Annotated in this window: 116 protein-coding genes and 1 pseudogene (2 of these 117 running past the window's edge); 67 read left to right on the top strand and 50 right to left on the bottom strand. The window is 61.9% G+C overall.

Annotated elements, in window-relative coordinates:
• On the top strand, positions 1–76 hold the 3' end of the coding sequence (locus ABVQ20_RS11905) for a tyrosine-type recombinase/integrase (RefSeq protein ID WP_354459687.1). The gene continues 989 nt to the left of window position 1, outside the view; 76 of the gene's 1065 nt are visible here — the last part of the coding sequence; the start codon falls outside the window, past its left edge; its stop codon occupies positions 74–76.
• Between the two features lie 57 nt (positions 77–133).
• Here ABVQ20_RS11905 and ABVQ20_RS11900 read toward each other — a convergent pair whose 3' ends face one another.
• A complete protein-coding gene (locus tag ABVQ20_RS11900) occupies positions 134–1024 on the bottom strand; it encodes an alpha/beta fold hydrolase (RefSeq protein ID WP_354459686.1) in 891 nt (296 codons plus the stop codon).
• Positions 1025–1126: 102 nt separating this feature from the next.
• On the bottom strand, positions 1127–3169 hold the full coding sequence (locus ABVQ20_RS11895; protein WP_354459685.1) for a lytic transglycosylase domain-containing protein: 2043 nt from the start codon (positions 3167–3169) through the stop codon (positions 1127–1129).
• A 275-nt stretch (positions 3170–3444) separates the two neighbouring features.
• Between ABVQ20_RS11895 and dapA the strand changes: the two genes are divergently transcribed.
• Positions 3445–4326 (top strand): 4-hydroxy-tetrahydrodipicolinate synthase, encoded by an 882-nt coding sequence (gene dapA / locus ABVQ20_RS11890; RefSeq protein WP_354462164.1) that lies wholly within the window; start codon positions 3445–3447, stop codon positions 4324–4326.
• A gap of 25 nt (positions 4327–4351) precedes the next feature.
• Positions 4352–4831: an SsrA-binding protein SmpB gene (gene smpB / locus ABVQ20_RS11885; protein ID WP_354459684.1), complete on the top strand. Its 480-nt coding sequence runs from the start codon at positions 4352–4354 to the stop codon at positions 4829–4831.
• 88 nt (positions 4832–4919) lie between these two features.
• Here smpB and ABVQ20_RS11880 read toward each other — a convergent pair whose 3' ends face one another.
• Positions 4920–5582 carry a uracil-DNA glycosylase gene (locus ABVQ20_RS11880; RefSeq protein ID WP_354459683.1) on the bottom strand — a complete coding sequence of 221 codons (663 nt, stop codon included), beginning with the start codon at positions 5580–5582 and terminating at the stop codon, positions 4920–4922.
• An 11-nt stretch (positions 5583–5593) separates the two neighbouring features.
• Positions 5594–6175 carry a LabA-like NYN domain-containing protein gene (locus tag ABVQ20_RS11875; protein ID WP_354459682.1) on the bottom strand — a complete coding sequence of 194 codons (582 nt, stop codon included), beginning with the start codon at positions 6173–6175 and terminating at the stop codon, positions 5594–5596.
• A gap of 295 nt (positions 6176–6470) precedes the next feature.
• Between ABVQ20_RS11875 and rpoZ the strand changes: the two genes are divergently transcribed.
• The 9 genes from rpoZ to era all read left to right on the top strand — a co-directional run bounded on the left by rpoZ (position 6471) and on the right by era (position 13945).
• Positions 6471–6872 carry a DNA-directed RNA polymerase subunit omega gene (gene rpoZ, locus ABVQ20_RS11870; RefSeq protein ID WP_354459681.1) on the top strand — a complete coding sequence of 134 codons (402 nt, stop codon included), beginning with the start codon at positions 6471–6473 and terminating at the stop codon, positions 6870–6872.
• A gap of 111 nt (positions 6873–6983) precedes the next feature.
• On the top strand, positions 6984–9212 hold the full coding sequence (locus tag ABVQ20_RS11865) for a RelA/SpoT family protein (RefSeq protein WP_354459680.1): 2229 nt from the start codon (positions 6984–6986) through the stop codon (positions 9210–9212).
• Positions 9213–9225: 13 nt separating this feature from the next.
• Complete coding sequence (pyrE, locus tag ABVQ20_RS11860) at positions 9226–9804, top strand: orotate phosphoribosyltransferase (RefSeq protein ID WP_354459679.1); 579 nt, start codon at positions 9226–9228, stop codon at positions 9802–9804.
• 13 nt (positions 9805–9817) lie between these two features.
• On the top strand, positions 9818–10198 hold the full coding sequence (locus ABVQ20_RS11855; protein WP_354459678.1) for a VOC family protein: 381 nt from the start codon (positions 9818–9820) through the stop codon (positions 10196–10198).
• A gap of 257 nt (positions 10199–10455) precedes the next feature.
• Positions 10456–11052 carry a DUF2062 domain-containing protein gene (locus ABVQ20_RS11850; protein WP_354459677.1) on the top strand — a complete coding sequence of 199 codons (597 nt, stop codon included), beginning with the start codon at positions 10456–10458 and terminating at the stop codon, positions 11050–11052.
• Positions 11049–11462 carry a holo-ACP synthase gene (gene acpS / locus ABVQ20_RS11845; protein ID WP_354459676.1) on the top strand — a complete coding sequence of 138 codons (414 nt, stop codon included), beginning with the start codon at positions 11049–11051 and terminating at the stop codon, positions 11460–11462. The genes ABVQ20_RS11850 and acpS overlap by 4 nt, the downstream gene beginning before the upstream one ends.
• A gap of 78 nt (positions 11463–11540) precedes the next feature.
• Positions 11541–12290 (top strand): signal peptidase I, encoded by a 750-nt coding sequence (gene lepB, locus ABVQ20_RS11840; protein WP_354459675.1) that lies wholly within the window; start codon positions 11541–11543, stop codon positions 12288–12290.
• Positions 12291–12293: 3 nt separating this feature from the next.
• Positions 12294–13016, top strand: coding sequence for a ribonuclease III (gene rnc, locus ABVQ20_RS11835; RefSeq protein ID WP_227349534.1), 723 nt, complete (start codon positions 12294–12296; stop codon positions 13014–13016).
• The gene (gene era, locus ABVQ20_RS11830; RefSeq protein WP_354459674.1) at positions 13013–13945 is read left to right on the top strand and encodes a GTPase Era; all 933 of its coding nucleotides are present in this window, start codon (positions 13013–13015) and stop codon (positions 13943–13945) included. Before rnc ends, era begins: the two co-directional genes overlap by 4 nt.
• Positions 13946–13966: 21 nt before the next feature.
• Here the strand turns inward: era and ABVQ20_RS11825 are convergent, their stop codons facing one another.
• Positions 13967–14347, bottom strand: coding sequence for a DUF2147 domain-containing protein (locus ABVQ20_RS11825; RefSeq protein WP_354459673.1), 381 nt, complete (start codon positions 14345–14347; stop codon positions 13967–13969).
• 182 nt (positions 14348–14529) lie between these two features.
• Between ABVQ20_RS11825 and ABVQ20_RS11820 the strand changes: the two genes are divergently transcribed.
• Positions 14530–14940, top strand: coding sequence for a DUF2177 family protein (locus ABVQ20_RS11820; RefSeq protein WP_354462163.1), 411 nt, complete (start codon positions 14530–14532; stop codon positions 14938–14940).
• A 197-nt stretch (positions 14941–15137) separates the two neighbouring features.
• Here ABVQ20_RS11820 and ABVQ20_RS11815 read toward each other — a convergent pair whose 3' ends face one another.
• Positions 15138–15353, bottom strand: a complete 216-nt coding sequence (locus ABVQ20_RS11815; RefSeq protein WP_354459672.1) for a hypothetical protein — start codon at positions 15351–15353, stop codon at positions 15138–15140.
• A pseudogene (locus tag ABVQ20_RS11810) lies at positions 15350–16137 on the bottom strand (DUF1295 domain-containing protein). Before ABVQ20_RS11810 ends, ABVQ20_RS11815 begins: the two are co-directional and overlap by 4 nt.
• Positions 16138–16791: 654 nt before the next feature.
• Between ABVQ20_RS11810 and ABVQ20_RS11805 the strand changes: the two are divergent.
• From ABVQ20_RS11805 to ABVQ20_RS11765, 9 genes are all read left to right on the top strand, one after another.
• Complete coding sequence (locus ABVQ20_RS11805; RefSeq protein WP_354459671.1) at positions 16792–17946, top strand: porin; 1155 nt, start codon at positions 16792–16794, stop codon at positions 17944–17946.
• 129 nt (positions 17947–18075) lie between these two features.
• Entirely contained in the window at positions 18076–18852 is a 777-nt protein-coding gene (gene recO, locus ABVQ20_RS11800) for a DNA repair protein RecO (protein WP_354459670.1), read from the top strand.
• Positions 18849–19367 carry a PaaI family thioesterase gene (locus ABVQ20_RS11795; RefSeq protein ID WP_354459669.1) on the top strand — a complete coding sequence of 173 codons (519 nt, stop codon included), beginning with the start codon at positions 18849–18851 and terminating at the stop codon, positions 19365–19367. Before recO ends, ABVQ20_RS11795 begins: the two co-directional genes overlap by 4 nt.
• 38 nt (positions 19368–19405) lie before the next feature.
• A complete protein-coding gene (locus tag ABVQ20_RS11790; protein ID WP_354459668.1) occupies positions 19406–22141 on the top strand; it encodes a DUF2339 domain-containing protein in 2736 nt (911 codons plus the stop codon).
• A gap of 173 nt (positions 22142–22314) precedes the next feature.
• Positions 22315–22833, top strand: a complete 519-nt coding sequence (locus ABVQ20_RS11785) for a sigma-70 family RNA polymerase sigma factor (protein WP_354459667.1) — start codon at positions 22315–22317, stop codon at positions 22831–22833.
• Entirely contained in the window at positions 22830–23621 is a 792-nt protein-coding gene (locus ABVQ20_RS11780) for an anti-sigma factor family protein (RefSeq protein ID WP_354459666.1), read from the top strand. The genes ABVQ20_RS11785 and ABVQ20_RS11780 overlap by 4 nt, the downstream gene beginning before the upstream one ends.
• A gap of 290 nt (positions 23622–23911) precedes the next feature.
• A complete protein-coding gene (locus ABVQ20_RS11775) occupies positions 23912–25009 on the top strand; it encodes a peptidase C39 family protein (protein WP_354459665.1) in 1098 nt (365 codons plus the stop codon).
• A gap of 5 nt (positions 25010–25014) precedes the next feature.
• Positions 25015–26478 (top strand): RimK family ATP-grasp domain-containing protein, encoded by a 1464-nt coding sequence (locus ABVQ20_RS11770; protein WP_227348296.1) that lies wholly within the window; start codon positions 25015–25017, stop codon positions 26476–26478.
• 18 nt (positions 26479–26496) lie between these two features.
• Positions 26497–26769, top strand: a complete 273-nt coding sequence (locus ABVQ20_RS11765) for a DUF3303 domain-containing protein (RefSeq protein ID WP_354459663.1) — start codon at positions 26497–26499, stop codon at positions 26767–26769.
• A gap of 29 nt (positions 26770–26798) precedes the next feature.
• Here ABVQ20_RS11765 and ABVQ20_RS11760 read toward each other — a convergent pair whose 3' ends face one another.
• A complete protein-coding gene (locus ABVQ20_RS11760) occupies positions 26799–27710 on the bottom strand; it encodes a LysR substrate-binding domain-containing protein (RefSeq protein ID WP_354459662.1) in 912 nt (303 codons plus the stop codon).
• 112 nt (positions 27711–27822) lie between these two features.
• Between ABVQ20_RS11760 and ABVQ20_RS11755 the strand changes: the two genes are divergently transcribed.
• Positions 27823–28713 carry a fatty acid desaturase family protein gene (locus ABVQ20_RS11755; RefSeq protein ID WP_354459661.1) on the top strand — a complete coding sequence of 297 codons (891 nt, stop codon included), beginning with the start codon at positions 27823–27825 and terminating at the stop codon, positions 28711–28713.
• A 57-nt stretch (positions 28714–28770) separates the two neighbouring features.
• Here ABVQ20_RS11755 and ABVQ20_RS11750 read toward each other — a convergent pair whose 3' ends face one another.
• The gene (locus ABVQ20_RS11750) at positions 28771–29526 is read right to left on the bottom strand and encodes an SDR family NAD(P)-dependent oxidoreductase (RefSeq protein ID WP_354459660.1); all 756 of its coding nucleotides are present in this window, start codon (positions 29524–29526) and stop codon (positions 28771–28773) included.
• Between the two features lie 94 nt (positions 29527–29620).
• On the opposite strand from ABVQ20_RS11750, the gene ABVQ20_RS11745 reads away from it, so the two are divergent.
• Positions 29621–30541, top strand: a complete 921-nt coding sequence (locus ABVQ20_RS11745) for a LysR family transcriptional regulator (protein WP_354459658.1) — start codon at positions 29621–29623, stop codon at positions 30539–30541.
• Between the two features lie 53 nt (positions 30542–30594).
• On the opposite strand, the gene ABVQ20_RS11740 is transcribed toward ABVQ20_RS11745, so the two are convergent.
• The 3 genes from ABVQ20_RS11740 to ygfZ form a co-directional block, all read right to left on the bottom strand.
• Complete coding sequence (locus ABVQ20_RS11740) at positions 30595–32736, bottom strand: putative bifunctional diguanylate cyclase/phosphodiesterase (protein WP_354459657.1); 2142 nt, start codon at positions 32734–32736, stop codon at positions 30595–30597.
• A gap of 63 nt (positions 32737–32799) precedes the next feature.
• A complete protein-coding gene (locus ABVQ20_RS11735) occupies positions 32800–33438 on the bottom strand; it encodes an HD domain-containing protein (RefSeq protein WP_354459656.1) in 639 nt (212 codons plus the stop codon).
• On the bottom strand, positions 33438–34298 hold the full coding sequence (ygfZ, locus tag ABVQ20_RS11730) for a CAF17-like 4Fe-4S cluster assembly/insertion protein YgfZ (protein ID WP_354459655.1): 861 nt from the start codon (positions 34296–34298) through the stop codon (positions 33438–33440). Before ygfZ ends, ABVQ20_RS11735 begins: the two co-directional genes overlap by 1 nt.
• A gap of 82 nt (positions 34299–34380) precedes the next feature.
• Here ygfZ and ABVQ20_RS11725 point away from each other — a divergent pair, with 82 nt between their 5' ends.
• On the top strand, positions 34381–35715 hold the full coding sequence (locus tag ABVQ20_RS11725) for a dihydroorotase (protein ID WP_354459654.1): 1335 nt from the start codon (positions 34381–34383) through the stop codon (positions 35713–35715).
• A gap of 91 nt (positions 35716–35806) precedes the next feature.
• Here the strand turns inward: ABVQ20_RS11725 and ABVQ20_RS11720 are convergent, their stop codons facing one another.
• From ABVQ20_RS11720 to ABVQ20_RS11705, 4 genes are all read right to left on the bottom strand, one after another.
• Complete coding sequence (locus ABVQ20_RS11720; protein WP_354459653.1) at positions 35807–36595, bottom strand: hypothetical protein; 789 nt, start codon at positions 36593–36595, stop codon at positions 35807–35809.
• A 67-nt stretch (positions 36596–36662) separates the two neighbouring features.
• Entirely contained in the window at positions 36663–36920 is a 258-nt protein-coding gene (locus ABVQ20_RS11715; RefSeq protein WP_227349533.1) for a hypothetical protein, read from the bottom strand.
• Positions 36921–37258: 338 nt separating this feature from the next.
• On the bottom strand, positions 37259–37636 hold the full coding sequence (locus ABVQ20_RS11710) for a TIGR02301 family protein (protein WP_227348289.1): 378 nt from the start codon (positions 37634–37636) through the stop codon (positions 37259–37261).
• Positions 37633–38088, bottom strand: a complete 456-nt coding sequence (locus tag ABVQ20_RS11705; protein ID WP_354459652.1) for an NUDIX hydrolase — start codon at positions 38086–38088, stop codon at positions 37633–37635. The genes ABVQ20_RS11710 and ABVQ20_RS11705 overlap by 4 nt, the downstream gene beginning before the upstream one ends.
• A gap of 128 nt (positions 38089–38216) precedes the next feature.
• On the opposite strand from ABVQ20_RS11705, the gene ABVQ20_RS11700 reads away from it, so the two are divergent.
• Complete coding sequence (locus tag ABVQ20_RS11700) at positions 38217–38978, top strand: SOS response-associated peptidase (protein WP_354459651.1); 762 nt, start codon at positions 38217–38219, stop codon at positions 38976–38978.
• Between the two features lie 109 nt (positions 38979–39087).
• Here ABVQ20_RS11700 and ABVQ20_RS11695 read toward each other — a convergent pair whose 3' ends face one another.
• Positions 39088–39243, bottom strand: coding sequence for a hypothetical protein (locus ABVQ20_RS11695; protein ID WP_354459650.1), 156 nt, complete (start codon positions 39241–39243; stop codon positions 39088–39090).
• Positions 39244–39635: 392 nt separating this feature from the next.
• Between ABVQ20_RS11695 and cysS the strand changes: the two genes are divergently transcribed.
• The 8 genes from cysS (at position 39636) to ABVQ20_RS11655 (ending at position 46916) form a co-directional block, all read left to right on the top strand.
• Positions 39636–41072, top strand: a complete 1437-nt coding sequence (gene cysS / locus ABVQ20_RS11690) for a cysteine--tRNA ligase (RefSeq protein WP_354459649.1) — start codon at positions 39636–39638, stop codon at positions 41070–41072.
• Complete coding sequence (locus ABVQ20_RS11685) at positions 41069–41455, top strand: VOC family protein (RefSeq protein WP_354459648.1); 387 nt, start codon at positions 41069–41071, stop codon at positions 41453–41455. The genes cysS and ABVQ20_RS11685 overlap by 4 nt, the downstream gene beginning before the upstream one ends.
• Positions 41456–41461: 6 nt before the next feature.
• Positions 41462–41953 carry a GFA family protein gene (locus ABVQ20_RS11680; protein WP_354459647.1) on the top strand — a complete coding sequence of 164 codons (492 nt, stop codon included), beginning with the start codon at positions 41462–41464 and terminating at the stop codon, positions 41951–41953.
• The gene (locus ABVQ20_RS11675) at positions 41950–42426 is read left to right on the top strand and encodes a GFA family protein (protein ID WP_354459646.1); all 477 of its coding nucleotides are present in this window, start codon (positions 41950–41952) and stop codon (positions 42424–42426) included. Before ABVQ20_RS11680 ends, ABVQ20_RS11675 begins: the two co-directional genes overlap by 4 nt.
• On the top strand, positions 42423–43379 hold the full coding sequence (gene pip / locus ABVQ20_RS11670) for a prolyl aminopeptidase (protein ID WP_354459645.1): 957 nt from the start codon (positions 42423–42425) through the stop codon (positions 43377–43379). The genes ABVQ20_RS11675 and pip overlap by 4 nt, the downstream gene beginning before the upstream one ends.
• A gap of 211 nt (positions 43380–43590) precedes the next feature.
• A complete protein-coding gene (cimA, locus tag ABVQ20_RS11665) occupies positions 43591–45207 on the top strand; it encodes a citramalate synthase (protein ID WP_354459644.1) in 1617 nt (538 codons plus the stop codon).
• Positions 45208–45290: 83 nt separating this feature from the next.
• Positions 45291–46220, top strand: a complete 930-nt coding sequence (gene rarD, locus ABVQ20_RS11660) for an EamA family transporter RarD (protein ID WP_354459643.1) — start codon at positions 45291–45293, stop codon at positions 46218–46220.
• Between the two features lie 9 nt (positions 46221–46229).
• On the top strand, positions 46230–46916 hold the full coding sequence (locus tag ABVQ20_RS11655; protein WP_354459642.1) for a glutathione S-transferase family protein: 687 nt from the start codon (positions 46230–46232) through the stop codon (positions 46914–46916).
• Between the two features lie 6 nt (positions 46917–46922).
• On the opposite strand, the gene ABVQ20_RS11650 is transcribed toward ABVQ20_RS11655, so the two are convergent.
• A complete protein-coding gene (locus ABVQ20_RS11650; RefSeq protein ID WP_354459641.1) occupies positions 46923–47921 on the bottom strand; it encodes a transporter in 999 nt (332 codons plus the stop codon).
• Between the two features lie 160 nt (positions 47922–48081).
• Positions 48082–48372, bottom strand: coding sequence for a muconolactone Delta-isomerase family protein (locus tag ABVQ20_RS11645; protein WP_354459640.1), 291 nt, complete (start codon positions 48370–48372; stop codon positions 48082–48084).
• A 105-nt stretch (positions 48373–48477) separates the two neighbouring features.
• On the opposite strand from ABVQ20_RS11645, the gene ABVQ20_RS11640 reads away from it, so the two are divergent.
• Positions 48478–49377, top strand: coding sequence for a LysR family transcriptional regulator (locus tag ABVQ20_RS11640; protein WP_354459639.1), 900 nt, complete (start codon positions 48478–48480; stop codon positions 49375–49377).
• Between the two features lie 147 nt (positions 49378–49524).
• Here the strand turns inward: ABVQ20_RS11640 and ABVQ20_RS11635 are convergent, their stop codons facing one another.
• Positions 49525–50136, bottom strand: a complete 612-nt coding sequence (locus tag ABVQ20_RS11635; protein WP_354459638.1) for an LOG family protein — start codon at positions 50134–50136, stop codon at positions 49525–49527.
• Positions 50137–50250: 114 nt separating this feature from the next.
• Here ABVQ20_RS11635 and ABVQ20_RS11630 point away from each other — a divergent pair, with 114 nt between their 5' ends.
• The 6 genes from ABVQ20_RS11630 to pssA all read left to right on the top strand — a co-directional run bounded on the left by ABVQ20_RS11630 (position 50251) and on the right by pssA (position 56305).
• On the top strand, positions 50251–51894 hold the full coding sequence (locus ABVQ20_RS11630; RefSeq protein ID WP_354459637.1) for a LysM peptidoglycan-binding domain-containing protein: 1644 nt from the start codon (positions 50251–50253) through the stop codon (positions 51892–51894).
• A gap of 62 nt (positions 51895–51956) precedes the next feature.
• Positions 51957–52295, top strand: coding sequence for an ArsR/SmtB family transcription factor (locus ABVQ20_RS11625; RefSeq protein WP_354459636.1), 339 nt, complete (start codon positions 51957–51959; stop codon positions 52293–52295).
• A gap of 5 nt (positions 52296–52300) precedes the next feature.
• The gene (locus tag ABVQ20_RS11620; RefSeq protein WP_354459635.1) at positions 52301–54184 is read left to right on the top strand and encodes an ABCB family ABC transporter ATP-binding protein/permease; all 1884 of its coding nucleotides are present in this window, start codon (positions 52301–52303) and stop codon (positions 54182–54184) included.
• A gap of 108 nt (positions 54185–54292) precedes the next feature.
• Positions 54293–54640 carry an antibiotic biosynthesis monooxygenase gene (locus ABVQ20_RS11615; protein WP_354459634.1) on the top strand — a complete coding sequence of 116 codons (348 nt, stop codon included), beginning with the start codon at positions 54293–54295 and terminating at the stop codon, positions 54638–54640.
• 148 nt (positions 54641–54788) lie between these two features.
• A complete protein-coding gene (locus ABVQ20_RS11610) occupies positions 54789–55487 on the top strand; it encodes a phosphatidylserine decarboxylase (RefSeq protein WP_354459633.1) in 699 nt (232 codons plus the stop codon).
• 2 nt (positions 55488–55489) lie between these two features.
• Complete coding sequence (gene pssA, locus ABVQ20_RS11605; protein ID WP_354459632.1) at positions 55490–56305, top strand: CDP-diacylglycerol--serine O-phosphatidyltransferase; 816 nt, start codon at positions 55490–55492, stop codon at positions 56303–56305.
• Between the two features lie 12 nt (positions 56306–56317).
• Here the strand turns inward: pssA and ABVQ20_RS11600 are convergent, their stop codons facing one another.
• Positions 56318–58534, bottom strand: coding sequence for an AMP-binding protein (locus ABVQ20_RS11600; protein ID WP_354459631.1), 2217 nt, complete (start codon positions 58532–58534; stop codon positions 56318–56320).
• A gap of 96 nt (positions 58535–58630) precedes the next feature.
• A complete protein-coding gene (locus ABVQ20_RS11595; RefSeq protein WP_354459630.1) occupies positions 58631–59038 on the bottom strand; it encodes a tautomerase family protein in 408 nt (135 codons plus the stop codon).
• Positions 59039–59150: 112 nt separating this feature from the next.
• On the opposite strand from ABVQ20_RS11595, the gene ABVQ20_RS11590 reads away from it, so the two are divergent.
• Positions 59151–60014: a LysR substrate-binding domain-containing protein gene (locus ABVQ20_RS11590; RefSeq protein WP_354459629.1), complete on the top strand. Its 864-nt coding sequence runs from the start codon at positions 59151–59153 to the stop codon at positions 60012–60014.
• Between the two features lie 128 nt (positions 60015–60142).
• Here ABVQ20_RS11590 and ABVQ20_RS11585 read toward each other — a convergent pair whose 3' ends face one another.
• Positions 60143–61039, bottom strand: coding sequence for a DMT family transporter (locus tag ABVQ20_RS11585; RefSeq protein WP_354459628.1), 897 nt, complete (start codon positions 61037–61039; stop codon positions 60143–60145).
• Positions 61040–61138: 99 nt separating this feature from the next.
• Positions 61139–62026 (bottom strand): DMT family transporter, encoded by an 888-nt coding sequence (locus tag ABVQ20_RS11580; RefSeq protein ID WP_354459627.1) that lies wholly within the window; start codon positions 62024–62026, stop codon positions 61139–61141.
• Between the two features lie 258 nt (positions 62027–62284).
• Here ABVQ20_RS11580 and ABVQ20_RS11575 point away from each other — a divergent pair, with 258 nt between their 5' ends.
• Positions 62285–62791, top strand: coding sequence for an OsmC family protein (locus ABVQ20_RS11575; RefSeq protein ID WP_354459626.1), 507 nt, complete (start codon positions 62285–62287; stop codon positions 62789–62791).
• Between the two features lie 80 nt (positions 62792–62871).
• On the opposite strand, the gene ABVQ20_RS11570 is transcribed toward ABVQ20_RS11575, so the two are convergent.
• The gene (locus tag ABVQ20_RS11570; RefSeq protein WP_227348258.1) at positions 62872–63093 is read right to left on the bottom strand and encodes a hypothetical protein; all 222 of its coding nucleotides are present in this window, start codon (positions 63091–63093) and stop codon (positions 62872–62874) included.
• A 399-nt stretch (positions 63094–63492) separates the two neighbouring features.
• Between ABVQ20_RS11570 and ABVQ20_RS11565 the strand changes: the two genes are divergently transcribed.
• The 6 genes from ABVQ20_RS11565 (at position 63493) to ABVQ20_RS11540 (ending at position 68633) form a co-directional block, all read left to right on the top strand.
• On the top strand, positions 63493–64332 hold the full coding sequence (locus tag ABVQ20_RS11565) for a cytochrome c oxidase subunit II (RefSeq protein WP_354459625.1): 840 nt from the start codon (positions 63493–63495) through the stop codon (positions 64330–64332).
• A gap of 71 nt (positions 64333–64403) precedes the next feature.
• Complete coding sequence (locus ABVQ20_RS11560; protein WP_354459624.1) at positions 64404–66179, top strand: cbb3-type cytochrome c oxidase subunit I; 1776 nt, start codon at positions 64404–64406, stop codon at positions 66177–66179.
• Positions 66176–66880 (top strand): cytochrome c oxidase subunit 3, encoded by a 705-nt coding sequence (locus tag ABVQ20_RS11555; protein ID WP_354459623.1) that lies wholly within the window; start codon positions 66176–66178, stop codon positions 66878–66880. Before ABVQ20_RS11560 ends, ABVQ20_RS11555 begins: the two co-directional genes overlap by 4 nt.
• Positions 66881–66927: 47 nt before the next feature.
• On the top strand, positions 66928–67650 hold the full coding sequence (locus ABVQ20_RS11550; protein ID WP_354459622.1) for a heme-copper oxidase subunit III family protein: 723 nt from the start codon (positions 66928–66930) through the stop codon (positions 67648–67650).
• 9 nt (positions 67651–67659) lie between these two features.
• Positions 67660–68043 carry a cytochrome C oxidase subunit IV family protein gene (locus tag ABVQ20_RS11545; protein ID WP_354459621.1) on the top strand — a complete coding sequence of 128 codons (384 nt, stop codon included), beginning with the start codon at positions 67660–67662 and terminating at the stop codon, positions 68041–68043.
• A 119-nt stretch (positions 68044–68162) separates the two neighbouring features.
• Complete coding sequence (locus tag ABVQ20_RS11540; RefSeq protein WP_354462162.1) at positions 68163–68633, top strand: aminoacyl-tRNA deacylase; 471 nt, start codon at positions 68163–68165, stop codon at positions 68631–68633.
• A gap of 67 nt (positions 68634–68700) precedes the next feature.
• On the opposite strand, the gene ABVQ20_RS11535 is transcribed toward ABVQ20_RS11540, so the two are convergent.
• Positions 68701–69537, bottom strand: a complete 837-nt coding sequence (locus tag ABVQ20_RS11535; protein WP_354459620.1) for a DUF2189 domain-containing protein — start codon at positions 69535–69537, stop codon at positions 68701–68703.
• A gap of 98 nt (positions 69538–69635) precedes the next feature.
• A complete protein-coding gene (locus ABVQ20_RS11530) occupies positions 69636–69767 on the bottom strand; it encodes a hypothetical protein (protein ID WP_354459619.1) in 132 nt (43 codons plus the stop codon).
• On the opposite strand from ABVQ20_RS11530, the gene ABVQ20_RS11525 reads away from it, so the two are divergent.
• Positions 69766–70158: a c-type cytochrome gene (locus tag ABVQ20_RS11525; protein ID WP_354459618.1), complete on the top strand. Its 393-nt coding sequence runs from the start codon at positions 69766–69768 to the stop codon at positions 70156–70158. The two genes, ABVQ20_RS11530 and ABVQ20_RS11525, sit on opposite strands and share 2 nt — an antisense overlap.
• A gap of 211 nt (positions 70159–70369) precedes the next feature.
• Here ABVQ20_RS11525 and ABVQ20_RS11520 read toward each other — a convergent pair whose 3' ends face one another.
• The 14 genes from ABVQ20_RS11520 to rpsF all read right to left on the bottom strand — a co-directional run bounded on the left by ABVQ20_RS11520 (position 70370) and on the right by rpsF (position 83588).
• Positions 70370–71110 (bottom strand): SDR family NAD(P)-dependent oxidoreductase, encoded by a 741-nt coding sequence (locus ABVQ20_RS11520; protein WP_354459617.1) that lies wholly within the window; start codon positions 71108–71110, stop codon positions 70370–70372.
• Between the two features lie 92 nt (positions 71111–71202).
• On the bottom strand, positions 71203–72672 hold the full coding sequence (gene purF, locus ABVQ20_RS11515) for an amidophosphoribosyltransferase (RefSeq protein WP_354459616.1): 1470 nt from the start codon (positions 72670–72672) through the stop codon (positions 71203–71205).
• 93 nt (positions 72673–72765) lie between these two features.
• The gene (locus ABVQ20_RS11510) at positions 72766–73446 is read right to left on the bottom strand and encodes a CvpA family protein (RefSeq protein ID WP_354459615.1); all 681 of its coding nucleotides are present in this window, start codon (positions 73444–73446) and stop codon (positions 72766–72768) included.
• A 72-nt stretch (positions 73447–73518) separates the two neighbouring features.
• Positions 73519–74922, bottom strand: coding sequence for a DNA repair protein RadA (gene radA, locus ABVQ20_RS11505; RefSeq protein ID WP_354459614.1), 1404 nt, complete (start codon positions 74920–74922; stop codon positions 73519–73521).
• Positions 74923–74963: 41 nt separating this feature from the next.
• Positions 74964–76454, bottom strand: coding sequence for a replicative DNA helicase (locus ABVQ20_RS11500; protein ID WP_354459613.1), 1491 nt, complete (start codon positions 76452–76454; stop codon positions 74964–74966).
• 228 nt (positions 76455–76682) lie between these two features.
• A complete protein-coding gene (locus tag ABVQ20_RS11495; RefSeq protein ID WP_354459612.1) occupies positions 76683–77912 on the bottom strand; it encodes an RNA polymerase sigma factor in 1230 nt (409 codons plus the stop codon).
• Positions 77909–78274: a YciI family protein gene (locus ABVQ20_RS11490; protein WP_354459611.1), complete on the bottom strand. Its 366-nt coding sequence runs from the start codon at positions 78272–78274 to the stop codon at positions 77909–77911. The genes ABVQ20_RS11495 and ABVQ20_RS11490 overlap by 4 nt, the downstream gene beginning before the upstream one ends.
• A gap of 28 nt (positions 78275–78302) precedes the next feature.
• On the bottom strand, positions 78303–79016 hold the full coding sequence (locus ABVQ20_RS11485; RefSeq protein WP_354459610.1) for a DUF1428 domain-containing protein: 714 nt from the start codon (positions 79014–79016) through the stop codon (positions 78303–78305).
• Between the two features lie 130 nt (positions 79017–79146).
• Positions 79147–80133: a small ribosomal subunit Rsm22 family protein gene (locus ABVQ20_RS11480; RefSeq protein ID WP_354459609.1), complete on the bottom strand. Its 987-nt coding sequence runs from the start codon at positions 80131–80133 to the stop codon at positions 79147–79149.
• Between the two features lie 3 nt (positions 80134–80136).
• Complete coding sequence (locus ABVQ20_RS11475; protein ID WP_354459608.1) at positions 80137–80460, bottom strand: YnfA family protein; 324 nt, start codon at positions 80458–80460, stop codon at positions 80137–80139.
• Positions 80461–80546: 86 nt separating this feature from the next.
• Positions 80547–81836, bottom strand: coding sequence for a cyclopropane fatty acid synthase (locus ABVQ20_RS11470; RefSeq protein WP_354459607.1), 1290 nt, complete (start codon positions 81834–81836; stop codon positions 80547–80549).
• 167 nt (positions 81837–82003) lie between these two features.
• Entirely contained in the window at positions 82004–82588 is a 585-nt protein-coding gene (gene rplI, locus ABVQ20_RS11465; protein ID WP_354459606.1) for a 50S ribosomal protein L9, read from the bottom strand.
• A 257-nt stretch (positions 82589–82845) separates the two neighbouring features.
• Positions 82846–83094 (bottom strand): 30S ribosomal protein S18, encoded by a 249-nt coding sequence (rpsR, locus tag ABVQ20_RS11460; protein ID WP_006203718.1) that lies wholly within the window; start codon positions 83092–83094, stop codon positions 82846–82848.
• The gene (gene rpsF / locus ABVQ20_RS11455) at positions 83094–83588 is read right to left on the bottom strand and encodes a 30S ribosomal protein S6 (RefSeq protein ID WP_354459605.1); all 495 of its coding nucleotides are present in this window, start codon (positions 83586–83588) and stop codon (positions 83094–83096) included. The genes rpsR and rpsF overlap by 1 nt, the downstream gene beginning before the upstream one ends.
• A gap of 459 nt (positions 83589–84047) precedes the next feature.
• On the opposite strand from rpsF, the gene ABVQ20_RS11450 reads away from it, so the two are divergent.
• Positions 84048–85700: a pilus assembly protein TadG-related protein gene (locus tag ABVQ20_RS11450; protein WP_354459604.1), complete on the top strand. Its 1653-nt coding sequence runs from the start codon at positions 84048–84050 to the stop codon at positions 85698–85700.
• Between the two features lie 31 nt (positions 85701–85731).
• Here the strand turns inward: ABVQ20_RS11450 and ABVQ20_RS11445 are convergent, their stop codons facing one another.
• Positions 85732–87660, bottom strand: coding sequence for an LTA synthase family protein (locus ABVQ20_RS11445; protein ID WP_354459603.1), 1929 nt, complete (start codon positions 87658–87660; stop codon positions 85732–85734).
• 266 nt (positions 87661–87926) lie between these two features.
• Between ABVQ20_RS11445 and fabD the strand changes: the two genes are divergently transcribed.
• From fabD to gmk, 7 genes are all read left to right on the top strand, one after another.
• On the top strand, positions 87927–88868 hold the full coding sequence (gene fabD / locus ABVQ20_RS11440) for an ACP S-malonyltransferase (RefSeq protein WP_354459602.1): 942 nt from the start codon (positions 87927–87929) through the stop codon (positions 88866–88868).
• A gap of 56 nt (positions 88869–88924) precedes the next feature.
• Positions 88925–89662 carry a 3-oxoacyl-[acyl-carrier-protein] reductase gene (gene fabG / locus ABVQ20_RS11435; RefSeq protein WP_354459601.1) on the top strand — a complete coding sequence of 246 codons (738 nt, stop codon included), beginning with the start codon at positions 88925–88927 and terminating at the stop codon, positions 89660–89662.
• A gap of 200 nt (positions 89663–89862) precedes the next feature.
• Positions 89863–90099, top strand: coding sequence for an acyl carrier protein (locus ABVQ20_RS11430; protein ID WP_006203723.1), 237 nt, complete (start codon positions 89863–89865; stop codon positions 90097–90099).
• Between the two features lie 34 nt (positions 90100–90133).
• Complete coding sequence (gene fabF / locus ABVQ20_RS11425) at positions 90134–91396, top strand: beta-ketoacyl-ACP synthase II (protein WP_354459600.1); 1263 nt, start codon at positions 90134–90136, stop codon at positions 91394–91396.
• 213 nt (positions 91397–91609) lie between these two features.
• The gene (mltG, locus tag ABVQ20_RS11420) at positions 91610–92881 is read left to right on the top strand and encodes an endolytic transglycosylase MltG (protein WP_354459599.1); all 1272 of its coding nucleotides are present in this window, start codon (positions 91610–91612) and stop codon (positions 92879–92881) included.
• Between the two features lie 175 nt (positions 92882–93056).
• The gene (locus ABVQ20_RS11415; protein WP_354459598.1) at positions 93057–93947 is read left to right on the top strand and encodes a YicC/YloC family endoribonuclease; all 891 of its coding nucleotides are present in this window, start codon (positions 93057–93059) and stop codon (positions 93945–93947) included.
• 3 nt (positions 93948–93950) lie between these two features.
• Complete coding sequence (gmk, locus tag ABVQ20_RS11410) at positions 93951–94625, top strand: guanylate kinase (protein ID WP_354459596.1); 675 nt, start codon at positions 93951–93953, stop codon at positions 94623–94625.
• 33 nt (positions 94626–94658) lie between these two features.
• Here gmk and rsmA read toward each other — a convergent pair whose 3' ends face one another.
• From rsmA to lptF, 6 genes are all read right to left on the bottom strand, one after another.
• Positions 94659–95483 (bottom strand): 16S rRNA (adenine(1518)-N(6)/adenine(1519)-N(6))-dimethyltransferase RsmA, encoded by an 825-nt coding sequence (gene rsmA / locus ABVQ20_RS11405; RefSeq protein ID WP_354459595.1) that lies wholly within the window; start codon positions 95481–95483, stop codon positions 94659–94661.
• A 25-nt stretch (positions 95484–95508) separates the two neighbouring features.
• Positions 95509–96537, bottom strand: coding sequence for a 4-hydroxythreonine-4-phosphate dehydrogenase PdxA (gene pdxA / locus ABVQ20_RS11400; protein WP_354459594.1), 1029 nt, complete (start codon positions 96535–96537; stop codon positions 95509–95511).
• A 15-nt stretch (positions 96538–96552) separates the two neighbouring features.
• Positions 96553–97488 (bottom strand): peptidylprolyl isomerase, encoded by a 936-nt coding sequence (locus ABVQ20_RS11395; RefSeq protein WP_354459593.1) that lies wholly within the window; start codon positions 97486–97488, stop codon positions 96553–96555.
• A gap of 120 nt (positions 97489–97608) precedes the next feature.
• Positions 97609–100011, bottom strand: a complete 2403-nt coding sequence (locus ABVQ20_RS11390) for an LPS-assembly protein LptD (protein ID WP_354459592.1) — start codon at positions 100009–100011, stop codon at positions 97609–97611.
• On the bottom strand, positions 100011–101096 hold the full coding sequence (gene lptG, locus ABVQ20_RS11385) for an LPS export ABC transporter permease LptG (RefSeq protein WP_354462161.1): 1086 nt from the start codon (positions 101094–101096) through the stop codon (positions 100011–100013). The genes ABVQ20_RS11390 and lptG overlap by 1 nt, the downstream gene beginning before the upstream one ends.
• A complete protein-coding gene (gene lptF / locus ABVQ20_RS11380; protein WP_354459591.1) occupies positions 101093–102295 on the bottom strand; it encodes an LPS export ABC transporter permease LptF in 1203 nt (400 codons plus the stop codon). Before lptF ends, lptG begins: the two co-directional genes overlap by 4 nt.
• 345 nt (positions 102296–102640) lie before the next feature.
• On the opposite strand from lptF, the gene ABVQ20_RS11375 reads away from it, so the two are divergent.
• The 6 genes from ABVQ20_RS11375 (at position 102641) to ABVQ20_RS11350 (ending at position 107563) form a co-directional block, all read left to right on the top strand.
• Positions 102641–104137 (top strand): leucyl aminopeptidase, encoded by a 1497-nt coding sequence (locus ABVQ20_RS11375; RefSeq protein ID WP_354459590.1) that lies wholly within the window; start codon positions 102641–102643, stop codon positions 104135–104137.
• 40 nt (positions 104138–104177) lie between these two features.
• Positions 104178–104627, top strand: coding sequence for a DNA polymerase III subunit chi (locus ABVQ20_RS11370; protein WP_354459589.1), 450 nt, complete (start codon positions 104178–104180; stop codon positions 104625–104627).
• Positions 104628–104667: 40 nt separating this feature from the next.
• Positions 104668–105282, top strand: a complete 615-nt coding sequence (locus ABVQ20_RS11365; protein ID WP_354459588.1) for a hypothetical protein — start codon at positions 104668–104670, stop codon at positions 105280–105282.
• On the top strand, positions 105279–106127 hold the full coding sequence (locus ABVQ20_RS11360; RefSeq protein WP_354459587.1) for a 23S rRNA (adenine(2030)-N(6))-methyltransferase RlmJ: 849 nt from the start codon (positions 105279–105281) through the stop codon (positions 106125–106127). Before ABVQ20_RS11365 ends, ABVQ20_RS11360 begins: the two co-directional genes overlap by 4 nt.
• A gap of 261 nt (positions 106128–106388) precedes the next feature.
• On the top strand, positions 106389–106844 hold the full coding sequence (locus ABVQ20_RS11355) for a hypothetical protein (protein WP_354459586.1): 456 nt from the start codon (positions 106389–106391) through the stop codon (positions 106842–106844).
• Positions 106845–107053: 209 nt separating this feature from the next.
• Entirely contained in the window at positions 107054–107563 is a 510-nt protein-coding gene (locus ABVQ20_RS11350; RefSeq protein ID WP_354459585.1) for a hypothetical protein, read from the top strand.
• Positions 107564–107572: 9 nt separating this feature from the next.
• On the opposite strand, the gene ABVQ20_RS11345 is transcribed toward ABVQ20_RS11350, so the two are convergent.
• Positions 107573–107854, bottom strand: coding sequence for a hypothetical protein (locus tag ABVQ20_RS11345; RefSeq protein WP_354459583.1), 282 nt, complete (start codon positions 107852–107854; stop codon positions 107573–107575).
• Here ABVQ20_RS11345 and ABVQ20_RS11340 point away from each other — a divergent pair.
• Positions 107853–108449 (top strand): glutathione S-transferase family protein, encoded by a 597-nt coding sequence (locus tag ABVQ20_RS11340; RefSeq protein WP_354459582.1) that lies wholly within the window; start codon positions 107853–107855, stop codon positions 108447–108449. The genes ABVQ20_RS11345 and ABVQ20_RS11340 overlap by 2 nt on opposite strands.
• A gap of 63 nt (positions 108450–108512) precedes the next feature.
• Here the strand turns inward: ABVQ20_RS11340 and ABVQ20_RS11335 are convergent, their stop codons facing one another.
• Positions 108513–109163 carry an outer membrane protein gene (locus tag ABVQ20_RS11335; protein WP_354459581.1) on the bottom strand — a complete coding sequence of 217 codons (651 nt, stop codon included), beginning with the start codon at positions 109161–109163 and terminating at the stop codon, positions 108513–108515.
• 409 nt (positions 109164–109572) lie between these two features.
• Here ABVQ20_RS11335 and ABVQ20_RS11330 point away from each other — a divergent pair, with 409 nt between their 5' ends.
• Both ABVQ20_RS11330 and uvrC read left to right on the top strand, forming a co-directional pair.
• A complete protein-coding gene (locus ABVQ20_RS11330) occupies positions 109573–110337 on the top strand; it encodes an SDR family oxidoreductase (protein ID WP_354459580.1) in 765 nt (254 codons plus the stop codon).
• Positions 110334–111403: the 5' portion of an excinuclease ABC subunit UvrC gene (uvrC, locus tag ABVQ20_RS11325; RefSeq protein WP_354459579.1), read on the top strand. The gene runs 1003 nt beyond the window's last position; 1070 of the gene's 2073 nt are visible here — the first part of the coding sequence; its start codon is at positions 110334–110336; the stop codon falls past the right edge of the window. Before ABVQ20_RS11330 ends, uvrC begins: the two co-directional genes overlap by 4 nt.

Raw genomic sequence — 111403 nt, 5'->3', positions numbered from 1 at the left:
TCAGGAAACAAAGAGCGGGTCGGTGGAGGAGAAGCCTTCACCCAAGGCGGCTCGGAAAAGTTCAAAGACCGGCTAGATTTGCCGTTACGTGCAAAACCGGGGATCAGGATTGATCCTCGGCTCTTTGTGTTGACTAGTTGGGCGTCTCGGCCCGATCAAGAAATGCCGCGATTGCGCTGGGCAGGTTTCCGGTTTCGAGGAAGGGGGCGTGCCCTTGGCCCTCGACCGTGATCGTCTTCATGGTTAGGTGACGCTTGCCCATTTCCTCAAGCGTTTCGACGGACAACAGTCTTGAGCTGGCGCCACGTATGGCAAGCAGGGGCGTGGCCGCCAGCGCTTCGAACTGCGGCCATAGTGCAGGCAGCGGCTGCGTGAGATCGAGGCCTGCCAGCGTCTCGAGCAGCTTCGGGTCGAAATCCGGCATCAGTCCCTGAGGCGTCTCGCGGTTGAGCGCCCACACCATCCGTTCCCAATCGGCATCGGCAAGCGCCGGAAAATCCCCGCCATGCACGCTGCGCTGGGCGCTCACTGCCTCGGCAAGGGTTTTCGGCTTCGGTGAAGGATCGAGATAGGAGCGGATATGGGCGAGCCCACCGGCCTCGAGCACCGGGCCGATGTCGTTGAGGACAACGGCTTTCAGCGCTTCTGGTCGCATCGCTGCGAGCACATGGATGATCAGTCCGCCACGTGACGTGCCGATGAACGCTGCTTCCTCGATGCCAAGTGCCGCCAGCCCGGCAAGGATGTCGCTGGCCTCGACACTGACATTGTAGTTGGCGACGTCGGGGTCGTATGCCGATTGCCCGCGCCCGCGATAGTCGAAGGCAACCACCTTGCGTGGAACCACGGCGCGCGCCGAAAGATGGTGCGCCAGCTCATGAAAATCCCGAGCGTTGCGCGTCAAGCCGGGCAGGCACACGACTGGCAAATGATCGGAGTTGGTTTCGCCGTAGATGCGGGCATGAAGCTTCAGCCCATCGGGCGCAGCGTAGAAGAAGTCGGAGAAACCTTCGTCGCTCGCCATTAGATTGCCGTCCCTCGCTGGATTGACTCGGACAACTAACGGGTGAGGGCAGGCATCGTCAAATGGACGAGGCTCTGCCTTCTCCCCCTCTGGAAGGAAGCCTCAAGTGCGGCCGTTCACGAGGTCGCCGACGATGTCGTACTTGCCGGAAATACGCATCTTGTAGACTTCGTAGTTCTCCATCACGCGCTGCACGTAACTTCTTGTTTCCGTGTAGGGAATCCGCTCGATCCAGTCGACGACGGCATCCACGTCCTTGCCACGCGGGTCGCCGTATTTCGTCAACCATTGGGCGGCCCGGTTGGGGCCTGCATTGTAGCCGGCAAAGGTCAGCACATAGGAGCCGTTGAAACGGTCGAGCTGCTCGCCGAGGAAGGCGGCACCCAGCGTCGCATTGTAGCCGGCATCGCTCGTCAGCCGTGTTTGCGAAAACTGCAATCCGGCCTTTTTCGCCAATTGCCTGGCGGTTCCCGGCATAAGCTGCAACAGCCCGCGCGCTCCGGCGCTTGAGACGGCGCCGACATTGAATTCGCTTTCCTGGCGAGCGATCGCATAGGCCAGCGCCTTGCCCGAACCGGAAATATCTGCCGAATCGGGAATGACTCCCAGCGGATGCGAGAGCGCCCCGACGTCGATGCCGCGAGCGCCGGCGATCTTGCCGACTTTCAGCGCCATGAAATGATTGCCCTGCTTTTCCGCCAACACGGCAAGCAACGCCAATTCCCCAGGGCTGTTCATCTGGCCAGCGAGGTCGCGGTAGAGCGTCTCCGCATAACGGTCATAACCGGCCTCCTGCAGTCGCTTGATGGCGCTGACGGCTTCGCGGTTGGCGAAATTCTGCCGATCGGTCGCACTCGGCTGCGGATAGACGATGTTGAGTGCCCGCCGGCCGACGCGCTCGGCGGCGAGCTGGCCATAGAATGTCGTGCCATAGGTGGCCGCGCGGCCGAAGTAATCAACGGCGTTGCCGGAACCGCCGACTTCAGCGGCGCGGCCGAGCCAATAGTAGGCGCGAGACAGCGACATCGGCCCCTGAGCCAGATCGGCGACGCGGGCAAAATGCGTTGCGGCAAGCTTGGCGTCATTCAGGCCGCGCAGCGCGTACCAGCCGGCATGGAATTCGGCGTCCACGGCATTGCCTGCGCTTTCGGCGGCATGCGCAGCGACTATTTTGTAGGCGGTCTTCATGTCGCCCTGGTCGACCAGTTCGCGCGACAGCACCCGACGCTCGACCCACCAGGCGTCCGGGTCGACAAGGGCGTCCCGGTCGGTCGGCGCCTTCATCACCATCGCCGCGGCATCGGCAAACTTATCTTGCTTGCGCAGATACTCCGCCTGCGCAAAGAAATAGCCGGCCGAACGTTGCGCCATCGGCACCGCATTCAGCAATTTTGGCGCGTTCTTGTCGCCTTTGTCCGCCGCCGCCCAGGCGTCGGCAAGTTGTTGGGCACCCGCTAGTGCCGCGACCCGCTGCGCGGAACCAGGCCGGTCGGCATAGAACATGCGCTCCATGCGAAAGCGATGATCGGCCGCCGGAATGAGCGTGCCGAATTCGCGAATGAGCGCTGCCTCGTCCTTGGTTTCCAGCATCGCCGTGCGCCAGAACGGCGACAATACCGAGCGCGCCGCCTTGGTATTGCCGACCGATACATACGCGCGGGCAAGAACCATCACGCCTTCGAATGTCTGCGGCTGGCTGCCGTTGAACGCCTGAAGCACAGCCTGTGGAGCGGGGTTCTCGCGATAAAGCGCGCGTTCGCTGTTCTTGCGCAGGGCGATCGTGCCCGGCCAGTTCGGCAGCATCTGTGCCGCGGCGGCAATGTCGGTGCTCGGCACCTTGTCGCCGCCATAGAGGGCTATCGCCCAGGCGAGGATATGATGATCGAGCGAATTGGCAGGCAAGCCGTCGCGTACGGCGCGGGCTCTAGGAATGTCGTTTGCCGCCAGGGCGTCGAGGCCGCTCTTCAACGCGGCCACATTCAGCGACGGGGAGGGACCTTTGTCCGGCAGGACTGTATCCTGTAAGGCGGGCACCGGGATGGCCGATGTCACCTGCCCGTCGACGCTGCCGCCTAACGCCAAGCCAGGCGTCAGCGCGACAAGAGCGCCAATCAACGCAAATGAATGGGGCCGACCGATCGGCATTGTCCGTCCTTATAAATCGTCAGCAGGCGGGGCATCTCAAAGCCTAGATGTAGGTCATGAAGAGCCCGTAAACAAAAGGTTATCGAGGCTGTTCGAATTGCGCGTGCTGGCACCATGGCAATGCTTGCCGCGCAACAGTGTCGAGACTATGGTGCGCCACTTCGCTTTCGGCTAGAAGGCGCTCGATAAAACACCGATGCATGTCGCCCAAAAGTGGTTACCGGTTTTGGGACAACGGCATGCACAGACAAAGAAGTCCCAAGGAGTTGGACGATATGCTGAGAGGCTCGCTTACCGCGCTCGTGACACCGTTCGAAAAGAGCGGCCGTTTCGACGAGAAAGCCTTTCGCGCATTTGTTGCCTGGCAGCTCGATGAGGGCACGAAGGGGCTGGTTCCCGTCGGCACCACCGGCGAGTCGCCGACGCTGTCCCATGACGAGCATCGTCATGTGGTCAAGGTGTGCATCGAAGTGGCCAAGGGCCGCGCCCCGGTCGTTGCCGGTGCTGGCTCCAATAACACCGAAGAGGCGATTGGCCTGGTGCAATATGCCGAGAAGGCGGGCGCCGACGCCGCGCTGGTGGTCACGCCTTATTACAACAAGCCGACGCAGCGCGGCCTCTACGCGCATTTCGCGGCGGTCGCCAAGGCGACCAGCCTGCCGATCATCATCTACAATATCCCGCCGCGCTCGGTCATCGACATGATGCCGGAGACGATGGGCCAGCTGGCGCACGACTTCAAGAACATCATCGGCGTCAAGGATGCCACCGGCAAGGTCGAGCGGGTTTCAGAGCAGCGTGCCACCTGCGGCAAGGATTTCATCCAGCTTTCCGGCGAGGATGCTTCGGCGCTCGGCTTCAATGCGCATGGCGGTGTCGGTTGCATCTCGGTGACATCGAATGTCGCGCCGCGGCTCTGCGCCGAATTCCAGGAAGCGACGCTCTCCGGCGACAGCGCAAGGGCGCTGGAATTGCAGGACCGCTTGTTGCCGCTGCACAAGGCCATCTTCATCGAGCCCGGCGTCTCCGGGGCGAAGTACGCGCTGTCGAAGCTCGGCAAGGTCGAGAATGTGTTGCGCTCGCCGCTGATGACGGTCGAACAGTCGACCGCCGACAAGATCGATGCGGCGATGAAGCACGCCGGCTTGATAAATTAGGGATGAGGCGCCACCTCTCCATGTCATGAACCAAGTCAGAAAAGCCGATCCCAACAACAAGACCGTTGCTGAGAACCGCAAGGCGCGGTTTTCCTATGAGGTGCTCGACACGATCGAGGCCGGCTTGGTGCTGACCGGCACCGAGGTCAAGTCGCTTCGCCAGGGCCAAGCCAACATCCAGGACTCTTACGCCTCGGTCGAAGGCGGTGAGATCTGGCTGATCAACTCCTATCTGCCGGAATATCTGCAGGCCAACCGCTTCAACCACGAGCCGCGTCGGCGCAGAAAACTCCTGCTCAACAAGCGCGAGATGGCCAGGCTGTCGCAGAGCGTCGACCGCGAAGGCATGACGATGGTGCCGTTGAAGATCTACTTCAACGACCAGGGCAGGGCCAAGCTCTTGCTCGCCGTCGGCCGCGGCAAGAAGCTGCATGACAAGCGCGAGTCAGAAAAGCAGCGCGACTGGTCGCGCGAGAAGGGCCGTCTGCTCAAGGATCGTGGCTAGGCAGGGCTCTTCGCTGGAAGGCCTGCCCATGCGCTATTGCCAAGCCTCGGCGGCATCGCCCTATCGCCGCCCCTGGCAGGGTTCGAATCTAGCTCTGCAGAAATGCCTTTATCTTACCGAAAACGCTAACGAACATTTCTTCGGTCAGCACACCGGTATTGGTGTTGTAGCGCGAGCAGTGGTAGCTGGAAAAAAGCGTGATGCCGCCTGCCTCCAGCTGCCCGCCATGCTTGAACGGATAGGCGGCGACGCGCTGGCCAAGTGCTCGCACGGTCGATTGATGGGCGATCGAGCCCAGTGCCAGCACGGCGCGCAGATTGGGGAATCGCGCGATCGTCGGCACCAGAAAGGTCCGGCATGTGGAGATCTCCGCACCGACCGGCTTGTTCTCGGGCGGCACGCAGCGCACCGCATTGGTGATCGCGGTGCCGACAAGCTCCAGCCCGTCATCCGGCCTTGCCTTGAACTCTCCGCGTGCAAAGCCATGTGAAATGAGCGTGCTGTAGAGCAGGTCACCGGCATAGTCACCGGTGAAAGGGCGGCCGGTTCGGTTCGCGCCGCGCACGCCGGGCGCCAGCCCGATGATCAGCAGTTGGACCGACTTCTCCCCCTCGGTCGGCAGGAAGGTCGGCACTGGTCCGTTGAACCAGGACGGCTCGCGCTGCCGCCACTCGGCAATGAAGTCGTGCAGGCGCGGGCAGAGCGGACAGTTGCGATCTGGCTCGGGCGAACCTGACAGGGGAACTGGCAAAGCCGGCGCCCTCAGTAATCGTCCTCGTCGATCTCGGCGGGTTCGGGCCGGCGCACCGGGCGCTCGGATGGATCGCGGCCAACTTCGTTCTTCAGGGTCATCAGGTCCATGAAATGATCGGCCTGCCGACGCAGATCGTCCGAGATCATCGGTGGCTGCGAGGCCATGGTGGATACGATCGAAACCTTGCGTCCGCGCCGCTGCAGCGCCTCGACCAGCGTGCGGAAGTCGCCATCGCCGGAGAAGATGACATAGTGGTCAACGACATCGGCAAGCTCCAGCGCATCGACGGTGAGTTCGATGTCCATATTGCCCTTGATTTTCCTTCGGCCGGTCGAGTCGGTGAATTCCTTGGCCGGCTTGGTGACGACCTTGAAGCCGTTGTAATCGAGCCAGTCGATGAGTGGACGGATCGAGGAGTATTCCTGGTCTTCGACCAACGCCGTGTAATAGTACGCGCGCAGCAGATATCCTCGTTTCTGGAAACTCGACAAAAGCTTGCGATAGTCGATGTCGAAGCCCAGTGCGCGTGATGTGGCGTAGAGATTGGCGCCGTCGATGAAAAGGGCGATTTTTTCACGAGGATCGAACATGGAAAATATCCCTTTTTTGGAAAAAAGCTGATTTCTTTAAAACGCCGCGACTACCAACCGGGTTTCGTAATAAATTGCCCAGCCGTCTATCGTTTCGAAATAACGCCAGTTCGGTGGCATTCCAAGGGCGTGTGGCCCATTGCAAGTAATTGTGATCGGCGCGAGATCGCCCGTGTGGAGCACTCGTCGGCGGGGCAATGGCCGTGGCGTTGCCATGATGCTTGTATTTTCGTGGCGTTCGGGTTATGGACCGCGCCTGTTTTCCATCAAATCCATCGCATGAAAGGGGCAGCTCATGGCCCGCGTAACCGTTGAAGATTGCATCGACAAGGTCGACAACCGCTTCGAACTGGTGCTTTTGGCAGGTCACCGCGCCCGTCAGATCAGCCAGGGCGCGCAGATCACCGTGCCGCGCGACAACGACAAGAACCCTGTCGTGGCACTCCGCGAGATCGCTGACGAGACCTTGTCGCCCGACGATCTCAAGGAAGACCTGATCCACTCGCTGCAGAAGCATGTCGAAGTCGACGAGCCGGAAGCCGATGGCGAGGCGATCGCCGACCAGACCGGCGGCGCCGTTGCGGCAACCGATGCCGACGAAGCCGAGGACAATGTCACCTTCGATCGCATGACCGAGGAAGACCTGCTGGCCGGCATCGAAGGCCTCGTCCCGCCGGAAAAAAGCGACGACTATTGATCCTTGCAGGGGCTGCCGACACTTTCGCGTCGGCAGTTTCGTGGCTATCTATGACATGCGCCGTACACCAGTGCGGCGCATGATTCATTTCAGCCCTGTGAGATTCCGCCCATGATGCGTCAGTATGAGCTTGTCGAGCGCGTCCAGCGCTACAAGCCCGACGTTAACGAGGCGCTGCTCAACAAGGCCTATGTCTACGCCATGCAGAAGCATGGCCACCAGAAGCGGGCCTCCGGCGATCCCTATTTCTCGCATCCGCTCGAAGTCGCCGCCATCCTCACCGAAATGCATATGGACGAGGCGACGATCGCGGTTGCCTTGCTGCACGACACGATCGAAGACACGACCGCGACACGGGCCGAGATCGACGAATTGTTCGGTCCGGAAATGGGCAAGCTGGTCGAGGGCCTGACCAAGCTCAAGAAGCTCGACCTTGTCTCCAAGAAGGCCGAGCAGGCGGAAAACCTGCGCAAGCTTTTGCTGGCGATTTCGGAAGACGTCCGTGTCCTTCTGGTCAAGCTCGCTGACCGCCTGCACAATATGCGTACCCTCGACCATATGCCGGAGGCCAAGCGCCTGCGCATCGCCGAGGAGACGATGGACATCTATGCGCCGCTGGCCGGGCGCATGGGCATGCAAGGCATGCGCGAGGAACTGGAGGAGATTGCCTTCCGCTTCATCAATCCGGAAGCCTATCGCGCCGTCACCGCCCGGCTTGCCGAAATCTTCGAGCGCAACAAGGATGTGTTGTCCGAGATCGAGAGGGCGTTGTCCGCGCTGTTCGAAAAGCATGCGCTCAAGGCCAGCGTGAAAAGCCGCCAGAAGAAGCCGTGGTCGGTGTTTCGCAAGATGGAAGCCAAGGCGCTGTCCTTCGAACAACTGTCCGACATTTTCGGCTTTCGCGTCGTCGTCGAGTCGGTCGAAGACTGCTATCGCGCGCTTGGCGCCATCCACACCACGTGGTCGATGGTTCCCGGACGCTTCAAGGACTACATCTCGACGCCGAAGCAGAATGACTACCGCTCGATCCACACCACGATCGTTGGGCCGTCGCGCCAGCGCGTCGAGCTGCAGATTCGCACCCGCGAGATGAACAAGATCGCCGAATACGGCGTTGCCGCGCATTCGATCTACAAGGACACCGGCGGCAAGACCAACGGCGCTGCCCACGCGATCTCGAAGGAAACCAACGCCTATGCCTGGCTGCGGCGTACCATCGAGCAACTTGCCGAAGGCGACAATCCCGAGGATTTTCTCGAAAACACCAAGCTGGAATTGTTCCAGGATCAGGTGTTCTGCTTCACGCCTAAGGGCATGCTGATTGCCTTGCCGCGTGGCGCCACGCCCATCGACTTCGCCTATGCCGTTCACACGGATGTCGGCGACACCTGCGTTGGCGCCAAGGTCAACGGCCGCATCATGCCGTTGATGACGGAACTGAAGAACGGCGATGAGGTCGAGATCATCCGCTCCAAGGCACAGGTGCCGCCGGCTGCGTGGGAATCGGTCGTGGTCACCGGCAAGGCACGTTCAGCGATCCGCCGTGCCACCAAGAATGCCATCCGCAAGCAATATTCGGGCCTCGGCATCCGCATCCTCGAGCGCGCCTTCGAGCGGGCCGGCAAGACCTTTACCAAGGAGAGCCTCAAGCAGGTTCTGCACCGGCTGGCGCGCAAGGACATAGAGGATGTGTTGGCCTCGGTCGGCCGTGGCGAGCTTGCCTCCACCGATGTCATGAAGGCTGTGTTCCCAGACTACAAGGACGAGCGCGTGACCACGGCCGCGCCCAAGCAGCGCGAGGAAGGCTGGTCGAAGATCCGCAATGCCGCCGGCATGCTGTTCCAGATTCCGGGGCGCGCCGCGCGCAAGGACAAGGACCAGCCGCGCGACGGCGCCGTGCCGATCCGCGGCGTGCGCGGCGACCTGCCGGTGCGCTTCGCGCCGGAGGGGGCGGTGCCCGGCGACCGCATTGTCGGCATCGTCCAGCCGGGAACCGGCATCACCATCTACCCGATCCAGTCACCGGCCCTGCAGGCCTTTGACGACCAGCCCGAGCGCTGGATCGACGTGCGCTGGGACATTGATGAGCGGACCAAGGAGCGGTTTCCGGCGCGTGTCTCGGTCACCGCCATCAATGCACCGGGTTCGTTGGCCGACATTGCTCAGGTCGTTGCATCGAACGACGCCAACATCCATACGCTGTCGATGGTGCGCACCGCGCCCGATTTCACCGAGATGTTGATTGATCTCGAAGTCTGGGATCTGAAGCATCTGAACCGGCTGCTGTCGCAGCTCAAGGACAATTCGAGCGTCAGCGATGCGCGCCGTGTCAATGGATGAGGGAAACGAGACTATGAAGACCGATGAGGTGCTGGATATTTTCCGCGAGGCCGGTGCGGTTCTCGAGGGGCATTTCATCCTCACATCAGGTCTGAGAAGCCCCGTCTTCCTGCAGAAGGCCCGGGTCTTCATGCATGCCGACAAGACTGAGAGGCTGTGCAAGGCGCTGGCCGAAAAGATCCGTGCAGCAGTGCCCGGCAAGATCGACTATGTGGTCGGACCGGCGATCGGTGGGCTGATACCGGCCTATGAAACGTCGCGTCATCTCGGCGTGCCGGCGATCTGGGTCGAGCGGGAAGACGGGGAGTTCCGCCTGCGCCGCTTCGAGATCGCGAAGGGTGCGCGCATTGTCATCGTCGAGGACATCGTCACCACCGGGCTGTCGATCCGCGAGACGATTGATTGTCTGCGCGATCTCGGCGCCGAAGTCGTGGCCGCCGCCTGCATCATCGATCGTTCGGCCGGCAAGACCCATGTCGGCGTGCCGCTGATCGCGCTCGCCGAGTACGAAATTCCGGCCTATCCCGCCGACCGGCTGCCGCCTGAACTCGCCGCGATCCCGGCGATCAAGCCTGGCAGCCGCAACATCTGAAGGAGGCGGCGACGTGATCGCCGGCATTGATCATTTCGTGCTGACGGTTCGCTCTGTCGAGGCCACCTGCGACTTTTACCAGCGGGTACTCGGCTTCGAGCGCGTCGACGCGCCGGGTCGGCCGACGGCCCTGGCTTTCGGCAGCCAGAAGATCAATGTGCACGAACTCGGACGCACCTTCGAGCCCAAGGCGAGCGCGCCGACGCCAGGCTCGGGGGATTTCTGCCTGATCACCGACCGGCCGCTCAGCGAGGTCCAGGCCAGGTTGACGAACAGCGGTGTTGTGGTCGAGGTTGGGCCGGTCGAGCGCATCGGTGCGCAAGGACAGATGATGTCCGTCTATTTTCGGGATCCAGATGGCAACCTTATCGAGGTCAGCCAATACCGGACGTAGCATCTTGGGTTTCGGCTGCGATGACAAATCGGAGCCTCTTCTCAAATTCGCCGCGATCATCCGATCTTGGATAGACGAACCTTACAAAAAATTATTGCTACCTGCGTGCCGCGAGGACGCCGTTTAGTTGTTGTTGGGGTTGGGTAGGGCTATATCAGTGGTGCGGTTGCCCTTGGTTGACCGTGGAGCGCAGGATCAGGGTCCGGTCGAAAAAATGACCGGCGCGCGTGCAGTAAACTGCCGGGAACAGGAATAGATTGCTTTTTCGACGCCGCAAACCTGATGGGCCTATCGAGCGTATCCGCACCTATCTGTGGCCACGCCGCTCCTTCTCGCGCTCACTCCAGTATTTTTCGAAGCGCATCCTGCGGCTGAGGGCAACGCCGCACGCTGTGGCGGCGGGCGTCGCGGCGGGCGTATTCGCCTCGTTCTTTCCGGTGGGCTTCCACTTTGCGATTGCCGCCGTGTTGTGCTGGCTGATCGCCGGCAACCTTGTGGCGGCGGCGCTCGGCGCGGTTTTCTTCGGCAATCCGCTGACGTTTCCGCTGTTGTGGGGAGCGTCTTGGGAAACCGGCAAGCTCATTTTGCACGATCGCCTTCCGCAGCATGGTCCACCCGCGCATTTGGGCGAGATGATGCACCACCTTTCATTTTCGCAATTGTGGGGGCCTGTCCTGAAGCCGATGCTGATCGGCGCGGTGCCGCTTGGGCTGGTTTTTGGCCTCCTGTTCTACGGCGTCACGCGTTGGGGCATGATCGCCTTCCGCGAACAGAGGCGCAAGCGACTGGCCGAAAAGTCGGCGCGGGCGAAAGAGCCGTCCCATCCAGCCGGCATCGGTTCCACTGCACGATGATCATTGGCATCGGCAGCGACCTGATCAATATCAGACGCATCGAAAAGTCGCTGGAGCGTCATGGTCAGCGCTTCATCCAGCGCATCTATACCGAGGTCGAGCAGGCCCGCTCCGAAGGGCGCAGGGCTCGGGCCGCCTCCTATGCCAAGCGCTTCGCGGCCAAGGAAGCTTGCGCCAAGGCGTTGGGCACGGGGCTCGCGCAAGGCGTGTTCTGGCGAGACATGGGCGTCGTCAATCTGCCGGGAGGCAAGCCGACCATGGCGCTGACCGGTGGCGCGATGGCGCGGCTTGAGAATATCCTGCCGAAGGGGCACAGTGCCGCCATCCACCTCACCATCACGGATGATTTCCCGCTCGCTCAAGCCTTTGTGATCATTGAGGCCCTGCCGGTCGAAGAAGCGCCACATTGATTGCATCTGACGGCCGGCATTGACGTTGCCCAGCGCGCGCCGAGACTCTATACCATCCAACGCACAATCGAGGACGACATGAGCGTGGCTGAAAAATCAGAGAAGAAATCCGGCGGACTTGGCGAGACAGTCAGCGTCATCATCCAGGCCCTGCTGCTTGCGCTGGTCATTCGCACGCTTCTGTTCCAACCGTTCTCCATCCCGTCCGGGTCGATGCGGCCGACGCTTCTGGAAGGTGACTATCTGTTCGTCACCAAATGGTCTTATGGCTATTCGCGCTATTCGCTGCCGTTTGGACCCGACATTTTTTCGGGCCGCATCTGGGGTTCCGAACCAACGCGTGGCGACGTGGTGGTGTTCAAATTCCCGCCCGATCCGTCCGTCGACTACATCAAGCGCGTGGTTGGCTTGCCTGGTGACAAGATCCAGATGAAGGACGGCCAGCTCTTCATCAATGGCGTCGGCGTGCCCCGGGCCAAAACCGGCCAGATCGACAATCCTGACATCACGGAGACAAACCGTCCGGTCGATGTCTATCGCGAGACTCTGCCGAATGGCGTCAGCTATGACACGCTCGATCTGACGCCGAACTCGATCGGCGACAACACCCGCGAATTCGATGTGCCGCCAGGTCACTATTTCATGATGGGCGACAACCGCGACAATTCCAGCGACAGCCGCTTCAGTGTCGGCTTTGTTCCCGCGGAAAATCTGGTCGGCCGCGCCAACCTTATTTTCTTCTCGATTGCCGGCAAGGCGAGCCCTCTCGAAATCTGGAAATGGCCGACGCTGATGCGTGCTTCGCGCCTGTTCCATTTTGTAAACTAGGTGATGGCCACGAAGCGGTTGTCGGCGGACGCACTTGCCGATGAGCTCAAGCGGCGCATCGGTCATACATTTGCCGATAGCCAGCGGCTGCAGCGCGCGCTGACACATGCCAGCGCCCGCAGCAGCCATGCCGGGGTCGACTACGAGCGTTTTGAATTCCTCGGCGATCGCGTTCTCGGTCTTGTTGTCGCGGACATGCTGCTGGCGGCGTTTCCGGACGCGGCTGAGGGTGAACTGTCGGTTCGGCTCAACGCATTGGTCAATGCCGAGGCTTTGGCGGAAATCGCCGAGGATATCGGCTTGCCCGAACTGATCCGTGCTGGCTCCGATGTGCGTGGCCTCGACGGACGCAAACGCGTCAATCTGCGCGCTGATGCACTGGAATCGCTGATCGCTGTGCTTTATCTCGACGGTGGCCTGGAGGCGGCCCGCGCCTTCATCCACAAATACTGGCAGTCGCGCTCGCAAGCCACCGGGGCTGCCCGCCGCGATGCCAAGACCGAGCTGCAGGAATGGGCACATCAGGCGGCAACCGCCGTGCCCGCCTACAAGATCGAAAGCCGCGAGGGACCCGACCACGATCCGCTCTTCACCGTCAGCGTCAAGGTCGGCGCTTTCCAGATGGCGACTGGCAGCGGGCGTTCCAAGCGCGAGGCCGAACAAGCCGCTGCCGCGGCACTGCTTGTGCGCGAAGGCGTCTGGCTTAATCAAGGAAGCGCTGCATGACCGCAACCGAAGACGCTGCTCCCGTACCGGAAGCAGCCGCCACGCATTCCGGCTTTGTCGCGTTGATCGGCGCGCCCAATGCGGGGAAATCGACGCTGGTCAACCAACTGGTCGGCGCCAAGGTGTCGATCGTCACCCACAAGGTGCAGACGACGCGAGCGATCGTGCGCGGCATCGCCACGCATGAGAATGCGCAGATTGTCTTCGTCGACACGCCAGGCATCTTCAAGCCGAAGCGCCGGCTGGACACGGCGATGGTGACCACCGCCTGGGGCGGCGCCAAGGACGCCGATATCGTGCTGCTGCTGATCGACGCCGAGCGTGGCATCCGAGGCGACGCCGACGCGATCCTGGAGCGGCTGAAGGACGTGCGCCAGCCGATGGTGCTGATCCTCAACAAGGTCGATCGGGTCAAGCACGAGGCGCTGCTGGCCTTGTCGGCGGCAGCCAACGAGAAAGTGCCTTTCAAGCGCACTTTCATGGTTTCCGCGCTGACCGGTTCCGGCTGCAAGGACTTGCTCGACTATCTGGCCGCAGCACTGCCAGCCGGCCCCTGGTACTATCCCGAGGATCAGATTTCCGACCTTCCGATGCGCCAGCTTGCCGCGGAGATCACGCGCGAAAAGCTCTATCTCCGGCTGCATCAGGAATTGCCCTATTCCTCGCATATCGAGACCGAGAAATGGGAAGAGAAGCCGGATGGTTCAGTGCGCATAGACCAGACCATCTATGTCGAGCGCGACAGCCAGAAGAAGATCGTGCTTGGCCATAAGGGCGAGACGATCCGCGCCATAGGCCAGGCCGCGCGCATGGAGATCGCGGGCATTCTTGAACAGAAGGTGCATCTGTTCCTGTTCGTCAAGGTGCGCGAGAACTGGGGCGACGACCCCGAGCGCTACCGCGAGATGGGGCTCGAGTTCCCGCGCTAGGCCGGGCTGCCTCACGAGGCCTCAGTTGGCGCGCGACCAGTTGACATTCTTGCAGACAAGGCCGCTAACAAGGCAGCCACGTGTCACGAGATTGGCCTTCCTGACCTTGACCTGGATCGAATAGGTCAGGTTACGTTTCGGATCGAAGGCCTTGCCAGCCAATGTGTCGGCGGATTTCGGCTTGACTGACATCACCAGTTTGTCGCCGACATATTCGCCACCGCTGGTATCCTTGATCCATAGATTGGTTGCGCAGATATCGGACCCACAGGGCGCGATACGCACTTTTGCATTGCCATCGCCGCGCATCCAGATGCCGCTGGCGTCAGGCTGCGAGGCAGCCACAGCAGCACCAGCCAGCCAGAGAACGCCCAACCCCAGAACGATCTTCCTTGCTTTCATGCCAACCTCTTCGCCACGTCTGGAAAAATACGCGGACGGTCCGATTGGAGTTTCGGCAAAGGATCTGTTTTTGGTGGTTCCGTCGATCGCAATGGGCGTCATGTGCCTGTATCGCGAAACTGTATCGCCACGCTGGCCGTTCCTGCAGCGGAACTGCAAAGCCTGCACAGGAGAGACGCTTGCTGAGAAATTACGCGATAGCCTATCTGGCCACGGCGCTCGTGTTCCTCGGCATCGATTCGATCTGGCTGACATTGACGGCAAGCCGGCTTTACAGGCCGCTGCTCGGTCACATGCTCGTCGATGGTTTCAACCTGGCGCCAGTCATTCTCTTTTATGCGATCTATGTTGGCGGTATCGTTTATTTCGGCATTCGGCCGGCCTTTGCAACGGGGAGTGCGGCGACAGCCACGCTTAACGGCGCGGTGTTCGGCTTCATTGCCTATGCCACATACGACCTCACCAATCAGGCGACCTTGAAGAACTGGCCGGTGCAGATAACCATCGCCGATCTCTGCTGGGGAACCGTCCTGTCTGGTACAGCAGCGACGTTGGGGTTCCTCATCGCCCGGTATCTTGCTCGGACCGCTTAGCGTTCAGCGGTTGTCGCGTTCACCGATCGAGCCTGCGACCAGCAGCCCGACAAAGGCGGTCAGCGTTCCCACGCTTGTCGCATTGAGCTTGACGAAAGCGGCATATTCCTGCGGCGTATAAAGATGCGCCGGCGCTCCATAGTGCCCATGCAGGAGCGTGAAGACCAGGAAGGCGGCGCCCGCGATGGTGAACCCGATCAGGCGTTCGCTGGGCCTGAAAACGACGAAGCCTCGACATGGGTGGCGATCGGATGGCCAGCCATGGCGCAGGCAAAATCGCCGTCGATGCACATCGAGCCGGCCGACCGGCGGCGTCTTGTTCTTCCAGCCAGGAACTGTATGCCGTACCGCGTCAACGGGTCCGGCAATGGCGTGCGCTCGACGGTGTCGATGGCGGAAGCGATCAGGTTCATGTCGGCCCACTCTTCGGCGTCTGGAGGGAGGATGTCGGCATTGAGGGTCCAGGCCAGAATGCGTTGACGCGGGCCTGATAGGCACGAAAGCTGTCGCCGCGCGATCGCAGCATGTGGATTCCAGCGGTGGGATGCCGGAGACGTGGACAAGCAGCCAGTACATGAAGGCCGGGCCGCAGAGCGCGATCCATCCCCATGGATAGGCGCCGCTGAGGTCGATGGCGACGACCGCATAGGCAATCCAGCCCAACCATTCAAAGAAGTAATTCGGGTGACGTGAAAGTGCCCAGAAGCCAACGTCGCAAACACGACCCTTGTTGGCGGGTTCGGCGCGGAACCGCGTCAGTTGTCTGTCGGCCACGGCTTCGCCGCAGATGGCGACAGCAAGGATGAGGACGCCCAGCCAGTCGCTGAAGCGAAGGGCAGGCGCGGGGTTATGCGCGGCGGCGGCGATGGCGATAACCAGCAAGAGCGCACAAGCGGCCTGAATTTGCAGGAACCAGAACAGGCGGCTGCGAAATTGGTTGCCCCACTCCTCGCGAAGCGCGGCATAGCGGGGATCGTCGCCACCTTTCCTCGTACGCGCGACAATGTGCAGACCGAGTCGCAGCGACCAGAGCGCCGCCAACCCTGCGACGACAAGCTGTCGGAGTGTCGGATGTTGCCACTCGCCAACAGGAAAGAGTGAGGCCGCAACGCCGGCGCCGCCGACCGCAAATGACCATATCGCATCCACCCATCCGGATTGTCCCCGGCGAATCGCCACGGCCCATGCGCCCGTCATAACGAGCGAAAGGGGGATGGCGATTGCGATGATCGGGGCGGCGAGGATCACGGAATGGTGTCTTGATCGATCAGGACGCGTTGTTCTCAGACCAGTAACGCGACAATGCTCCCACGAGTTTCGCTCTGCCGGCAAAACCCTTCGCCAATGGATGGCCAAAATCCATTTTCGACGTGCCGCAACGTCAGGCGGCAGCCCGATACAGCCACGTATGGTGACGGTGTTACATGCGGTATCCAGGCCGCATTCGCCTTTGGTTTTGTATTCTTTGTATGTCGAAATTTGGAGAAAACATTCCAAAATGTTGCCTATTTATGGAATTTGATTTTAATATTTGCTGAAATTCAGGAAAATTGTGTAGATACAAATTGCTTAGCCGAAGAAGATTATAGTAATTATATAGGAAATACTACGGTGTTCCATTTGTGCCATTCGTCTATTGTGACGTGATATTTGTACAACACGAAACTAATCTGTAAATTTTACGACGATTATTTTCTAATTTGTCATTGAAGGCTGAGGGTCGGTGAGTATGTTCGCCGCCGAAAGAGGGGCGCAATGCGAACCTTTTTCGACGTGGGGTAAGGCGGGGAATGCTGCTGTCAGCCACAAATTCCGAAGCCAAATTGTAACTATGACTGGAGAGGTCAGAAAATGAACATCAAGAGCCTTCTTCTCGGCTCCGCTGCGGCAATGATCGCAGTCTCCGGCGCTCGTGCGGCCGATGCTGTCGTCGTCGCCGAGCCGGAACCCGCTCAGTACGTCAAGATCTGCGACGTCTACGGCGCCGGCTACTTCTATATTCCTGGCACCGAGACCTGCCTGCGCATCGGCGGCTATGTCCGTTATGACATTGGCGTCGGCGATGCTGGCACGTTCGATGGCGTCAACCACGTTCCCGACCACATGAACCGCGGTGACACCCACTCGACCTACTACAAGAACACCCGCTTCACGCTGAAGACCTGGACCGGCCAGGAAACCGAACTCGGCACCTTGAAGACCTACACAGAGGCCCGCTTCAACTACGGTAACAGCAGCGCTGACTATCTCGGTGCAGGCAGCGACTGGCAGGGCCGCAACAAGTCTCTCTCTCTGCGTTACGCCTGGATTCAGCTCGGCGGCCTGCGCGTCGGTAAGGACGATACGGCTTTCGATACGTTCGTCGGCTACGCCGGCAACGTCATCCAGGACACGATCGTGCCGTATGGCGGGCAGGAGAGCAACGTCGTTCAGTACTACTTCGACGCAGGCAACGGACTGTCGGGGCTAGTCTCGCTCGAAGAAGGCGCTGGCAGCGTTGGCTCCATCGACAGCTACGTTCCGCATGTGGTCGGCGGCTTGAAGTACAAGGGTGACTGGGGTGCGATCACCGGCGTCGTCGCCTATGACAGCAACTACGAGGAAGTGGCCGGCAAGGTTCGTTTGGACGTGATTGTCAGCAAGGAACTGTCGCTGTTCGTCATGGGCGGCTATGGCTCGGACAACAACCTAAACGGTCCGACCAATGCCATCAATGCCAAGGGTCGCGGCTTCTACAAGCAGTGGGGCGGCAATTGGGCAATCTGGGGCGGCGGCACCTACAAGTTCAACAACAAGACGTCGTTCAACGCCCAGGTCTCCTATGACGACTGGAAGAACCTCGGCATCGCCGCCAACATCGCTTATACAATCGTGCCCGGTTATACGATCACGGCAGAAGTCGACTACCAGAATGTCGGCAACGACACCCCGCTCAATTCCGTATGGGCTGGTGCGACCAAGAAGAGCAACATCGGCGGCATTCTCCGCTTCCAGCGCTCGTTCTAATTTGATCTAACGGACCGCCCGCCGCCAGTCGCGGCGGGCGGTCCAGTCTCGTTTGGCCGCACCATTTCCAAACAGCCTCGACCTAGGCCTATCTTGATTTCGCCACCTAGGCGGTGAAAAGCTCTCGTCATGGAATGGCGCGACGAGGGAATCATTCTCGGCACCCGCAAGCATGGCGAAACCAGCGCCATCCTCGAGGTGATGACACGCGCGCATGGCAGGCATCTCGGCCTCGTGCGCGGTGGGCGTTCGCGCAAGCAGCAACCCGTCCTCCAGCCCGGCAACCGCGTCGACCTTCTCTGGCGCGCGCGCCTTGACGAGCATCTCGGCACGTTCCAGGCCGAGGCGATCGAGATGAATGCCGCGCGGCTGATAGACAGTGCCGTTGCCGTTTATGGGCTGCAGACCATGGCGGCTCATCTACGCCTTTTGCCGGAGCGCGATGCCCATGGCGGGCTTTATGAGACGCTTGGCGTCATGATCGCCCATCTCGACGATGCGGACGCGGCCGGCGAACTGGTGGCGCGGTTCGAGCTCCTTATCCTGGAAGAACTCGGCTTTGGCCTCGACCTCAGCCAGTGTGCCGCGACCGGCAGCCGAGACGACCTTGCCTATGTCTCGCCCAAGTCCGGCCGCGCCGTGTCGCGCGAGGCGGGAGCACCGTGGCGCGACAAGATGCTGGCGCTGCCCGCCTTCCTGCAGCGCGGCTCCGGTCTGCGCGCCGATCCGGCGGCGATCGAAGATGCATTCCGGCTTACAGGGTTCTTCTTTGTCCGGCATGTCTACGAGCCGCGTGCCATCGAGGCGCCTGGCGCACGGGCCGGCTTCCTTGCCTCATTGCGCAAACACTATGCATCTCACAAGGTCTTGACCGTAGAGGCCGCAACCGGGGAACGCGCAGTATGAGCGAGGTGGAACTTTATCCCGGCCGCGTCGCGATGCTCGGCCTCGGCACCATTCCGCATCGGGATATCTTGCAATACACCGGCATCGAGTTGCTCCAGCGCATCATCGACAACCAATACCCGGCGCCGCCAATCTCCTTCCAGCTCAACTTTGCCATCACCGAAGTGTCGCAAGGACGTGCCGTATTTCGCGGTATGCCGAACGAGCGTCATCTGAACCCGCTGGGTGGCGTGCATGGTGGTTGGGCCGCAACGTTGCTGGATTCGGCGCTTGGCTGCTCGGTGCAGACACTGCTCGAAAAAGGCGAGGCCTATGCGACGGCAGAATTCAAGGTGAATCTGACGCGGCCGATCACGCCAGGAACCGGCGAAGTGGTGTGCGAGGGCAAGGTGATTCACAAGGGGCGCACTCTGGCGGTGTCGGAAGCCACGCTGAAGGATGCCAGCGGCAAGCTGCTAGCCTTTGGCACCGAAACATGCTCGATCTTTCCTGCGGCCAATCTGGCGGTACGTTGACGTGACTGCGGGAGCCAGTCCGGTTTGGGGGAACCGTTATGTTTGAAAGCCTGATCGGCCTTGTCGCCATTATTGCGCTGTTCGTCATCGTCTCTCGTCAGCAGAGTCGAATCGGCTTGATCGAGCGCGAGTTGGGTGCACTGCGCGGTCTGGTGAGTTCGGGGGCGCAAACCTTGCCCGAAGCCAAGCCGGCGGCGCAGGCCGTGGATGTCGGCAGGCCCGAGGACGCGCCAGCGGCGGTTGCCGCGGACGCCGCATCGACACCCGCGAGCGAAACCGCTGCACCACAGGTCGCGGTGGTAGAGGATGAAACCACCGACGAGGCCGTGCCCGGACCTTGGAGTGTGACCGCGCCTGCGGCACCCGGACCTGTTGAGCCGGCTGCGCCGGCGAAGGCCGCCCGCCAGTCAGATGTCGAAACCGCGCTCGGCACGCGCTGGGCGGTCTGGGTCGGCGGCATTGCCCTGGCACTGGGTGGCCTGTTCCTGATCCGCTACACGATTGAAGCCGGGATTTTCGGCCCTGGCGTGCGGCTGACGATGGCCGCGATATTCGGCCTGCTGCTGGTTGCCGCCAGCGAATTCATTCGCCGCACGGGGTTCAAGGTGCCGGTGCAAGGCATTGCCGGCGCCTATATTCCCGCGATCCTGACGGCGGCCGGTGCTTTCATCCTGTTCGGCACCGTCTATGCCGCCTATGGCGTCTACGGCTTCATCGGGCCTGCGTTCGCCTTCGTGCTGCTTGGGGTCATCGGCATTGCAACGATTGTTGCCGCGCTTGTTCACGGCCAGGCCTTGGCGGGGATAGGCCTGCTTGGTGCCATTGTGACGCCGATGCTGATTGCCTCGCAGGCACCCAATCCATGGGCTTTGTTCGGTTATCTGGCCATCGTTCTCGCGGCAACCGGCGCCATAGCCCGTCTGCGCGACTGGGCGCTGCTGATGGCGGCGGCTTTTGTCGGGGTCGGCATCTGGACAATGCTCTACATGACCGATTCACCAGGCGCGAACCTGTCGGTCATCCTGTTCATCAAGGCCGTCACGCTCGTCGTTCTTGCCTTCGTGTGGCTCGGTCGCCGCGTGGAGCCTGAACAAGCCAGTGGTTTCGACTGGCCTTCGGTCGCCCCGGGCGTGTTTGTCGGACTTTGCGTTCTGGCGCTCTTTGTCGATCCAGCCTTCGCCATCGCCGGCGATGCCTTGCCAGGCGCCGTCCTGCTCGCTGCCATGGTGGCTGTCGCGCTCTACCGGACGCGAGCGGTGCCGCTTCTGTACGCCGCCGGACTGGTCGCCGTCATGGTCTATCTGGGCATCATACCGCCGACGGCCGTTGCGTCGGACTTTCCCGGCGGCAATCTCATCGTTAATGGCGTGGCGGTGGTCACCGCCGACACCCTGACGTTCAGGATCGGCATCGTCCTGGGGCTTTTTTTCATCCTTGCCGGTTTCTGGGCGGCCCGAGGATCGGCCACATCGGCGCCGGTTCGCGCCGCTTCCTGGGCCGCCTGGGGCGTCATCGTGCCGCTGGTGATCCTGTTTTCGCTCTGGTTCACCTTCGGCAATCTCGATCGCGATTTCGGCTATGCGTTTGGGGCGGCGCTGCTGGTGGCGGCATTTGTGGTTGGCGGCGAATGGATCGCAGGCCGCGAAACGCCGCCGAAGAAGGGCGGTGCTGCTGTTTCGTTCGCGCTCGGCGGCGCGGCTTTTGCAGCGCTTCTGATGCTGCATATGGCGTTCGGTTCCGGTATGACCACCATCATGATCGGAGCGTCGGCGGTCGTGCCGGCGCTGGCCACCCGTTGGCGTAACTACCCGGTGCTGGGCTGGATTTCCGTCGGTGCGGCCATCGCGGTGCTTTGCCGTGTGGCGTTTGACCCGACCGTGGTCGGCGCTGAGTTCCTGTCGACGACGCCAGTGTTCAACTGGCTTTTGCCGGGATATGGCATCCCGGCGCTCGCCTTCGGCTTCTCTGCCTGGCAGCTTGCCCGCACCACCAATGGCCGGCCGCGCCTCGCGATGGAGGCGGCCGCAGCACTGTTTGCGCTGCTCACAGTCGCCATGTTGGTGCGCCACGCCATGCATGGCGGCGTCATTACCAGCGGCGCGCCGTCCCTGGCCGAGCAGGCTATCTACACGCTGATCGCGCTCGGTGCCGGTGCCATCCTGATCGCAATCGACCGGCGTCAACCCAGTTCGGTGCTTCGCTATGGATCGATGGCGGCGGGCGTGGCCTCGGTGCTCTTCATCGTGGGCCAACATTTCGCGATGTTGAATCCGCTGTTCACCGACGAATCCACGGGCCGTATCCCGGTATTCAACCTGCTGTTGCTCGCCTATCTGCTACCGGCTGTCGCTGCTGGCGGGCTGGCGCTGTACGCCCGCGACAAGCGGCCGAAATGGTATGCGGCGATGCTGGCATTGGTGGCGGCGTTGCTCGCCTTCGCCTATGCCACCTTGTCGGTCCGGCGATTTTTCAAGGGCGAGTTCATCGGCTTCTGGAGTGGCCTCGGCCAGGTTGAAACCTACACCTATTCAGCGTTGTGGCTGGTCATGGGCGTCGTACTCCTCACGGCCGGCGTCTGGCTGAAATCGCAGGTGCTGCGCATAGCATCGGCGGTCCTGATTTCGGTCGCAGTGCTGAAGGTCTTCCTGTTCGATATGTCGGAGCTTGAAGGGGTGCTACGGGCATTGTCCTTCATCGGCCTCGGTGCGGTTCTGATCGGAATTGGGCTGTTTTATCAGCGTCTGCTGACCCGTGCGGCCAGGGAAAACGGATAATCGCATGGAAATCATGGGTTTCCCGTCAACGCGGGAATAAAATGGTCGTTTGCCGCGTTACACCATTGCTTGGGTGACCGGGGCGGCGGACCGCTTCGCGCTGGCCGCTTGCGCCGCGCCGAGAAGGCGCGTTCAATAGTTCCGGACTAGAGGCGACTTCAGAACCAGCGGTCATGGACGAGAAGAAGGCTGCAATCCTTGGTGAAATACCGCGTCTGCGTCGTTACGCGCGCTCGCTCCTGCGCGACCGTGATGCAGCCGACGATCTCGTCCAGGATTGCCTCGAGCGGGCACTTGTCCGGCTCGACAATTGGCAAACTGGAGAAAGCCCCCGGAGGTGGCTGTTTACGATCATGCATCATTTGTTCATCGACCAGATGCGCAAGGTAAACCGGCGCGGCGAGGCCGCGATGCTGCCGCTGGAAGCAGCCGAGGCGCTTGGCCAGCCCTCCGAGCAGGTGGGGAGCGTCGCTTCGCGCGAAATCATCGACGCATTGCAAGCGATCAGCCCCGACCGGCGCGCCGCGCTGGTGATGGTGGCCATCGAAGGATTTTCCTATGCCGAGGCCGCCAACATCCTTGGCGTGCCAGCCGGCACGCTGATGTCGCGCATCGCGCGTGGACGCGAGGAATTGCGCGGATTGCTGGACGACACAGCCCGCCGCCGGACGATAAGGATCGTTGAGAAATGATCCGGCGCGATTTTTCCGAACGTGACATCCACATGGCACTCGACGGCGAACTGCCAGCCGACGAACGCGTGGCTTACGAGACCTGGCTGGACGCCACTCCCGAGATGAAGGCGAAGAGCGCGCGCTACAGTGCTGACCGTGCTGCGCTGCGTGCCGCGTTTGCCGGTGTTCTGGACGAACCCGTTCCGGCGCGACTGCAAAAGGTCGTGCTGGGCGAGGCGCCGATCAAGGCGACCGCGCCGCGCTCGCGCTGGTGGCTCGCCGCGGCTGCCGCGGCAGTCCTCGCGGTTGGTGGTGTGGGCGGCTATCTTGCCGGTGCCGACGGCTTGGGTCAGGAAGATCCGGCGGAAGATCAGCTTGCCGAACAGGCGATCGCGGCTCATGTCATCTATGCCGCGGAACAACGGCACGCGGTGGAAGTGCCGGCAAGCGACAAGGATCACCTGCAGACCTGGCTGTCCAACCGGGTAGGCCTGAAGCTGGTGGCGCCGGACTTGACCGCGAACGGGTTCCAACTGGTTGGTGGCCGGCTCTTGCCGGCAGGCCAGGGTAAAGCCGCGATGCTGCTTTACCAGGACGACAAGGGCGAGCGCCTCTCTCTCTTCGTTACCGCCGAATCGTCGGAGAATGCCAAGGGTACCTACGCATCGGCAGAGGATGGCCCGCAGGCCGTCTATTGGCTGGACAAGGGTTATGGCTGCGCCGTTGTCGGTTCGCTGCCGCACGAGCGGCTGGCCGACGTGGCGAAGAGCGCCTACATGCAACTTGTGAACGGCCTGGCCAGCTGAGCAGAGCTGGCTTTTGCAAGCGACGATGCGTGCGGATAGCCATGCTGCTCGAATGCACACGGCATCGCGTTTCCCTTGTGGTCCGCAAGGATGCCCTTGCACGCTGTTTTTCCTGCGATCTCCGTACAAAATGCTTTCCGATTTTCGGGTTCGTCCACGGGGCCCGAACTGTCACAATTCGGCCCTAATCGAGGTGCGATAGCGCTTGATGATTATCGGCACTTCGGCTGATATCAGCAGTGTTTAGACAAGGGCGTTTCCACAACCCAATCGAGGTTTTCCGAGCCCGCATGCCTGCCGAGATCCGCACGGCCCGCGCGACCGACGTCGATGACCTCGCTGCCATCGAGAAGGCCGTTTTCGCGAGCGACCGCATTTCCCGCCGCTCGTTTCGCCTGTTGATCGAACGCGAGACCGCTGAAATGCTGGTCGCCGAGTACGATGGCCACATTGCCGGCTATGCCGTCGTGCTGTTTCGCAAGGGCAGTGGTGTCGCGCGCCTCTACTCCATCGCAACCGGCCCCTTTTTCGGTGGCCGAGGCATCGGCAGGCTGCTGTTGGAGCGGGCGGAGGAGGCGGCTTTCGAACATGGCCGCATGATGCTTCGCCTGGAAGTGCGCGAGGACAATGCCAGGGCGATCCGCATCTATGAGCAGAGTGGCTACCGCAAGATCGGCCGCGAGCCCGGTTACTATAGCGACGGCCAGACCGCGCTGCGCTACGAAAAGACTTTGCGCGGCGACATTCCGATCGCGACCAAAGTGCCATTCTACCAGCAGACCTGCGAATTCACCTGCGGCCCATGCTGCCTGATGATGGCCATGTCCAATTTCGATCGCGGCTTCGTGCCGGATCCGGTCATGGAGATCCGGTTGTGGCGCGAGGCGACGACGATTTTCATGATGTCGGGTCCTGGCGGATGCGAGCCATTCGGACTGGCCGTGGCCGGTCACGAAAGCGGGCTTTCGGCCGAGATATATGTGTCGTTCTACGGTGCGTTGTTTCTGCAGTCGGTGCGCAGCGAGGACAAGCGCCGGGTGATGGAACTGGCGCAGGTCGATTTTCGTCGCCGTGCGGAACAATACGGCATCCCGGTCAATTACCGTCCGTTCGTCATCGACGATATTCGCGCGGCGATCGCGGAAGGGAAACTCGTGCTGGTTCTCATCAGCGGCTTCATCATGTTCGGCAAGAAGGTGCCGCACTGGGTGCTCGCAATCGGCGATGACGGCGACCATATTCTGATCCACGATCCCTGGGTCGAGGACGAGAAACAGGAGACAATCCTTGATGCCGCCAACATTCCCGTGCCCTACGGCATCTTCATGAACATGGCCCAGTTCGGCCGCGACGGATTGCGCGCGGCCATCATTCTCGGAAAGCGCTGAAGACAATGACCTGGGTCATCCTGACAGGCCGGCAGAGCGATCTCGACCAGGTGGCGACACCGCACAAAATCATTACCAACCGCGACTACCTCGCGCATCCCTCGCTGTTTCGCGGCCAGCGGCCCAAGGTCATCAACCTGTCGAACAGCTACAGCTACCAGAGCCGCGGCTATTATGCCTCGCTACTGGCCAGCTCACGCGGCCACAAGGTCATCCCGACGGTCGAGACGATGATCGACCTGTCGGAGCGCAAGCTTTATGAACATGCGCTGCCGGAACTGGAACTGGCCCTCAACAAATGCCGCAAGGATCTTGGTGGCGCCTTTCCGCAAAAGGTCTGCATCTTCTTCGGCATCGGCCCGTCCAAGGTCTGGGACCGCTTCGCAAAACTTCTGTTCGACTGGTTCCGGGCACCGGCGCTGGAGGTCCATATCAAGGACAGCGCCGAATGGGCCTCGATCCGCAAGATCGGCTTCCATCCACTGGCGCGAATGACCGAGGAGGAGGAAGCGCACTTCATTCAGTGCCTGGAGACCTACACCAACCGCGAGTGGCGCGACACCAAGGGCCGCACGCCGGCGCGCTACACTTTTGCCACGCTGGTCGATCCGCATGAGGAACTGGCGCCGTCGCAGATTTCGTCGCTGCGCTACTGGGCCAAGATCGCCGAAAAGATGGGCGTCGAAATCGAACCCATCACCAAGAAGGATCTGGCCAAGCTCGCCAATTACGACGCGCTTTTCATCCGCGAGACCACCTCGATCTCCAACCATACCTACCGTTTTGCGCGCCGCGCCCAGCAGGAAGGCATGCCCGTCATCGATGATCCACTGTCGATGATCCGCTGCACGAACAAGGTCTATCTCAATGAACTGATGACCTACAACAAGGTGCCGGTGCCGCCGACGGTGATGATCGCCGGTACGTCGGATCTTGAACTGGCGGCACAGACGCTGGGTTTCCCGCTGGTGCTGAAGATACCGGATTCCTCGTTCTCGCGCGGTGTCAAGAAATGCGCCACCTTCGAGGAACTGAAGACGCTGGCGACCGAATGGCTGGAGGATTCAGATCTCCTGATCGCACAGAAATTCATTCCCACCGAATATGACTGGCGCGTCGGCGTGCTTGGCGGCCAGCCGCTGTTTGCCGTGCACTATCTGATGGCCAAGAAGCACTGGCAGATCGTCAACCACAAGGCCAATGGCAAGCCCGACCAGGGTGGCATCAAGACCTTCACGCTGAAGGAAACGCCGGCCCATGTCGTCGAGACGGCGGTGAAGGCGGCGCGCTGCATCGGCGACGGCCTCTACGGCGTCGACCTCAAGGAAACCAAGGATGGCGTCTTCGTCATCGAGGTCAACGACAACCCCAACCTCGATCACGGCTGGGAGGATTCCGGCGAGAAGGACGAAGTCTGGGTGCGGCTGACGCAATGGTTCCTGGAACGGCTGGATCGGCCGGGCCGGTAATGTGATCGAGGGAAAACGATGCTGTTCCTGGTGACCGAGGACTTTCGGGGCTGCGATCGCAAGGAGATTTATCGCCGCTTCCGAGACCGTGGCCGCCTGAAGCCGGATGAACTCCTCGTGCACCACAGCTGGATTGCTGCGGACATGAGCCGCTGCTTCCTTCTGGTGGAGGCCGATGACGTCACGCTCCTGCAGCGTTGGGTTATCGAATGGGCCGATCTGGTGGAGTTCGAGATCGTTCCCGTGGCCACGAGCAAGGACATGGTCGAGGCATTGAGCAGCCACCTCTGAGTGGCCGCAGGTCGTTGCCAGCCGTCGGGTCAGCGGAGCGCCGGCGACCGCACGGCACGCACGCATTCCGCGATCAGCCACTGGCGAAATGCCGCGACCACGTCACGCCTTGCGCTGCGCTCCGGGATCGTCAAGCAATAGGGCTGGCGTAACTCTAGCGATCGGGCAACCGGGCGGAACAGCTTGCCGTTTTCCAGCGCCTCGGCACAATAAATGCCCTGCGCCAGCGCGACGCCCAACCCCGAAATGGCAAGGTCCAGCGCTGCGCGCGATGAGTTGGCCGAGAGGCCGCGCTGCGCTGCCCGGCCGGGCTCGATGCCGGCCGCTTCGAACCAGTTACGCCAGGATGGAAAGGACGCGCCGGTTGGTCCCCAGTCGGTATGGATGAGCGGCAGGCTGGCGAGGCCTTCGGGCCGGATCGCGTCGGCAAGCCCGGGCGCGCAGACGGGATAGACGGCGTCGCGAACGATGTCGTCGGTCGGGTGCTCGCGATAGTGCGGGCCATAGGAGAGCCGGATGTCGATCAGCTCACGGTCGAACGGTACTGGGTCATCATCGCCTCTGAGCGATATGTCGACGCTGCCATGGCTTGTGGCAAAGCCGGCAAGACGCTGCGAAAGCCAACCCATGGCCATCGACGGCGGCACCGATACCACTAGGCGCGGACGGAATGCATCGCCGCCCAGTTCGCGCGCGACGCTGCCGATCTCCTGGAAGGCCATGGTCAGCCTGGGCAGCATCTCGACGCCGGCCTCGGTGAGGACAACGCGCCGGTTGACGCGGTGGAACAGCTTGCGGCCCATCTGCTCCTCGACGGTGCGGATGAGCTGGCTGACGGCGGCGGCCGAGACCGAAAGTTCGTCCGCTGCCGCGGCAAAGCTGCCTGTACGCGCCGCAGCCTCGAAGGCCTGAAGTCCTTTTAGCGATGGAAGTGCGACCATGGTCACCAGATAGATAAGTTTAGCTTATCTAAATCGCACAAATCGTCGTTTTCGAAAAGTTTTTTCATCGACTACAGTGGTTTCATCAAATCCCAAACCAGGGCCGAAGCTGATGGACCATCGCGACATAGTCGCGTCATTGACGCCGGAAGAGCGGGGTCGTCTGACCGCCAAGTCGGATGTCGCGGGTCTCGTTCAGCTTGGCGCGCATTGGGGGGCGATCGTGGTCATCGGATCGCTGATCGCCGCGAAAGTTCCGTTCTGGCCACTGCTGATGCTGCCGCAAGGCATCCTCATTGTATTCCTGTTCACGCTCTTGCATGAGACCGTGCACCGGACTGCTTTCGAGACGCAATGGCTGAACGATGCCGTGGCGCGGGTCAGCAGTCTGGCGCTCGCATTGCCGGCCGACTGGTTCCGCTACTTCCACTTCGCCCACCACCGTTTCACCCAGGATCCCGAGAATGATCCGGAACTGGCTTCTCCCAAGCCGGAGACGCTGCGGCGGTATCTTGTTCATGTCTCCGGCATTCCCGTGTGGTGGAGCCACCTCAAGACGCTCTACAGCAATGCCACGGGTAGTCCTCTGGACAGCTATGTGCCGCCGAAAGGCCGCCCCAAAGTGCGTGCCGAGGCGCGCGCCATGATTGCCTTTTACGTTGTCGTGCTGGCGCTGGCCCTCTGGTTCAAGGCGACGACACTGCTCTATGTCTGGATCATTCCCGCTCTGCTCGGCCAGCCATTTCTGCGCCTTTACCTGCTGGCCGAGCATGGCCGTTGTCCGTTCGTTGCCAACATGCTGGAAAACACCAGGACGACACTGACCAACTGGGTGGTGCGCAAGCTGGCCTGGAACATGCCTTTTCACGCCGAGCATCACGCCTATCCCGGCGTGCCGTTTCATCAATTGCCGGAGTTCCATGCGTTGATTGAACGGCATCTCAAGGTGGTCGAACCCGGCTATGTCAGCTTTCACGAAAAATATATCGGGACATTGCGTTGATATTGCGCAGTGGCACACCGGTCGCGCCTGCTTGAGGGCGCGACCGGTGTGTGGGCGCTAGACCTGTGCGATGCCGCCGTCGACGAACAGCTCGGCGCCAGTGACAAAGCTGGAATCGTCCGAAGCCAGGAACACTGCCGCCTTGCCGATCTCATCGGGATCGCCCAGCCGGCCCATCGGGACCTGGGTGGCAAGGAAGTCAAGCAAACCCTTCTGGTTTTGGGCTTCCGGTCCGGCTAGCTCGGCGAGACCCGTGGTGCGGGTCGGACCGGGGCTGAGGATGTTGACGCGGATCTGCCGCTCCTTCAGGTCGAGAATCCAGCTGCGGGCAAAGTTGCGCAGCGCCGCCTTGGACGCGCCGTAAACGCTGAACGCCGCCGCGCCGGTCGAGCCGGCTGTCGAGCCGGTGAGGATCACCGACGCGCCGTCGGTCAGCAATAAAAGCGCCTTCTGCACCGTGAACAGCACGGCCTTGACGTTGCGGTCGAATGTTTCGTCAAAATGCTGTTCGGTTATCTGGCCGAGCGGCAGCATCGAACCACCGCCGGCATTGACCGAGAGCACATCGATACGGCCGCTTTGCGCTTTCACCTGGGCATAGAGCCGGTCGAGATCGGCAGAACTGGTCGAATCCGCCTGGATGCCGGTGGCGTTCTTACCGATCGCCGAGACAGCCTTGTCGATTTCAGCTTGGCGCCGTCCGGTAATGTAGACATGCGCGCCTTCGGCGGCGAAGCGTTTGGCTATAGCAAGGCCGATACCGCTGCTGCCGCCGGTAATCACCGCGATCTTTCCTTCGAGTTTCCTTGTCATGGTCGTCACTCCTTTGTTGGGGTGAGGCAAAGATATGGACAAGCGTTTCTTTTCGAAATAGCAACGCTTGCAAACAATCGTTGCAGGTTTGTCGATGTCGAAAACCCCGGATTTCGAAGGTTTGGCCATGTTCGCGAAGGTTGCGGAGGAGCGGTCCTTTGCTGCCGCCGCACGTGTGATGGGCCTGTCGGTGGCCACTGTGTCGCGCGGTGTCACCCGGCTGGAGGAGCGGCTTGGCGCTCGGCTTTTCAATCGTACGTCGCGGCGTCTGGCACTTACCGATTTCGGTCATCGGCTCGCAGAGCGCGCGTCCCGTCTCTATCGTGACGCGGAAGATGCCGAGAGTGCCGCTCGTGAATTGTCGGCCAGTCCGCGCGGACTTGTCCGCCTGGCCGTGCCGATGGCATTTGGGTTGCGATGGGTGGCGCCGCTGCTTCCAGATTTCTTCAAGCAATATCCGGACGTGTCGATCGACCTGCATCTGAGCGACGCGGTCGTCGATCTGATCGGCGAGGGGTTCGACGCCGCACTGCGGATTGCCGTGTTGCCCGATTCGTCACTTGTTGCCCGGCGTCTTTGCGGCATAGCCCCGTTCATTGTTGCAGCACCGTCCTACCTTGCCCGGCATGGTCGTCCGATGAAACCGCGCGATCTCGACGCGCATCACTGCCTGGGTTACGCCTACCGCCCTCGGCAGGATGTCTGGCATTTCAGCAATGCCGCCGGTGACGAAGAAGCCGTCACGCCCATCGGACCGCTCAGGGTCACCAATGTAGACGCGCTGGTTCCGACCGTGCTGGCGGGAACGGCCATTGCCGAACTGCCGGAATTCATTGCCGGTGAATACCTGGCCGATGGCCGCATGGAAGCGATCCTCACTGACTGGACGTTGCCGAGAGGGGCGCTCTATTTCGTCACGCCGTCGGCCCGCTCGCGCCCGGCCAAGGTCGAAGCCGTTGCCGGTTTCATGGCTGCGCGTCTGTCAAAACCAAGCTGGCAACCGATCCCCGAATGAAGGGCGAGGAAGGGTTGCAGCAGTTCGGCCATTCGCTCTCGAACGGTGGCCGTTCACCTGATTTGGCGGCGCGGAGTGGCTGATCCCAGCAGGCGCTGCATGGTCGCTGCATTCGACGGTGCGCCGATCAGATAGCCTTGCGCCTCGACGCAACCTTCCTGGCGCAGGAAGTCAAGCTGCGCGTCTGTCTCCACACCTTCCGCCGTGACCGTGATGCCAAGCTGAGCGCCGAGCCCGATGATCGTGCGCACGATCGCGGCGGTGTCACGTTTGTCGATATCGCGGATGAAGGAACGGTCGATCTTGATCTTGTCGACAGGAAACCGGCGCAGATAGCCGAGCGACGAATAGCCGGTGCCAAAATCATCCAAGGCGATGCGGACGCCGAGATCGCGCAACTGCCGGAGCGCTTTGAGCACCATATCGCTCTCGTCCATCAGCACGGTCTCGGTGATTTCGAGTTCGAGCCGGTCAGCCGCCACTCCGGAATAGGCCAGGGCCGAGATGACGCTTCGTGCGAAGGCGCCGCTCCTGATCTGCATGGCCGAAACGTTGACGGCGATGCGCAGTCCGGACGGCCATCTGGCTGCGGTGGTGCAGGCCTTTCTCAACGCCCATTCGCCAAGCGGCACGACCAGCCCGGTTTCTTCCGCGACCCTGATGAAGTCGTCCGGCTGAACGAGGCCTCGCGTCGGCGAGTGCCATCGCATCAAGGCTTCGGCTCCGACGACTTCGCCGGAGGCGATATTCATGATCGGCTGAAAGTCCAGCTCGAACTCACGATGCGGCAGTGCTGCCTCAAGGTCTGCTTCAAGCGCACGGCGCGCCAGCACCATCGCGTCCATGTCCGGCTCGAAGAAGCGGTAGAGGTTGTGTCCCTCGCTCTTCGCTCGATAGAGCGCCGTATCGGCATTTTTCAGCAGCGTTTCGGCGTCCTTGCCGTCTTCAGGGAAACGCGCGATGCCAAGGCTGATGCCGACATGCATGTCGCGGCTGTTGTCGTGAAACGGCTTTCCGATGGCCTCGACGATGCGCCTGGCGAGCCTCTCGGCGTCGTCCTGGCCCTTGGGGTCGAACTGGATGATGACGAACTCGTCGCCGCCGAAACGGGCGACGATATCGGTTTTATCGCGCAGGCAGTTCTGCAAACGCTCGGCCACGCATTTCAGCAGCCAGTCGCCTGCTGGATGCCCCCAGGTGTCGTTGATGGCCTTGAAACGGTCGAGGTCGAGCGAGAACACCGCAAGACGCGTGTCCTTGGTGTCGCTCAAAGCCTGGTCGAGCCGTTCGCGGAACATGGAACGGTTGGGCAGGTTGGTCAGCGTGTCATGATGAGCCAGATGTGTCATGCGCTCTTCGACACGCCGGCGCTCGGTGACGTCGTCGAAAGTGGCAACCCAGCCGCCCCCGCTCATCGGCCGGCGCGAGATCATCACTGTCCTCCCGTCGGCAAGATGGCGATGTGTCGCCCGTGTTTGCCCGGCACGCAGGCAGACATCCGTCTTGGAAACCTCGTCCTCGATGTCGATGCCGGCATAAATGCCCTTGCTCACCAACAGGTGAAGCAACTCGCGATGCGTCAGGCCAAATGGGAAGTCGGCCTCATCCAGCCCATAGAGCTCCAGAAAACGCTGGTTTCGCACGATCAGCCTGCCGCCCGCATCATACATCAGCAAACCTTGCGACATGTTGGCGAGCGCCGCGTCGAAGCGGCGATGTTGTTCCTTTAGATTCTGTTCGGCATGCCGCTGTTCGGTGATGTCCTCGTAGATCGACACCCAGCCGCCCGAGGCGAGCGGCCGGTGGGAAATATTGATGATGCGCCCGTCGGAAAGGATCTCCTCGTAGGTCGAGGGCTTCGCCTGGTCGATATAGGGCTTGCGGATGGCGTAGAGCTCTTTGGCGCTCTGCGAGGCGACACCGATGTCGACGCTATGCTGGAGGATGTCGAAAAACAGGATGCCCGGCTGTATGACTTCGGCATCGAGGCAGAATATGCGGATGTAATTGCCGTTGCAGATGATCATGCGCTCGTCGGCATCGAACATGCACAGGCCATGCGACATGTTCTCGACGGCCGCCGAAAAACGCTCGTTTTGTTCGCGTAGCTCGTCTTCTATTCGTCGGATCGGGCTAACGCCTTCGGCCTCCCGTTCCGGGGTGGGCGAACCAGCCTTGAAATCAGCGACGGGCATCGGCGCGCCTGCAGACCGTGATCCAACGCGGTACTGTCATCCCCGCCGGTTAATTTACCGTTTTCAGTCGCTTGGATGCGCTGGAACAACCACCCGACGCTGGCTTTCGATCGCTGCAAAGCGCTTCAGGAACGCATTTTGCGCCCAGGTGACCGAGCGAGGCGTGAAGTCGAAGCGATCGGCATTGAAGCCACGCGGCCGGCCAAAGAACTCAGTTGCCTCGGCGGTCGAGAAGCCGGCGAGCAGCGTTGCCTCGAAATAGGCGGCGATCTGGTCGGCGCGCTTGATCTTTTTTCGTAGACCTGGGCCGAGCTCTGGCGACAGCGAGAAGCGCAGATGGATGGCGTGCTGCAATCGGAACTCGCAATCCTTGTAGCTGCCGCCCATCACCGATTTGAACGGCGAGATCATGTCGCCGATGACATATTCCGGCGCGTCGTGGAGGAGGGCCGCCAGTCGCGCATCGGCCGATGCCTCCGGTTGGATGTGAGAAAAGAGGGACTCAACCAGCAGCGAATGCTGGGCCACCGAAAAGGCATGTTCGCCACTGGTCTGGCCGTTCCAGCGGGCAACGCGGGCGAGCCCGTGGGCGATGTCGGAAATCTCCACATCGAGCGGTGACGGATCGAGCAGGTCAAGCCGCCTGCCGGACAGCATACGTTGCCAGGCGCGCGCTGGCGCACCGGCGCGATCGGCCGCCATCAGGCCCCCTCCGCGCCGACGGTTTCCTGCGGGAAGCCAAATTTCGCCCAAGCGGGAATGGCCAGCGAAACGGGAATATCGCCCGCCAGGATTTCCTGGCCGGCGTCGAGTGCGGCCTTGACCCGGTCGATACGGGCAATGGCAAGGCCCGTCGTTCCCGTCGTCGAGCCAAGAATGCCGAGCGGCCGCCCGTCCGCGGTCAGCTCCGTGCCCGGGGCGGGCAGGGGATGTTCGGCAGCGACGATCAGCACGCGTCGCCGGGCGGTGCCGCGATGCTGCATGCGCGAGACAACCTCCTGACCGACATAGCAGCCTTTCTTGAAGCCGACCCCACCGATCTCATCGAGCAGGACATCATGTGGGAAGGCATCGCCGAGCTGATAGTCGGCGCCGCTTTCGGCAATGCCATTGGCAATGCGAAAGGCGTGCCAGAGAGCCGGATCGCCGACATTGGCGGGCTCACCGTAGGTGCGTGTGACGGTTGCGTCTCTGAAGCGCTTGTCAGAAACCGAATTTGAATCAGCGTGTGAAGACCTTGAATCATCTCCCCACGCAACGGCGACAACAGCCTGATCTGTCTTGGCAATATCGACCTTGGCACGCAGTTTGTAGAGCATGAGCCGGCGCACGAAATCATCAGCGATGTCAGCACGGCATTCCAGCCGAAAGGCATTTTCAACGGCACGCGAGATCAGGAAATCAAACAGGACCTTGCCTTGCGGCGTGAGCAGGGCACCCGGCTTTGCCTCACCGATATGAAGCGCGTCGAGGTCGGTGGTCAGGATGTTCTGCAGGAAATGCTCGGCATCCGGACCTGATACGGAAATGAGGGCTCGGTCTGTCAGCATGGCAAAGGGCATGGGTGGAAATGAACCTGATCTTGCAAAAGTGCTGGCCTTTACGTAAGCCGCTGACACTCCCCCCGCAAGAGACTGGATCAGCATGGCCATGACCTACGACCTCATCCTGACAGGTGGCACGGTGGTCAACCATGACGGCCAGGGCACGCGCGACATCGGCGTCATCAAAGGGCGCATTGCCGCTATCGGTGATCTCAGCCAGGCATCTGCCGGCGAGACGATCGACTGTCGAGGGCTGCACGTCCTGCCTGGCGTCGTCGACAGCCAGGTGCATTTCCGCGAGCCGGGGCTGGAGCACAAGGAAGATCTGGAAACAGGTTCGCGCGCGGCCGTGCTCGGCGGCGTCACGGCTGTCTTCGAGATGCCGAACACCAATCCGCTCACCACCAGCGAAGCAGCGCTCGCCGATAAGGTGCGGCGCGCCACTGGCCGCATGCACTGCGACTTCGCTTTCTGGGTTGGCGGCACGCGTGAGAATGCGAGGGACGTCGGCGAGTTGGAACGCCTGCCAGGTGCGGCAGGCATCAAGGTGTTCATGGGCTCGTCGACCGGCGACCTGCTGGTCGAGGACGATGAGGGCGTTGCTTCGATCCTCAGAAACACGCGCCGCCGCGCCGCTTTCCATTCGGAGGACGAGTTCCGGCTGCGCGAGCGGCTTGGCGAGCGGGTCGAAGGCGATGCGTCATCGCACCCCGTATGGCGCGACGAGATCGCAGCACTCCGCTGCACCGAGCGGCTGGTCCGCATCGCGCGCGCGACCCGTGCCCGTATTCATGTGCTCCACATCTCGACTGCCGAGGAAATACTCTTCCTTGAGCAGCACAAGGATGTCGCGACCTGCGAGGCGACGCCGCATCACCTGACACTGAGCGCCGACGACTATGCGCGTCTGGGCACATTGATCCAGATGAACCCGCCGGTGCGCGCCATCAGTCATCGCGACGGCGTCTGGCATGGCATTTCGCAAGGCATCGTCGATGTGCTGGGCTCCGACCATGCTCCCCACACCCTGGCCGAGAAGGCAAAACCCTATCCGGCCTCACCGTCGGGCATGACCGGCGTGCAGACGCTGGTGCCTATCATGCTCGATCATGTGAATGCAGGGCGGCTGACGCTGGAGCGTTTCGTCGATCTTTCCAGCCATGGCCCGCAGCGCATCTTCGGCATGGCCAGGAAAGGCCGCGTCGCCGCCGGCTATGATGCCGATTTCACCATCGTCGACCTCAAGCGCCGCGAAACCATCACCAACGCCCAGGCCGGCTCGAAGGCAGGATGGACACCTTACGACGGCAAGCAAGTGACCGGCTGGCCGGTCGGCACCATGGTGCGCGGCCGGCGTGTGATGTGGGAGGGCGAAATCGTCACCGCGGGACAGGGCAAGGCGGTGGAGTTTTCCGAGGCATTGCCTGTCGCGTGACCGCGACCGGCTCAAGGCCTCTCGGGCCTCGGTGGCACGATAGATTTTCTCTCAGCCGTTGGTACGCGGGTCTTGTTTGAGAGCCGAGGCCTCAATCTCCCGCGACGAAGAACGTCCACTGCCCCGCCGGCGTAATGCCGACACGGTAGAAGATATAGGCGCCGAACTGCTTCATGTCGTCATAGTCGCCGGAGGTGACGATCTTGAACAGTTCGACACGCTGCTTGGGGTCGAGCTTGTCGAGCGGCAACGCAAAGAAGTATGGCCAGACATAAAGCTCCTGCGGCGTGCCGGCATCGAGATGGACAAAGCCGGCGTCGAGAACCTCTTCCAGTATGGCCAGGATCTCCTGGCCGTCCGCGTCACCTGAAAGACCTTTCAGGAAATTGACCGGGTCGCCGTCAATGTCGGTCAGCGACAGTTGCGTGATGGAATCGCCCGTGCCGATCAGCGGCCGAAGTTTTTCGATGTCGCCGCTTTTGCAGGCCTCGACGATGAGGCCATGCATGCGCCTGACGGGCTCGGGAAGCTTGTTGAGATCGTAGATAACCTCGGGCAGCGGCGCGTTGGGATCGATGCGCGGCGAGGCCTCGCCATCTTTCTTCGGCCCTGCCGGCTCGGCCTCATCAGGCGATTTGGGTTGGCTGGCCGATGGAGGTGTGCCGACAGGGTCCGGCATCGGCACGGCACTGCCGGGCGGCGACATGTCATCGTCGGCGGATGGAATGATCGGCGAGGGAAGTTCCTCGCGTTTGATCTCGCTCAGCGCAAAGGCGGGCTTGCTTGCAAGAAACAACATCGCGGGAGTGGCAACGCAAAAAGCGGCGAGCCAGATGCTGAGGACCAAGCCGCTTGGCTTGCCTGACATCGAAAAATTCACTGCCCGCGTCTCCATGGCTCCGGGCATGATGCCCAAACGGTGCTTCGTCGTCAAAGAACCCGTGGGTTCAGTGCCGCCACCGTTCAGGTTCGAAGGCCCCGGCGATCACCTTTTCACGCATGCGATCAAGGAGGGCAAGGGCCGACGTCTCGCCATTGGCGCGCAACATTTCACCGAATGCGGTTTCGAGCGCCGCTTCGGCGATGATCTCTGGCTCGATTCCAGCCGAAAGTCCTTCCGCCCAGGCTTCGCTGTGGCTTTCCACGGCGGTCAGGCGTTTCTCTTCCCTGACCAGCGCGTCGATGTCGTTGACGCCATGTTCCATCTGCGATGTCCACCCTTTCAAGCGGCGATCCGCCAGTCGCGAATCTGACTTGAGTTGTCTCTCTAACGGGACGGCCTATCTAAGCCTTTGTAAATACGTCATTTCTTTGATCGCCTTCTAGAAAACTCAAAGCGCTCCGCAAAATGACGTTCGATCCAAGGCAAACTTAGCCGATTAGATCGGCCAACGGGACGGAAACCTTCAGTTTGAGTTAATTTCACATCCGCAGGGTAACGTTTCGTTAACGTAGTTGCAGAAGTGCAACACTAGAATGCACGCCACGTAGCGAGACACAAGGAGGGAGTGCCTGTATCCAAAAGGAATTGGGCAGCCGGCTGTCAGTTGCCGTAGCGCGAAGCGATATCGCGCGACAGGGTTTCGCCTTCCTTCATGTAGCGGCTGATGGCTTCCGTGGCCGAGGCCGTGCATTGTGTATAGGTGCCGCCGAAGGAGCGGTAGCCGCGGTTGAAGCTGGCGATGAAGCGGGCGCGCCGCTCCGGGTCCGGATTCTCCGAATCGAGCAGCTTTTCCATCTCGCCTCGCCATTGGTCGCCTTTTTCGCCGCACAGATTGCGCAGGAAATGCAGCGAGCCAAGAACCTCCGCCAGGCGCATCAGGCCGGGCTCGAACGGTGCCTCGGCAGTCAAGGCCGGCCTTGCCGTGACAGCGAGGCTGACGGCAAGACATGCAGCGAAGAGCAGCGGCGCGCGGATCATAAGCCTTTGTGACCAAACAATTTGTCGCCTGCAAGGCGATTTTCGGGGCCGAGCAGTTCGTCGGCGACGTCAAAGACCGAGCCAGTGAGCGGCAGCCCCGACATTTCCGCCAGCGTGTAGAAAGCCGCCGTCTCCGCATCGTCGCTGGCCACGGCCTCGCCGCCGGCATAGGTGGCGCCGAACACCGTCAGCCGGTAGTCGACCGGATGATCATCGCTCCTGCCGTCGATATGGATTTCCCGAAGCGGGCGGTAATTTTCAGCTTGCAGCCGGGTTTCCTCCAGCAGTTCGCGCCTTGCAGCCTGCTCCAACGTCTCACCCGCCTCGACCTTGCCGCCGGGAAAGGCATAGAGCCCCTGTGATGGCTGCCGCGCCCGCTTGACCAGCAACACGGTGTCGTCGCGCACGACGGCGACCGAGACTGCCGGAAGTGTCTTTCGCGCCCCGTCCATGTTATCCCCAATCGCCTCGATTGAATGCGGCCCCTTGTGGACCGCGTGCTGGAAAGCAGCTTTAGCGGTTGCGCAACGCCGGTTCCATCGCCACGTTCGCACCTCAACAAGTTGCGGGTACCAGCTTCATGTGCGGACGTTTTGCCTTGACCGCCACGCCGGACCAGACGGCAGACTTTCTGGGTATGACGGGACTCGACGAATTTCCGGCGCGCTACAACATCGCGCCGACCCAGCCAATCCTGATGGCGCTCGCCGGCGCCCCGCAAGCCCCGGGTTCGAACCTGCCGAATCGCCAGTCGATGCTGGTGCGCTGGGGGCTGATCCCAACCTGGGTCAAGGATACCAGGGAATTTCCGCTGCTGATCAACGCGCGTTCGGAAGGTGCAGTGGAAAAGGCCTCGTTCCGCGCCGCCATGCGTCATCGCCGCGCGCTGGTGCCGGCTTCCGGATTCTATGAATGGCAACAGGCTGGTGGCAAGAAGGGGCAGCCCTATTGGATCCGGCCCAAGGACGGCGGGCTCGTCGCCTTCGCCGGGCTGATCGAAACCTATGCTGAACCCGGCGGCTCGGAAATGGACACGGGCGCTATCCTGACTGTCAGCGCCAATGCCGGCATCGCCCATATCCACGACCGCATGCCGGTCGTGATCCATCCACAGGATTTCGAGCGCTGGCTGGACTGCCGGACGCTGGAGCCACGCGACGTGGCCGACCTGCTGCAACCGGCGCAACCCGATTTTTTCGAGGCGATTCCGGTTTCCGACCTTGTCAACAAGGTCGCCAACACCGGTCCGGAGATCCAGGAAAGGGGTGTCGTCGGGCCGATGGTCGAGAAGGCCAAGCGCCAGAAACCCGGCGCGGACGACAGTCAGATGACTCTATTTTGAAGCGTGATTCGAGGGCGTGGGGTACGTCTTCCCGAAAGATCATGCTTGGACAACATGGCGCATATCGGCGCCCTTGATGCCGGCTTAAGGCGCCGGCCCCGCAACATCATCAGGCAGTGCGCGGAGATACGATCTTCTGCGCTGGCTTTTTCTTCTTCGCGGTGTGCAGAAGAGCGGCGACGATCGCGGCCGGGCCGATTGCCCTATAATGGTTGGTGAGCGCCGGTTGCTTGGCGCGGTTGGGGTCTTGCTTGGTTCGAGGCATCGTTCTCTTCCCTGGTAACATTTTCGTGTCTACATCTGGTGGCCGATTCCGACCAAATCGTGACGCCTTGTCGTCTATTCGGCGAATGTTTCATGACTGTGCCGACATGTTTAATAAAATGTTTCAGCGCAAGTTAACTCGTGAGCCAACGACATTTTTGCCGAAAGTAGCGACTTGACGGCAACACCGGCCAAGGCGATAAAGCCGCCCATGAAAACGTCTTTCGCCATTTGTGGCATTTGCATTATTGGCTAGCCTCGCGCTGGTCCGGACGTTTTCGCCTCATCTCCTTCCAGATTGGACAAACGCACCGGCCAGCAGGCTGGAGTACGCTTTGCGTTTCCGCGCAAACTGACCCGGCACCACCAAAACTGAGTAACCGGAAGGCATGAATGTCCGACGCATCGAATGGCTTGCGCCTCTACAACACACTGACGCGGTCGAAGCAGGATTTCGCTCCGATCGATGCTGATAACGTGCGCATGTATGTCTGCGGCCCGACGGTCTACGACTTTGCCCATATCGGCAATGCAAGGCCGGTGATCGTCTTCGATGTGCTGTTCCGTTTGCTGCGCCATGTGTACGGCGAGACGCATGTCACGTATGTGCGCAACATCACAGATGTAGACGACAAGATTAACGCGCGCGCGCTGCGCGATTTCGGCAGCGAGATTGCGTCAGGAAAACTGTCGCTGAACGAGGCGATCCGGCGGGTCACCGAAAAGACCGCGGATCAGTTCCACAAGGATGTAGCGACGCTCGGTTGCCTTGAGCCGACGGTCGAGCCACGCGCCACAGAGTTCGTCGAGCCTCGCGCCGATGGCAAGGCCGACATGATCACCTTGATTCAAAGCCTGATCGAACGCGGCCATGCCTATGTTGCGGCGGGCGAAGTCCTGTTCGACACCGCGTCGATGCCGGACTACGGCCAGCTGTCGAAGCGCAATCTGGATGAGCAGCAGGCAGGCGCTCGCGTTGCTGTCGACGCACACAAGAAGGCGCCTGGCGATTTCGTGCTGTGGAAGCTGTCGTCGCCGGAGGAACCGGGCTGGAATTCGCCCTGGGGCAGGGGCCGGCCAGGCTGGCACATCGAATGCTCGGCGATGTCGGCCGCCTATCTCGGCGAGGTCTTCGACATCCATGGCGGCGGTCTTGACCTGATCTTTCCGCACCATGAGAACGAGATCGCCCAGTCGCGCTGCGCCCATGGCACCGACGTGATGGCCAACATCTGGATGCACAACGGTTTCCTGCAGGTCGAGGGGCAGAAAATGTCCAAGAGCCTGGGCAATTTCTACTCGATCAACGAGTTGCTGGAGACGGAGACTTTCGGTGGCCGCAAATGGCCGGGCGACGTTCTGCGGCTGGCGATGCTGATGACGCATTACCGCGAGCCGATCGACTTTTCGGTGCGCAAACTGGAAGAGGCGGAGAATACGTTGCGCAAATGGAAGCGGGCGGCGGATCTGGCGCCGGCAGCGGCAACACTGCTGCCCGTGGAGGTGGTGGAAGCCCTGTCGGACGACCTCGCCACCTACGCTGCGTTCCAGTTGCTGACGCAACTGGCCGGCGAGGCTGCCGATGGCAACGATGCCGCCGCTTCGCTGAAGGCGGCCCTTCTGTTCCTCGGTTTCGATGTTGCATCGGCGGCCGTCGATGAAGATGCTGTCGCCATGGCGATCGCCCAGCGCCTTGCCCTTATCGCCGCGAAGGACTGGGCCGGGGCTGATCGCATCCGCGATGAACTGCTGGCACAAGGTGTACAACTGAAGGATGGCAAGGATCCCGCCACCGGCGAACGCATCACCACCTGGGAGGTAAAAAGATGATCGACCATCTCGGCATTACCGTTTCCGATTTCGACGCGTCGAAGGCGTTCTACGACAGGGCGATGGCGCCGCTTGGAGCCTCGCTCCTCTACATGGTGCCGCAGGAATACACCGGCGGCGCCAAGGTTGGCGGTTATGGCCGCGACCGGCCGGTGTTCTGGCTGCATGGCGGCAAGGACAAGCCGAAGGACCACCAGCACGTTGCCTTCACCGCCCGCAGCCGCGCCGAGGTCGACGCCTTCCACACGGCGGCCCTCGCTGCCGGCGGCAAGGACAATGGTGGGCCGGGCCTGCGCCCGCACTATCATGCGAACTACTATGGCGCTTTTGTCTTCGATCCCGACGGCAACAATGTCGAGGCCGTCTGCCATGCGCCGGAGTAACCAGCGATGAGCCTCGATAACCGGCCGATCTACACGGGCGGCTGCCAATGCGGCGCGGTGCGCTTTCGCGTCGAAGGCGCGCTCGGCGATGCCTCCATCTGCCATTGCCGTATGTGCCAGAAGGCATTCGGCGCTTTCTACGCGCCGCTTGTCTCGGTACGCGGGACGATGTTCGACTGGACGCGCGGCGAGCCGAAATACTTCCAGTCGTCCAACCACGGCAGACGCGGTTTTTGCGCCAATTGCGGCACGCCGCTCAGCTACACCGCCCCCGATGGCATGGCACTCGCCATCGGCGCCTTCGACGATCCGCAGGGGATAGCGCCGTTGATCCAGTGGGGAACCGAGGCAAAACTGCCCTATGTCGACACCATTCCGAACTTGCCCGGCAAGGACACTATGGACGACGCCGAGGCCGTCGCCTTCCTGGCTGGTCTCGTCTCCTACCAGCACCCCGACCACGACACCGAACAATGGCCGCCAGAGGAAAGATCATGACAGAACCTGTTCGAACCGGTGGCTGCCAGTGCGGCGCCGTGCGTTTTCGCATCCATGGGGCGCTTGGGCGCCCGTCGATCTGCCACTGCCGCATGTGCCAGAAACAGTTCGGTTCGTTCTTCGGCGCATTGGTGACGGTGCCCAAGGACGGCGTCGAATGGACCCATGAAGAGCCAAGTTATTTCAAGTCGTCGGTCAACATTGATCGCGGCTTCTGCGCCCGCTGCGGCACGCCGCTGACTTACCGGCAGCCCGGCGGGTTGGAGATCGCCATCGGCGCCTTCGACGACCGCTCGGATCTCGCGCCGCAAATCCAGGTCAATTATGCTGTCCGGCTGCCATGGGTGGAAAAGATCTTCGACGCGCCCGTGCATCAGGATCCTGACTACTACTCCCGGCAGGAATCGATCATTTCCTTCCAGCATCCCGACCACGAAACGGCGGACTGGCCGACCAAAGGTTTGCAGCTATGAGCAGTCAATTGCGTACCCTCTATCCGGAGATCGAAGCGTTCGATTCCGGCATGCTCGATGTCGGCGATGGCCACCAGGTCTACTGGGAGCGCTCCGGCACCAAAGGTGCCAAGCCGGCGGTGTTCCTGCATGGTGGTCCAGGCGGCACCATCTCGCCAAAGCATCGGCGGCTGTTCGACCCGAAACTCTACGATGTCATCCTGTTCGATCAGCGTGGCTGCGGAAAATCGACGCCCAATGCTTCGATCGAGGCCAACACCACCTGGCATCTGGTCGCGGACATCGAGCGTCTGCGCGAAATGGCCGGCTTCGACAAATGGCTGGTGTTTGGTGGTTCCTGGGGCTCGACGCTGGCGCTGGCCTATGCCGAGACGCACCCTGAGCGCGTCAGCGAATTGGTCGTGCGCGGCATCTACACGCTGACGCGGGCGGAACTCGAATGGTACTATCAGTTCGGCGTGTCGGAAATGTTCCCGGACAAGTGGGAGCGGTTCCTGGCGCCGATTCCGGAAGCCGAGCGCGGCGACATGATGGCCGCCTATCGGAAACGTCTCGTCGGGCCAGACCGCAAGGCGCAGATCGAGGCGGCCCGGGCCTGGAGCCTGTGGGAAGGCGAGACGATCACGCTGCTGCCGGAGCCCGAAACCAGTGGTCCGTTCGGCCAGGACGACTATGCCGTCGCCTTCGCCCGCATCGAGAACCACTATTTCGTCCATGCCGGCTGGCTGGAAGAAGGCCAGTTGCTGCGCGATGCGCACAAGCTCAAGGATATTCCCGGCACCATCGTCCACGGCCGCTACGATATGCCGTGTCCGGCACGCTACGCCTGGGCGCTGCACAAGGCCTGGCCGAAGGCGGATTTCCATCTGATCGAGGGCGCCGGCCATGCCTATTCCGAACCGGGCATCCTCGACCGGCTGATCCGGGCGACGGATCGGTTTGCGGGGAAATGACGATGCCGGTTTGTGCTCTACGGCGCCCCCCTCTGTCCTGCCGGACATCTCCCCCACCAGGGGGGGGATCGGCAGTTTCGGCCTTGCGGCGTCTCCTGCAACGCCGGAGATCGGCGAAAGCACTGGGGACGGCCAATCTCCCCCCAAGTGGGGGAGATGTCCGGCAGGGCAGAGGGGGGCGTGAAGGATCGCGGCCTATCGAGCTACTGCTATGACAAAGCAACGCCTCTATCTCTTCGACACCACACTTCGCGATGGCCAGCAGACGCCGGGTATCGACTTTTCCGTCGAGGACAAGATCGCCATCGCAAAGCTGCTCGACGAATTCGGCCTCGATTATATCGAGGGCGGCTATCCCGGCGCCAACCCGACCGACACCGCATTCTTTGCCAAGAACCGCACCGCGCGCGCGAAATTTGTTGCCTTCGGCATGACCAAGCGGGCAGGGGTGTCTGCGTCCAACGATCCCGGCCTAGCGGCACTCATCCAATCGCAGTCGGACGCCATCTGTTTTGTTGCCAAGAGCTGGGACTATCATGTTCGCGTCGCACTTGGCTGTACCAACGAGGAGAACCTCGACGCGATCAAGGCATCGGTCGAAGCGGCGCTTGCCGCCGGCAAGGAAGCGATGGTCGACTGCGAGCATTTCTTCGACGGCTTCAAGGCCAATCCCGCCTATGCGCTGGCCTGCGCCAGGGCGGCCTATGATGCCGGTGCCCGCTGGGTGGTGCTGTGCGACACCAATGGCGGCACGCAGCCATCGGAAGTCCGCGCCATCGTCGAGGCGGTCATAGCTTCGGGCATACCGGGCAACAATCTCGGCATCCATGCTCATGACGACACTGGCCAGGCGGTCGCCAATTCACTCGCTGCCGTCGAGGCCGGCGTGCGCCAGATCCAGGGCACGCTGAACGGCATCGGCGAGCGCTGCGGCAATGCCAACCTGGTCACGTTGATCCCGACACTGGCATTGAAGCCAGCCTTTTCCGATCGCTTCGAAACCGGCATTTCAACCGAGGCCCTGACTGGCGTATCCCGTCTTTCCCGCGCCTTCGATGAGCTGCTGAACCGCGCACCGGAAGCGCAGGCGCCCTATGTCGGCGCTTCCGCCTTCGCCACCAAGGCCGGCATCCACGCCTCGGCGCTGGCCAAGGAGCCGGCAACCTATGAGCACGTGCCGCCCGAAGCCGTCGGCAACCGCCGACGCGTGATGGTCTCTGACCAGGGCGGCAAGGCCAACTTCCTCGCCGAGCTGAAGCGGCGCGGCATCGATGTGCCCAGGGACGATCATCGGCTCGATGCGCTGATTGCCGTGGTCAAGGAACGCGAGGCGGAAGGCTATGCCTATGAGGGTGCGGACGCCAGCTTCGAACTCCTGGCGCGCAAGATGCTGCACGGCCTGCCAGAGTTCTTCCACGTTACTTCGTTCCGCTGCATGATCGAACGTCGCTTCGACGCCAATGGCCAGCTGAAGACCGTGTCGGAGGCGGTGGTCAAGGTGCTGGTCGAGGGTGAGGAGAAGATGTCGGTGGCGGAGGGGCACGGCCCGGTCAATGCGCTCGACATCGCGCTGCGCAAGGATCTCGGCAAATTCCAGAACGAGATCGCCGACCTCGAACTCGCTGACTTCAAGGTGCGTATCCTCAATGGCGGCACGGAGGCCATTACTCGCGTGCTGATCGAATCGCACGACGGCACTGGTGCACGCTGGTGGACGGTGGGCGTTTCCGAAAACATCATCGACGCCTCCTTCCAGGCGCTTATGGACTCCATCGTCTACAAGCTGATGAAGAACCGCGACATGGCCGGGCTGGTCGCGGCGGAGTAGCCTTGAACCATCAGCGGAAGTCCATTGATCCATCAGAATTTTGCGATGGTCTTGCCGAGGTGGCTGGGCCATAGCGTTGGCCCATGGCCACTGATGCAATGATGCTGGACGCAGATTCGAAGGCGCGGCGCGGCTTTCTGCTGGCACTGGGCGCCTATTTGCTTTGGGGTCTCTTGCCTTTCTACATGAAAGCGGTCGCTCACCTCCCGCTTGCCGAGGTTATAGCCCATCGCATCGTCTGGTCCGTCCCGATCGCCGCGGCGGTTCTGATCTGGGCCGGCCGCACGGCGGATTTCAAGGCGGCGCTGCGTTCACCCCGTACCATTTCGATGGCGGCGCTGACGGCGGCGTTGATATCGATCAACTGGGGCATCTATGTCTGGGCGATCTCTGTCGATCGCACTGTCGAGACGGCGCTCGGCTATTACATCAACCCGCTGGTCAGTGTCGTCGTTGGCGCGCTGGTGCTTGGTGAGCGGCTCGGCCGGCTGCAGATCGCGGCCGTGGTGCTGGCGGCGATAGCGGTCGCGGTGCTCACGGTCGAGGCAGGCAAGCTGCCCTGGGTATCCCTGGCGCTGGCATTTTCCTTCGCCGCCTACGGCTTCTTCCGCAAGACGCTGCCGATCGGCCCCAGCCAGGGTTTCCTGCTCGAGGTAATGCTGCTGTCCATTCCGGCACTCACCTATATTATCTTCCTGATTGCCACCGGACAGGACCATTTTGTCTCCAGCACATCCACCGATACGGCTCTGCTGATCGGCTGTGGTCCGGTCACCTCGGTGCCGCTCCTGTTGTTTGCGTTCGGCGCCAAGCTCTTGCGCCTGTCCACCATCGGCATCATGCAGTATATCGCGCCGACCATGGTGTTCGTGATCGCCGTGCTGATTTTCGACGAACCATTCGGCGGCATCGATGCCGTCGCCTTTGGGCTTATCTGGGTCGCGCTGGCGATCTATTCCTGGTCGATGTTCCGTGGCCGCGAGATCCGGCCGGCCAGGCCCGAGATACGATAGGATTTCCAGATGTACGTGCTGCACATCGCCAACAAGAACTATTCTTCATGGTCGTTGCGGCCATGGGTGCTGATGCGCGTGCTCGACATTCCGTTCGAGGAGCGGCTGACGCCATTTCCGACAGGATCGAGCTGGGAACTCTACCGTCCATTCTCGCCTAGCGGCCGGGTGCCGTGCCTGGTCGACGACGGCTGGGCGGTATGGGATTCGCTCGCCATCGCCGAATATCTGGCCGAGCATCATCACGGCGTCTGGCCGGTTGAAGCCAAGGCCCGTGCCTGGGCGCGCTCGGCCGCGGCCGAAATGCATTCGAGCTTCACCGCCTTGCGAAATGACTGCTCGATGAGTTGCGGCGTGCGCGTGCAACCATTGCCGATGTCCGACGCGCTGAAGCAGGATCTCTTCCGCCTCGCCGATCTCTGGAACGATGGCCTTGCGCGCTTCGGCGGTCCGTTCCTGGCCGGCAATGCCTTCACCGCCGTTGATGCCTTCTTTGCCCCGGTGGCGTTTCGGGCTCAGTCCTATGGGCTGTCTTTCGAGGGCGCCGCGGCTGGCTATCCCGAGCGGTTGCTTGACCTGCCCGCGATGCGCGAATGGTATGCCGCCGCGCTTGCCGAGACGTGGCGCGAGCCCGGCCATGAGGCCGAAGTCCGCGCCGCCGGCACCATCATCGAGGATCTTCGTGCTCCGACGTAAAGGCTGCTACGCCCCCCGGCCAAGCCGCCTCACAAACATATAGGTCGCTGCCGCGATAATCACCGATATCGCGGTCACCACCCAAAAACCCACTGGCGTGTCGACCAGAGGAAGCCCGCCGACATTCATGCCGAACAGGCCCGAGATGATGGTCATCGGCAGCAGCACCGCCGTCATGACGGAGAGAACATACAGCAACTGGTTCGATTGCATGGTCAGCTTGGCCATCAACTCGTCCTGCAGCAATCTTGTGCGCGCCTGCAACTGCTCGCCATCATTATAGAGGGTCAGCGCCCGGTGCGAGAGCCTGGCCGCCATATCATTGATCGTATCGGGTAGCTCGTCGCGATGCGAATGGTCGAGATGGCGAAACAGGTTGGTCAGCGTCGCCATCTGCCGGTGGATCACCACCAGTTGCCGGCGCGCCTCGACCAGCGCTTGCCGCTCATTGTGCCATGCATCGCGCACGACACGGTCCTCGATACCGTCGAGCGTGTCGCCGAGCTTGCCGAGCTCGGTCGCCATGCCGTCAAGCGACTCGCCCATCACGGCCTCGATCAGTTCGGCCGGCGAGCGGAATTTCCGCGATCCGTTCTCCACCGCCTTGCGGACCGCGTCGACCGACTCCAGCGGCTGCTTGCGGGCGCCAATCAGCATCGTGTCGTTGAAGGCGAAGCGGAAATGGACGAGCCCGCGCGCTTCCGAAAAATCGTGCCTGAGGTCCGGCAGATCGCCAAAGAGCCAGTTGTCCTCGTAGTCGATGTGGCAGCCATGGCTGGGCGCGAGGAAAGCGTCGCGCGCCGCCGCCGGCAAAGCCTTCTCCGCGCCGATTTCCTGGCGGGCGTGCAGATCCGTGATCTGGTAGCTCCGCCACGTCCAGCGCGCGGCGGCGGCATCCTTGGTTCGCGCGCCCTCGGCGGTGAAATGATAGATGAAAAACAGCCCGTGCTCGTCGGGCATGTAAGGCGTCAGATCGGAGCCTTCGGGGGTGAGGGCTATGTTCATGGTCGCTTCGCCAGATGCAGGTCACAACGTCAGCCGCATGGCGGCTCGACGGCAAACATCTAGCACGGACAAACCCGGCTTCGTGTGACGGTTTGTTGACACTTGCAGGCCGGCGGCCCATTCGCCGCCGGCCTGGCTTTGCTTGAGATGCCTCGTGGCATCAGCGCTTCGGCCCAAATCCCGGGTAGGGATTGAGCGGCACGACAGCGGCAATATCCATCATGCCGGCCTTGACCAGCGGCAAGGTGGCGAGATGGCTGCGCACATCGGCATCACTGCTGGCCTCGAACATCATGCCGCTGCCGGGAATGTCGCCACGATTCCACACCTGGCGCACGGCGCCTTCGGCATAGAGCGTGCGGCGCTGCTCGGCTTCACTGGGCAACAGCGGAGCGAAATCAGCATCGGTGAACTTTTGGGTGTTGCGGGTGAGAAGGGCAAAGAATTGCATGGCGATCTCCTTGGTTGTGATGACCAACCATTGCTTTGACGGACAAGACTGTCCAAGACTGATTAGGCTAAAGTTGAGACCTGCAAGGGCTTGATAGGGACAAAAATGTTCGACTTGCGTCAGATCCGGTATTTCGTTGCCGTGGCGGAAACCGGCAATGTCGGCCGCGCCGCCGAACTGCTGCATATTTCGCAGTCACCGCTCAGCCGGCAGATCATTCAGCTTGAGGAACAGCTTGGCGTCCCGCTGTTCGAACGGGCAAGGCAGCGGGTCCACCTCAACGCCGAAGGCCGCGCCTTCCTCACTCAAGCGCGAACGCTGTTGGCCAACGCAAGGCAGTTGGAGGAGCTCGGCCGCAATCTCGCCAGCGGCGCTGTTGGGCGCCTCGCCATCGGCTATGTCGAGGGCGCTGTCCACGCCGGCCTCGTCGCCGGGATGCTACGGCAGTTTCGCCGCGACCGGCCGGATTTTCACCTTCGGCTGATGAACCAGCGGTCGGCTGCACAAGTGGAAGGTCTGCGCCAACGCGCGCTCGATCTGGGCTTGGTCTATTCGCCGCCGGCCTTCGACGATCCGGATATAGACTGCACGCTGATCAGGCGCGAGCCGCTGGTGCTGGCGATGCCGGAGGGCGATCTGCTTGCCGATGTCAGCGACATCCAGCCTCATCATCTCGACGGTCGCACCTGGATCACCGTGGTGCGCCAGCCTGACGACACCAACCGCGGCCAATTCCTCGCCGCCTGCGCCAAGGCCGGCTTCCTGCCGGACATTTCCTATGAAACGGCCGATCCGCTGACGTCGCTGGGGCTGGTCAGTGCTGGACTTGGCCTTGCAACGGTGCAGGCCAGCTTGCGGAGCGTGGCACCACCTCGGATCGAGCTTCGCGAGCTACCGTGGTTCGAACGCACGGTCTCGATTCACCTTGCATGGCGGCGTCACGACCGCCGCGAGGTGATATCAGCCTTGCGGAAGGCGGCTCAGGAAGAGGGCAGTAGGCAGTAGGCAGTAGGCAGTAGGCAGTAGGCAGTAGGCAGTAGGCAGTAGGCAGTAGGCAGTAGGCAGTAGGCAGTAGGGGGAGCATCTCCCGAGTGCTGTTTTTCAGCACCCAAACATACTGCCTTATTGCCCTACTGCCTTATTCCCCTGACCTCACAGCTTGTCGATTACCGACTGCACTCCTTCGGTCGGTGCGTCGACCGAGGAGCCGGCCACCATGATGGCGGCGACGATCGCTTCGGGATCGTTGACCACCAGGGGTTTCACCCGCTGTGCCGTGTGGATGAAGCCTTCGGTGGCCATGTGATCGAGCAGCGCCAGCATCGGATCCCAGAATCCTCCGACATTGCCGAAGACGATCGGTTTTCGGTGATGGCCGAGTTGCGCCCAGGTCATGACCTCGACGATTTCCTCGACCGTGCCAATGCCGCCCGGCAGCGCCACAAAGGCGTCGGATTTCTCGAACATCCTGTGTTTGCGCTCGTGCATGTTTTCGGTGATCAAGAGCTCGTCGAGACGGTCAAGCGCGGTTTCCGTCGCTTCCCTGTTGATCAGGAAGCGCGGAATGATGCCCGTCACCTTGCCGCCGGCCCGTAGCGCGCCCTCGGCGACGGCGCCCATGATGCCCTTGGTGCCGCCGCCATAGACAAGCCGCAGGCCGGAGCGGGCAATGGAGCGCCCAAGCAGGTGTCCAGCCTTGACATAAGTTTCATCATGGCCCGGAGACGAGCCGCAATAGACGCAGACGGATCGAATCGTGTTCATGCAACTGATTGGTGATTGGGTCCGTAACCATGGTCAAGCCCATGGCGGGCTTTTTCTTGTCGGCCTTTGCAAAACACGCTAGACCGGCATTAGGTGGCTAAGGGGCAGGGAAATATGGCAATTAATCCATTGAAGGCGTTTTTGTTCGCGGCGGGTGGGACCGTAGCCGCGGCCGGGACCGCCTATGTATCGGGCGCACTCGACCCGTATCTCAAACATACGCCACCGGCGGAAGTGGCGGCGTTGACGCCGCCGGCCGGGACCGAGGCAAAGCCGGTCGCATCGGGGACCGAAGCGCGGCTTCCCGCCCCGCCGTCACCGGCAGCCCCCGCTTCGGGTACAAACGCAGTGGCGCCGGCAGCGCCCGCCACCAATGCGATGGCGCCGGCAAAGCCATCAGAACCGGCCGCCGCGCCGGCCATTACGCCCGCTCCGGCTGCTGCCGGGCCGGTCGCGCCGACCTTTGATGTCGTGCGGGTCGAAAGCAATGGCTCGATCGTCGTCGCCGGCAATGCAGCACCCAATGCCAAGGTCGAGATCCTCAACGGCTCGACGGTTCTCGGTTCGACTGTCGCTGGCGCCGACGGCGCGTTCGTCATCGTCCTCGACGATCCGCTGAAGCCTGGTGACTATACGATCACGCTGCGTTCGACGACGTCGGACAAGCTTGTGGTCGCTTCGGCGCAGACTGCCGTTGTCTCGGTTCCTGCCAACGCGTCCGGTCAGGTTTTGGCGATGGTCGAGGAACCAGGCAAGCCGTCGGAACTCATCACCGTTCCCACAGTCGAGAAAAAGCCGGAGACGCAGGTCGCCGCCGCACCGGCCGCAACGCAGCCCAGCGCCGACGCGCCTGCTGCCACGGCAGTACCGGCCGCACCTGCCGCCGTGGCGCCCGCCGCAGTTGAAGCTGTTCGGGCAAAGCCGGCTGAGCCGGCGGCGGTAGCTGCTGCCGCAGCGGCGGAACCCAAGATCGTCGTCGAAGCGGTCGAGATCGACGGCAACAAGATCTTTGTTGCCGGTCTTGCCGATGCCGGCCGCAAGGTGCGTGCCTATGCCAATGATATCCTGCTCGGTGATGCGCAAACCTCGCCCGACGGCCATTTCCTGGTCGAGGCGACGCGCGACATTCCGGTCGGCAATTACACCATTCATGTCGACGGCCTCGACGCCGACGGAGTGAAGGTGGTTGCCCGTGCAGCCGTGCCGTTCGAGCGCGAGCCGGGCGAGGCAGTCGCAGCGGTCGCGCCTGCCGAGACCAAGCCTGCTGACGCAAAGCCGGCTGCGGTCGCCGCCGCCGAGGCGCCGTCCGCCCCGGCGACAGCCGCGCCTGCTGCTCAACCGGCCGCGCCCGCCGTCGCTGCCGCACCCGCGCCCGCCGCAGAAGCACCGGCGCCAGCGGCGACACCGGCACCGGCGGTTGCGGCGACGCCCGCGCCCGCCGCGGAGGGCCCGGCAAAGGTCGCGGCCGCCACGCCGGGAGCGGACGTTCCCGAGATTGTCGCGCCAAAGCTTGAGCACACCGATGGTGCCGTCATCATCCGCCGCAACGATACGCTTTGGCGGATCTCGCGGCGCGTCTATGGTCACGGCGTGCGCTATTCTACCATCTACCTGGCCAACCAGGACCAGATCCGAGACCCAAACCGCATCTGGCCGGGGCAAGTGTTCAAGGTTCCTGAGAAGTCGAAGGAAGGTGAAGCCGCCAACCTCAAGGCAATGGGTGAACAGGCGACGACGGCCCCGGCCAAGACCGAGTAAAGCCGTTCTGCCCATCAGGATAGGTTGCGGCGGAGCAAGTCATCGTTTATCGCCGATGAACGATGACCGAATCCCACCCTGGAACTGACCGCAACCGCGGCGCGCCGGATAGCCGCGCCGTTGCCGCCCGGCTTGCCGCTCTGTCGCACCCGGCGCGCATCGAGATATTGAAACACCTTTCCGCCAGCAACTCCTGTTGCTGCCGGGAGGTTGTCGATCATCTCGACCTGGCGCAATCCACTGTATCACAGCATCTGAAAATCCTGGTCGAGGCCGGGCTGGTCCGGTTCGCGCCGGACCGGCAACGCTCGCGCTACGAAGTTGACCGCGAAGCGCTGGCCGGTGTTTCCGCGTCGCTCAACGCACTCGTCAATTCTTGCTGCGCCGCTAATAAGAGATAAGAAAAATGGCCGAAAAAACCGTCTCCGCCGAAGCCGATACCCTGACGACCTTGCGCAACCTCTGGCCCTATATGTGGCCCGCCGATCGCGCCGACCTCAGGGCGCGCGTCACCTGGGCGACCCTGCTGCTGGTCGTCGCGAAGCTGACGCTCGTCGCCGGTCCCTATTTCTTCAAATGGGCGACCGACGCGCTGGCCGGTGCCTCGAGGGCGCCGCCGCCCCTGCCGTCCTTCATGCTCGCGCCGGTCATGCTGGTCATCGCCTACAATGTGCTGAGGCTGGTCCAACTCGGGTTCAACCAACTTCGCGACGCACTCTTTGCCCGTGTCGGACAATATGCTGTGCGCCAGCTTGCTTTTCGCACCTTCGTTCATATGCATCAGCTGTCGCTGCGCTTCCATCTCGAGCGCCGCACCGGCGGCCTGTCGCGCATCATCGAGCGCGGCACCAAGGGCATCGAGACGATCGTGCGCTTCATCATGCTAAACACCGCGCCGACCATTCTTGAGTTCGCGTTGACCGCCGGTATTTTTGCCTTCACTTATGGCTGGAAATACGTGGCCGTGGTCGCCGTCACCGTCTGCCTCTATGTCTGGTTCACGGTCAAGGCCAGCGACTGGCGCATCTCCATCCGCCGCGACATGAACGACAGCGACACCGACGCCAACACCAAGGCGATCGACTCGCTGCTCAACTTCGAGACAGTCAAATACTTCACCAATGAAGCCATGGAAGCCGAACGCTTCGACCGCTCGATGGCGCGCTATGAAATCGCCGCGACGAAAACCTGGACCTCGCTCGGCTGGCTGAATTTTGGCCAGGGCGTCATCTTTGGCCTTGGGACCGTCATTGTCATGTGCATGTCCGCGCTGGAGGTACAGGCTGGTACGCAGACGGTCGGTGACTTCGTCTTCATCAATGCCATGCTGGTGCAGCTTTCGGTGCCGCTCAATTTCATCGGCTTCATCTACCGTGAAATCCGCCAGGGATTGACTGACATCGAGCACATGTTCGACCTGCTCGACGTGCCTCAGGAGATCGTCGACAAGCCCGACGCCAAACCGCTTGTCGTCGAAGCCGGCAAGGTCGAGTTCCGCGACGTGCATTTTTCCTACGATCCGAACCGCAAGATCCTGAAGGGCGTGAGCTTCGAGGTGCCGGCCGGCAAGACGGTAGCCATCGTCGGGCCGTCGGGTGCCGGTAAGTCGACCATTTCGCGCCTGCTGTTCCGCTTTTACGACGTGCAGGCCGGCAAGGTCCTGATCGACGGCCAGGACATCAGGGATGTGACCCAGGAAAGTCTGCGTGCCGTGCTTGGCATGGTGCCTCAGGACACAGTGCTATTCAACGACACCATCGCCTATAACATCCGCTATGGCCGCGTCGACGCGAGCGAAGAGGAGGTCCGCAAGGCAGCCGAACTCGCCCAGATCGGAACATTCATCGAAAAACTGCCCGACGGCTACAAGTCGATGGTCGGCGAGCGCGGACTGAAGCTCTCCGGTGGCGAGAAGCAGCGCGTGGCGATTGCCCGCACCATCCTGAAGGCGCCGCCTATCCTGATGCTGGACGAGGCAACGTCGGCACTGGACAGCCATACCGAACAGGAGATCCAGGCCGCACTTGATCTGGTCAGCCGCGGCCGCACGACGATCGTCATTGCCCACCGGCTGTCGACGGTGATTTCCGCCGACGAGATCATCGTTTTGCAGGACGGCCAGATCGCGGAGCGTGGCACCCATGCCGACCTGATGCGCAAGCACGGCCTCTACGCCTCTATGTGGGATCGCCAGCGCGAGGCGACCGAAGCCGAGGAGCGGCTGCGCATCGCGCGTGAGGGCGACGAACTGGGTGTCATTGTTCGCCGTCGCACATCCGAGGTGAATTGAAGGCGCGGAAAGGCAGTGGTTTTTCCGCTTGACCTCAACTTAAGTTGAGATCGTAGACCTCCGATCGAAGGTGCCAAGGGCATCCGCTCGCAATCGGAGGTGTGAAAAATGGATCTGCTAAATCAACAGCTTGGCAATATCAGCGTGTTCAGGGTGGACAAGTTCGTCGTCCCAGCCGAGGCCCGCGAGGAGATACTCCGCAAGGTCAGGGCGACGCATGAATTGCTGCGCCTGCAAGATGGGTTCGTGCAGGATTTTCTGCTTGAGCAATTCTCGGGCCCGGGCGAGTTCAATCTCGTCACAATTGTCGAGTGGGAAAACCAGGCGGCCGTCGACAACGTCGTGCCAATCGTCAAGGCGGCGCAGGCGCTTGTCGGTTTCAACCCTCAGGAAACGCTCACTCGGCTGGGCGTCCGTGCGGACATCGCCAACTACCAGCGGATTCCCGGTTTCTAGCCAGGCCCGCGGATGACCGCTTTTCCCTACCACGCAGCGCATGCGCTGGGCGCATGGCTCCTGCTCTTGCCAGTCTGATTGTCGCGTTGCGGCGGTGGGACGTTTCCGATAGACAGGCCGGACCTGAAATGGAGCCTGTTTTCAACCGATGAGCCTCGTTGACACGATCAAGAATGCGTTCGTTCCGATCCATCGCGAGGGCTATCCGTTCATCGCCGCCTTCGGCGCGGCAACGCTCTTTCTTGGCTATTTCTCGTCCATCCTGTTCTGGATCGGCCTGATCCTGACGGCATGGTGTGTCTATTTCTTCCGTGATCCGGAACGCGTCACGCCGGTCGACGATCGTCTGGTGGTGAGCCCCGCCGACGGTATCATCTCGGCGGTTGGACCGGCTGTGCCGCCGCGCGAGCTTGGCCTCGGCAATGGCGAGATGACCCGCATCTCGGTGTTCATGAACGTCTTTTCCTGTCATGTGAACCGCGCGCCGGTGCGTGGCCGCATCTCCAAAATCGAGCATCGGCCAGGAAAATTCCTCAATGCCGAGCTCGATAAGGCAAGCACTGAGAACGAGCGCAATGGTCTGGTCATCGAGAGCCCGAACGGCGTTGTCGCCGCCGTGCAGATCGCCGGCCTGGTGGCGCGGCGCATCGTCTGTTGGGCCGAGACCGGCGGCACGATCGCCATCGGCGAGCGTTTCGGCCTGATCCGCTTCGGTTCGCGCGTCGACGTGTTCCTGCCCTTGACCGCCACGCCGCGCGTTGCCGTTGGCCAGACGGCCGTTGGCGGCGAGACCGTGCTGGCCGAATTCGGCGGCATTGCCGGAACACCCCTCGTACGGATTTCCTGACCGTGGGCGCGCCGTTCAAGAAATTCGAGGCGCATGGCAGCGGCGGCCCGCGCATCCGTGAAATCCCGATGCGCATGGTGCTGCCGAACCTCGTCACCGTGCTTGCCATCTGTGCCGGCCTGTCCGGCATCCGCTTCGGTTTCGAAGGCCGTTTCGAGACCGCGGTGGTGATGGTGCTGCTCGCCGCCTTTCTCGACGGCATCGACGGGCGTCTGGCGCGGATGCTGAAGGCGACCTCGAAATTCGGCGCGCAGATGGATTCCCTGGCCGACATCGTCAATTTCGGCGTGGCGCCCGCCTTGGTGCTTTATGCCTTCATGCTCGACCAGGCCGGCTCGCCGGGCTGGATCGCCGCGCTCCTGTTCGCAATTGCCTGCGGGTTGAGGCTCGCACGCTTCAATGTGCTGGACGAGGAAATCGATCGCCCGTCATGGCAGAGCGAATATTTCGTCGGCGTGCCGGCGCCTGCGGGCGCCGTGCTGGTGATGCTGCCGCTCTATCTTTCATTCCTGCGGCTCGGCGTCGAACCAACCCGGTTGACAGCCTTTGTCGCCACGGGCTTCACGATACTGGTCGCCTTCCTGCTGGTCAGCCGGCTGCCGGTCTATTCCGGCAAGAGCTTCAAGATACCCGGCGACAAGGTGCTGCCGATCATCCTCGGCGTCGTCCTCTACATTCTGCTGTTGATGACCTATCCCTGGTATACGCTGACGGCATCGGTCGCCGGCTACCTGGTCTTCTTGCCGTTCAGCGTGCTCTCCTATTCGAAGCGCGCCAAGCTGGAGGGCGAAAAGGTTCCTCCCTCGGATATTGGCTGAACTGGCTGATAGCTAAGCAGCAACTCCAAGCTTGTCGAGCGCCAGCTTGCGGGTCGAGACATAGTCGGTCTTGCCCGAACCCAGCACCGGAATTTCCCGAACCTTGACGATGTCGTTGGGCACCATCAGCTCGGCTGCGCCCGCCTGCCTGCCGAACTTGCGCAATTCTTCCGGGTCGGCGTCCTCGGCGGTGGTGACCAGCACAATGCGCTCGCCGCGCCTCTTGTCCGGCACCGCCACCGCTGCGTGGCGCTGTTCTGGCCATAGCGACTGCACCAGCATCTCGACCGCACCCAGCGACACCATCTCGCCGGCGATCTTGGCGAACCGCTTGGCCCGGCCACGAATGGTGATGAAGCCTTCGCGATCGACGGCAACGATGTCTCCCGTATCGTGCCAGCCGGTCAGCGGCTGCAATTCGCCGGGGCGATCGGCGGTCATATAGCCCATCATCAGGTTCGGGCCATCGAGCCACAATTGCCCGGCGTCGCTGATGCCTTCGACCGGTTCGAGTTTCATGCGCATCGCCGGCAGAAGCCGGCCAACCGTACCGTCGCGGCCATGGATCGCGGTGTTGACGGCGACGACGGGTGCGGCTTCCGTCAGGCCAAAACCTTCGATGATTTCGGCCTGGAAGCGGTCGCGATAGACGCGGCGGGTTTCGGGTTTCACCGCCTCGGCACCGGCAACAACGAAACGCAGGCTCGAGAAATCGCCATCCTTGGCGGTGCGCGCATAATTGGCCAGGAAGGTGTCGGTGCCGAACATGATCGTCGGCCTGACTTTGCGGGCGATCTCGGGGATGATCTTGTAGTGCAGCGGCGACGGGTAGAGGAACAGTTTCACCCCGGTGACCAATGGCAGGATGGTGCCGCCCGTCAGCCCGAACGAGTGGAACACCGGCAGCACGTTGAGCAGGATGTCGGCCGGCGAGATGGTGATCCGGGCCTCGGCCTGCATGGCGTTGGCGAGAAGGTTCTTGTGCGACAGCACTACCGCCTTGGGCGTGCCTTCCGAACCGGAGGTGAACAGGATCACAGCAGGCTTGGCCGCGTTCTGCGGCTGCAGTGGCCAGCGCCACAGCACGGCTGCCGTGAGTTTTTCCAGTGGCGTCACGCTTTCGCGCAAATCCTCCAGCCACAGCAGCCTTGCGCCGCCTGTTTCGACGGCCGTGACAATGTCGGCGAGATCGGCCTTCTCGACGAAGGCGCGAGAGGAGACCACGGTACGGATGACCGCCGTGCGGACGGCAGCGGTGACGCTTGCTGGCCCCGCCGTGTAGTTGATCATGGCTGACACGCGCCCGCCCGACAGCAAGCCTAGCAGCGTCAGCACGACGCCGTTGGCGTTGGGCAGGAGCACTCCGACAGCTTCGCCCGGCGCCGTGACGGCCTCGAAACGTCGACCCAGAACCCGGCCGCCAATGAACAGTTTTCTGTAGCTCAGCGCGCCGCTTATGACGTCCTCGATGATCGGGTGCGAGGCACCGACGCGGTCAGCGGCGTCGCGCATGGCGACAAAGAGGCCGCGCTCGAGATCGGTGGCGGCAAACCGGGCCTCGGCGAAACGATCGAACAGCGCATTGGTGTTCGACGCCTGGTCGGGGTTTCGTGCCACCAACTCGGCGATGGTCATCGGCTCCAGCACGCTGATCGACAGGCACGGAAACCAGTGGCGCGGCGCGATCGCGGCTGGCGTCAGCGATACCGGCAGGTAACGCGCACCGCCGACGAAGATCGGCACGATGCGGGCGTCGGCCTGCATGGCGATGCGGGTGATGGCGCGAAACAGGCGGAAGGACTTCACATCCGGCTCGACCGCATCGGGCAAATAGACGGCAAGCCGGCCCTTGCCCTTCAAGACACGCACCAGCCGGCGGCTGACGAAGACATGTTCGGCGTTGAAGGCGATGGTGCGGCCAAGCTCGCGCCACGGCTCCAGCCAGGGCGATCTGGCCGAGGCGTCGTCGAGAATATGCAGCGTGTCTTCCGGCAACAGTGACAGCATCAGCGCCGGTTCGATGCGCGACTGATGCGAGATGACGTAGATGACCGGGGCTTGGGCATTGCGAGCGATCTTGATGCGATCGTCGGCGATCCGGTAGGCGAGCTTGAACGGCACATAGAGCAACGCCTGGGCAAATCGCAGCCCAAGCCGGATTTTCTCCACCACCGCGATCATCAGCCAGGCTGCAATCAGCCCGGCAAGCAGCGCCAGCGTCAGGACCATGCCGCATCCTCCCGTTCTCGCTTTGCGGCTCTTGGCTGGCCGCTTCGGCAAGAACCTAGACGATGTGGGGTCAACGTCAATGCGGGAAGAAGGCGCTCAAGCAGCCTTCAACCTCCCGCTGATGAAGCGGAACTCCTGCGTCTTGCCGCCATAGCCATAGGCGGCGGCCGGCACTTCGTGCACGAAGGCATAGCTTTCCTCGTGCACCGTGCCCAGCAAGTGGCTGAAAGCAGCGAAGATCGCCTCAAGATAGGCTTCCAGCTCGAGCTTGGTATTGGTGCCGTCGACCACCTTGATGTCCAGCCAGAAGGTGTTTGCGCCATGCCGGGCCAGTGACTTGCCGCCCGCGAACCAGTGCTGCGGATCGACGTAGGATATGGCGACCGCGGTAATCGTTGGATCCTTGCGCAACTGCGTGGCGGTGATCCCGGTCACTTCCTTGGCGATCCTGGCGGACAGAGCGGCGTCGGGCTTGCCGGTCACGCTGATGTTGATGATTGGCATTTTCCTTCTCCTTGGTTGAGCAGCGTGCGATTGCCGTTGGAAGCACTATGCCGCCATCTTTGAGTCAAAAAAATCGAATTGTTTTTAAGTGAAGATTCGATATTGTCGAAGTATGCAGTTGTTTGATCCCGACCTTCTCAGAACGTTCCTCGCCTTCGTCGATGGCGGCTCGTTGGCACAGGCGGCATCGATGGTCGGCCGCACGCCCTCGGCGGTGACGGCGCAGATGCAACGACTTGAGGAGATCGTCGGCGAGCCGCTGTTGATGCCGCAGGGGCGGGGGCGCGGCCTGACACCCGCCGGCGAAGATCTTGTCGGCCATGCGCGCCGTATCCTTTCCGTACACAGCGAGGCGTGGCTTGCGCTCAAGGGTGCGCGAGCCGACGGCCGCCTCGCTATCGGCACAACGCAGGATTTCGCCGATAGCGGCTTGCCCAATCTGCTCAGGGCCTTCGCCGTCAGCCATCCGCGTGTCAGGATCGAGCTGCGTGTCGGCCGCTCGGTTGAACTTGCGCAAGCGCTGCAGTCCGGCCTTCTCGATCTGACGATCGCCATGCGCCAGTTCCCAACGCCGGATGAAGTCGGCGTGCTCAGGGAGCCAATGGTCTGGCTGTGTTCGCAAAAGGGGTTGGTTTCGCGGCAGGACGAGGTGCCGTTGGCGCTGCTCGATCCGCATTGCGGTTTTCGCGATGCCGCGATCGCCACTCTTGATGCTGCTGGGCGCCACTACCGGATAGCCGCCACCAGCGCCAGCCTGGCCGGCCTGCGCACGGCGGTGAATGCTGGCATCGCGTTGACGCTGAGAACGGCACGGTTCGCGTATTCCGGGATCGTCAGGGCGCCGCGCGATCTTGGCCTGCCCCCGGTTCCCATTGCCGAATTCGCCATAAGGCTGCGCGGCGAGGCGCAATCCCCAGCCCGAGATCTGGCGGCGTTGATCAGCGGCAACCTCGCCTCGTCAGGTGGCTTCGGCTGAGGCAAAGAAAAAGCCGACCTTGCGGTCGGCTGGAGGTAGGACGGGCAAGGGGTTTGGGGGGACTTGGGGTGCCCGTCACGACAACAATGCCTGAAACCGGTGATGGTTCCGTGACGTTGCGAAATTTTTCAAACCGAGACGGTTGCGCGCTGTTGCCTTGCCATGAGCCAGTCACGTCCGGCATGGGCGAACACAGCGCACAGCACGATGGCGCCACCGATAATGCTGGCGGCGGGCGGAATCTCGGCCAGGAACAGGAAGGCAAACAGGATGGCGAAAGGCACTTCGGCCGAGCCGAGCAGGCCGGATTCGGGGGCCGGGATGAGCCGAGCCCCCTCCGTCCACAAGATGGACGACAGCGCGAAGGATGCGCCGAATGTCACGAGCAGGACGGCGTCCCTTGGTGAAACCGCCAGCGGGTCGGTGACGAACCAGCCGAGCACGAACAGAAGGAACGCCGACACTGCGCCCGCCCATACCACCGGCGTCTCGCGGAAGGCGCGGACCATGATCATGTAGAGCGCGCTGCCGATCGTCATCAGCAACGCCAGAAAGTCGCCGAACAGATTGCCGGTGCCGAAACCGGACCAGACCATGATCGCGACGCCGCAGAGCGATACCGCGGCGGCGATCATCGTCTGCGGGCGAAACCGCTCCCTGACCAGTGCAAAGGCGAGCAGGGCGGTGACGAAGGGCGCTGTGGCGTAGATGATCGCCACATTGGCGACAAAGGTGAACTTGAAGGCGCAGATGAAGGCAATGCTCGCCAGGGCTCCCTCGACCGCCAGCAGCCAGCCGCGCCAGCCGAGCCGCAGGCTCTCCTGCCCGCCGGAGCGCTGTCGACGCCACAGTACGTAGAGCGTGATCAGGATCGAGCCGACAAAGCCACGCCAGCAGATGATGGTCAGCGGATCGGCGCGGATGGATTTGGTCAGCACCCCGGTAAGGGCGAACACGGCTGCCGATGCCGACACCAGGATGATGCCAAGGGTTTGCTCGGTGGATGGGCTGCTATTGCCTTGCATGCTCAAGAACCTTTCGCCATGGCGGATACTAGTCCGGCCCGTACTGACACCCTGCTGTCAGCAGGGATCAATTATTGCGCGCGAATTCCCCGCAGGGTTTTACGCCCACTTGCGAAAACGCTCGTTGGCGACAATCACCAGGCCGGCGGACACGATGATTGCCGCGCCGATGAACACTTCGGGGCGCGGTACATCGCCCCATATCGCGAAACCCAGCGCGAAGGACCAGATCAGCGAAGTGTATTCGAGCGGTGCCAAAATCGAAACAGGCGCGCGCTTCATGCCTTCGAACAGAAGATACTGGGCGATCCCGCCCAGCGCGCCGACGGCGATCAACAACAGCAACTGGTCCCATGTCATTGCTTGCCATAGAAAAAAGGTCGGAACGGCCGAAAACGCCAGGAAGAAGGTGTTGTTCAAGACGAGCTGGATCATCGTGCGCTCGGCCAGCGAGGTCTTGCGCATCAAAATGATGGCGATGGCCCACAAGATCGCCGCGGCCAGCACCAGCAGCACCGGCATGGACAGTCCGAGACGGGTCGGGTCGCAGGCGACGAAGACGCCGGCGAAGCCGATGAACACGGCCAGCCAGCGCAGGGCAGGAACCTTCTCACCAAGCATCACCACCGAAAGCACCGTGATGATGATCGGGGCGGCGTAATAGATGGTGGTGAGTTCGGCCAGCTGCATGGTCTTGGCGGCATTGTAGAAGCAGATCCAGGCAGCCAGCGTGAACACGCTGCGCAAGAACATTGGCCGGAGGACGGACGAGCGCACCGTGTCCTCGAACAGGCGACGCCCGCCAATTGCCGCACATCCGACCAGGATCGTGATGCTGCGAAAGAACATGATCTGCCAGACCGTCATGCCCACGACCAGAAGCTTGATCGATGCATCCTGCGTGGAAAACAGGAAATAGGCCGCGCCCGTGAACAGGATGCCTGCAAGCACCCTTTCACGTGTTTCAAGAATGGCGATGTCGGCCATGCGGCACGGGCCTGTTCAGAGAAATGATTGCCGAGAAGCACTGCGAAGGCTTTGAAAACCGGGCTTCGCATGGATACGCTATACGGGTGAAAAACGCAGGCGCGCTACGCCAGCGGCGGGCTTGCGTTGGGGCAGGGAGTTGCATCAGGTTGGGATGCCTGCACATCCTCGGTTGTCTCCATGTGGCTGGACCGACGGCATCCACGGTGACAATGCCCTGTGCGAACATGACAGGAAGCGCTGCTGAAAGGATTGGAAATGGACGCGACCGGATTGAAGGCCATGCAGGCGCCGTTGAAGGAGGCCTATCGCGACGACGCCGAGCGCGCCCTGGTCACGCTCAGGGCCAGAGGTTCGATCGACGACCAGTCGATCGCCTGCAAGGTCGAGACGGGCAGGGCGCTTGCTGTCGCGGGACTGCACCCGGCGACCGGTGGATCTGGGCTTGAGCTGTGCTCAGGCGACATGCTGCTCGAGGCATTGGTGGCCTGCGCCGGCGTGACGCTGAAGGCGGTGGCGACGGCGTTGGAATTCAAGCTCGGCGCCGCCACGGTCGAGGCTGAAGGCGACCTCGACTTTCGCGGTACCCTTGGCGTGGCCAGGGATGCACCCGTTGGTTTCCGCGCCATCAGGCTGAAATTCGGCCTCGACACCAATGAGCCGCAGGAGCGCATAGACGCGCTGCTGAAACTGACAGAACGCTACTGCGTGGTGTTCCAGACCATCAACCAGAAACCGGAACTGACGGTGAGCGCAAAACGCTGAAGTGCGGGCGCCAGCCATTGAAATGCGTGTGACCGCGGCTTCGGCAATCACACGCAGCGTGGCGATTTCCCGCCGTATGCTTACTGCGCCGAAGGGACTTCGTTGTCGCCTTCGTCGGTAAACGGCGACGCGCTCGGCACGCACTGCAGCGACCAGCCAGCCGGCGTCGGCTGCTTCTGATACTCGGCGACGGCGGCGGTGCACTGTTCGCGCTTGTCGAAGGTGCTGGGGAGAACGGCCATACCGCCCCCTGGGCCGGCGATTACCAGATACCAGACCAACGCTACGGTCGTCGAAGCCATGGGAGTTTCCTTGTTCTGCCCGGTTCGGGCGCTGTAGTGGGAGTCGAACCGAGTCTATCAACTTCGTTCGGATGGCGAAAGCGTGGCCGGTTGGCTGCTTTCCACCATCATGTCACGGCCGCGTGATGTCCTGCGTTCGAGCTCCCCAAATTCGGCGCGCATGAGCATCTGCCGGGATTCAACCCAACCGGGAGGAGTCTGTCAGTCATGCCGTTATAGGTTGGCCGCCAAAATCATCGCACAAGTTGCGGAGGAGTTTTCCACCAGCTTATCGCTCTCTGCAAATGTGACGTGGCCCCTAGCCGACCTCATCCCCTAGTATTTCTGAGGCAAATGGCGCTATGATGCGCGTGGCCTTCCTACGGGACTGCGTCCCTCGGAATGCCGGAGGAACCGAGGATGGCCATAGCGCTCGTACTCGTTCTGATTGTTGTCGGCTCGGTGCTGTTCCATGTGCTGAGCCCTTGGTGGTCAACGCCGATAGCCTCTAACTGGGGCTATATCGACAGCACTCTTGTCATCACTTTCTGGATCACCGGGACGGTCTTCTCCGCCGTCGTCCTGTTCATGGCCTATTGCGTTTACCGCTTCCGGCACAAGGAAGGGCAAAAAGCGGCCTACGAGCCCGAAAGCAGAAAGCTCGAATCCTGGCTGACCGTGGTCACCGCTGCCGGCGTCGCGGCATTGCTGGCGCCCGGCCTGTTCGTGTGGAGCCAGTTCGTCACCGTTCCCAAGGACGCGACTGAGGTCGAGGTCTTCGCGCAGCAATGGCAATGGAGCTTCCGTTTGCCCGGTGCGGATGGCAAGCTCGGCACGTCGAATGCCAAGCTTATCAGTCCGGACAATCCGCTCGGCATCAATCCGCAGGATCGCAACGGTCAGGACGATGTCGTGGTCGTGGCGGCCGACCTCCATCTGCAGGTCGGCAAGCCGGTCAAAATGTTGCTGCGCTCGATCGACGTAATACACGATTTCTACGTGCCGGAGTTCCGCGCCAAGATGGACATGGTTCCGGGCACGGTCACCTATTTCTGGTTTACCCCGACACGGACTGGAACGTTCGAGGTTCTTTGCTCCCAGCTTTGCGGTGTCGGCCATGCGTTCATGCGCGGCGTGGTGAAGGTCGACACCGAACAGGATTATCTGGCCTGGCTGCAGCAGCAGTCGACTTTTGCCCAACTGTCGGCGCCCGCCAAGACAGGCGCGCTTGTCGAGCCGGCAAAGGCCAAGGCCGACTAGGGAAAGGTATTGGGCGAGGCGGCCCAGGAGGTTGCCTTGCCGGAGACGGAAACGAGCGAGGAAGTGCACCAATGGTTGACATCACGCCTCATGGAGCTGGCCTCATTCCGGCCGCAGAAGTGGCTGAGGTTGAGCTCTATCATCCGCACAGTTGGTGGACGAAATACGTCTTCTCGCAGGACGCCAAGGTCATCGCCATCCAGTATGCAGGCACGGCGACAGCGATTGGCCTTGTCGCGCTGGTGCTGTCCTGGCTGATGCGTCTGAAGCTTGGTTTCCCCGACACGTTCACGTCCATCACGCCGGAAATCTACTATCAGTTCATGACCATGCACGGCATGATCATGGTGATCTATCTCCTGACCGCGCTCTTCCTTGGCGGTTTTGGCAACTATCTGATCCCGTTGATGGTCGGCGCACGCGACATGGTGTTTCCCTATGTCAACATGCTGAGCTACTGGATCTACCTGCTCGCTGTTCTGGTGCTGGTTGGCAGCTTCTTTGCGCCGGGCGGGCCGACGGGCGCGGGTTGGACGCTCTATCCGCCGCAGGCCATCACCTCGGGCACGCCCGGCGGGCAGGACTGGGGCATCATCCTGATGCTCGTTTCGCTGATCCTGTTCATCATCGGCTTCACCATGGGCGGCCTCAACTATGTGGTGACCGTGCTTCAGGGGCGCACGCGTGGTATGACGTTGATGCGCCTGCCGCTGACTGTCTGGGGTATTTTCACGGCCACGGTGATGGCGCTGCTTGCTTTCCCCGCACTCTTCGTCGCTTGCGTCATGATGCTGTTCGACCGGGTGATCGGCTCGAGCTTCTTCATGCCTGCGATCGTGGAGATGGGCACCACCCCGCTCCCGCACGACGGTGGAAGCCCGATCATGTTCCAGCACCTGTTCTGGTTCTTCGGCCATCCCGAAGTCTACATCGTGGCGCTGCCCGCTTTCGGCATCGTCTCCGATCTCATCAGTACGCATGCGCGCAAGAACATCTTCGGCTATCGCATGATGGTGTGGGCGATCATTAGCATCGGCGCACTCTCCTTCGTCGTCTGGGCGCATCATATGTATGTCTCGGGCATGCATCCCTATTTCGGCTTCTTTTTCGCTACCACCACGCTGATCATCGCCATTCCCACCGCCATCAAGGTCTACAACTGGGTGCTAACGCTGTGGCGCGGCGACATCCACCTGACGATCCCGATGCTGTTTGCGCTCGCCTTCATCGTCACCTTCGTCAATGGTGGGTTGACCGGCCTGTTCCTCGGGAACGTGGTGGTCGACGTCCCGCTGGCGCAAACGATGTTCGTGGTCGCTCATTTCCACATGGTGATGGGCGTGGCGCCGATACTCGTCGTCTTTGGCGCGATCTATCATTGGTACCCCAAGGTCACCGGTAGGATGCTTAACGAAGCGATGGGCCGCTTCCATTTCTGGGTGACCTTCCTCGGCGCCTATATGATCTTCTTCCCGATGCATTATGTCGGGCTGGTCGGCGTGCCGCGGCGCTATCCCGAGATCGGCGACACTGCCTTTGTCCCGCCGTCGGTGCATACGCTGAACGAATTCATCACCATTGCCGCGCTGACGGTCGGCTTCGCCCAGATGGTGTTCCTGTTCAATCTCCTGTGGAGCATCCGGCATGGCCGACCAGCCGGCGATAACCCTTGGCGGGCGACGACGCTGGAATGGCAGACGGCAGGCACGCCGCCCCCGCACGGCAACTTCGGCAAGGAGTTGCCGGTGGTCTATCGCTGGGCCTACGACTACAGCGTACCAGGCGCGCCGGAAGACTTTATTCCGCAGAACGATCCAAACCCATTGACACGGGGCGGCAGTACATGAGCGCGATCGTGATATTCCTCGCCGCAATAGCCGCTATAGTCGGCTGGTGGCTGTCGCGCCAGCGGCTGATGTCCAAGCCATGGCTGGAGGCGGGGCCGGTGACGGCGTTTCCCGAAACGGAAGCGTCGCTCATGCACCCGGCCAAGATCGGGCTTGGTGTGTTCCTTGCAGTGGTAGGCGCGCTGTTTGCGCTCCTGATCAGCGCCTATTTCATGCGCATGGTCTATGCCGACTGGCAGGCCGCTCCGGTGCCGAGGATACTGTGGCTCAACACCGCAATGCTGGTGCTGGCGAGCATGGCGCTGCAGGGCGCCGTGTCTGCCGCACACAAGGGACGACTTGACAATCTCCGGCTTGCTCTTCTCACAGGTGCGCTGACATCGGTGGCCTTCCTGGGCGGACAATTGCTCGCCTGGCGCGATTTCGCTGCTGAGGGCTATTTCGCAACCGAGAATCCGGCTGCCAGCTTCTTCTATCTCCTGACCGCGATGCATGGCCTGCACATTATCGGCGGATTGGTGGCGCTCGGCCGGGTCAATGTTCGCGCATGGCAGCGCGTCAGGTCTGAAAGGCTCATTCTGTCGACCGAGCTCTGCGCGATGTACTGGCATGTGCTGCTCGTCGTCTGGCTCGTACTCTTCTCCGTGCTCATGGGCTGGGCGGCTGACCTGATCGACATCTGCCGGGGGTTGCTGACCTAGAACGCCGCGCCAGCCGCGCGACGAGTTGTACACGAGAAGGAACGCTCATGGCCGAGACCGCACTGGGACATGCTGACCGTACCGCTTCGCAGCAGCCGGGCCTGCGCGGCATCGCCGCCGACTGGTCGTCCGACCAGAGGGCGTTCAAGAACGTGTCCTGGGGGAAGGCCATGATGTGGATCTTCCTGCTCAGCGACACCTTCATCTTTGGCTGCTTCCTGTTGTCCTACATGACCGCGCGCATGTCGACGACCGTGCCGTGGCCCAACCCGAGCGAGGTTTTCGCGCTGCATCTGTTCGGACGGGATATTCCGCTGATCCTCATCGCGATCATGACCTTCGTGCTGATCTCGTCGAGCGGCACGATGGCGATGGCGGTTAATTTCGGCTACCGGCACGATCGCAGGAAGACAGCGGTGTTGATGCTACTCACCGCCGCTCTTGGCGCGACTTTCGTCAGCATGCAGGCTTTCGAGTGGACGAAGCTCATCACCGAGGGCGTGCGGCCCTGGGCAAATCCCTGGGGCGCCGCGCAATTCGGTTCATCTTTCTTCATGATCACCGGGTTCCATGGCACCCATGTCACGATTGGCGTGATCTTCCTGTTGGTCACCGCGCGCAAGGTGTGGCGCGGCGACTACGAAGCTGGCGCACGGGGATTCTTCACCAGCCGACGCGGCCAGTACGAGAACGTCGAGATCATGGGGCTCTACTGGCATTTCGTCGATCTGGTTTGGGTATTCATCTTCGCGTTCTTCTATCTTTGGTGAGGTGAAGCGATGGCACAGGCAGAAGCACAGGATCACGGGCTGCATGGGAGCGCGGTTCCCGCCCCGGCCGTGGCACACGTGGAAGGCCAGCAGCACCCGGTCAGGCTTTATCTTGTCGTCTGGGGCTGGCTGTTCATCCTCAGCGCCGGCTCCTACAGCATCGACTATTTCGGCCTTCAGGGATATCTCAGATGGGGCCTGATCATTACGTTCATGATGCTCAAGGCCGGGCTGATCGTCGCCGTGTTCATGCACATGGCGTGGGAACGGCTGGCGCTTGCCTATGCAATCCTGGTGCCGCCACTGCTTATCCTGGTGTTCGTCACGATCATGGTTCTTGAGTCCGACTACACCGAGCTGACCCGTATCCTGTCCTTCAGCGTGGGACCGTAAGCTGCTCGGCATTTTGCCCGGGGCCGGATCGTGTTCTGCGTTGACAGGAAAAATGATGAGAGGAGAATGATCACCTCGTTCTCCGGCGCGTCACCACCTCGAACAGAAAGGCGCCTATGATGACGATCGCAAGGAAACTTCAGGACTACATTACCGGCAAGGGCATCCACTACGATACCGTTGCCCACCACCGGACCTCGACCAGCAGCCAGACGGCGCAGGCGGCGCATGTTCCGGGCCGAAGGCTCGCCAAATCGGTGCTGGTTCATCACGAGATGGGCTATGCGCTGGCGGTGGTGCCGAGCAGCCACCGGGTCGAGTTCAATACGCTACAAGATGTGATTGACAGGCGGCTCGGCCTTGCTTCGGAAGATGAGGTCGGCCAGCTGTTCAGCGACTGCGACATCGGTGCCGTGCCACCGGTGGGCGCCGCTTATGACGTGCCGGTCATTCTCGACGAAAGCTTCGGCGCGGATGGCGACGTCTATTTCGAAGCCGGCGACCACAAGACCCTGGTGCATGTTACGGGCGGTGACTTCCGCAACCTGTTGCAAGGTGCGCGCGTCGCCCGCTTCAGTCACCCGGCGTAATGTGCACTCTCAAGCGCCCGTCCGAGGGCGGACGCTTCCATTTCAGCGGCGGCTGGTGCCGGGCGGATCAGTTCCTCTTGCGCGTCTCGGCCTTGGCAGGCGCTGGCGTCGGTTCGATCAGTTTGCGGTAAAGGTGCCATGTCGAATGACCGAGTACTGGCAGGACCACCGCCAGCCCAACCAGCAACGGCAGTGAGCCGGCGGCCAGGGCAACGGCCACGATGAGGCCCCAGAGCAGCAACGGCGCGGGATTCGTCATGACCGCGCGCGCCGAGGTCTCGACGGCGGCGTAGGCGCCGATGTCGCGATCGAGCAACAACGGGAAGGCGACGACCGTGGTGCTCAGCACGACAAGAGCAAACAGAAAGCCGATGAGGTTGCCGAGGATGATCAGCATCCAGCCACGCTGCGTGGTCAGAACGTCTCCGATGAAGCCGAACAACGATGCCGGCACGGCGTCACCGTAGAGGTGGGCATAGAGCGCATGCGCGGTCAGCATCCAAGCCACGAACAGCACCACCAGCATGAAGCCGAGAGCTGCGATTGCCGGCATGGCGGGCGATTTCCTGACGTCGAAGGCATGACGCCACGACGTGTCGAGCTTCTGCTCGCGTCGGCGGCTGATCTCGTAAAGACCAAGCGCGGCAAAGGGGCCTAGAAGCGCGAAGCCGGTCATCAGGGGATAGACAAGCTGAAGCGCATTGCCGCCCGAGGACCAGGTGATCAGCACAATGCCGGCGACTGGATAGATCAGGCACAAGAAGACGTAGTGTGAGGGTTTGTCCCAGAAATCGTCAAAACCCCGGCGAAGCGCGTCGAGAATATCTGAAACCCCTATCCGACGGATGGCGGGATGCTCGACGTTGCTGCCGGTGCCTGCTGCGTAGATATGGAAACCTGCCATGACCGTTCCTCCCTGATGGGGCTAGGTCGCGGCGTGCTATGCTGCCGTTTTGCGTGACTGGTCACGCGAAACCGCGACCTGCATCACGAATGATTATACTATTTTTCCTTGACCTTGTCGCCCCCGGCGATGTGGCGTGCGATCTGCATGCCGGATGGTGCTTTACCGCGCGCGGCGGTAGTATCCACCGCGTCGACGCGATGCGTCGGCGTGTGGGAGGACAATGCCATGAGACTGACGGCACTGGCCGTGCGGATCCTTCTTGCAGCTTCGTTTGTCGAGGCCGCCCCGGCATTTTCTGCGGGCGATGCCGACGCCGGAAAGAAGATCTTCACCAGATGCATGGTCTGCCATGAGGCGGCAGCCGACACCAACAAGATCGGCCCATCGTTGCACGGTGTCATTGGCCGCAAGGCAGGTTCGCTGCCAAGTTTCAACTATTCCGACGCTATGAAGAAGGCTGGCGCCGGTGGTCTGGTCTGGGATGAGGCCAATATCGCAGCCTATATCAAGGCGCCGAAGGTAAAAGTGCCCGGTAACAAGATGCCCTTTGCTGGTCTCCAGAGCGATACTGATATCGCCAATGTGATCGCCTATCTGGAAGCCGCGGCCAAGCAGTAGGAGGGCCTGCACTGGCCGGATCGCGGCAAGCCTGGCCCTTCGCTAGGGACTTAGGAGCGATAAAACTCGCCGAAGCGCCTGTATCGCAACAACTGGCGCATGACCGGAACCTGAAATGGTTTTTCTTTACGGATCTTCGGTTCCGGAAGGGACCAAGCCTAGGTGGGAAAGCGCCACAGCGTCGTTTGCGCGTCCAATGGGACGCGGCGCTCTACTCCGGTTGCCGGTAGGCAACAAAACGGTTGTGCTTGACCTGGAAGATCTGCCCCGTCTCTTTCAACTCCGGGCTGGCGAGCGGCACGATAAGCCTGGCGATTTCCGACGGATGCGGAAGCGTCTCCGGATCCTCGCCGGGCACGGCCTGCGCGCGCATGGCGGTACGGGTGGCGCCGGGGTCGGCGGCATTGATCCGCAGCGGCAGGCTTTCCGTCTCATGCGCCCAGGAGCGCACCATGGCTTCTACCGCTGCCTTCGATGCCGCGTAAGGGGCCCAGAAAGCCCGCGCGGAATGGGCAAGACTGGAGCTCAACACAATGGCGCGGCCAGCATCGGAAATGCGCAGCAGCGGATCGACGGAACGGATCAGCCGCCAGGTCGCGGTGACGTTGATATTCATGACCTTTTCGAAGGTCTTTGCCTCGACATGGCCGATCGGCGAGATGACGCCAAGCACGGCGGCATTGGCGACCAGGATGTCTAGCTTGCCCCAGCGCTCGTGGATGGCGCCGCCCAGCCGGTCTATGCCGGCCATGTCAGCGAGATCGAGCGGCACCAGCGTCGCCTGACCGCCGGCAGCCTTGATCTGGTCGTCAAGCTCCTCCAGGCCGCCGACCGTGCGGGCAACCGCGATGACATGGGCGCCTGCCGCGGCAAGTTCCTTTGCGATGAAGTAGCCGATGCCGCGCGAGGCGCCGGTGACAACCGCGACGCGGCCGGACAGGTCGAGAGTCATGGGAAGGATTCCGACTGGCAGGGATGAAACACCCCCATGCCCGATGAGGCAGAGAGGTGTAAGGAGGAAGGCAAATAGTGGTCCGGCAAGCCCTATGATCCGCTCGTCGCCAGCAGCGACAGCGTGCGCACATTGTCGTGGCCTTCGAAGTCGAGCAGGCGGGTCGGGTACTGGCCGGTGAAGCAGGCGTCGCAGAATTGCGGCTGGTCATTGTCGCGGCTTGCCTCGCCAACGGCGCGGTAGAGCCCATCAATGGTGAGGAACCCAAGCGAATCGACACGGATGAACTCGGCCATTTCCTCGATCGACATCCGGGACGCGAGCAGCTTCGACTTCTCTGGTGTGTCGACGCCATAGAAGCAGGAGGCGCGTGTCGGCGGTGAGGCGATGCGCATATGCACCTCCTTGGCGCCGGCGTCGCGCACCATCTGCACGATCTTCTGGCTGGTGGTGCCGCGCACGATCGAATCATCGACCAGCACGACGCGCTTGCCTTCGATCATGCGGCGGTTGGCGTTGTGCTTGAGCTTGACGCCCATGTGGCGGATCGAATCGCCCGGCTGGATGAAGGTGCGGCCGACATAATGGTTGCGGATGATGCCGAGTTCGAACGGGATGCCCGCGGCCTGGCTGAAGCCGATGGCGGCAGGCGTCCCCGAATCCGGCACCGGCACGACGATATCGGCCTCGACCGGACTTTCGAGCGCAAGCTCGGAGCCGATGCGCTTGCGCACCTCGTAGACATTGCGGCCCTCGACGGAGGAATCAGGGCGGGCAAAATAGACATATTCGAAAATGCAGAAACGGGTCTTTTGCGGCTCGAAGGGAAACAGGCTTTCAATGCCCTTGGAGGTGACGACAACCATCTCGCCGGGCTTCAGGTCGCGCACGAAACGCGCCCCGATGATGTCGAGCGCGCAGGTTTCAGAGGCCAGGATCCAGGCGCCGTCGAGGTCACCCAGTACCAATGGCCGGATGCCGAGCGGATCGCGGCAGCCGATCATCTTCTTGGCCGTCATCGCCACCAGTGAGAAGGCGCCTTCGACCTGACGCACGGCATCGATGAAGCGCGAGTTGAGGTCCCGCTCCTTGCTGGTCGCGACCAGATGCAGCAGCGTCTCGGTATCCGAGGTGGACGAGAAGATCGCACCCTGTTTCTGCAGCGCGCGCTGCACGGTCATGGCGTTGGTGAGGTTGCCATTGTGGGCGACAGCAAAGCCGCCATCGGCGAGTTCGGCGAAGAAGGGCTGGATGTTGCGGATGCCGGCGCCGCCTGTCGTGGCGTAACGCGTGTGGCCGATGGCGCGATTGCCTTGCAGGCTGTCGATGACGCGCTGCTTGGTGAAGGTGTCGCCGATCAGACCGACATGACGTTCGACATGGAACTGGGTGCCGTCATAGGAGACGATACCGGCTGCTTCCTGGCCGCGATGTTGCAGCGCGTGCAATCCGAGTGTGACAATGGCCGCGGCGTCCTGCCGGCCAAAAATGCCGAACACACCGCATTCGTCATGAAAATGATCGTCTGCTTCGGCGGAAAGCACGTCGTCTGCGTCTGCCATCTTAAGCTCCGCTAAAATCGCCATATAGGGCCGGTGCGCGTCGAAAGCAACGCGCGCCGTGCAGCCATTCACATGATCGTCGACTTTTTCGCGTCAGTTTGCCGGCGGCGGGTTGGCTGGTGCTGGGGCTGGTGCCGGATTTGCGGGCGCATTGTCGCCCGGCGCCGCGTCGTTGTCATCGGGCGCCGGGGTATTGGAATCGTCGCCTGTCGCCGGCGCGTCCGCCGCTGGCGTGTCGGGGGCTGCCGGCGCGCCGGCGCCAGCCTTCGAACCGAGCTTCTTGAGGATCGCATTTTCCGTGTCGGCGGGCATCAGGCTTTCGAGCTTGGTGCCGATCGATTCGAGCAACGGGCGCGACTTGGCGTCGGCGACCCAGGCCGGGGCCTTGGCGCCGGCCAGCCAGTTGAAGAACATCAGGGCGACGGCGACAACCAGGATGCCGCGCGCCGCGCCGTAGAGGAAGCCGAGCGTGCGGTCGAGCGCGCCGATCCTGGAATCGATGATCCAGTCGGCGAGCTTCATGGTGATGACGCTGACGACGATCAGTGCGACGATGAACACGACGCCGGCGGAAGCCGCCATGGCGATCTTGTCATTGTCGATATGAGGCTGGATGTAGGGCAGAAGCGGCTTGTAGAAGAAGAAAGCCGCAGCGGCTGCCGCTGCCCAGGAAACCACGGAAAGGACTTCGCGCGAAAACCCGCGAACCATGGCGAGCATCGCCGAGACCAGGGTGAAGCCGACGAGAATTCCGTCAAGCAGCGTAATCGGCATGTCTTTCGCCCCACTCCATGAGCCGCATTATAGCGCGGAGCATCGGGTTTTCCCACTTTCGGGTCCGATGCTCTAGTCTTCCTCGTCCACGCGGCTTCGGCGTGTGCCGGCTATGCGTGCCACGAGATCGGCAAGCTCGGTGGGCTGGAAGGAACCGGCCCCTATCCCCCCGGCAAGTTCCCCGCTGCCCGAGGGCAGAACCGCGCTTCCAAAACCCAGCTTTTCGGCTTCCTTGAGGCGCTGTTGCGCATGCGCAACTGGCCTCACGGCGCCCGAAAGGCTGATTTCGCCGAAATAGACGCAATCGGCGGGAAGGGCAAGACCGGTGAGCGAGGAAACCAGTGCCGCCGCCACTGCCAGATCGGCCGCGGGCTCCGAGATGCGATAGCCCCCTGCAACGTTCAGATAGACGTCGTGCTGGCCAAAGCGTACGCCGCAATGGGCTTCGAGAACGGCCAGGATCATCGACAGCCGTGAGCCATCCCAGCCGACCACCGCGCGTCGCGGCGTGCCGAGCGACGATTGCGCGACAAGTGCCTGGATCTCGACTAGCACCGGCCTCGTCCCCTCCATGCCGGCGAAAACCGCCGCACCCGGCGATTTGGCATGGCGTTCGCCCAGGAAAAGCTCCGACGGATTGGCGACTTCTCGCAGACCCTTGTCCGACATTTCGAACACGCCGATCTCGTCGGTCGGCCCGAAACGGTTCTTCACCGTCCGCAGGATGCGGTAGTGGTGACCGCCTTCGCCTTCGAAATAGAGCACGGCGTCGACCATATGCTCGACGACGCGCGGACCTGCGATCTGGCCTTCCTTGGTGACATGGCCCACCAATACGATCGCCGCTCCGGTGGATTTCGCATAGCGGATCATAGCCTGAGCGGAAGCGCGCACCTGGGTGACGGTGCCAGGCGCCGAATCGGCCATATCGGTCCACAAGGTCTGGATTGAATCCAGAATGACCAGATCTGGCCGCTTGCCGTCGGCAATGGTGGCGAGGATGTCCTCGACGTTGGTTTCGGCGGCAAGTTCGACCGGCGTCGAGGCGACGCCCAGCCGCTGCGCGCGCAACCTGATCTGCGCGACGGCTTCTTCGCCGGAGACATAGACGATGCGGTGTCCTTTGGCCGCAAGGGCGGCCGCCGCCTGGGTCAGGAGTGTCGACTTGCCGATGCCTGGGTCGCCGCCGACAAGCAGCGCCGAGCCACGCACGAAACCGCCGCCGGTGGCGCGGTCGAGTTCGCCAATGCCGGAGATAATGCGTGGCGCATCCTCGATGTCACCCGACAGCGTCGTCAGCACCACCGCGCGGCCCTTGCGGGCGTTGCGCGTATTGGCCGGCCCGGAGCCGATGCCCCCCGCCGTGCCTTCCTCGACCAGCGTGTTCCACTCGCCGCAGGCATCGCATTTGCCGGCCCAGCGCTGATGCACTGAGCCGCAATTCTGGCAGATGAACTGAACGCGGGATTTGGCCATCAGCTACGGCCTGCATGGCGGAATGAAAGGCTGGCCAAGGGCTACTCGAACCTCTCCGGAATATGATGCTCTTCGGCAAGATCGGAAAAGCGCGTGAATTCGCCCTGGAACGCTAGGCTGACGGTGCCCGTCGGCCCGTGGCGCTGCTTTGCCACGATCACTTCGGCCTTGCCCTGGACCTCGTTCATTTTCGCTTCCCAGGCGAGGTGTTCCGGGGTGTCTTTCTCCGGCTCCTTGTTCTTGATGTAGTATTCCTCTCGATACACGAAGAGCACCACGTCGGCGTCCTGCTCGATCGAGCCCGATTCACGAAGGTCGGACAGTTGCGGATGCTTGTCGTCGCGGTTTTCGACCTGACGCGAAAGCTGGGAAAGGGCAATGATTGGAACGTTCAATTCCTTGCCAAGCGCCTTCAATCCGGTGGTGATCTCGGTGATTTCCTGCACGCGGTTCTGCGAGGATTTCGAGGACGAGCCCTGCATCAGCTGGATATAGTCGATGACGATCACATCCAGTCCGCGCTGACGCTTCAGGCGGCGTGCGCGGGCGGACAGCTGGGCGATCGAGATACCGCCGGTCTGATCGATGAACAACGGGCGCTTGTGGTTTTCCTGGGAGTAGGCGACGAGCTTTCCGAAATCGGCCTCGGTCAAGTCGCCGCGCCTGATCTTCGACGATGGAATCTCCGTCTGCTCGGAGATGATGCGGGTGGCCAACTGTTCAGACGACATTTCCAGCGAGAAGAAGCCGACGACGCCGCCATTGGCCGCCTTGAAGGATCCGTCGGCCTGCGGCGCCGGCTCATAGGCGGCGGCGATGTTGTAGGCGATGTTGGTGGCAAGCGAGGTCTTGCCCATGCCGGGGCGGCCGGCGATGATGATCAAGTCGGACGGCTGGAGGCCGCCCATGCGATGGTCGAGATCGCGCAGGCCCGTGGAAACACCCGACAGATGGCCGTCGCGCATATAGGCGGCGCCAGCCATGTCGACGGCGGTTTTCAAGGCATCGGAAAAGCTCTCGAAGCCGCCGTCGTAGCGGCCGGTTTCGGCGAGTTCGAACAGCCGGCGTTCGGCATCCTCGATCTGCTCGCCGGGTGACATGTCCACCGGGGCGTCATAGGCGATGTTGACCATGTCCTCGCCGACCGTGATCAGCGCGCGCCGCGTCGCAAGGTCGTAGATGGCGCGGCCATAGTCGGTCGCGTTGACGACGGTGACGGCCTCGACCGCCAGCCGCACGATGTATTGCGCCACCGTCATGTCGCCGACCTTCTCGTCGGCGGGCAGGAAGGTCTTCAGCGTGATCGGTGTCGCCACCTTGCCCATGCGTATGAACTCGGCCGCGATCTCGAAGATCTTGCGGTGCAGCGGCTCGTAGAAATGGCTCGATTTCAGGAAGTCGGAAACGCGGTAGAAGGCATCATTGTTGACCAGGATGGCGCCAAGCAACGCCTGCTCGGCCTCGATGTTGTTCGGGGCCTCGCGATAGAGCGGTGTTTCCGCCACGCCGAATTTTCGCGCTGCTTCTGCCATAATATCCCCGATCTTGATCCCGACCCGTCGCTAGCAGAGACGATTGGCGGGGCATAAACAAACTTTGACTTATCCCGCTTGTGCACACGATTCACAGCGTCGAAAAAATTACTCAGCAATCCACGCGAAATTCGATTGACGAATCGAGCGGCAACGATATCGCCACGGGCGGAACAAAACAAGAAAATTGAGAGGGGCTTCGAAGGGCCAAAAGCTGCAGCGCATGGATCAAAGCTGGGCCAGACGCGCTTCCAGAAAGCGGCGCTCGGCGGGCTGTCGCGTCAATTCGAGCGCCTGCTGATAGGAAGATCGCGCCGATTCGGTCAGTCCGAGCCGGCGCTGCATGTCCGCGCGTGCGGCGTGAGCCAGATGATAGTTGGCGAGGCCGCCCTGGCCTAATACTGCTTCGATCGCCACCAACCCGGCCTTCGGCCCGTCACGCATGCCGAGCGCCACCGCGCGGTTCAGCGCCACCACAGGAGAGGGAGCGACGCGGGCGAGCACATCGTAAAGCGCGATGATCTGCGCCCAGTCGGTTTCGTTGGTGCTCGCCGCCTCGGCATGTACGGACGCGATTGCCGCCTGCAGGATGTAAGGTCCCACGCGGCGCGAAGCGAGTGCTTGCCCTATAAGGCCGCTTGCTTCCTCGATGAGCCCGCGGTCCCATTGCGAGCGGTCCTGATCCTCGAGCAGCACAAGATCCCCGGCCGGATTGACCCGGGTTGCGCGACGAGCCTCGTGCAACAGCATAAGGGCCAGAAGTCCGAGCGCTTCGGGCTGATCGAGCAGTTCGACCATCAGGCGGCCGAGCCGGACGGCTTCACTGGACAGGTCAGCCCGCGTCAGGCTCTCCCCTTGCGTTGCCGCGTATCCCTCGTTGAAGATCAGATAGATCACTTGTAGCGCGCTTTCGAGCCGGGCGGGCAGCTCACTGCGATCTGGCACCTCGTAGGGGATGGCTTCGTCGCGGATCTTCGCCTTGGCGCGCACGATGCGCTGAGCAATGGTCGGCGCCGGCGTCAGATAGGCGCGGGCGATCTCTTCGGTGGTCAGGCCGCCCACCTCGCGCAACGTCAGCGCGATGCGTGCGTCAGGTGCCAGTGCGGGATGACAGCAGGTGAAGATCAGCCGCAACTCGTCATCCGGTATCTCTTCGGTTTCAGCCGGTTCAGCTGCCGGTCCCGCGAGCGCCGTCAGTTCAGGCAAGGCATCGGCCAGCCGCGCCTGACGGCGCCAGCGGTCGATGGTCCTGAAGCGGCCGGTCGAGACCAGCCAGGAGTAGGGGTTGGTCGGGATGCCCTGGCGTGGCCATTGTTCAGCTGCGGCGGCGAAGGCCTCGTGCAAGGCATCCTCCGCCGCGTCGAACCCGCCGAGCAGGCGGACCAAGGTTGCCAGCACGCGCCGCGCCTCGGTGCGGTAGGCCGCTTCCAGGGCGTCGCGCGTGCCGGCCGTGCTCACAGGACAGGACGCGGCTGGCTGAAGTCCACCACAGGGCGGACTTCGATATGGCCTATCGTTGCCAGCGGATGCCCGCTTGCGACCCGCACCGCCTCGTTGAGGTCCCGAGCCTCGATCACCACGATGCCGCCCAGGATCTCCTTGGTCTCCATGAACGGGCCGTCGACAGCCGACATCTTGCCGTCGCGGACCTGCACGGTCATCGCCTCCTCCGGCAGCACCAGAGCCTCGGCCGTAACGAAATGGCCGCTGGCCTGCAGGGTAACGTCATATCCGGCGCATTCGGCAAGCGCGGCATCGGCCTTGGGGCTGCCGCCGAACAGCGTCTTGGGATGATAGTAGATGAGACAGGCATAACGCATGGTGGTCTCCTTGTCTTGGCTGTTGGGATCAGGCGTCGAGGATCGGCGCGAAGCCGCCATGGATCCGCCGTTGGTTGTCGTAGGGCATTATGTCCGCATACATGCGCGGATCGGCAATGACCTTTTTCCAGGCTTCGTCACGGACCAGCTTCGACGGCCATTCGATCCAGGCATAAACGACCGTCTCGTCGCGTGTTGCCTTCACCGCGCTTCTGTAGTCGGTGACCTTGCCGTCGGGAACGTCGTCGCCCCAGGCCTCGACGACGCGGGTGGCGCCATATTCCTTGATAACAGCAGCCTGCTTTGACGCCACGGCAAGGTAAGCGGCCTTGCTGGCCATCGGGACCGGCACCAGCGAGCCATCGATATAGTCGGTCTTGCCGGGACTGCCCTGTTCGATGATCGGCGTGAAGCCGCCGATGATCATGCGTTGGCCATCGAAAGGCATGGTCGCGCCGATCTCTGCAATTCGCGGGTCGCTCATCATGGTCCGGTAGGCTGCGTCAGCCGCCGTCTTGTCGGGATATTCGTGCCACGAAAAGGTGATGACTTCGTCCGGCCCTGCTTTCACCGCACCCTTGAAGTCGGTGATCTTGCCGCCGGGCACATCGTCGCCCCACGCCTCGACGATGCGCGTGGTGCCGAACTCCTTCAGCACCGAGGCCGCCTTCGCGACATGCTTGCTGTAGGCTTCCTTATTGGCGGCGGGCACCGCGGCGACAAATCCTGCGATATAGCTCATGGCTGTTCTCCTCTGGCTGATGGTTCCCGGTTCCTCAAAGGGACCGGAACGCCAATGGTCGAACGGCATCGCGCGGATTCGACATCGCCTTGAAATTTTTCTTGCCGGCTCGAAGATCCACGCCGGGCGTTTATTCGGGCAATCCCGAACCGGAAGACAGCGTGTCGCCCCAGTCCAGGCGTCGGGCGCGCTTGAACAGTTCACCGTCGCGCTTGGTGAACAGCCTTTCGGCAGCGCTGCCATCTTCTTCGCAAAGCTTGAGCAGAATCTTGCTGGAACCGGATTTCGGCGGCGCGATCACCCTTGCATGCCGGGAAGGAGCAGGCTGGCGAGACGCGGCGACAAAGATGTATTTCTCGTCTTCCCATGGCACTTCGGCATCCTTGGCCAGCCGGTGCAGGCGCGAGCGGGCGACGCGCCGGGCAAAATGGCACCAGTCGGGTTGGGCAAGCGGGCAGGGTGCATCATGCGGGCAAGGTGCAAGCACATGCGCGCCGGCTTCGATCAGTTGCCGGCGCACGGCAAGGATGCGCTGCCAGCCGGCCGGTGTGCCCGGCTCGACGATTAGAAGCGTGTCGGCGGTGAGTTGCCAGAGGCGGTCGGTGAGCTTCGGCAGCGATGCCGGCGTGATCTCGTCCAGCACATAGGCCGCGGTGACGAGGTCGGCGGGCTTGAGGTCGGACAGGTCGATGGTGATGTCCCCGGCAAGCCAGGTGATCTCGGAAGTGACCGCGCCCGCGGCCATCGTCTCGCCAACCTTGCGCGCCGGGTTGCTGGCCTCGACCAGCGTTGCCTGTCGCAGATCGGGCCACAGATCGGTCGTGGCCCAAAGCACAGTGCCAGGGCCGGCGCCGACATCGAGTAATGTCCTGGGCGTGAACTCCGGTCTTGCTTCTTCGAGTGCATCGAGACTGGCACGAACGGCGGCATAGGTCGCCGGCAGCCGCGTCGCCAGATACGCCTTGACGGCCAAGTCCTCGGCCATGTGTAGGCGGCCATCCCGCAATTCGGCGCGGTAGCGGTCCGAAAGCGTCTTGGCGGCCTGCTTGAGCACGGGCAGCGGCACCTTTTCAAGCATGCGGTCGACGGCCTGCCGAAGCAGAGCGGGGAGCTCCATGATCTAGGCTCCCCGCGGAACGAGCAGGATGATCGACGCGCCGGCGATGCAGAGTGCGGCGCCAGCAAGGTCCCAGCGGTCAGGGCGCACGCCCTCCACCAGCCACAGCCATGTCAGCGAGGCGGCGATGTAGATGCCGCCATAAGCAGCATAGGCGCGGCCAGCGGCCGCCGTGTCGACCAGCGCCAGCAGCCAGGCGAACAGGATGAGCGAGACGAGGCCCGGCGCCAGCCAAAGCGGCGATTTTTCCAGCCGCCACCATGCCCAGACAGAAAAACAGCCGGCAATCTCGGCAAGGGCGGCGGCGATGTAGAGGATATAATTCATCAAAAAGGTCTCGCGGCATAGGCGAGACCTTTTTCAGGGCAGCAGCCGGCAATGGCAAGCGGCAATAGCGTGATTGCTGCGGCCCGCTATTTGTCAGCGACCTTGCGACGACGCGCGGGCTTGGCGGCGGCAGGCGCCTTTTCGCGGTGGCCCATGTCGCGCATCTCCAGGGCCTTTTCGCATTTGCCGATATAGTCGCGTGACATCGGCAGCGTGTCGTTCTTCTTGGCGATCTGGATCTGGAAGATCACCAGATCCTGCCAGCGGAAGGCGGCTTCCGAGGCGGCCAGATAGAACTCCCACATGCGACAGAAGCGCTCGTCATAGATCGCCTTGGCCTTGTCGCGGTTGGCGGCGAAGCGTTGGCTCCAGTGCTTGAGCGTATCGGCGTAGTGGAGCCGCAGGATCTCGACGTCGGTGACGACAAGCCCTGATTTCTCGATCGCCGGCATCACTTCGGAGAGCGACGGGATGTAGCCGCCCGGAAAAATGTATTTGCGGATGAAGGCGCTGGTCGCCCACGGCACGCCGGAGCGGCCGATCGTATGTAGCAGCATGACGCCGTCCGGTTTGAGCAGCGTCGCCGACTTGTCGAAGAATGTGCGGAAATGGTTGACGCCGACATGCTCGAACATGCCGACCGAAACGATCCTGTCGAAACGCTCGTTGAGCTCTCGGTAGTCCTTCAATTCGAAATGCACGTGGCTTTCCAGCCCTTGCGCATGGGCGCGGTCGGTGGCGACAGCGTGCTGCTCGGTCGACAGCGTCACGCCTTGCACATCGACATCGAAAGCCTTGGCGAGATAGAGACCGAGTCCACCCCAGCCCGAGCCGATGTCGAGCACGGTCTGGCCGGGCTTCAGCCGGAGCTTTGCGGCGATGTGGCGCTTCTTGGCGGCCTGCGCCTCGTCGAGCGTCATGTCCGGTTGCTCGAAATAGGCGCAGGAGTACTGCATGTCCTCATCGAGGAAGAGCCGATAGAGATCGCCGGACAGATCGTAATGACGCTGCACGTTGCGACGCGAACGAGATGCGGTGTTGATCTGCTGCAGGCGGCGGAAGGCGTGGCGCAGGCCTTCGATGGCTTTCGACCAGGTGGCATCAATGCCGCCACTGCCCATGTTCTGGAAGGCGATGCGCATCACACCCAGCACGCCGCCTTCGAGAATGTCGAGTTCGCCGTCCATATAGGCTTCCGGAACCGCCAGCATCGGATCGAAGGTGATGGCGCGCTCGGCATGTGCAGTCTTGATGTGCATGTGCACCGGCTCACCGCTGCCGTCACCGAAAACCACCGTCGAGCCCTTGGGGCCAGTTACCTTGAGATTGCCTATGCGCACCAGGCGGTCGAGAACGCGCTTCAACAGAATATTCATGACCAAATGTCCCCTCTCGGTCAGACAGGCTGTCCTACTCTGCATCAATATATAGGGGTTCGAAAAGTTCCTTTTGGCACAAAAATGCCCGGGCGAGAGGCCCGGGCATTGGTCCAGAAACTGGAAGTGTCTAGAGCGCCGCGCGGCTATCCGCGCGCGTCTGATCGTCAGGCGTTGTCTTCGCCGCCTTCGAATTCGGAATTCGGGTCGAAGAAGTTCTCCGGCCGGGCGTTGTCGTTGATGTCGTCGCCGTAGATGGCTTCGGCGGTGGTCAGCGTCTCGCCCTTGGCCTGGCGTTCGGCTTCGTCGGCCGTACGGGCAATGTTGAGCGTGATCGTGACTTCGACTTCCGGATGCAGCGCGATCGCGACGTTGGTGAGGCCGATGGTCTTGATCGGATGGTTGAGCAGAACCTGGCTACGGGCGACAGAGAAGCCTTCCGCCGTCAGCAGGTCGGCGATATCGCGCGTCGACACCGAACCGTAGAGCTGGCCGGTTTCGCCCGCCGAGCGAACGGTGATGAAGCTCTTGCCGTCGAGCTTTTCAGCGACCTGCGTCGCCTCCGACTTGCGCTCGAGATTGCGTGCCTCGAGCTGGGCGCGCTGGCCTTCGAACTTCTTCTTGTTGGCTTCGTTGGCGCGCAGCGCCTTGCCCTGCGGCAGCAGGAAGTTGCGGGCGAAGCCGTCCTTGACCTTGACGGTATCGCCCATCTGGCCGAGGCGGGAAACGCGTTCGAGAAGAATGACGTCCATGATTTTGTTCCTTTCAGGTGGGCGCAAGCGCCGAATTCAATGGAACAGGTCAGGAAGCTTGAGCGCATCGGGCGCTGGTGTCGCTGTCCTGCCTGTCGCGGCAGTTAGAGGCTTCTTGCCCCAACCCGGGATTTCAATGCATGTCGCCCAAAAGTGGTTTCCCGGTTTTGGGACAACGACATGCATCATCAAACTAACCCTACGGCGCCCGTCGCCGTGGGAGAAGAGCGGGCGGCAAGCCGCCCGCTTTAGAAATCTTAGCGAACCACGTAGGGCAGCAGGCCGAGGAAGCGGGCGCGCTTGATCGCCTTGGCGAGTTCACGCTGCTTCTTCTGGCTGACGGCGGTGATGCGCGACGGCACGATCTTGCCGCGCTCGGAAATGTAGCGCTGCAGCAGACGCACGTCCTTGTAGTCGATCTTGGGCGCGTTGGCGCCGGAGAACGGGCAGGTCTTGCGGCGGCGGTGGAACGGACGCCGGGTCGGGATCTGATTGATGTCGACCATTATTCTGCACCCCCTTCAAAGCCTTCGCGCGGACGGCGCGGACCACGATCAGCACCGGCGTCACCGCCGAAGCTGCGCGGCGGACGATCGCCACGATCACGGTCGCCGAATGAACGCGGGCCGCGATCACCACGGTCGCGATCGCCGAATCCACCACGCTCGGAGCGCTCTTCGCGCTTCTGCATCATGGCCGACGGGCCTTCCTCATGCGCCTCGACCTTGATGGTCAGGAAACGCAGCACGTCTTCGGACAGGCCCATCTGGCGCTCCATCTCGTTGAGCGCTGCCGGCGGGCAGGTGAGGTCCATGAGCGTGTAGTATGCCTTCCGGTTCTTGTTGACCCGGTAGGTGAGGGACTTCAGTCCCCAGTTCTCGACCCGGCCGACGGACCCGCCATTCGCGGAGATGACGCCCTTGTACTGTTCGACAAGTGCATCGACCTGCTGCTGCGAGAGGTCCTGCCGGGCAAGAAACACATGTTCGTAAAGAGCCATATTGTATCTCTAAGCCTTTCTTCGTTTCTCTCCCGGTCCCGGCGGCAAAAGCCTCTGCAACTTCTCTGACCCACTGGTCCCGGTGAGGGGAAGGGGGAAGAAAGGAGCATGACGAGACGGTCGAGAGCGGAGACACGGGAGGCGGAAACGCTTCTGGTTCCACGCGAAGGTTTTGGAAAACCTCCGGCCCTCCGTTCAGCCCCCAGCAAGGACCGGCAGATTGCGGGCGTCTATACAGCAATCCTCAGGGAAGGCAAGGGCGGCCGTGTTTCAGGCGGCTTTGTCGCAGAGCGGGCTGCGACCGGCGATATAGGGGCTTTCCGGAAACCTGTCTTTAACCACCATGTCAGGTTGCGCACGATTGCATGGCACTATCAACCATCAATTCACCAGGAAGGGTGCAGGAGATCGGGATAGCCGCGCTCAAAGCGGAAGACTGGGCACGTCCGGGGGGTAAGGATGCTCAAGAATTTCTGTCGCTCGAAGAGCGGCAATTTCACTTTGCTGCTGGCGCTTGGGCTGCCGGCGATCCTGACGGCCATTGCCTTTGCGTCGGATGTCTCGACCTTGATGAGGGCCAAGAGCAACCTGCAGAACGCGCTCGATGCGGCGAACCTTGCCTCATCGCATCTGGGCGACCTCGACGTCACCAGGCCGGACGCCTTCAACCGCTACTTCCAGGCCAATATCGCCGGTCACGGCGAATTGGGCAACGCGGTGGCGACGCTGACCGTCGACAAGGGTGTCAATTTCGTCAGGACGAAGGCGGTCGCGTCGGCGGACGTCAATTTGAACTTTGCCTTCCTGTTCGGAAACGAGAAGCACATCACCGCTGATGCTTCCGCCGTCGAATCGAACAATCAGCTAGAAGTCGTGTTGGTGCTGGACAATACCGGCTCCATGGCCGGCGCGCGCATGACCGCGCTGAGACAGGCGACGAAATCGCTGCTGGACTATCTCGAGGCGGTCAAGTCGCCGACACGCAAGGTGCGCGTGTCACTGGTTCCCTTTGTCACCGCGGTCAACGTCAATGGCGAAGGTTTCGATCCCTCATGGATCGACATGGACGGAAAGTCGTCGACCAACGGCATCAATTTCCCGGTTATAGACGGCAAGCGCCCTCATCACATGGCGCTATTCAAGCAGCTTCAACAGGACGTGCCGGTCGCCAAGAGGACAGGCTGGAACGGCACTGGCTGGAAAGGCTGCGTGGAGGCGCGGCCGGGCACTTACAATATCTCCGACACCCCGCCCGATCCGTCCAGGCCCGACACGCTCTTCGTGCCCTATTTCGCGCCCGACGATCCGGAGGTTGCCAAGAAGCCGTCGAGTTCCTACGGCAATTCGGCGACCGGTTATAACAATTCCTATCTCGATGATATCAGCGACAAGACCAAGCTTGGACAGTCGGGCGTCAACATTCTCGGCATCGATCTGAGTGGTCTTGTTGGTGGTGTTGCCGACCAGCTGCTGGCTGCCAACATGGAGAAGATCGCGAAATATGTCGCCCCCACCAACAAGATCATCACCGAATCGAGCGGTGCCTTAACGGTCGGCCCGAACCGCGCTTGCCCCACGCCGATTGTCCCGTTGACCGATGATTTCGACAAGCTGCGCAAGGCGGCGAGCGAGATGACCGAGTGGAACGGCTCGGGCACCAATGTGTCGGAAGGCCTGTCATGGGGGATGCGGGTGCTGTCGCCCGATCCGCCCTACACAGATGGAACACCGTGGAAGACGCCTGGCGTCAGCAAGGTCGTGATGTTGCTGACCGATGGTGAGAACGTTGTCTATGGCGCCAGCAACCAGCCGACCAAATCCGATTATACCTCCTACGGCTATCTGGCGGGTGGACGCTTCGGATCGGACAACCAGACGACGGCCGCGCGCAATGTCGACGGCTGGACCAAAAGCGTTTGCACCCAGCTCAAGAGCCAGGGTGCGCAAATCTACACCATGGTGCTGCAGTCGGACACGGCTGCCAACCGCACGCTCTACAGCGCATGTGCGTCGAACCCGGTTGACTATTATGCCGTCAACGATCCGAGCAAGCTGCCGAATGTATTTCAGCAGATCGCCAACAAGTTCTCCAAGCTGCAATTGATCAATTAGGCGACCTCTTCCGAACAACAGAGGTTGCTGCCTAACTGGTATGGGCGACGAGCTTGTCCACCGTTTCGGGGAAGAAGTCGGGCGCCGCGTGGCGTTTGCCGAACATCATATCGTATTGCAGCAGCTGGAAGTCGCGGATGGCAGGGTCTATGTCCTTCTGTCGCGCCCAGTCGGGTGTTGCCTCGCCCGAAGGCTTCAGCAAGAGGTTGCGGTCGACGACGCTATAGTTCTCGCGCATCTCGCCCAGAAAGCCGGTGTAATAGGGATGGCTGATGCCTGCCGTCCTCATGACGTGGTAGGGCAGGAAGGCAGGGCTGACCGCGCCCAGATCCTTGGCCGCGCCGGTGCGGTTGGACCACACCACCAAGGGCGTCTGGCGGTGCTGCAAAGCGGCTTCAACGGAGGCTTCCCTGCGTGGCGCGACGTTGTTGGTCATGAAGCCGGTTTCAACATAGACCGGGCCGAGAGGTGGCAGATGGTCGCCGAAAAAGGCGATCACCGTCGGCCGCTCGCGCTGCTTTGCCCATTCGATCAGCCGTTGGAGGCCGCGATCGGCGTCGGAGGCGCCTTCGGCATAGGACAACAGCGAGTCGCGCGCCCACTGGCTGGTCGGAGCCTGGACGGTGTGGGTCGGATTGACGTAGCGGTTGGGCTCATAGGGCCCATGGTTCTGCAGGCTGACGGCAAAGAAGAAGAACGGATCGTCGGTGTCATCGGCCTCGCGGATGATCTCGTCGGTCATGGCGGCGTCGGAGGCCAGCGGTCCGCGTCGTTCCATCGGCGGCAGGTTTTCCTCGGACTTGAAGTCGTCGAAACCGAAATCGGCATAGACGGGCGTGCGGTTCCAGAACCAACTGGTGCCGGGATGGATGGCGCGCGTCTCGTAGCCCTCGCTTTTCAGGAATGTCGCCATCGACGGAACCGGTGCGCGCACGTACTGCTGATAGGGAATGCTGCCAGCCGGCAGAAAGGCGTTGGAGAAGCCTGTCAGCGCCTCGAACTCGACATTGGCGGTCATACCGCCGAACTCAGGCGAGAAAACATAACCCGAGCGTAGCGACCGCACCGTGGGAATCGGATCGGGTGTGATCGTGACGTCAGGCAGAATGGCCGGATCCCAGAAGGATTCGCTCATGACGATGATGATATCGGGCTTCTCGTCCGGCACCGAGGCCGCCACATCGGGCTTTTGGATCGCTGCGATCGCCTTGTCGGAATAGCCTGCCGGTGCCGTGACATGGGCCATCGGCACATTGAGCGCGAAGGCGAGCGCGAAGCCGTTGGAGGCGTAATTCTCCTTCTGGTCCCACATCATCGGAATGATCTGCAGTCGGTCGCGCGTCCATGAGAAAGTCGCGTAATCCATGATCGAGACGAAGAAGGCGAGCAGCGGCACCGCCAGCGTCAGCCGCGCAAGACGCCCCTTGTGACTCAATGACGGAACGCGGCGGCGCCACTGGCGCCACGCGAAGACGAGCAATGCGAGGCCGGCGACGATGCCGAAGGCCATGGCGAGCGCCGTTATCGGACGATCACGCACCAGAAGCGGCAACAGCGCGACGATCTGGCGGGCATAGAGGAAATCCGTCGGATAGAGCGGATCGCCGAGATAGAGCGATTTCTGGTGCCCGACAAAGGCCAGTGACAAGGTCAGCGGCGCAATGATCATCAAGCTCTGGTGTGTGCGGCCGAGCACGGCATCGAGGCCGATCATGATCAGGGCGAACACCACCATAGTGGTCCAGCCCGGCTTGAAGGGCTGGAAGAAGAAGGAAACGGTGCCGGCAAAATCTCCGCGAACGATCAGTTCGATCGCGAACACCAGGATGGCTGAGGCAAGCAGGCTGGTCAGGCCGTAGCGAATGATCGGCAAGGCCCTGCCCGGCAGATATCCAGTCGACGGATCGCCTTCCAGAAATTGCGGCGCGGCTTTGCCGGCGCCTTTCAAACCTTTTGCCAATCTAGAATTCCCCGGCCTGCAATATATTCGTCATTGAATTGTCATTGAACTGTGACGCGAAACTAGCGCCTGTGGCGAAAATGAGAAGAGCCAGCAGGCGAATCGTGAGCGGTTTTCATCACGAGTGATCGTCAAAAAACCATATGGAACAGACACTCGGCCGGCATTTCCGTGCCAAGGTCTGCAAAGTGGCGGCCAAGGCGTGGGCTTGACTTGGCCGCCCGCCTTGCGTCACAGGCAGGCAAAATCAGTTGCTGGAGCAGGATATGGCCATCGCATTCACGTTTCCGGGGCAGGGCAGCCAGGCAGTCGGCATGGGCAGGGATCTGGCCGATGCCTTCCCGGAAGCGCGAAAAATCTTCCAGGAAGTCGATGACGCGCTTGGCGAAAATCTGTCGAAGCTGATCTGGGAGGGACCCGAAGAGACGCTGACGCTGACCGCCAACGCCCAGCCGGCGCTGATGGCAGTATCGCTGGCCGCGATCCGGGCGCTCGAAGCGCGCGGCTTTTCCTTGAAGGACAAGGTCGCTTACGTCGCCGGGCATTCGCTGGGCGAATATTCGGCACTGGCCGCCGCGGGCTTTGTTTCGGTTGGCGACGCCGCCCGGCTTTTGCGGATACGCGGCAATGCCATGCAAGCGGCGGTGCCCGCCGGCGAGGGGGCCATGGCGGCAATCATCGGGCTGGAGCAGGCCGATGTCGAAGCCGCCTGCGCCGAGGCCGCCACGGGTTCTGTCTGCCAGATCGCCAACGACAATGGCGGCGGCCAGCTGGTGATCTCCGGCGCCAGGGCGGCGGTCGAACTGGCCGCGAAGCTTTGCACGGAAAGGGGCGCCAAGCGGGCGTTGATGCTACAGGTCTCAGCGCCTTTCCATTCGGCGCTGATGGCGCCGGCCGCGGATGTGATGCGCGAAGCGCTGGCCGGCGTGACGAAAAACGCGCCGGTCGTTCCCGTGGTCTCCAACGTGTCGGTGACGCCATCGAACGATCCGGACGAAATCGCTCGCCGATTGGTCCAGCAGGTGACCGGCCGTGTGCGCTGGCGCGAAACCGTCGAATGGTTCGGCCAGAACGGCGTGACCACGCTCTATGAGGTTGGCGCCGGAAAAGTCCTGTCCGGTCTGGCGCGGCGCATCAATCGCGACATCGCCACCAGTGCCATAGGTACATCCGCCGACGTTGATGCGGCATTGGCATTGCTTGCATAATCAGGCTCGATTCTGATCTCACCCATACGAAGGGTGTTCTCTTGAAAGGGAAGAAAATGTTCGATCTGACTGGCCGCAAGGCGCTCGTCACCGGTGCATCCGGTGGCATTGGCGAGGCGATCGCCCGCGTGCTGCATGCGCAGGGCGCCATCGTTGGGCTGCATGGCACGCGCATCGAGAAGCTGGAGACGCTGGCCGCGGAACTGGGTGAGCGGGTCAAGCTCTTTCCGGCCAACCTGGCGAATCGCGATGAGGTCAAGGCGCTCGGCCAGAAGGCAGAGGCCGATCTCGAAGGCGTCGACATCCTCGTCAACAATGCCGGAATCACCAAGGATGGCCTGTTCGTGCGCATGTCGGACGCCGACTGGGACACGGTGCTCGAGGTCAATCTGACCGCCGTATTCCGGCTGACCCGCGAACTGACCCATCCGATGATGCGGCGCCGGCATGGCCGCATCATCAACATCACCTCGGTTGTAGGGGTCACCGGCAATCCCGGGCAGGCGAACTATTGCGCGTCCAAGGCCGGTATGATCGGCCTGTCCAAATCGCTGGCGCAGGAGATCGCGACCCGCAACATAACCGTCAACTGCGTCGCACCGGGCTTCATCGAATCAGCGATGACCGACAAGCTCAACGACAAGCAGAAGGAGGCGATCATGGCGGCGATCCCCACCCGGCGCATGGGTACCAGCGCTGAAGTCGCTTCCGCGGTCGCCTATCTCGCTTCGAACGAGGCCGCCTATGTCACCGGGCAGACCATTCATGTGAACGGCGGCATGGCGATGATCTGAACAAGGTCCCGATGGGCTGTGAAAAGCAACCATTTCGCCTTGGACCCGGGCAGGTTTTCGTGTAATGCGGCCCGTAACCCGGCGGTTCGGGCAAAAACCGGTCCTGTGCTGTTGCGTTTCCGGCAGGACCATCTTTCAGCTTGATTAGCGGCATTCTGCCCGCTAACGAAGACAGACAAACAAAAGACGAGGATGCCCACATGAGTGACACCGCAGAGCGCGTCAAGAAGATCGTCATCGAGCATCTTGGCGTCGATGCCGACAAGGTGACGGAGCAGGCAAGCTTCATCGATGATCTGGGCGCGGACAGCCTCGACACGGTTGAACTCGTCATGGCGTTCGAAGAAGAGTTCGGCGTCGAAATCCCCGACGATGCGGCCGAGACCATTCTGACTGTCGGCGATGCCGTGAAGTACATCGACAAGGCTTCGGCCTGACGCTTTCGCAGTCATCACCTGGGGAGGACCTGCGATGAGGCGTGTCGTCGTCACGGGCCTTGGGTTGTTGTCGCCATTCGGCATGGGCTTTGAGCACAGCTGGAAGGAACTTCTGACCGGCCGAAGCGCTGCCAAACGAGTCACCGAATTCGAGGTGGACGATCTTGCCTGCAAGATCGCACACGTCATTCCTCGCGGTGACGGCAGCAATGGAACGCTCAATCCAGAGGCTATTCTCGAGCCTAAGGAACTGCGCAAGATCGGCGACTTCATCCTTTATGGGATCGCGGCCGCCGACGAAGCACTGAGGGACTCCGGCTGGGAGCCTCGGAGCGAGCAGGAGCGCTGCGCCACGGGCGTCATGATCGGTTCCGGCATCGGCGGCCTTGAAGGCATCGCCGAGAACGCGCTCATTCTCCACGAGCGCGGGCCGCGTCGCATCAGCCCGTTCTTCATCCCGGGAAACATCATCAACCTGGTGTCTGGGCAGGTGTCTATCCGACACGGGCTGAAAGGCCCCAACCACGCCGTCGTCACCGCTTGCTCGACCGGGGCGCATGCCATCGGTGATGCCGCCCGGTTGATCATCTTCGGCGATGCCGATGTGATGCTGGCCGGCGGCGCCGAAGCACCGGTAACCCGGCTTTCACTTGCTGGCTTTGCCGCTTGTCGGGCGCTGTCCACCGAGCGCAACGACACGCCGCAAGAAGCCTCGCGCCCCTATGATCGCGACCGCGATGGTTTTGTCATGGGTGAGGGCGCCGGCGTCGTCGTGCTTGAAGAACTCGAGCATGCCAAGGCGCGCGGCGCAAAGATCTATGCCGAAGTGACCGGCTACGGTCTTACGGGCGATGCCTATCACATCACGGCGCCGGCTGAAGATGGTGACGGTGCCTTCCGTTGCATGACGGCGGCGCTGAACCGGGCCAAGCTTACGCCCGCGGATATCGACTATATCAACGCTCATGGTACCTCGACCATGGCCGACACGATCGAACTTGGCGCGGTCGAGCGGCTGGTCGGCAACGCCGCCTCGAAGATATCGATGTCGTCGACCAAGTCGTCGATTGGCCATCTCTTGGGCGCGGCGGGTGCCGCCGAGGCGATCTTCTCGATTCTGGCCATACGCGACAACGTTGCGCCGGCGACCATCAACCTCGACAATCCCGAGCGGGAAACGGCCATCGATCTGGTGCCGAACACACCGCGGCCTCGTCAGATCGACGTCGCGCTTTCCAATTCCTTCGGGTTTGGCGGCACCAACGCTTCGCTTGTCTTCCAGCGTTACAATGGCTGACCGGTTCGCCGGTCGGCATCGCCTCGCCGCGTCGTCAATTTCGCCATATTCGCCTCTACTCTGCCGCAGGGGATTCGCGCATCGGCCCGAGAATCGGTATCAGAATCGAAATCGATTTTCGCAAAGCACGATGCGCAGACTTGAAATGTTAGAGCGCACCTTGTGCATCCACCGGGATGCACGTCGCTCTAAGAGATCAAACGGTAGGGCGCTATGACCACAAATCCGGCAAACAACGGGGAATTCGGCCAGAGGCCCGCGGCGCAAGGTCCTATCGTGCCGAAGACTGCCAGCGAGGCATTGCGGCCCGAAGTCGGCACGCCGCCGCCAAGCCGCTCGCGCGCCTCGCGCAGCCAGATCGTCGTGTTCATGAACTTCTTCTTCTCGCTGATCATGCTGGTAATCCTGGCAGGTGGCCTGGTGCTCTACTTCGGCAGGCAAGCATTCAATGAACCAGGCCCGTCGGCCAACGGCGACACGTTCATGGTGAAACAGAACTCCGGTGTTCAGGACATTGCTGACCAACTCGAGCGGCGCGGACTGATCAGCGACGCCCGTGTGTTCCGCCTTGGTGTGCGTGTCTACGGAAACGATTCGGCGCTCAAGGCCGGTGAATACGCAATCAAGCCCCAGGCATCCATGCGCGACATCATGGACCTGCTGAAGAGCGGCAAGTCGGTGATGTATTCGCTGACCATACCTGAAGGGCTGACGGTTGAGCAGGCGCTGGAGCGTATTGCCGAGCAGGATGCGTTGAGCGGTGACATGCCGAAGACCGCACCGGTCGAAGGCAGCCTCGCCACCGACACCTTGCGCTTCACCCGCGGTGCGACACGCCAGCAGATGGTCGACAAGCTGTTGGCCGACCAGAAGAAACTGGTCGAGGATGTCTGGCAACGCCGCGCGCCTGATCTGCCGCTGGCCAGTATCGACGACTTCGTCACATTGGCTTCGATCGTCGAGAAGGAGACGGGCAGGGGTGATGAGCGCTCGCGCGTCGCCGCCGTCTTCCTCAACCGACTGGCCAAGGGCATGCGGCTGCAGTCGGACCCGACCATCATCTATGGTCTGTTCGGCGGCAAGGGAAAGCCGGCCGATCGCCCGATCTATCAGTCGGACATCCAGAAGCCGACGCCCTACAACACCTATCTGATCAACGGCCTGCCGCCGACGCCGATCGCCAATCCCGGCCGGGCGGCACTTGAAGCGGTCGCCAATCCGTCGAAGACTGATGACCTCTATTTTGTCGCCGACGGTACGGGTGGCCACGTCTTTGCCTCGACGCTGGAAGAGCACAACCAGAACGTTGCCCGCTACCGGGCGCTGCAGAAGAAGCAGGCAGACGATGCCGCCAAGGCTGATGCCGCCAAAGGTGGCGCGGATCAGACGGGTAATGGCAGCTCCGGCAGTGACAGCAATGCCAAAAAGCCGGTGGACAATGGCGGCGATGATCTCGGCGGCGGCGACGCTGGCGCGGCACAGTAGGCTGCACCGCGGCCAAAATCCTTTGCGTCCCCAATTCTTGTGCGCAAAGGCGGACTGACATTTTGAGGGAGCGCCGCGCCGCCGAATGGAAGCGCGGGGGGATGCTCAAGAATTTGAAGCTGCGCACGATCGCTTTCGGTTTTCGAGATCATGCGCCAAGGGGCGTACGGACAAGATGAATTTGCAGAGCATGACTGGTTTTGCACGCGCCGCGGGCGAGTACACCGGCACTGCGATTGCCTGGGAAGTCAAATCCGTCAACGGCAAGAGCGTCGAAGTCAGGTTGCGGCTATCGCAGGGATTCGAGCGACTGGAGCCCGCGGTCAGACAGACGATCCAGAAGCGGTTTTCGCGAGGTAATTTCCAGGCGACGCTGACGATCGGCCGCGCAGCCGGCTCGCAGGCGCAGCCAGTGGTCAATGAAGCATTCCTGAAGGATGTAGCCGGGCTGGCCAAGCGGCTGCAGGAGCAGTTCGGCGTGGCGCCGGCGACCGCGGATGGGCTGTTGTCTCTGCGCGGCGTGCTCGACATCCCCGAGATCACCGAAACCGAGGACGAGCGGACTGCACTCGACACTGCGATCCTGGCCACGCTTGAGGAGGCGCTGGGCGGGCTGGAAAAAGCACGCCAAGGGGAAGGCGAGGCGCTGCGTGCGCTGCTGTCCGGCCACATCGATGCCATCGAGGCGCTGACACTGCGGGCCGAGGCGGACCCGTCACGCGAGCCGGCCGCGATCCGCGAACGGATCGCGGAACAAGTTCGGCTGTTGATGGACGCCTCCGCCAATCTCGACGCGAGCCGGTTGCACATGGAAGCGGCTTTCCTCGCCACCAAGGCCGACATTCGCGAAGAGATCGACCGCCTGAAAACGCACGTGGCGTCAGGCCGAGCGCTGCTCAAGGGCGGCGGGGCCATTGGCCGCAAGCTCGATTTTCTGGCACAGGAATTTAACCGCGAATCGAATACGCTGTGCTCGAAGTCGAACGCTGCCGCCGTCACCGCCATTGGGCTGGAGCTGAAGGCGGTCGTCGATCAGTTTCGCGAACAGGTACAGAATCTGGAATAACTGATGGTGGCCAAAGATCCGATAGCCGCAAGAGATCTGGGTTCGCGCATTCGCCGCAGGGGGTTGATGCTGGTCCTGTCGTCGCCGTCCGGTGCCGGTAAATCCACGATCGCGCGCAATCTGCTTGAGAGCGATTCCAGCCTGGAATTGTCGGTCTCGGTCACCACCAGGCCAAGGCGGGGCAGCGAAATCGAGGGTGTCCACTATCACTTCCGCACGATGCGCGAGTTCGAGCGGCTGCGCGATTCAGATGCCCTGCTGGAATGGGCGGAGGTGCACGGCAATTGCTATGCCACGCCGCGCGAGCCAGCCGAACTGGCCCTGGCGCAGGGCCGCGACATGCTGTTCGACATCGACTGGCAGGGCGCCCAGCAACTGAAGGAGAAGATGCGCGCCGATATTGTCTCGATCTTCATCCTGCCGCCGTCGATGAAGGAATTGAAGGCAAGGCTCAAGCGCCGCGCCGAGGATCAGGAATCGGTGATCGATATGCGGCTGAAGAACGCCCGCAACGAGATCGAGCACTGGAAGGAATACGACTTCGTCATCGTCAATGACGATCTCGATCGCGCCTTCGCCGAGGTGCGCGGTATCGTCATTGCCGAACGGTTGCGGCGTGACCGGCGGCCGGGCCTGTTTGATTTCGTCTCCGGGCTTCTGGACGAGAAGACGGGCTGATTTCCTCCTGCCCGTAGACGGGGAGAAGGGGAGCTATACCGAATTGGTCAGCCGTACGAATTCCTCGACGCTCAGCGTCTCGGCGCGCCGGGTCGGGTCGATGCCCGCGCGCTCGAGCAGCGCTTCGCCACCCAGGCTCTTCACGCTTTGCCGCAGCATCTTTCGGCGCTGGCCGAAGGCGGCCTCGGTGACACGTCCGAGCCGCTTGACGTCGACAGGCAAGGGCGTCGGACGTGGCACCAGATGCACCACCGACGAGGTAACCTTGGGCGGCGGCGTGAATGCCTGCGGCGGCACGTCGAAGGCGATTTTGGCTTCCGTGCGCCAGCCGGTAAGCACCCCCAACCGGCCATAGGCATCACTGCCGGCAGCGGCGACGATGCGCTCGGCCACCTCGCGCTGGAACATCAGCGTCATCGATGTATAGAAAGGCGGCCAGTCGGTGACTGTCAGCCAGCGCACGAGGAGTTCGGTGCCTATATTGTAGGGGAGGTTGGCAACGATTTTCGTCGGACCGTCTGCGGCAAGGGCTGCAAAATCCGTTTTCAGCGCATCGCCAGCGATGACATCCAGCCGGCCCGGATAATGATCCGACACTTCCGCCAATGCAGCCAGGCAGCGCTCGTCCCGCTCGATGGCGATGACGCGGCTGGCGCCATGCAACAACAGCGCGCGAGTCAACCCACCGGGGCCTGGCCCGACCTCGATCACGGTGGTTGCAGTCAGGTCGCCCGCGCTGCGCGCGATTTTTCCTGTCAGGTTCAAGTCGAGCAGGAAATTCTGGCCGAGCGACTTTTTCGCTTGCAGGCCATGGCGTTCGATCACGTCACGAAGCGGCGGCAGGCCGTCGATGCTCATGCTGGCAGGCTCTGGCGGGAAGCACTCATGCGGCAGCGGCTTTCGTTCCGGTATCGGCCAGCCTTCTGGCAAGTTTCAAGGCCGCAATCAGGCTGTCGGCGCGCGCGATGCCCTTGCCGGCTATGTCGAAGGCGGTGCCATGGTCGGGCGAGGTGCGGATGAAGGGCAGGCCGAGCGTGACATTGACCGCTTCGTCGAAAGCAAGCGCCTTTGCCGGGATGAGCGCCTGGTCGTGATACATGCAGATGGCTGCATCATAGCCGGCGCGAGCCCGCGCATGGAACATCGTGTCGGCGGGAAGCGGGCCGAAGGCGTTTATCCCTTCCTTGCGCAGGATGTCGATCGCCGGACGGATAATCCGCTCGTCTTCTTCGCCCATTGCCCCGCCTTCGCCGGCATGCGGATTGAGGCCGGCAATGGCAAGCCTCGGCTTCGATATGCCGAAACGGCTTGCGAGGTCGGAGGCGGTTATGCGCGCGGTGGCGACGATCAGTTCGGTTGTCAGCACCTCTGGCACTTTGGCCAGAGGGATATGGATTGTGACGGGAACGGTGGAGAGCTCTGGTCCCGTCAGCATCATCACCGGCATCACCTCGGTTCCGGTGTGCCGCGATGCCAGATGCGCCAGATATTCGGTATGACCGGGAAAGCGGAAGCCGGCATCATAGAGCGGCTTCTTGGCTATGGGGCAGGTGACGACCGCCGCGGCGCGGCCGGCGAGGCAGTCCGCAACCGCGCGATCGATGGCTTCCACCGTGCCTGCGGCGTTGGCCGGGTCAGGCCTGCCGGGACTGTCGACGAAACGGGCGGAGAGCGGCACGACTGGCAATGCGCGCGAAAATGTCCGCGATGCCTGTGCCGGCGTCGTTTCGGCGATTTCCACGCTGGTGCCAACGCGTTCTGCTCGTGCGGCCATCAAGTGCGGATCGGCGAGGAGGTAAAAGGGCGGGATCGCAGACGCGTCCCGGGCCTGCCATGCGGCAATCGCGATTTCAGGTCCAACACCGGACGGGTCGCCAACACTCAATGCCAGCGGAATCTCGACGCCACGCACAATTATGCCTGGAAGTCAGCGCTTGACGATGCGGGCTTTCGCCTTCAGCTCGTCGACATATTTCTTGCTGAGCTCGTCGGCGGCCTTGTCGGTGGAACCCTCGCCCTGAAACACCATTTGCGCGACCTTGTCGTCGGACACTTCGCGCGAAGAGCAGATGCCGATGAACTCGACGCCGCGCTCGGTTTCACGCACTGGAGTGGCTCCGCCAACCTTCGTGGCCTTGACCTGATCTGCCCAGTCAGGCGGCAATTGCGGCGCCAGCACGCGGCCTAGATCGCGAACAGTGACGTCGATGAGGCCCTTGGCGAATTCGCGCGTGGTATTGCAGCCATTGAAGCGGGCGCGCATGGCGTCGGCTTCGCGCTTGCGCTTGGCCAGCGTTGCGTTGCGCTCTGCTGGCGGCACTACGAAGATGATCTGCTGAAGCATGTATTCCATGGCGGTTGGCTTGGTGCCGCCATTGCTGAGCATGCGCTTTACCGCGTCCTGTTCGCTGGTTACGCCGCCGCCATCGCCGGAACGGTAACGCGCGCTCAATGCCTGGTTCCAGGCCATCTGGGCGCGGATGAATTCCTTGAAATGCTCCCTGGTCACGCCCGACTTTTCCATGACGCCGTCGAGCTGGCTGATCTGCATCTTGTTGGTCGTGGCAAAGCGCTGATAGGCGGCTTCGACCTGAGCATCGCCGATCTTAATACCGAGCCGCTTGGCCTCCGCCATCCGCAATGTCTGTTCGATCATCTCGTTGGCGGCATCGCCCTTCCTGTGCTGGAGGCGCAGGAAGGCGGCCCGATGCGCGATGTCGCCGCTGGTCACCGGTATGTCGTTGACGACGTACTTGATCTCGCTGGCGAATGCCGGCGGCGTCATGACTGTCATCGAGACGGATGTTGCAGCCACAAGCAGCGCAAATCCTGCCGAAAAGAGGTATTTCCTCATCGAAAGCATCCCAATTCTATTCCGGTCCCATCTCTACTTTATCCCTGCCCCAGGGTGCGTGGAATCGGTGCCAGACCTATGCGGCGAAACGATGTCGTCAGCCGGCTCCCCAATACTGGCCGATGCCCGCTACTGGATCGTGTCGATGGAGCTTTGTGACGATCCGAAATCGCCAATCGTGCGGAACGACAGGTTGAAGCCGATGGTTTGCGAGACCTGTCGGGTGGTCAGATCGCGCGATTGCGAAAAGGTCATCAGATAGGTGAAACACGAATCATTATAAGCGAAGCCCACGCCATCCTTGACCAGAAGGCTGCTCTGGATGTCGTAGGTGCCGGTTCCGAAGACGCGCCAGGCCTCGGCAAGATGCGTGGACGCGCCAAGCGTGACCTCTTGGCGATCCTCCGTGAAGCCATAGAGAGGCTGGGCCTGGATGAACGCGTATTTGGCGCTCAGCGAAACGGGTAGGCCGGAATAGGCGGCCTTCAGCTCGGCACGGCGGATCTCGAAGGTCTGTTCGTCGAAACGACCGCTGACCGAGCCGGAGAACCCGTTGGGGCTGTTGAGGCCGATGAGGCCGACGTAATCGGATGAAGACGTCTGGAGGCCGGAATAGGCGCCGACATTGACGAGGTCCGGTGCGTCGAAGGAGTTGCGTCCGGCCAGCTGGTAGGACTGGCCGAACAGGCCGTTGGTGCTCCAGCCATTGTCATAGGAGCCGGAATAGCGCAGGCCGACATTGGCCCGCGTGCCGCCTTCGACGCGGTCGTAGCCGGAAAACTTGTCCTCCTCGAACAACGTTGTCGCGTCGAAGACGAGGCTCTGGGCGTCCTCGTTGGGCACGGCGAGGCCGCCGACATACTGCTCGTTCGGGCGCGCGAAAACCTGCGCCATCGGCTCGAAGACATGGCTGGAATTGGCAGCCGAAAACAGCAAGGGCCAGCGCACTTCAAGGCCGGCGGTCGCCATGTAGGTGGCCAGCGACGAGCGCATATCGTCGGCGACGCCCAAAGTCGTCGCCATGTTGTTGATGGCGTCAAGCGAGGCTGACGATGCGTTGAGATAGCTGGCGTCGCCGCGTAATGCGAACATGGGCGTCAGCACCAGCCCGTCCTCGGTCGTGAAGGTCCGCTTCCACTCGGCTTCCGCCGTCAACCGTCCGGAATCGCCTTCGATGCCGGGAACACGTATGGTCGGAGTAGTAGTACCGTCATCCAGGCTGTCGCGGCGGATGACCCTCGCGTTCAAGTTGATTGACAATTGGCCACCGGCCACCGCCATGTCAGGGATGTACGCATAATCCAGAGAGGGCAGGACCCAAGGCTGCTGGCCGGCGCGTGCGGTTGGATCCGAGCTGAGTGTATTTTCCTGGACGTCGAATCGCATGGCGCGCAAGTCGAAATAGTTACGGTCGTTAAGGCCGGTCAGATAAATTTCCGAGCGATGGATGACGTCGCTGTAGTCCTTGATATCGTAAGTGCGCGAGAAGTCCTTGTCGGTCTGAAGCAGGATATTCCAGCCGAAATCCCAGCGCGGATTGATGGCGAACTGGCCTTGGGTACCCATCATGCCGCGGAACTTGTTCGGATCGCCGGGCGCTCCGGAATCGACATTGTACCCGTTGCTGTCGACAAAGGCGCCGGGGTCCCGCTGCTGGATGCCCGCGATCTTCACGCTGTATTCGCCATTGTTGAAACGCTGGCGCCATTCGGCCTCGCCGAGGAAGCCCTGCTTGGTGTAGCCGCTGCCCGTGACCGTAAGGTCATATGTTGGCGACAGCGCAAAATAGTAAGGGATCTTGACGCTATAACCCAGATCGCTCTTGTAGCCGATGCTGGGGATCAGGAAGCCGCTTTTGCGCTTGACCGTTGGATCCGCGATCTCGAATGCCGGCAGATAGGCGAGTGGAAAGCCGAAGAATTCGAAATTCGCGTTTTCGAAGCGAACCGTTTTCTTCTCGCCGTTCCAGATGATCTTCCGCGCCTTGACGCGCCAGGTCGGCGCTTTGTCCGGCTTGTCTTCGCAGGGCTCACAGGCGGTGTAGACGCCGTTGTGGAACGTGGTCAGCACGCCGCCCATGCGCTCGGCGCTTTCCGCCGCGAAATAGGCCTTGTCGACCGTTTCGACCCGCAGCGCGTTTGCGAACCCGTCGGCGAAGTCGTCGGTCAGGTCGACGTGGTCCGAATAGACCTTGGTACCGTCGGCGTTGACGACCTGCACGTTGCCGCTTGCAACGAGGCGCTTGGTCTTGCGGTTGTATTCGACCCGCTGCGCCACGAGGCGGTTGCCGCCATAGTCGATCTGCACGCCGCCGACGGCCGTTACCGTCTGGTTGTCGTTGTCATAGACAAGCGTATCCGCGGCCAGCAGCATCTGCGAGCCTGAAGGCACTTTCGGCGCCAGATCCGTTACCTGCTGGGCAACAGCTGGCACGATGGTGACGCCGCAGGCAACAAGACATGCCAAGGCGCTCGCCGCGTAGAGGCGCGCCAACCCGGCCTGCCTATAGCTGCGCAAAACCGCCTCCCTCACTAGCCGTCTTCCTTGTATAGCAGGAATGTTACCCCAAAGAACATAGCCACAACAACCGGAACCCACGCAGCCACAGCGGTGGGCACGAATCCCGCAACGCCGAATGCTTTGACCAACACCGAAACGACATAAAGCAGAAACCCGGCGAGGACGCCACCCAGAATCATCGTCGCGGACTGCCCCATCCTCGCAAATCGCATTGATACTGTTGCAGCAATCAGCGTCATGGCGACGAGCAGGAATGGCAGTGCCACCAGCGAATCAAACTGCATGGCGAAGGCATTTGCCTTGAGGCCGAAGGAGCGAGCAACCTCGATCTTGCCCGGCAGATCGTAGAACGGGATCGTTTCCGGCCGCGCCAGCCGCTCCTGGACGAATTCGGGCTTCAGATTGGTCGGTACGCGATCGCTGTCCACCGAGCGGATGGTACCATCCTTGAATATCTTGACGTCCTGCAGTTCCCAGTAGCCGTCGCGCAGATAGACACGTGCCGCGTCCTTGCGTTCGACGATATCGCCTTGCGGGCTGAGGATGAAGAAGACCGCGTCGGCCATCTCCAGGCCCTGGTTGAGAATGGCGCGGGCGCCGATGATGGTGTCGCCCGAACTGGTCTTCTGCCGGATCCAGGGGGCGGTATCGGCCGAAACGGCGGTCGATTTGCCGGAGCGGAGCTCTGTCTCCATCTGCTCGGACCAGGAAAAGGCATGCGCGGCGAGCGGATTGATGACCCCGACGGAAAAGGCGCCGAACAGCAGCGCTCCGATGCAGCATGGTAAGAGGAACTGCCAGGCGGAGACGCCGGCGGAGCGCGCTATGACCAGCTCATATTTGCGATTGAGCGATACCAGTGTCGCCATTGCCGAAAACAAGCCGACGAAGGGCACGGTCTGCAGCATGATCATCGGCATTCTGAGCCCCGAAATGGCGAGCGCAGTTCCGTAGGTGAAGCCCGGCAAGCCGGTGGTGCGGCCGGAAAGCTCGGTGAAATCGATCAGGAACACCAGCGCCAGCAGGCCGATGAAGAACCAGATGGTGATCGTCACATAGCGGAAGAAAAAATAACGGCCCAGCGTCCAACCCATCAGCCGACCCTCTGTCCAGACGTGTTGCCCCTGGAAAAGCGCAGCTTGAGGGCGTTCCATCCCTCTGTGACGCGGTCGGCGCAGTTGGTCATCCAGTCTGCCCAGGCCACCGGCAGTTCCATGGTTCGGTTGGTGACGATGAACCAGGTGGCGACCGCGGATGCGATGATCGGCACGCCATAGACCATGTAGGCATATTGCGGCACCGTGTCGGCCTTGCCGTCGGCGAAGAAGCCAAGCCAGCGGACAAACAGGGAGATGCCGATGGCCGTGATCAGCGGATTGACGCGGGCCTCGCGATGCGAGCGTGCATCGCTGGCCACCGCAAGTGCGATCAGCGCGAAGACCAGCGAATAGGTCCATTCCGTGAAGCGCTGGTTGATCTCGGCCAGGTAGGTGTTGGGCTCTCGCTGGAAAACCTTGTCGTTCGGGTCCGGATTGAGCAGATATTGCGTCGTCTGGTCCTTCGCCATCAGGGTTACCGTCGAAGCCGCGGCCATGAAGGCGGACAGGTCGAAAGCATAGGACGTGAACCGGATGACCGAAAGATCGCCGGTCAGCGTTTTGCGGTGGATGACGCCGTCGTTCATCATCAGCACCTTTTCGGCGCCGCGTTCGATGATCGAGCCGCTCTTGGCGTAGTAGACGAGGTTGACGCCTTCCTCTCGCGAATCGGCAACGAAGATGCCGCCGAGGCGATTGTCCGGAAGCCGTTCGCCGATCTGCAGGAACAGGCCCTCGTCGATCTTGCGGAACGTGCCTTCCTGGATGACCAGGGTCAACAGATCGGCTCGTGACGACGCCACCAGTTCGCGATTTTTCTGACGTGCATAGGGATCGATGCCGTTGTCGACGGCGAATGAAAAGATAGCGGCGCCGAGCGCAAGCAGCATGATCGGCCTGGCGATTGTCCAGCGCGAGGCACCAGCTGCATTGATGACGGCCAGCTCCGAATCCGAATTCATCGTACTGAGCGTCTGCGCCACCGCGACCACCAGCGCAAAAGGCACGACGATCGGGACGATCGACGGCAAAATGAGAGCGGCGACTTCGAAGAAGGTGAGGGCCGACTGGCCACTGTCGGTGACGAGGTCGATACGGGCAAGGACCTGCGTGGTCCACACGATCGCCAGCGTCCAGACCAGCGCTGCCATGAAGACCACGAAAGCGCGGCGCATGATGTAGCGTTCAACGACCTTCATGAAGGCTTTTCTCGATTTTTTCGAACGGCATCATGCCGCCGAACAAGGTAGCCGTCCGCCGCCGCCCGCACAACCGGTTCGATCTGGTTCCCGTCCCACATCATGTTCCCCGGCAGGCCGGAGTGTCGGCGGGAATGGATAAGAAAGGGCGAACATGCTTGGTTAACAACAGGTTGCGGCGAAAGAAGCGGAGCCGTGCCGTGCCGAATCGACGTCGGTTCCGCCAGCCATATGGGGTGCGATTTCGGCAAAGTCTTGCCAAATGCGGGAAAACGACCAAATGTCGCGCACTCCACGAGACGACGCCGGAACGTTTGAAGCACCTCCCCCCGAAAGCAGGACCTGATGAATTCGAGACCTTCGATTGCCTTTGCCAAGTTAGCAACGCCCAAGAAGGGGAGCGTCTTCCTGCTCTCGGCGGAGGGGAGCGGGTTGAGCGACGCGGCAAAGGGCTGCGATCCCGCCAAGACGCTCGATCGCGCATTTCCGGTCGCCGACTTCACGGCCAAATTCGCAAGCGTCATGGAAGTGTTGGCGCCCGAGGGAACGCCATTCGATCGGCTGGTCGTGATCGGCGCCGGCAAGGTGTCGGCGCTCGATGACTACGCCTGGCTGAAGCTTGGTGGTACCGTTGCCGCGTCGTTGCGCAAGGCGGCCGACATTGCGATCGTTCTCGATCTGGCTGACGTTTCTGTTGGCGGTCAGGAGGCGGCGAACCTTGCCGCGGGCATCCTTTTGCGCAGCTACTCCTTCGACAAGTACAAGACCAGGAAGGACAATGGCGATGGCAAGGACGATACCAAGAAGCCGGCCAGGATAACCATCCACACCAATGATCCAGCGGGCGCGAAAAAGGCGTTCGCCGATGAGGTGGCGGTGATCGATGGCGTCCTTCTGGCGCGCGACCTGGTCAATGAGCCGGCAAATACGCTCGGACCGGTGGAGTTCGCCGCCCGCGCCAAGGAATTGGAAGCACTGGGCGTCAAGGTCGAAATCCTCACCGAGAAGGAGATGAAGAAGCTCGGCATGGGTTCGCTGCTCGGCGTTGCGCAGGGATCGCCGCGTGGTGCCCGCATGGCGGTGATGCAATGGAATGGCGGCAAGGCCAAGGACAGCCCCGTCGCTTTTGTCGGCAAGGGCGTCACCTTCGATACTGGCGGCAATTCGATGAAGCCGGCATCCGGCATGGAGGACATGAAGGGCGACATGGGCGGCGCCGCGGCGGTGACCGGCCTGATGCAGGCGCTCGCGACGCGCAAGGCGAAGGCCAATGTCGTCGGCATCATCGGGCTGGTGGAAAATGCCGTCGACGGCCATGCCCAGCGTCCGGGGGATATCGTCACCTCCATGTCGGGGCAGACCATCGAGGTGCTCAACACCGACGCCGAAGGCCGCCTCGTGCTGGCTGATGCGCTGTGGTATTGCAACGACCGTTTCCAGCCGAAGTTCATGGTCAATCTGGCGACGCTCACCGGCGCCATCATGGTCGCGCTCGGCCAGCATTATGCTGGCCTGTTCTCCAACAATGACGAACTGTCGGAAAGGCTGACGGCAGCCGGCCAGGCGACGCAGGAAAGATTGTGGCGCATGCCGCTTGGCGCCGAATACGACAAGCTCATTGATTCCAAGAACGCCGACATGAAGAATATCGGCGGCCGCTATGGCGGCGCCACCATCGCCGCGCAGTTCCTGCAGCGCTTCGTCAAGGACACGCCATGGGCGCATCTCGACATTGCCGGCACCGCGATGGGCGCTCCGTCGAGCGAGATCAACCAGTCATGGGGCTCGGGTTTCGGCGTCAGGCTGCTCGATCGCCTCGTGCGGGACAATTATGAGCAATAGGCGGCTGGAAACGATGCGGCCGTCGACGCTATAGAAGGCGATGGCCGACGTCCTTTTCTATCACCTGACCGAATCGACACTCGAGGACGCGCTTCCCGGCCTTCTCGAGCGCAGTGTCGATCGCGGTTGGCGCGCCGTGGTGCAAACCGGCACCGAGGAGCGGCGCGACGCACTCGATATGCATCTGTGGACATTTCGTGACGATTCGTTCCTGGCCCATGCCACGGATCGCGAAGCGCATACCGCCGATCAGCCTATCCTTCTGACCACAGGCGACGGCAACCCGAACGCGGCAAAAATCCGCTTCCTGGTCGATGGTGCGGCGCCGCCGGATCTTGCCGGCTACGAACGCGCCGTCTTCCTGTTCGACGGCCATGACGCCGCCCAGGTCGAGGCGGCGCGGGCGCACTGGAAGACGATGAAGGATGCCGGTCACGCCGTCACCTACTGGCAGCAGACGCCAGACCGCCGCTGGGAGCGCAAGGCATGATCCGTGCCGAGATCCCGTGCCATCTTCTTTGGAATGAATAATGCGCTTTCTGTTTGGCCTTATCCTGTTTGCCGGCGTTGGCATTGGCGCCATCTATCCCTGGGCGATGAGCAATTTCTCCGGCCATGAGATCGGCACCTGGCGCGTCTACGAGCAGGGCCGGTTCAAGCCGGTGACGGTGGCTTTAAACAGTCGCGATCAACCGGTCCGAGTGCTGGTCGACCTGACTGCCCGGGCCGAGCGGATCGTCTCGCAGCAACGCACCGTATTGACCCTGACCGCCGCCACCAATGGGCGCACTGTGCTGGCCTCGACACTCCAGTTCAATCATACCGACAATCCGCGCCAGGCCAGCCCGCAATTGCCGGACAAGATCTTCCGCGACGAGGCGGGCCTGATCCCTGTGGTTAGCCCCGGCCCCTATGTCTTCACCGTTGGCCCGGGCGATGCGGAGGGTATCGAGATGCGGTCGGTGGATCTCGTCTTGCGATCAGGCGTCGGCGAAGTCGACAAGCGTGCGCAACCAGTGGGGTTCTCGCTGATGGTTGTCGGCCTGATCGGCTTTGTGCTGGCGCTGCGCCGTGGCGGTGGCGGCCGGCCCGAAAATCCGAACTCGCAGCCACCGCCGCCGCGATGGGGCAGGGACGCCAAGTGAATTACCGCCACGCCTACCACGCTGGAAATTTTGCCGATGTCGTCAAGCATGTCGTGCTGGCGCGGCTGCTTGAATATCTGAAGCAGAAGGACAAGGCGTTTCGCGTCATCGACACCCATGCCGGGATTGGCCGTTACGATCTGTCGTCTGTCGAAGCGCAGAAAACCGGCGAGTGGCAAGGCGGCATTGGCCGGCTGATCGATGCCTCGCTGGACGCCAAGGCAGCGGCGCTGCTGGCACCGTATCTGGAGGCGGTGCGGTCGTTCAATTCCGATGGCGGCGTGAAGAGATATCCGGGCTCGCCGTTGATTGCGCGCCATCTCCTGCGCAAGCAGGATCGACTGTCGGCGATCGAACTGCACCCCAAGGATGCGGCAAAACTGAAGACAGAATTCGCCGGCGATTTCCAGGCGAGGGTGTTGGAACTCGACGGCTGGCTGGCGCTTGGCGCCCATCTGCCGCCAAAGGAAAAGCGCGGCCTGGTTCTCATCGATCCACCATTCGAGGAAGCGGGTGAGTTCGACCGCCTCGTCGACGGGCTGGTGAAGGCACATAGGCGGTGGCCTGGCGGCATCTATGCGCTGTGGTATCCGATCAAGGATCGCAAGGCGGTCATCGCCTTCCGGAAGGCGCTGAAGCAGTCCGGCGTTCCAAAAATACTCGACATAGAATTCGAGATCCGGCCCGCATCCTCGGAACCCAGCCTCGATGGCAGCGGCATGGTGGTGGTCAATCCGCCGTTCACGCTTGAGGGGGAACTGCGTACGCTGCTGCCAGCCTTGCACAGGTTGCTCACCGTGGGAAAACCGGCGCACTGGTCGCTGGAATGGCTGACCGGCGAGTAGGCACGAATCGGCAACGACCTGGAGGTTTCGCGGCAATCCGCCTGGGGTGGTTTTCATGGCGCACCGGGTCAGCAAGACGCGAAGCCACTAGGCAAGCGTGAGGGCAGGGGCAGGGCAATCCGCGCCTCATCACCCTAATGTTTGTTGCCACGAAGTCGTTTTGTCATGAATTTTCAACATGGTTCACCATCGCCAGTGCAACCGCTTGACCGCAACCCGCCGAATCCGCAGAGTGTGGTCCATAGATTCAAAGAGGCTGTCATGACCCGCTTCGCCAAATCCGCCCTTGCCGCCCTGATAGGCCTTTGCACGCCGCTCGCCGCGCCGCTCGGCGTCATGCAGGCCGCGCATGCGGCGGATCTTCCCGCCAGCTATTCCGACGATGATGGTGGTGTTTGCGGTCAGCCATGGGTGCTGAGCAAGATCACCAGCCGCTTCAGCTACCAGGTCAAACACGTGCCGCATCTGCCGGATGTGCAGATCACCGATTTCCACCGCATCCATCAGCACCGCTATCTTCCGGCCAATGATACCTGGCCGATCGGGCGTCGTTATTGCGGCGCAACCGTCAACCTGTCCGACGGCCGCGCCCGCGACATCTGGTATCTGATCGAGGAAGGGCAAGGCTTCGCTTCGATCGGCGACAATGTCGAATTCTGCGTCTCGGGCTTCGACCGCTGGATGGTCTATAACGGCAGTTGCCGCATCCTGCGTTGACGCGACCATTGATCTGAAGAAAGCCGGTCGACCAGAGGACGCTTCGCTTGCGCGGGCGACCGCAATGCGTGCCGCCGAAAGCCGCGCGGAATTGCCCGCTGGCTGCCAAAATTTCAGGCAAATCGCTTCGCTGGCTAGAGAAGAGCGAGTCAGATATGCATGACCCGCCGGGTCATTCACGGCCGTCGGCACAACGGAAGGGGCATCGCATGGCTAAGCAGTCATCCAAAGCGCCGGCATCCAAGACTCCGGCAGCAAAAGCGGCACCGAAGGCCGCCGCAAAACCAGCAGCAGTGAAGAAGGCAGCTCCCGCGGCAAAGCCGAAGGCGGCGGCACCGAAAGCTCCGGCAAAGAAAGCCGCGGCGGCGGCCGCAAAACCCGCCGTGAAGAAGGCCGCGCCAGCGGCGAAGGCGGCGGCACCCAAGGCAAAGGCCGCGCCCGCGAAGGCCGTGCCTGCAAAGGCGGCGCCTGCCAAGGCTAAGGCTCCTGCGGCCAAGGCTCCCGCCAAGACCGCCGCGGCAGCGGCAAAACCCGCCGCGAAGAAAGCAGCGCCCGCGGCCAGGCCGAAGGCGGCCGCACCAAAGGCGAAGGCAGCTCCAGCGAAGGCGCCGGCCAAGAAGGCTGCGGCTGCAGCCGTGGCAAAACCCGCGGTGAAGAAAGCAGCGCCGGCGGCAAAGCCGAAGGCCGCTCCCGCCAAGGCGAAGTCCGCCAAGAAGTAAAGCGGTTCTTCAAGCCGGAGCCGAGCGCAAGACAGCAGAGCAGGCATCAAACAGGATGCCTTGCTCGCTGGTTTGATGGTCAGTGCTGGCGTAAAAAATCAATCGACGTGCCCTGGTGCGGCTGGAGCCGTCCAGAGGTCCATATGTCCGCGGCGGCCATGCTTGTCGCTTGAAGCCGATTGGGATTTGGCTTGCCTCCCGGCGTGGCGGCCGGTTTTTATCTTTCTGGCTGTTGCCTGCAAGGGCGTGCATGATCAACAGTGCCTGTCTCAAAAACAGGAAACCGATCATGCCCAGACTGCTTTATGCATCCTCCTCGCCCTACAGTTCCAAGGTGCGTATGGCCGCTGTCTATGCCGGCATTGCCATGGATGCCGTGCCGGTCAAGACCGAGGACAAGCCCGCCGAGCTGATCGGGGCCAACCCGCTTGGCAAGATTCCGGTTCTGGTGCTTGATGACGGACGTTCGATCCACGATAGCCGCGCCATCACCCAGCATCTCAACCGGGTTTCGAAGAACGTGTTGTTTCCGCGCAATCCGGACAAGCGCCTCGAAGCCGAAGTGCTGGAGGCACTGGCTGACGGCATTTGCGATTGCGCGCTGTCGATGGTCTATGAGCGCCGGGCGCGTCCCGAGGACATGGTCTATCAGCCCTGGCTGGATCGGCAGTGGGCAAAGATCACCGGCGCGCTGGACATGCTCAACGCCAATCCGCCAAAATTGCCGAAAAAGATCACCGCCGGCCAGATCGCTGTTCGTGCCTGCCTTGGCTATCTGGCGCTGCGTTTTGCCGGCAAGTGGGAAAAGGGCCGTGCTCGGCTTGTCCGCTGGGCCGCGCGCTTCGACGAGAAGTTCCCAGAACTCAAGGCATGCGTGCCGGCCTGAATGGCGGGCAACAAAAAAAGCCGGGCGCGAGGCCCGGCTTTTTCGTGTCGTGGCTTGGACGACTTAGAACTTCATACCGACGCCGAAGGTGACGCGGTTGTCGGTCGACTTGACGTTGCCGATAGCACCGAAGTCCTTGCTGCCGAAATCCGTGTAGCGGTATTCGACACGGCCGAACACGTTTTCGGTGATCTTGATGTCGGTGCCGACACCGGCCGTCCAGCCGAGCATGGTCTTGCTGTCGCTGGTGGTGCCGTCATCGACCTTCTGGTCCTTCAGTGCGCCACCGGCGGTGCCGTAGAGCAGGATGTCCGGGGTCACGGCGTAGCCGAGCCGGGCACGCAGCGAACCTTCGACGCCGCCCTTGGCGTCTGCGCCAGCATTGGAACCCTTGACGCCATTGTAGCCGATATCGGCTTCAGCACCGTACACGAAGTTCTCCTGCTGCCACTGGTAGCCACCGAAGACGCCACCAACGAAACCTTTGGTGCCGATATTGTTGCCTTCGTCGCGGAGGTTGGCATGGCCAGCAAAGCCATAGCCGACGCTCAGACCGACATAAGGGCCGGCCCAGGAAGCGACAGGAAGCTGAGCGATCGGCGCGGGGGCCGGCGGCTCTTCCTGAACCACGTCCGCGGCATAGGCGGTTCCACCGAGGGCGAAGAGCCCAAGCGCCACGACCAACGGTCGAGCGAATTTGATATTGGCTTGCATTGTTCTTTACTCCTTAAGCCACAGGACACAGGCTTGTTTTTTCCGTGAGCGCCCTCAACCCGTCCGGGGGGTAAACGGATCTGGCGTTCAACGGTTCCAAATGTCGTGTCAAAATGCGGCTGAAGCGAACCTGAACTTGGGTCATTCCCTGGCACGAATGAGGCCGAACCTTGACGTTGCATCTTCGCAACAGCGAATGTCAGCAGGCTTGCCATGCTGCGCTGCACCCGGCTTGGTACAAGGGGTCCAGCGTTCTATATTCCGAAGGGCGGTCCGAGTCTTGCCTGCATCTGGATGCTGATCAGGCCGCTTTGCCACAATCCTGCCCAAGGTGCGAACGGCATTTAACCTATGGCTGGCCATATTTGGCCAGCGCCGCTTTTTGTGGCGTGGAATCGAGGATTGACAGATGGACAAAGCCAACGGTGTGGCGCTGGTGACGGGCGCAGCGAAGCGAATTGGCAGGGCGATCGTTGAGGATCTCGCGGCTCATGGCTTTGCCGTCGCCATCCACTGCAATCGCTCGCGTGCCGAGGCGGACGCATTGGCCGCCCGCATCGGCAGCGCCGGCGGGCGCGCCACGGTGCTCGTCGCCGACTTGACGGACATGGCCGAGGTCGGAGGTCTCGTCGCACGTGCCGAGGCCTCGCTTGGCCCTGTCCGCCTGCTGGTCAACAATGCTTCGCTGTTCGAGGACGATTCAATTCTGGATTTCAATTGGCAGGCCTGGGACCGCCACTTCGCCGTTCACGTAAAGGCGCCGGCCCTGCTGGCGCAAGAATTTGCCCATGGCCTGCCGGCCGACGGGGAGGGGCTGATCGTCAACATCATCGACCAGCGTGTCTGGCGCCCGACGCCGCGCTATTTTTCCTATGCGTTGTCGAAATCGTCTCTATGGACGGCAACCCAGATGATGGCGCAGGCCCTCGGCCCTCGCATCCGGGTCAATGCCATTGGCCCCGGACCGACCTTGAAGAACAAGTGGCAGAACGATGAGGATTTTGAAGCGCAGGTCGATGGCTTGATTCTGAAGCGCGGCCCGGAATTGTCGGAATTCGGGAGCACCATTCGCTACCTTTGGGCAGCGCGCTCGGTGACAGGCCAAATGATCGCGCTCGACGGCGGCCAGCATCTTGCGTGGCAAACGCCCGATGTGACAGGCATGGTGGAATGAATACCGTAGACCATAAGCACAAGAGGGGCGGCAGCGACGACCTGCCACCCGATATCGATCTCGACCTTGAGGACGAGGCGACGGAGGAGATTATCGCGCCGTCCGGGCCAGACGTATCGTTCACCGCCATCGACTGGACGCCGCATGCGGGTGACGCAGACGGCATGGTCGGGGCCGAGGTGATCCAGACCCTCGTCAAGTGCCTGCCCAACGCGCCCGGCGTCTACCGCATGATGAACGCCGCCGGCGACGTGCTGTATGTCGGCAAGGCGCGCAGCCTGAAGAAGCGGGTCACCAACTACGCCCAAGGGAGGTTTCACACCAACCGTATCGGCCGCATGGTGCGCGAAACGGCGACGATGGAGTTCGTCGTTACCCGCACCGAGATCGAGGCGCTGCTGCTTGAAGCCAATCTTATCAAGCGCTTGCGGCCGCGGTTCAATGTTCTTATGCGCGACGACAAGTCGTTCCCCTACATTCTGCTGACCGGGGATCACGCCTCGCCTGGCATCTACAAGCATCGTGGCGCGCGGTCGCGCAAGGGCGACTATTTCGGTCCCTTCGCATCGGCGGGCGCTGTCGGCCGCACCATCAATTCTCTGCAGCGCGCCTTCCTGCTTCGAAGCTGCACCAATTCCTTCTACGAGAACCGCACGCGACCCTGTTTGCTCTACCAGATCAAGCGCTGCGCCGGACCTTGCACGGGTGAAATCTCGCATGAGGGTTATGCCGAGCTGGTCGAAGAGGCGAAGGATTTTCTCTCTGGCCGTAGCCAGAAGGTGAAGAAGGAAATCTCCGCCGCCATGCAGCAGGCCTCGGAAGACCTCGATTTCGAGCGCGCCGCCATTTATCGCGACCGGCTGGCGGCTTTGTCGCATGTGCAGAGCCATCAGGGCATCAATCCGGACACCGTCGACGAGGCCGACGTTTTCGCCATCCACCAGGAAGGCGGCCAGGTCTGTATCCAGGTGTTCTTCTTCCGCACCGGCCAGAATTGGGGCAATCGCGCCTATTTCCCCAAGGCTGATCCCGCACTGGAAGCAGCCGAGGTGCTGGGTTCGTTCCT

Origin of the sequence: Mesorhizobium shangrilense (assembly GCF_040537815.1) — a bacterium.
Lineage (GTDB): Bacteria > Pseudomonadota > Alphaproteobacteria > Rhizobiales > Rhizobiaceae > Mesorhizobium > Mesorhizobium shangrilense.
Note: the sequence above shows the minus strand (reverse complement) of the source record. Positions and strands in the feature narration are given on the sequence as shown.

Bases quoted from the DNA above. Each gene is read 5' to 3' on its own strand.
- ABVQ20_RS11900 (WP_354459686.1), bottom strand. From the start codon at position 1,024: ATGGCGAGCGACGAAGGTTTCTCCGACTTCTTCTACGCTGCGCCCGAT.
- ABVQ20_RS11895 (WP_354459685.1), bottom strand. From the start codon at position 3,169: ATGCCGATCGGTCGGCCCCATTCATTTGCGTTGATTGGCGCTCTTGTC.
- dapA (WP_354462164.1), top strand. From the start codon at position 3,445: ATGCTGAGAGGCTCGCTTACCGCGCTCGTGACACCGTTCGAAAAGAGC.
- smpB (WP_354459684.1), top strand. From the start codon at position 4,352: ATGAACCAAGTCAGAAAAGCCGATCCCAACAACAAGACCGTTGCTGAG.
- ABVQ20_RS11875 (WP_354459682.1), bottom strand. From the start codon at position 6,175: ATGTTCGATCCTCGTGAAAAAATCGCCCTTTTCATCGACGGCGCCAAT.
- rpoZ (WP_354459681.1), top strand. From the start codon at position 6,471: ATGGCCCGCGTAACCGTTGAAGATTGCATCGACAAGGTCGACAACCGC.
- ABVQ20_RS11865 (WP_354459680.1), top strand. From the start codon at position 6,984: ATGATGCGTCAGTATGAGCTTGTCGAGCGCGTCCAGCGCTACAAGCCC.
- pyrE (WP_354459679.1), top strand. From the start codon at position 9,226: ATGAAGACCGATGAGGTGCTGGATATTTTCCGCGAGGCCGGTGCGGTT.
- acpS (WP_354459676.1), top strand. From the start codon at position 11,049: ATGATCATTGGCATCGGCAGCGACCTGATCAATATCAGACGCATCGAA.
- lepB (WP_354459675.1), top strand. From the start codon at position 11,541: ATGAGCGTGGCTGAAAAATCAGAGAAGAAATCCGGCGGACTTGGCGAG.
- rnc (WP_227349534.1), top strand. From the start codon at position 12,294: ATGGCCACGAAGCGGTTGTCGGCGGACGCACTTGCCGATGAGCTCAAG.
- era (WP_354459674.1), top strand. From the start codon at position 13,013: ATGACCGCAACCGAAGACGCTGCTCCCGTACCGGAAGCAGCCGCCACG.
- ABVQ20_RS11825 (WP_354459673.1), bottom strand. From the start codon at position 14,347: ATGAAAGCAAGGAAGATCGTTCTGGGGTTGGGCGTTCTCTGGCTGGCT.
- ABVQ20_RS11815 (WP_354459672.1), bottom strand. From the start codon at position 15,353: ATGAACCTGATCGCTTCCGCCATCGACACCGTCGAGCGCACGCCATTG.
- ABVQ20_RS11805 (WP_354459671.1), top strand. From the start codon at position 16,792: ATGAACATCAAGAGCCTTCTTCTCGGCTCCGCTGCGGCAATGATCGCA.
- recO (WP_354459670.1), top strand. From the start codon at position 18,076: ATGGAATGGCGCGACGAGGGAATCATTCTCGGCACCCGCAAGCATGGC.
- ABVQ20_RS11795 (WP_354459669.1), top strand. From the start codon at position 18,849: ATGAGCGAGGTGGAACTTTATCCCGGCCGCGTCGCGATGCTCGGCCTC.
- ABVQ20_RS11790 (WP_354459668.1), top strand. From the start codon at position 19,406: ATGTTTGAAAGCCTGATCGGCCTTGTCGCCATTATTGCGCTGTTCGTC.
- ABVQ20_RS11785 (WP_354459667.1), top strand. From the start codon at position 22,315: ATGGACGAGAAGAAGGCTGCAATCCTTGGTGAAATACCGCGTCTGCGT.
- ABVQ20_RS11780 (WP_354459666.1), top strand. From the start codon at position 22,830: ATGATCCGGCGCGATTTTTCCGAACGTGACATCCACATGGCACTCGAC.
- ABVQ20_RS11775 (WP_354459665.1), top strand. From the start codon at position 23,912: ATGCCTGCCGAGATCCGCACGGCCCGCGCGACCGACGTCGATGACCTC.
- ABVQ20_RS11770 (WP_227348296.1), top strand. From the start codon at position 25,015: ATGACCTGGGTCATCCTGACAGGCCGGCAGAGCGATCTCGACCAGGTG.
- ABVQ20_RS11765 (WP_354459663.1), top strand. From the start codon at position 26,497: ATGCTGTTCCTGGTGACCGAGGACTTTCGGGGCTGCGATCGCAAGGAG.
- ABVQ20_RS11760 (WP_354459662.1), bottom strand. From the start codon at position 27,710: ATGGTCGCACTTCCATCGCTAAAAGGACTTCAGGCCTTCGAGGCTGCG.
- ABVQ20_RS11755 (WP_354459661.1), top strand. From the start codon at position 27,823: ATGGACCATCGCGACATAGTCGCGTCATTGACGCCGGAAGAGCGGGGT.
- ABVQ20_RS11750 (WP_354459660.1), bottom strand. From the start codon at position 29,526: ATGACAAGGAAACTCGAAGGAAAGATCGCGGTGATTACCGGCGGCAGC.
- ABVQ20_RS11745 (WP_354459658.1), top strand. From the start codon at position 29,621: ATGTCGAAAACCCCGGATTTCGAAGGTTTGGCCATGTTCGCGAAGGTT.
- ABVQ20_RS11740 (WP_354459657.1), bottom strand. From the start codon at position 32,736: ATGCCCGTCGCTGATTTCAAGGCTGGTTCGCCCACCCCGGAACGGGAG.
- ABVQ20_RS11735 (WP_354459656.1), bottom strand. From the start codon at position 33,438: ATGGCGGCCGATCGCGCCGGTGCGCCAGCGCGCGCCTGGCAACGTATG.
- ygfZ (WP_354459655.1), bottom strand. From the start codon at position 34,298: ATGCCCTTTGCCATGCTGACAGACCGAGCCCTCATTTCCGTATCAGGT.
- ABVQ20_RS11725 (WP_354459654.1), top strand. From the start codon at position 34,381: ATGGCCATGACCTACGACCTCATCCTGACAGGTGGCACGGTGGTCAAC.
- ABVQ20_RS11715 (WP_227349533.1), bottom strand. From the start codon at position 36,920: ATGGAACATGGCGTCAACGACATCGACGCGCTGGTCAGGGAAGAGAAA.
- ABVQ20_RS11710 (WP_227348289.1), bottom strand. From the start codon at position 37,636: ATGATCCGCGCGCCGCTGCTCTTCGCTGCATGTCTTGCCGTCAGCCTC.
- ABVQ20_RS11705 (WP_354459652.1), bottom strand. From the start codon at position 38,088: ATGGACGGGGCGCGAAAGACACTTCCGGCAGTCTCGGTCGCCGTCGTG.
- ABVQ20_RS11700 (WP_354459651.1), top strand. From the start codon at position 38,217: ATGTGCGGACGTTTTGCCTTGACCGCCACGCCGGACCAGACGGCAGAC.
- ABVQ20_RS11695 (WP_354459650.1), bottom strand. From the start codon at position 39,243: ATGCCTCGAACCAAGCAAGACCCCAACCGCGCCAAGCAACCGGCGCTC.
- cysS (WP_354459649.1), top strand. From the start codon at position 39,636: ATGTCCGACGCATCGAATGGCTTGCGCCTCTACAACACACTGACGCGG.
- ABVQ20_RS11685 (WP_354459648.1), top strand. From the start codon at position 41,069: ATGATCGACCATCTCGGCATTACCGTTTCCGATTTCGACGCGTCGAAG.
- ABVQ20_RS11680 (WP_354459647.1), top strand. From the start codon at position 41,462: ATGAGCCTCGATAACCGGCCGATCTACACGGGCGGCTGCCAATGCGGC.
- ABVQ20_RS11675 (WP_354459646.1), top strand. From the start codon at position 41,950: ATGACAGAACCTGTTCGAACCGGTGGCTGCCAGTGCGGCGCCGTGCGT.
- pip (WP_354459645.1), top strand. From the start codon at position 42,423: ATGAGCAGTCAATTGCGTACCCTCTATCCGGAGATCGAAGCGTTCGAT.
- cimA (WP_354459644.1), top strand. From the start codon at position 43,591: ATGACAAAGCAACGCCTCTATCTCTTCGACACCACACTTCGCGATGGC.
- rarD (WP_354459643.1), top strand. From the start codon at position 45,291: ATGGCCACTGATGCAATGATGCTGGACGCAGATTCGAAGGCGCGGCGC.
- ABVQ20_RS11655 (WP_354459642.1), top strand. From the start codon at position 46,230: ATGTACGTGCTGCACATCGCCAACAAGAACTATTCTTCATGGTCGTTG.
- ABVQ20_RS11650 (WP_354459641.1), bottom strand. From the start codon at position 47,921: ATGAACATAGCCCTCACCCCCGAAGGCTCCGATCTGACGCCTTACATG.
- ABVQ20_RS11645 (WP_354459640.1), bottom strand. From the start codon at position 48,372: ATGCAATTCTTTGCCCTTCTCACCCGCAACACCCAAAAGTTCACCGAT.
- ABVQ20_RS11640 (WP_354459639.1), top strand. From the start codon at position 48,478: ATGTTCGACTTGCGTCAGATCCGGTATTTCGTTGCCGTGGCGGAAACC.
- ABVQ20_RS11635 (WP_354459638.1), bottom strand. From the start codon at position 50,136: ATGAACACGATTCGATCCGTCTGCGTCTATTGCGGCTCGTCTCCGGGC.
- ABVQ20_RS11630 (WP_354459637.1), top strand. From the start codon at position 50,251: ATGGCAATTAATCCATTGAAGGCGTTTTTGTTCGCGGCGGGTGGGACC.
- ABVQ20_RS11625 (WP_354459636.1), top strand. From the start codon at position 51,957: ATGACCGAATCCCACCCTGGAACTGACCGCAACCGCGGCGCGCCGGAT.
- ABVQ20_RS11620 (WP_354459635.1), top strand. From the start codon at position 52,301: ATGGCCGAAAAAACCGTCTCCGCCGAAGCCGATACCCTGACGACCTTG.
- ABVQ20_RS11615 (WP_354459634.1), top strand. From the start codon at position 54,293: ATGGATCTGCTAAATCAACAGCTTGGCAATATCAGCGTGTTCAGGGTG.
- ABVQ20_RS11610 (WP_354459633.1), top strand. From the start codon at position 54,789: ATGAGCCTCGTTGACACGATCAAGAATGCGTTCGTTCCGATCCATCGC.
- ABVQ20_RS11600 (WP_354459631.1), bottom strand. From the start codon at position 58,534: ATGGTCCTGACGCTGGCGCTGCTTGCCGGGCTGATTGCAGCCTGGCTG.
- ABVQ20_RS11595 (WP_354459630.1), bottom strand. From the start codon at position 59,038: ATGCCAATCATCAACATCAGCGTGACCGGCAAGCCCGACGCCGCTCTG.
- ABVQ20_RS11590 (WP_354459629.1), top strand. From the start codon at position 59,151: ATGCAGTTGTTTGATCCCGACCTTCTCAGAACGTTCCTCGCCTTCGTC.
- ABVQ20_RS11585 (WP_354459628.1), bottom strand. From the start codon at position 61,039: ATGCAAGGCAATAGCAGCCCATCCACCGAGCAAACCCTTGGCATCATC.
- ABVQ20_RS11580 (WP_354459627.1), bottom strand. From the start codon at position 62,026: ATGGCCGACATCGCCATTCTTGAAACACGTGAAAGGGTGCTTGCAGGC.
- ABVQ20_RS11575 (WP_354459626.1), top strand. From the start codon at position 62,285: ATGGACGCGACCGGATTGAAGGCCATGCAGGCGCCGTTGAAGGAGGCC.
- ABVQ20_RS11570 (WP_227348258.1), bottom strand. From the start codon at position 63,093: ATGGCTTCGACGACCGTAGCGTTGGTCTGGTATCTGGTAATCGCCGGC.
- ABVQ20_RS11565 (WP_354459625.1), top strand. From the start codon at position 63,493: ATGGCCATAGCGCTCGTACTCGTTCTGATTGTTGTCGGCTCGGTGCTG.
- ABVQ20_RS11560 (WP_354459624.1), top strand. From the start codon at position 64,404: ATGGTTGACATCACGCCTCATGGAGCTGGCCTCATTCCGGCCGCAGAA.
- ABVQ20_RS11555 (WP_354459623.1), top strand. From the start codon at position 66,176: ATGAGCGCGATCGTGATATTCCTCGCCGCAATAGCCGCTATAGTCGGC.
- ABVQ20_RS11550 (WP_354459622.1), top strand. From the start codon at position 66,928: ATGGCCGAGACCGCACTGGGACATGCTGACCGTACCGCTTCGCAGCAG.
- ABVQ20_RS11545 (WP_354459621.1), top strand. From the start codon at position 67,660: ATGGCACAGGCAGAAGCACAGGATCACGGGCTGCATGGGAGCGCGGTT.
- ABVQ20_RS11540 (WP_354462162.1), top strand. From the start codon at position 68,163: ATGACGATCGCAAGGAAACTTCAGGACTACATTACCGGCAAGGGCATC.
- ABVQ20_RS11535 (WP_354459620.1), bottom strand. From the start codon at position 69,537: ATGGCAGGTTTCCATATCTACGCAGCAGGCACCGGCAGCAACGTCGAG.
- ABVQ20_RS11525 (WP_354459618.1), top strand. From the start codon at position 69,766: ATGAGACTGACGGCACTGGCCGTGCGGATCCTTCTTGCAGCTTCGTTT.
- ABVQ20_RS11530 (WP_354459619.1), bottom strand. From the start codon at position 69,767: ATGGCATTGTCCTCCCACACGCCGACGCATCGCGTCGACGCGGTGGAT.
- ABVQ20_RS11520 (WP_354459617.1), bottom strand. From the start codon at position 71,110: ATGACTCTCGACCTGTCCGGCCGCGTCGCGGTTGTCACCGGCGCCTCG.
- purF (WP_354459616.1), bottom strand. From the start codon at position 72,672: ATGGCAGACGCAGACGACGTGCTTTCCGCCGAAGCAGACGATCATTTT.
- ABVQ20_RS11510 (WP_354459615.1), bottom strand. From the start codon at position 73,446: ATGCCGATTACGCTGCTTGACGGAATTCTCGTCGGCTTCACCCTGGTC.
- radA (WP_354459614.1), bottom strand. From the start codon at position 74,922: ATGGCCAAATCCCGCGTTCAGTTCATCTGCCAGAATTGCGGCTCAGTG.
- ABVQ20_RS11500 (WP_354459613.1), bottom strand. From the start codon at position 76,454: ATGGCAGAAGCAGCGCGAAAATTCGGCGTGGCGGAAACACCGCTCTAT.
- ABVQ20_RS11490 (WP_354459611.1), bottom strand. From the start codon at position 78,274: ATGCGTTATGCCTGTCTCATCTACTATCATCCCAAGACGCTGTTCGGC.
- ABVQ20_RS11485 (WP_354459610.1), bottom strand. From the start codon at position 79,016: ATGAGCTATATCGCAGGATTTGTCGCCGCGGTGCCCGCCGCCAATAAG.
- ABVQ20_RS11480 (WP_354459609.1), bottom strand. From the start codon at position 80,133: ATGGAGCTCCCCGCTCTGCTTCGGCAGGCCGTCGACCGCATGCTTGAA.
- ABVQ20_RS11475 (WP_354459608.1), bottom strand. From the start codon at position 80,460: ATGAATTATATCCTCTACATCGCCGCCGCCCTTGCCGAGATTGCCGGC.
- ABVQ20_RS11470 (WP_354459607.1), bottom strand. From the start codon at position 81,836: ATGAATATTCTGTTGAAGCGCGTTCTCGACCGCCTGGTGCGCATAGGC.
- rplI (WP_354459606.1), bottom strand. From the start codon at position 82,588: ATGGACGTCATTCTTCTCGAACGCGTTTCCCGCCTCGGCCAGATGGGC.
- rpsR (WP_006203718.1), bottom strand. From the start codon at position 83,094: ATGGTCGACATCAATCAGATCCCGACCCGGCGTCCGTTCCACCGCCGC.
- rpsF (WP_354459605.1), bottom strand. From the start codon at position 83,588: ATGGCTCTTTACGAACATGTGTTTCTTGCCCGGCAGGACCTCTCGCAG.
- ABVQ20_RS11450 (WP_354459604.1), top strand. From the start codon at position 84,048: ATGCTCAAGAATTTCTGTCGCTCGAAGAGCGGCAATTTCACTTTGCTG.
- fabD (WP_354459602.1), top strand. From the start codon at position 87,927: ATGGCCATCGCATTCACGTTTCCGGGGCAGGGCAGCCAGGCAGTCGGC.
- fabG (WP_354459601.1), top strand. From the start codon at position 88,925: ATGTTCGATCTGACTGGCCGCAAGGCGCTCGTCACCGGTGCATCCGGT.
- ABVQ20_RS11430 (WP_006203723.1), top strand. From the start codon at position 89,863: ATGAGTGACACCGCAGAGCGCGTCAAGAAGATCGTCATCGAGCATCTT.
- fabF (WP_354459600.1), top strand. From the start codon at position 90,134: ATGAGGCGTGTCGTCGTCACGGGCCTTGGGTTGTTGTCGCCATTCGGC.
- mltG (WP_354459599.1), top strand. From the start codon at position 91,610: ATGACCACAAATCCGGCAAACAACGGGGAATTCGGCCAGAGGCCCGCG.
- ABVQ20_RS11415 (WP_354459598.1), top strand. From the start codon at position 93,057: ATGAATTTGCAGAGCATGACTGGTTTTGCACGCGCCGCGGGCGAGTAC.
- gmk (WP_354459596.1), top strand. From the start codon at position 93,951: ATGGTGGCCAAAGATCCGATAGCCGCAAGAGATCTGGGTTCGCGCATT.
- rsmA (WP_354459595.1), bottom strand. From the start codon at position 95,483: ATGAGCATCGACGGCCTGCCGCCGCTTCGTGACGTGATCGAACGCCAT.
- ABVQ20_RS11395 (WP_354459593.1), bottom strand. From the start codon at position 97,488: ATGCTTTCGATGAGGAAATACCTCTTTTCGGCAGGATTTGCGCTGCTT.
- lptF (WP_354459591.1), bottom strand. From the start codon at position 102,295: ATGAAGGTCGTTGAACGCTACATCATGCGCCGCGCTTTCGTGGTCTTC.
- ABVQ20_RS11375 (WP_354459590.1), top strand. From the start codon at position 102,641: ATGAATTCGAGACCTTCGATTGCCTTTGCCAAGTTAGCAACGCCCAAG.
- ABVQ20_RS11370 (WP_354459589.1), top strand. From the start codon at position 104,178: ATGGCCGACGTCCTTTTCTATCACCTGACCGAATCGACACTCGAGGAC.
- ABVQ20_RS11365 (WP_354459588.1), top strand. From the start codon at position 104,668: ATGCGCTTTCTGTTTGGCCTTATCCTGTTTGCCGGCGTTGGCATTGGC.
- ABVQ20_RS11355 (WP_354459586.1), top strand. From the start codon at position 106,389: ATGACCCGCTTCGCCAAATCCGCCCTTGCCGCCCTGATAGGCCTTTGC.
- ABVQ20_RS11350 (WP_354459585.1), top strand. From the start codon at position 107,054: ATGGCTAAGCAGTCATCCAAAGCGCCGGCATCCAAGACTCCGGCAGCA.
- ABVQ20_RS11340 (WP_354459582.1), top strand. From the start codon at position 107,853: ATGCCCAGACTGCTTTATGCATCCTCCTCGCCCTACAGTTCCAAGGTG.
- ABVQ20_RS11345 (WP_354459583.1), bottom strand. From the start codon at position 107,854: ATGATCGGTTTCCTGTTTTTGAGACAGGCACTGTTGATCATGCACGCC.
- ABVQ20_RS11335 (WP_354459581.1), bottom strand. From the start codon at position 109,163: ATGCAAGCCAATATCAAATTCGCTCGACCGTTGGTCGTGGCGCTTGGG.
- ABVQ20_RS11330 (WP_354459580.1), top strand. From the start codon at position 109,573: ATGGACAAAGCCAACGGTGTGGCGCTGGTGACGGGCGCAGCGAAGCGA.